Consider the following 114,313-nt stretch of genomic DNA (forward strand, 5'->3'; position numbering starts at 1 on the left):
GGCTGGCCGGGCGTGGCGGGCTGGCCCGGCTGCGCCGGCTGGCCCGGACGCGTGACGGCGGCGCGGGCGGGGCGCGGCTCGCGGATCGGCCGGCGGTCGTTGAGGCCGATCATCATCACGATGAAGTCGGGCCGCTCGGTCGCCAGCGTCTCCTGGATGGTCTTCGGCCAATCGGGATGCTCGCCGCGCGGATCGCTGCGGACGTCCTGCCGGATCAGGCCGGACAGCGTGCGGTGCTTGCGGATGACGCCCATCTCGGGCGACTCGGTGAACGACACCTCGAGCCCGTAGGCGAGCCAGTCGGCCAGCGAGTCGCCGAACACCAGCACGTTGGTGGTCGGCGGGGTCTCGGGCTTCTTGGCGGCCGGCGCCTTGGAGTAGTCGGCCGGCGGCGCCGCCTGCCGCTGCTCCTGCTGCGGCTGGAACGGGTTCCAGTACTGCTGCTGCTGTTGCTGCTGGTACGGCTGCTGCTGGCGGCGGTAGGGATTGCCGAACGGGTTCTGGAACGGGAAGCGATCGTCGAAGAGCTGCGCCGCGGCCGGCGTGGCGCCGGCGAGCGTCGCGACCAGGGTTGCGGTGCCGACCGCCAGCATGGCCGCCGCCTCCACCGCGACCAGCAGAGCGAGCGCGGCAAGGGCGCGCGTAAACCGCTGTGTCATCACGAAAGTCCGCTCCGAACGCCCCGGGCAAAAGACAAAACACGCCGGTTCGCCCGCGCGGACCGACGCAACGCCAGTCTGGCGGCCGACCATGGCGACACGAAGATCGCAGGACCGGGCGGCGTTTTCAAGCCGGCGGGGCGCCGGCGCGCCTCGAAAACCCTGTCTTTCGAGGATGCTACCGCGAGCGCAGGCGGTCCAGCAGGGACGCGGTGGCAAAGCCGTCCGGGACCAGCCCGACGGTCGACTGCCAGCGCTTGATGGCGCTGCGCGACTTGGCGTTGATGCGGCCGTTCGGCTCGCCGCCGATGTCGAAGCCGCGCCGCACCAGATGGGTCTGCAGCTCGTAGCGCTCGGCCGAGGTCAGCACCCGCTCGTGCCGCGGCCAGGCCTGCACGATCGGCCCCTCGCCGCGCATGCGGTCGGCGAGATGGCCGATCGCCATCGCATAGGCCTCGGCCGGGTTGTACTTCATGATGACCCGGAAATTCTTGAGCATCAGGAAGGCGGGGCCGCCGCTGCCGGCCGGCACCAGCAGATAGGCCTTGTCGGCGGGGCGCGGGAATCCCTTGCCGCCCGGCCGGGTGACGCCGAGCCGCGCCCACTCCTGCATGGTGTGCCAGCGCGACGAGTCGGCGAGCAGGAAGTCGAAGCCTTGCGGCAGCACCACCTCGTAGCCCCAGGTCTTGCCCGCCTCCCAGCCGTCCTTCTTCAGGTTGTTGGCCGTCGAGGCGATCATGTCGGGCCGCGAATCGACCACGTCGCGCCGGCCGTCGCCGTCGAAGTCGACGGCGTAGCGCTTGAACGAGGTCGGCATGAACTGGGTCGGGCCGAAGGCCCCGGCCCACGAGCCCTTGAGGTGGTCCGGGATCACGTCGCCACGCTGCAGGATTTCCAGCGTGGAGAGGAACTCGTCGCGGAAATAGGCCTGCCGGCGGCCGACACAGGCGAGCGTCGCGGTCGAGCGCACCACCGACCGATCGCCGATCTGGGTGCCGAAATTCGATTCGACGCCCCAGATCGCGGCGACGACGTAGCGGTCGACCCCGTAGGCCTTCTCGACCGCCGCGAAGGTCGCGGCGTTCTGGGCGACGACCTCGCGGCCGCGCTTGATGCGGGCGTCGCTGACCAGGAGGTCGAGGTAGTCCCAGAACGCCTTGGTGAACTCCGGCTGGGCGTCCATCAGGTCCATCAGCCGCAGCTCGGGCGTCAGCCCTGCCGTATGAGTGTCGAACGTCGCGCGCGAAATGCCGCGGCGCGCCGCGTCGGGCCACAGGCGCGCGATGCAGGCGGGAAACTGGGCGGCGGCCGCCGTGATGGCGTCGGCCGTCATCTCGGGATGGCCGGAGCTGCCGGATTCGCCGCTCCAGTCGCGGGTGCCGCCGGCGCCGCCGGCGGAGGGCCCGCCCGGCTGGGCGCTGGTCGGCGTCACGGTGCCGGTGCTGCGCGTGCCGAACAGCGAGTCGAGGAAGCTCTGGGCCACGGCCGGGCGGCCCGGTGACGCCAGCGCCAGCGCCAAGCCGGCGAGCGCCAGGGCGGCGAGGCGTGCCGTTTGTGTCGCCGACTGTCGGGCCATCGCGTCTCTCCGTCCGGGGCGGCCAGTCAAGGCCGCGCACGGTTTAAGCCATGTTAATCGCCGATGGCGGCCTCGCGGCGCAAATCGGGCGTCTCCAAGGCGCCGCGGCACCGCCGCGCGCGGAACCGTGGCGGGCCGCGTCGCGTTTATGCGACACGGCGCCCGTCCGCCTGTTTATCCATGGACTCGGCTCGGCGGGCGTGGTTCTTTGCCGCGCCTTCGGACCGTGTCGGTCCCGACCTCACGCGATCGCACAATGACCAAACCCATCCGCAAAGCCATTCTTCCCGTCGCCGGTCTCGGCACCCGGTTTCTTCCGGCCACCAAGGCGATGCCCAAGGAGATGCTGCCGGTCGTCGACCGGCCGCTGATCCAGCACGTCGTCGACGAGGCGCGCGAGGCCGGCATCGAGCACATCATCTTCGTGACGGGCCGCAACAAGGCCGTCATCGAGGATCATTTCGACCGCCAGTACGAGCTCGAGGTGACGCTGACGGAACGGCGCAAGTTCGCCGATCTCGAGCATCTCGAGCGCGACCTGCCGATCCCGGGCCAGACCAGCTTCACCCGCCAGCAGTCGCCGCTCGGTCTCGGCCACGCCGTGTGGTGCGCCCGCGACATCGTCGGCGAGGAGCCGTTCGCGCTGCTGCTGCCCGACGTGCTGGTGCAGGCCGAGCGCGGCTGCCTCGCCCAGATGATGGACGCGTACAAAGAGATCAACCAGCGCGCCAACATCATCGCGGTCGAGGAGATGCCGGAGGACAAGCTGCAGATGTACGGCGTGGTCGGCGCCGGCAAGTCGACCGGCAAGGCCTTCGAGGTCACCGAGATGATCGAGAAGCCGGCGCGCGGCAAGGCGCCGTCCAATCTGATCATCACGGGCCGCTACATCCTGCAGCCGGAGATCTTCGACATCCTGGAGAATCAGAGCTGGGGCGCCGGCGGCGAGATCCAGCTCACCGACGCGATGATCAAGCTGGCGATGAGCCAGCCCTTCTTCGGCGTGAAGTTCGAGGGCCGCGCCTTCGACTGCGGCTCCAAGATCGGCTTCCTGACCGCCAACGTCGCCTATGCGCTCGAGCGCGACGACATCGCCCCGGCCTTCCGCAAGGAGTTGAAGGCGCTGCTGGGCGAGTGAGACCGAGGGCGGCATGGGACAGCATGCATCGCCGGTGACGCGGCGAAGTCCAAGGGCAGTTCCCCACCTGCAAGGTTGGCGGATCTTACGGCTGTTCGGTTAGGCCGCTCGCCAGGGGCACGGCTTCACCTCTCCCCGGCGGGGAGAGGGCAAGAACCCCCGGCGTTTTCTCGCCCCTCACCGCTGCAGCCTGACCCCCATCGTAACCTGGGTGGCGTTCCAGTTGAGGCCGGTCTGGTTGGAGTTCAGCCAGTCCTGGCGCACCTCGCTCTTGAGCTGGATCTCGCGGCTGAGCTTGTAGAGCATCGCGAACGACATGAAATAGCGGTGGTCGAGGCGCGGCGAGCCGACATAGTCGTCGATGCCGGTGCCGAACCGCGCGGTGCCGATCAGCCAGCGCCGGAAGGCGTGGTCGATCTGCAGGCTGATGTCGCGGCTGAACACGCCGGAGACGCCCGGCACGACGATCTCGGAGGCGACCGTGGTGCCGACCAGCTTCACGGTGGTGAGGTCGGTGGCCAGATAGGTCAGCGCCCCGTCGATGGTCCAGCCCGACATGTCGGTGAGCGCCGGGTCGACGTAGAACCGCCACAGCCAGCCCGTCGAGGCCTCACCGATCAGCTTGCTGGTGAACTCGAAGGTGGTGCCGGCCTTGACGAAGGTGCCGTTCGAGTCGCGGTCGTAGCCGTTGCGGTCGACCTTGGTGGTGTGGATGCGGGTGTTGGCGCCGGTCTCGATGAACGGCTTGAGGCCCGGCTTGAGCTCGTAGCCGACCCGGAGGGTCCCGCCGTACTGGTTGTACTCGCGGTCGCCGTTGGTCGCGGTCAAGCCGTTGATGTAGTGCGAGTCGGTGTACATCTGGTGGTCGAAGAGGGTCTTCGCCGTCACCTCGAGCCGGTTGAACTGCTGGACATAGCCGAGCGTCGATCCGACGGTCGTCACCATCGGAAAATATTTCAGGCCGGTCTGCACATTGGGGCTGCCGGGCGCGTCGATCGAGACCACGGCCCGCGCCTCGCCCTCGAAGCGCGACAGGCTCGACACGTCGAAGCGGCCGTTCACCCGCGAATCCATGGTGGGCCGGTCGATGTTCTCGGGCGTCGTCGACGACGACACGGTGCCGGGGTTGTCGATCACCAGGCCGTAGTGCTGGCCATACCAGGTGTAGGTGCCGCGCAGATCCGCGTTGAGGGCGTGGCGCTGCCAGTCGGAGCGGACCAGCAGCTCGGGCGACACCATGGTCAGGCCGGAGCCGGGCAGGCCGGCGACGCGGGTCGGATTGGTGTCGAAGCCGCTCTTGATCTCGACGGCGGGCCGCAGCGTGAAGGCGCCGACCCGTACGCCGAGCGGCGCGAAGGGATCCTCCTCGACGCGCGGGAAGCGCCGCGGGATGACGGCCGTGACCGGCACGTTGAGGCGCGAGGTCTGGTCGATGTCGGGTCCGCCGCGCCGCCGCAACCGCCCGGGCACGACCAGCGGGGTCGCGGCCGGGTTGGTGCCGGGCACCAGGGTCGCCGGTTGCGGCGCTTTCTTCAGCCGGGCGGCCTCCTGCTGGCGCTGGGTGAGCGACTGGGGGACGCGCGGCTTGCGGGTGTTCTTGGAATCGAAGCTGGTCGCCGCGGTCGTCGCCGGTCTCGATCCGGGCGGCGCCGTCTCCTCCGTGCCGGTGCGGAACACGGTCCGCCCGTCCTCCGCCGGGGCCGTGGCGCTGCCGGGCCTGAAGGCGGGCGTCAGCAGGCTCCCGCCGGCCGGTGCGGGGGAGAACAGGCCGGGCTGCTCCGTGGCCGCTGGATCGGTCGTGGACGGCTGCGTCTGGGCGAGCGCGGGGGAGAAAGCCGACGCGTAAAGCCCCACGCCGACCATCACGCCCGAGCCGAGCATCGCGAGAGGTCGAGAGGTGGGGCGCGGCACTGATACGTCCTCCACGCCGGCCGGTCGGCACAGAACTGGTTAATTGGAATAGAACGGGCATGGTTAATGGCGGGTTGACGGGCAGCTCTGCGGCGCGTCAGAGACGGTTGCGCGCAGCGGAAAAACGAGTAGAGACGGCGCATGTCAGACGTCACCACGCCGACCGACCGCCCCCCGACATCCGACCAAGACCTGATCGAGACGGGCCTGCGCACCCTCGAGGCGGAGGCCGACGGGATCGCGGCGCTGGCCGCGGCCATGCGAAACGGCCTGCGGGCGCCCTTCGTGGCCGCTGCCGAGACCATTCGGGCCGCGCGCGGCCGCGTGGTGGTGAGCGGCATGGGCAAATCCGGCCATGTCGGGCGCAAGATCGCCGCGACGCTCGCCTCCACGGGCACGCCGTCCTTTTTCGTCCACCCGGCGGAGGCCGGGCACGGCGATCTCGGCATGATCACGCCGGACGACGTGCTGGTGGCGCTGTCCTGGTCGGGCGAGACCGCCGAGCTCAAGAACCTGATCGACTATTCGCGCCGGTTCCGTATTCCGCTGGTGGCCATCACGTCGGAAGCCGCGAGCACGCTCGGCCAGGCCGCCGACATCGTGCTGGCGTTGCCGCCGGCGCGCGAGGCATGCCCGCACAATCTCGCGCCGACCACCTCGTCGCTGATGCAGCTCGCCCTCGGCGACGCGTTGGCGATCGCGCTCCTGGAGAGCCGCGGCTTCACGCCGCTCGACTTCCGGAACCTGCACCCCGGCGGCCGGCTCGGGGCCGCGTTGAAATTCGCCCGCGATCTCATGCACGCCGGCGAGGCGATGCCGTTGTGCGAGGTCGGGTCGCGCATGGGGAACGCGATCGTCGAGATGTCGAGCAAGGGGTTCGGCTGCGTCGGCGTGGTCGGCCGTGACGGACGATTGGTCGGGATCGTCACCGACGGCGATCTGCGCCGCCACATGCGGCCGGACCTGATGGAGCTTCCGGTCGAGCAGGTGATGACCTGCGGGCCGATCTGCGCCAAGCCGGATCAGCTCGCCAGCGAGGCCCTGCAGGTGCTCAACGCCTCGAAGATCACGGCCGTGTTCGTCACCGAGCGCGGCACGCCGGTCGGCATCCTCCACCTGCACGATCTGCTGCGGGTCGGCGTGGCCTGACGCAGGATTTCGTGACGGGCGATCCCCGGGCGAGGTCCGGCGGCGCCGACCGTCCGGGGGCGCTCAGGTCGCCGTCTTGCGGATATCGTCCTGCGGTCGCGTCAGGGTCCAGTGGATCGCCTGGGCGCGGTTCGGCACCCCGAGCCGGGCCAGGATGCCGGAGACGTGGATCTTCACCGTGTTGGGCGAGATCGCGAGCATCCGGCCGATCTCGATGTTGCTGAGGCCCTTGGCCATCAGCTCGAGCACCTGCCGCTGCCGCCGGCTGAGTGCGACCGATGGGCCGGAGCCCTTCGGGTCGGCGTAGCCGGCGAGGTCGTCGAGCTCGGCCGGCTCGCTGGAGGCCGGCGCGACCGCGCGGATCGACCGCTCGATCGTCTCCATCATCCGCTCGAGCCGCGCATTGAACGGCTCGACGCCGAAATCGTCCTTGAGAACGACCGGCTTAGGCCTGTCGGCCGACGCATGCGGCATTAGTGCCGAGATGTCGACATGCAACAGTATGGCGCGGGCCGTGCCCTTGATGTGGGGGAAGCCCAGCATCAGGAACCAGCTCTGCGCCGTCGGCGACGGGCACGGATAGATGAACGACAGGCAATCGACCCGGCCGTGAAGCAACTGGGTGATTCCATCGATGATCCGCCCGGATTGCTCGTCCGCACAGGCGCAATACTGGAGGTAGTTCTGGCCGACCCCGGAGTTAGGCAGCGTGAGGCCGGCTTTTTGTGCGGACTCCTGCCAGGCGGCATTGACGGCCAGAATGGTGCCCGCGCGGTCGAGCAGAACGGCGCGGATAGTAGGCCCTGAAAACAGGGCTTCAATTGGCTCGAAGGACCAGTCGAGCTCTGAATGCGTGGTACACGTCGCGAGGTTATCGATCATAATTCTTGCTTCATGTTCACGGTTGAGCCGCATAGTTCCGAGTCACCCATCTAAATTATTCTAAATATAGACTCCATTACAAGCACTCCCCCGTTCAGACTTAACTGAACTGCAGTTCCTTTGAAGAATCTCCAGCCTTGCCGGTTAACCGTTCGGTATTAATTAACAATTTTTAGGTGTATTTGTTCTCTTTATGGTCCTGTGACATTTTGGGTCCATGCGCGCATAAGTTGTATGCACATATCGATTATTCGTCTTAAACGCGCGCCCGTTTGATCTAGTTGCGTCCGGGTTAATACGGACGGGCGAGCCTAACGGAAACTTCACGACGTTTCCGTCAGGATTCCGGCCGGCAAGCGGTTGGGAATCGGAATGAGTACCTTGAAAATTCGGATCGGGACGAAGATCGCGCTGTCGGCAGCTCTCAGCGTGCTGCTGATTCTCGGTATGATCGCCTATCAGCAAATCAGCAACGGCAATGTCGGGCAGACGGACGCGGCTGCCGACATCCAGCGGGGGATTTCGGAATCCACCGCAACTGCCGAGACCGGGCTGCGGCGGATGGAGGCGACGTTCCGCGACATGCGGGGCGCCCGCACCTCCAAGGATGTCGCAGCCGCCGAGGCGGCGCTGCGGACGGCTTTCGCCAGCGTGACCCGCCATCTCGACGGCGCGGCCGCCGCGACCGACGTCGCTTCGCATCGCGACCTGCTCGCCCGCAGCAAGGCGCTGGTCACTCAGTACGCCGAGTCCGCCTTCGAGCTGGCGCGGCGCGAGACCGAGTATTTCGACACGCTGCTGCCCAACCGCAGCAAGGCGGCCGTGCAGTGGAACACCATCTTCGAGTCCCTGCTCGCCACGCCCGAGATGTCCCGCCGCAGCGCCATGGACGTCAAGGCGGAGCTGTGGAAGGCCTATTCGGTGTTCAATGCGGCGCGCTCGGCGATGTGGCGCTACGCCGCCCTCGGCGAAGCCGAGCAGCAGACCCTCGCCGCCAAGGAGATCGCCGACGCCACCGCCCTGGTCCAGAACGCCCAGGACATGATGAGCGAGACCACCTCGGTCGCGCTCGCCGACGAGCTCCTGCGCTTCGCCGCGACCTACAAGGAGATCAGCGAAGCGGCCATGAAGGCCGAGGACGCCAATACGAAGCTGGTCGCCGAGCGGATGGAGCCGGTGGCGGCCGAGGCGGTCGCGCTGATGCAGGAGGCCGTCAAGGAGACCCGGGCGAGCGCCAGGGCGGCGACCGCCAGCGCGGCCGATCAGCTCTCCCAGTCCGGCCGCATGGGGCTCATTCTCGGGCTGGTGGTCGTCCTCGTCCAGCTCGGCGCCGCCGTGTTCGGCAACGTCTCGGTCGGCCGGCCGATCCGCCGCATCGGCGAGGTGCTGGCGGCGCTGGCCGGCGGCGACAAGACGGTCGCGATCCCCTATGTGACCCGCCGCGACGAGGTCGGCGACAATGCCCGCGCCGCGCAGATCTTCAAGGAAAACCTGATCCGCATCGAGCGCGTCGAGAGCGAGCGCCGGCAGGTCGAGGCCCGCTCGGCGACGGAGCGTGCCGCGACCATGCAGGCGCTGGCAGGCGAGTTCGAGCGCGCGGTCGGCCACATCGTCGAGACCGTGTCGTCGGCCGCGAGCGAGCTCGAGGCGGCCTCGGGCAGCCTGACGACGACGGCCGAGACGACCCAGCGGCTTTCGACCACGGTGGCGGCGGCCTCGCAGCAGGCCTCGGCCAATGTCCAGACGGTCGCCGCGGCGACCGCCGAGCTGACCGCCTCGGTCGACGAGATCAGTCGTCAGGTGGGGGAATCGACGCGGATCGCCGGCGAGGCCGTGAAGCAGGCCGAACGGACCGACGGCCGCATCGGCGAATTGTCGCTTGCCGCCGGCCGTATCGGCGACGTGGTGAAGCTGATCACGGCCATCGCCGAGCAGACCAATCTGCTGGCCCTCAACGCCACCATCGAGGCGGCCCGCGCCGGCGAGGCCGGCAAGGGCTTCGCCGTGGTGGCCCAGGAGGTGAAGGCGCTGGCGGCGCAGACCGGCAAGGCGACCGGCGACATCTCGGCGCAGATTTCCGGCATGCAGGCGGCGACGCAGGATTCGGTCGCCGCCATCAAGGAGATCGGCGGCACGATCGGCAGGATCGCCGAGATCGCGTCCGCCATCGCGGCGGCCGTCGAGCAGCAAGGGGCGACCACGGCCGAGGTATCACGCAACATCCAGCAGGCCTCGCACGGCACCACCGAGGTCGCCCGCACCATCGGCGAGGTCAGCCGCGGCGCCGGCGCCACCGAGACCGCGTCCGAGCAGGTTCGCGGCTCCGCCTCCCTGCTCGCCCGGGAGGGCAACCGGCTGAAGACCGAGGTCGCCAAGTTTCTGCAGACCGTGAGGGCTGCCTGACCGGCCCGCACCGGGCCTCTCCGGGCGCCGACGACGTCGGCGCCGAACAGGTTTCGAAGGACTCGATCCTGAAAGGTTTTCGCATGTCCAAGACCGAGATTTCCGGTTCCGGCGGTATGGCCCGGCTGACGACCGTGTTCACCAACCGTGCGATCGGCACCAAGATCGCGGTCGGCTTTCTCTGCCTGAACGCGATCATGGGCGCGATCTCGCTCGCCGCCTGGGTCAATTTCAACGAGGTGGCGGCCAACTTCCGCACCTTCACGCACGCCGCCGTCGCCGGCAATGTCGCCCGCGACTTCGACCGCGAGTTCCTCGCCTATCGCCGGGTCGCCCGCGAATACTGGCTGTTCGGTCGCGACGTCGATCTGAAGGCGACCCAGGACGGCATCAAGCGCGTCGCCGGGATCCTCGACAAGGGACTCCGGGAGATCGACGATCCGACCCGCCTCGCCGCCTTCAAGACGCTCGCCGCGACCTTCGAGGCGTACCGGACCGGCTTCGACCGGTTGCTGCAGGTCAAGGGCGAGCAGATGCAGATCGCCGGAACGATCCTCGAACCGGCCTTCGCGACGCTCGGCGTCGATATCGAGCAGCTCCAGCGCTGGGCCGTGGAGAAGACCGGCGACATCGACGTGATCATGATGGCCGGCCGCGCCCAGCAGCAGCTCCAGGTGACGCGGCTGAACCTCGGCAAGCTGGCCGGACGTTTCGACCCGGCGGCGGCCGATGCCGCCGCGCAGGCCTTCGAGATCGTCCGCGTCGAGCTGACCGCGATCGGCGGCATGAATCTCAGCCCCGACATGCGCAAGCTGATCGAGGAGACCAAGGCGCTCGGCGACCGGTTCCTCGACGGCTTCAAACGTTACATCGCGCTTTCCACCGGCGTCGACACGCTCGCCTCGGTCGATCTGCCGAAGATCGGCGAGACGATCGGCGTCGACGCCATCGCGATCAAGACGTCGAGCATCGCCGACGCCGGCGCGATCGAGCAGCGGGCCGAGCAGGTGATCGCCGGTACCATCCAGTGGGTGGTCTGGCTCGGCGTCGGCGGCCTCGTCGTCGGCCTCGGCCTCGCCTGGCTGATCGGCCGCAGCATCTCGGTGCCGATCCGGCGCATCGGCGACGTGCTCATGCAGCTCGCCGGCGGCAACAAGGCGGTCGAGGTTCCCTACACGGAGCGCCGCGACGAGGTCGGCGACAATGCGCGCGCGGCCCGCACCTTCAAGGAGAACCTGCTCCGGCTGGAGTCCATGGAAGCCGAGCAGCATGCGACCGAGCAGCGCGCCGCGACCGAGCGCAAGACGGCGATGCAGCGTCTCGCCGGCGACTTCGAGGCGGCGGTGGGCGAGATCGTCGAGACCGTGTCGTCGACGGCCGGCGAGCTCGAATCCGCGGCCCGCACCCTGACGAAGACGGCCGAGACCACCCAGTCGCTGTCCTCGACGGTGGCGTCGGCCTCCGAGCTCGCCTCGACCAATGTCCAGAGCGTCGCCACGGCGACCGACGAGATGACCGCCTCGGTGCAGGAGATCAGCCGGCAGGTGCAGGAGTCGAGCCGGATCGCCAACGAGGCGGTGCGGCAGGCCGAGAAGACCGACGGCCGCATCACCGAGCTGTCGCGGGCGGCGAGCCGCATCGGCGACGTGGTGAAGCTGATCACGGCGATCGCCGAGCAGACCAACCTCTTGGCCTTGAATGCGACCATCGAGGCGGCGCGCGCCGGCGAGGCCGGCAAGGGATTCGCGGTCGTCGCCTCGGAGGTGAAGGCGCTTGCGGCGCAGACCGGCAAGGCGACGGGCGACATCTCGGCGCAGATTTCCGGCATGCAGGCGGCGACCCAGGACTCGGTCTCGGCCATCAAGGAGATCGGCGGCACGATCGGCAGGATCGCCGAGATCGCCTCGTCGATCGCCGCCGCCATCGAGGAGCAGGGCGCGGCCACCGCCGAGATCGCCCGCAACGTGCAGCAGGCCGCGCACGGGACCGAGCAGGTCGCGGCCAACATCGTCGAGGTCAATCGCGGCGCCGGCGAGACCGGCTCGGCGTCGTCGCAGGTGCTGTCCTCGGCGCAGTCGCTGGCGAGCGAGAGCGGCCGCCTCAAGCGCGAGGTCGCGAGCTTCCTGAGCACCGTGCGGGCGGCGTGATCACGTCGACTCTGCAGGTGCCCGGCCGGACGCGATTCGAACTGTCGGCCGGGCATCTGCGCTTCACGAGTCCGGACATGCGTGCCCGATGGAGTCGATGCTCGACATTGTCGAGCGGCTCGCGATCATAACGGAATCATCTCTCGCGACAGGTGCATTCGTCTCGTCTTCGAGTCGCATTTGAGCAAGCTGCACAGGCCGATTCCGCATGGGTGCGTTGCACACCCAAGGTGCGGCCGGAATTTCATGAGCCATTAATGTCCGGCCACATAACTGGCGTGGAGTTTCCCCCACGCTGGACGTTGTCATGCCCCTTCCTCAGCTTCGCTTGTCGGCCCGCATCTATTCCGGGTTTGCCGTTCCCCTGATCTTTGCCGTCGGGCTCGCCGTGTTCGGGAGCTACGGGCTCGTCACCATCAAGTCGTCGGTCGAGCGGATGAGCGCGCTGTCCGAGAACACCATCCGGGCCCTGCAGATCGGCAAGGAGCTCGAGGTGATGCGGCGGGCTGCGCTGCAGTACAAGAGCGACGGTGCCGAAGCCGTCCTGCGGCAGAGCGACGAGGCGGCCAAGCGGTCCGTCGAGCTCCTCGACGCGGCCAGCGCGGCGACGCTGTCGGTGGAACGGCGTGCCATCTACGCGGCGGCCCGCAAGGGCATCGGCGAATACGAGACGCGTCGCAACGAGCTGGTCGTGCTCGGTCGCGAGCTCGCCGCGGAGCGCGGCAAGCTCTTCTCCGGCGGCAACGACCTCGCCGCTGCGGCCGGCAAGATGGTCGACGTCGCGCGCGGCAACGACAGTCTGCCGCTCGCGCTCGCGCTCGCCGAGCTCGAAAAGTACGTCCAGGCTGTCCGGGTCGCCAACTGGCGTTTCCTCGCGACGCGCGATCCGAAAGGGGCCGAGACCTTCAAGGCGGCCGTCAAGAAGGCGGACACCGCAATCGACACGATGCAGGAGTCCGATCTTCCGCTCGACGTCCTGGCGGCGCTCGATCCGATCAAGCAGGCGCTCGCCGCCTATGCCGGGAGCTTCGGCAAGGTCGCCGCCGTGCTGACCAGGAGCGACGCGCTGTTCACGGCCGAGATGGCGCCGAAGATCGAATCGATCCAGGCGACGATGGCCGATGCGCAGGCGACCCTGCAGTCCGACTTCGCCGCGGCGCGCGATTCGTCGGAGGCGACCGTCGCGTCAACCATCACGGTCCAGCAGGTGATGGCGGTCGCCGCGCTGCTGCTCGGTGCGCTGCTCGCCGTCCTGATCGGCCGCGGCATCGCCGGTCCGATCCGGCGCATCACCGGCGTGCTGATGGAGCTCGCCGGCGGCAACCGCTCGGTCGCCATTCCGTATGTGGAGCGCCGCGACGAGGTCGGCGACAATGCCCGCGCCGCACAGGCCTTCAAGGACAATCTCGAGAGGATCGCCCAGGTCGAGGCCGATCGGCGCGACGCCGACGAGCGTGCCGGGACGGAGCGCAAGGCGACGATGCAGCGGCTCGCCGGCGAGTTCGAGCGCGCGGTCGGCCATATCGTCGAGACGGTCTCGTCCGCCTCGACGGAGCTCGAGGGAGCGGCCGGCACGCTGACCCGCACCGCCGAGACGACCCGTGAGCTTTCCACGGCGGTCGCGGCGGCCTCCGGTCAGGCATCGAGCAACGTGCAGAGCGTCGCCTCGGCGGCCGACCAGATGACCTCCTCGGTGCACGAGATCAGCCGGCAGGTGCAGGAGTCGAGCCGCATCGCGGGCGAGGCGGTCAGGCAGGCCGAGAAGACCGACACCCGCATCGCCGAGCTGTCGCAGGCGGCGCAGCGGATCGGCGACGTGGTGAAGCTGATCACGGCGATCGCCGAGCAGACCAATCTGCTCGCCCTCAATGCCACCATCGAGGCCGCTCGCGCCGGCGACGCCGGCAAGGGGTTCGCGGTGGTCGCCCAGGAGGTCAAGGCACTGGCCGCCCAGACGGCCAAGGCGACCGGCGACATCGCCAGCCAGATCACCGGCATGCAGGCGGCGACCCACGAGTCGGTGGTGGCCATCAAGGAGATCGGCGGCACTATCGGCCGCATCGCCGAGATCGCCTCGTCGATCGCCGCCGCCATGGAGGAGCAGGGCGCCGCGACGGCCGAGATCGCCCGCAACGTCCAGCAGGCGTCGCACGGCACCGCCGAGGTCGCGAAGAACATCGTCGACGTCGAGCATGGGGCGGGCGAGACCGGCTCGGCCTCGGCCCAGGTGCTGTCGGCGGCGCAGTCGCTGTCCGGCGAGAGCGGCCGCCTCAAGGTCGAGGTGGCGCGCTTCGTCGAGACGGTCCGCGCAGCCTGAGGCGGCGCGACCTGGTCCGCGCCGCCCGGGGCGGCGTGGACGGCAGCTCCGATCGCGCCAGCCAACCGAGCGGCCGCTTGCAGGCGGCCGCTCGTCGCGTTTCACGGCGGCGATCCGACGAGAGCCCGTGGACCGGGCGCATTACATCGTTCTTACTAGGGTTTGCCGCGGTTCGCGCATCTCGTTGCGCTGACCGATACGTACTTGCACTGATCGGAGGTAGAGTTAAGTCATTTTAACAAACTTTTAGTTGTCCACCCCTGTAATGAACACCGAAATCAACGTCCGTACCGGGATCGTGAGTGCCGGCCGCCCTGCGCGGCCCGGCAACGGCGCATGTGCGCCCGATTCCGCAGCACAGGGTCGGAACAGCACCATGGCTTCCTCTCCGCAGGTTTCCTCCCCGTCGGGACACGGCCTCTCGTCCCTCTACGCCGACCGCAAGATCGGCACCAAGATCATGATCGGCTTTGCCCTCGTGCTGATCATCATGGCGGCGATCGCCGCTGTCTCGTATCGCGGCTTCGGTTCCATCGAGAGGGCCTTCACCCGTTTTGCCGAGGGCGTCGACGAGGTCGCCCTGGTGCGCAACATCGACCGCGAGTTCGTCGGCCTGCAGCGGCTGGCGCGCGAATACATGCTGGCGACGGTGGCGCTCGATCCGCAGCCGGTGAGGGACAGGAAGGCCGCCGTCGAGGCGGCCATCGCACAGGGGGTCGCTCGCATCAGCGTCCCCGAGCGGACCGCCAAGCTGCGCGACCTCGCGGCGCAGTTCAAAGCCTATTCGGACGGCTTCGAGACCATCGTGCCGCTGAAGAACAGCCAGGCCGACCTGCGTCGCACCGTGCTCGGGCCGGTGGGTGGCAAGCTGACCGACCAGGTCGACCAACTGCAGCGGGCGGTGATGTCACGCCCGACCGAAACCGGCGACGGCGTGCTCGCCGGCGCGATCCTCAAGAGCTTCCTGCTCATCCGGGTCAATGTGAGCAAGGCGTTCGGGCGAATCGAGGACACGGCGGACGCGCAGGCCGTCGCCGCCTACAAGGACCTCGAAGCGGCCGTGACAAAGCTCGGCAGCGCGGTCGGCGATTCCGATGTCCGCAGGCTCGTCGACGCCGTCCGCACCGGTGCGGCGGCCTATTTCGACGGCTTCCGGCGCTACATGGCGATCGAGCAGCAGATCGTGGCGCTGGTCAACACCGAGATGCCGAAGCGGGCCGAGGCGATCGGCAAGGACACGGTTGCGATCCGCGACGATGCGATCGCCGAGCAGAACCTCGTCCAGACCGAGACCAAGCACCTGCTCGCCACCACCATGACGTTCGTCGGCGTCGCCGCTCTCGGCGGCCTTCTGCTCGGCGTCCTCTTGTCCTGGATCATCGGCCGCGGCATCTCGCACCCGATCGTGCGGATCGGCGAGGTGCTGGTCGCCATCGCGGGTGGCGACCGGTCGGTGGAGATTCCTTATGTCGGCCGCCGCGACGAGGTCGGGGCCAACGCTCGCGCCGCCCAGTCCTTCAAGGACAATCTGGTGCGGCTCGTCGCCATGGAGGCCGACCAGCGCGCCGCCGACGAGCGCGCCGCCAGGGAGCGCCAGGCCGCCGTCCACAAGATCGCCGACGAGTTCGAGGCGGCGGTCGGTGAGATCGTCGAGACCGTGTCGGCGGCCGCGACCGAGCTCGAGGCGGCCTCCGGCAGCCTGACCAAGACGGCGGAGACGACGCAGCGGCTCTCTACCACGGTCGCCAGCGCGTCCGAGGAGGCGTCGGCGAACGTCGAGAGCGTCGCTTCGGCGACCACCGAGATGACCTCGTCGGTCAACGAGATCAGCCGCCAGGTGCAGGAATCGACCCGCATCGCCGCGGCGGCGGTGAAGCAGGCGGAGAAGACCGACAGCCGGATCGGCGAGCTGTCGCAGGCGGCGAGCCGCATCGGCGACGTGGTCAAGATGATCACGGCGATCGCCGAGCAGACGAATCTTCTCGCGCTGAATGCGACGATCGAGGCGGCGCGCGCCGGCGAGTCCGGGCGGGGCTTCGCCGTGGTGGCCAACGAGGTGAAGGCGCTGGCGTCGCAGACCGCCAAGGCGACCGGCGAGATCGGCGCCCAGATCGCCGGCATGCAGGCGGCGACGCACGACTCGGTCACGGCCATCAAGGAGATCGGTGGCACCATCGGCCGCGTCGCCGAGATCGCCGCCGCCATCGCGGCCGCGGTCGAGGAGCAGGGCGCCGCGACCGCGGAGGTCGCACGCAACATCCAGCAGGCCTCGCACGGCACCGCCGAGGTGGCCCGCACGATCGGCGAGGTCAGCCGCGGTGCGGGGGCCACCGAGGCCGCCTCCGAGCAGGTGCGCAGCTCCGCCACCATGCTGGCCGTCGAGGGCAGCAAGCTCAAGGACGAGGTGCGGCGCTTCCTGATGAACGTCCGCACCGGGCCGCTCGATCGCCGCGAGACCGACGACCCGGGCTACACGGGGCCCGAGCGCCGGACCGACCGGGTTGTGACCCGGAGAGAGCGCGCGGCCTGAGGCAGCGGCCCGGCCGGCGGCTGCCGCCGGCTGCTCCGCCCGCGGTCGTCAAGCGGCTACGGCATGCACACATCGCTTGCCATGCATGAAAGCCGTCATGCGCGGGCTTGACCCGCGCATCTATCAAGAACGTAAAAATGCGTTTTTCGAAAGAAGATGGATCGCCGGGTCAAGCCCGGCGATGACGCCGAGCACGATGGGTTTCACCCTGCTTCACAACCAGATCTCTCGGTCAGTCGAGATCTGCAGATCCCGTAGGATCAAACGGAGGATCGGGGGCACTTGGTCCGCGGTCCCTCCGGTTTGCAGGTCTCCGCCCGGCCGGGCGAATCCGCAGTCGATACAACCGCCAGGACACCATTCTCCCGCATGACGTCATGGACTGCAAAGCACGCTTATCGGGTGTAACGAATTTTAATCAGTTCAAGCGCATCTTGGCTGAATAGTACCTCCGTATGATCAGCCGTGCGGGTGCGCCGACCGGTTTCTGCGGCCCGACGTTCAGTGCCAATCCGGTTTCGGAGACTCCTGAAATGTCGCGAATGAACATGACGATCGGCCGCAAGATATATGCCCTCATCGGCCTTTCCGTTCTCGGCCTGTTCGGCGTGGTGGCGCTCGCTGCGAGCGAGCTCGGCACCAGCCTGACCCAGCAGAAGCAGCTCGAGCTTCGCCATCTCGCCGAGCTGGCCATCGGCATCGTCAAGGAGGAGCACGCGGCCGCCCAGGCCGGCCGCGTCGGCATCGAGGAGGCCCAGAAGCGGGCCATGGGCCGGGTCGCCGCGCTCCGCTACGGCAACAACGACTACTTCTGGATCAACGACATGCAGGTGCGCATGGTGATGCACCCGACGCAGCCGAAGCTCGACGGCACGTCGCTCGTCGATTTCAAGGACCCGAACGGAAAGGCCCTTTTCGTCGAGGCGGTCGATCTCGTGCGCCGCGACGGCACCGGCGTCCTGCCCTATCAGTGGCCGAAACCCGGCTCCGACAGGCCGCAGCCGAAGCTCTCCTATGTGGCGGGTTTCGCGCCCTGGCAATGGGTGATCGGCACCGGCGTCTATGTCGACGATCTGCAGGCACAGACCTGGGCCTCGACGCAACGCGCCCTGATCGCGGCCGGCTTGGTTCTGCTGATCACGCTCGGCGTGTCGGTTTTCATCGCGCGGCGCATCACCGGGCCGCTGCACCAGATGACCGGCACCATGAAGGAGCTCGCCGCCGGCAAGCTCGATGTCGAGATCGCCGGGGTCGGCCGGCACGACGAGATCGGCGAGATGGCCGAGGCCGTCGCCGTGTTCAAGACCAATGCGGTCGAGCGGGTTCGCCTCGAGGCCGAGCAGAAGGCGGCCGAGCTTCGCGCCGTCGCGCAGCGCAAGGCCGACATGGTTCGGCTGGCCGACCAGTTCGAGGCGGCGGTCGGCGGCATCATCGGCACGGTGTCGTCGGCGGCGACCGAGCTGGAGGCGACCGCGACCACGCTGACCCGCACGGCCGACACGACCCAGCAGATGTCGGCGACCGTCAGCGCCGCATCGGAGGAGGCCTCGACCAACGTCCAGGCCGTCGCGGCGGCGACCAACGAGATGACGTCGTCGGTGCACGAGATCGGCCGCCAGGTGCAGGCGTCGAGCCGCATCGCCGACGCGGCGGTGAGCCAGGCGGCCAAGACCGATGCGCGCGTCGGCGCGCTGTCGGTGGCGGCCAACAAGATCGGCGACGTGGTCAAGCTGATCACGGCGATCGCCGAGCAGACCAACCTGCTGGCGCTCAACGCCACCATCGAGGCGGCGCGCGCCGGCGAGGCCGGCCGCGGCTTCGCCGTGGTGGCCAACGAGGTGAAGGCGCTGGCCGCTCAGACCGGCAAGGCGACCGGCGAGATCGGCGCCCAGATCTCCGGCATGCAGGCGGCGACCCAGGAGTCGGTCGCGGCCATCAAGGAGATCAGCGGCACCATCGGCCAGATCGCCGAGATCGCCTCGGCGATCGCGGCGGCCGTCGAGGAGCAGGGCGCGGCGACGTCCGAGATCTCGCGCAACATCCAGCAGGCCGCCGCCGGCACCACGCAGGTGGCCGAGAACATCACCGAGGTGAGCCGCGGCGCCGAGGAAACCGGCGCGGCCTCCGGCGAGGTCCTGAGCGCCGCCGGCCAGCTCGCCGGCGAGAGCAACCGCCTGCGGCTCGAGGTCCAGAAATTCCTCACCACCGTGCGGGCGGCGTGACACCAACCGCCGCGAACTCTGACTCGTCATGCCCGCGCTTGTCGCGGGCATCCACGTCTTGAAGCGGCCCTGCAGCAAGGAAGGCATGGATGGCCGGGACAAGCCCGGCCATGACGCAGCGGAGCGGTCAGTCTCTGCCGCCGCTGGTATGAGTCGCGCAGCGGATGCCCGACCGAAGCCACCGGCTCAACCGGCGGGCGGCTTCGTCGGGCCGACGCACCCGAAGGTGAAGCAATCCTCGGCATTGCAAATGCGGAAACGCTCAACCTGTTATATAAATAATACCACCTAGATGGATTAGTTAATTTCCAGATGGATTAGTAATTTGACCAAACTGCATTGATAAACAGATCGGCGAATCTTCGAATAATTTCTTATCAACGTTAAAGTAATACCTTCAGGCGAATCTCCTACTCCGCAGAAGCCGTTGCGTCACATCAGCCCCGACCTGTTCCGGTCAGTGCTCGTGACCTGCCCGGCGGCCTGCATCCCGGCCGCCGCCAGGCGGCGGTTGGACCTGCGATCCTGACGGAGTGCCCGATGTCGCTGCTGACCCGTATCCGAATTCTCCCGAAGATCCTGAGCGTGATCGCCCTGCTCGCAGCCGTCGCCGGGTTCGGCGCGTGGTCCGCCGGGCAGAAGATCACCGAGGTCGACAACGCCTACTCGCGCTATCTCGACGCCGACGTGGTGGCCTGGGTCTCGACCGCGCGGATGACGCGGGCGATCTACAATTACGAGATGCTGCTGTACCGGATGATCGCCGAGACCGACGACGCGCAGATGCGCAAGCTGATACCGGAGATGGACAAGGCGATCGAGCTGGTCGGCCGCAATGTCGCCACCGCCAAGGAAAAGGCGCCGCAGCACGCTGCCCGGCTGGCGCAGAACGAGCGACTGGTCCAGCAGGCCCGCGAGGCGGCCAAGTCGGTGATGGAGCTGACTCTCCAGAACATCAACGACAAGGCGACGGAGCAGATGCGGCAGAACGTCGATCCGCTGATCGGCAAGGCGATCGCCGATATGCTCGAGCTCGGGACCGTGCTCGACAAGGACATCAAGGCCGGCTCCGACGCGCTGACCGCGACCAGCAACGCGGCTGCCATGTCCAACTACGTCATCGTCGGCATCGGCGTCGCGGTCGCGCTGGTGCTCGGCTTCGCCATGGCCCAGTTCGGCATCGCCCGGCCGCTCTCGCAGCTCACCGCCGGCATGCACGAGCTCGCCGGCGGCAATTTCGACGTCGTGCTCGCCGGGGTCGGCCGCAAGGACGAGATCGGCCAGATCGCCGGCGCCGTCGAGGTCTTCAAGGTGAAGGCGGCCGAGAAGGCGCGGCTGGAGGCGGCCGAGAAGGCGCAGGCCGACCAGCGCGCGGCAGCCGATCGCAAGACCGCGATGCACAAGCTCGCCGACGACTTCGAGTCGGCCGTCGGCGAGATCATCGAGACGGTGTCGTCGGCCTCGACCGAGCTCGAAGCCGCGGCCGGCACGCTGACCCGCACGGCCGAGACGACGCAGCAGCTCTCCACCACGGTCGCCTCGGCGTCCGAGCAGGCCTCCGCCAATGTCCAGAGCGTCGCCTCGGCCACCAACGAGATGACCTCCTCGGTCAACGAGATCAGCCGGCAGGTGCAGGAATCGACCCGCATCGCCGGGGAGGCCGTCAAGCAGGCCGAAAAGACCGACGCGCGGATCGGCGAGCTGTCGCAGGCGGCCAACCGCATCGGCGACGTCATCAAGCTGATCACGGCGATCGCCGAGCAGACCAATCTGCTGGCGCTCAACGCCACCATCGAGGCGGCGCGCGCCGGCGAGGCCGGCAAGGGCTTCGCCGTGGTCGCCCAGGAGGTCAAGGCGCTCGCCGCCCAGACCGGCAAGGCGACGGGCGACATCTCGACCCAGATCGCCGGCATGCAGGCGGCGACCCACGACTCGGTCGCGGCCATCAAGGAGATCGGCGGCACCATCGGCCGCATCGCCGAGATCGCCTCCTCGATCGCCGCAGCCATCGAGGAGCAGGGCGCGGCCACGGCCGAGATCGCCCGCAACGTCCAGCAGGCGTCGCAAGGCACCACCGAGGTGGCCCGCAACATCACCGATGTGAGCCGCGGTGCCGGCGAGACCGGCTCGGCCTCCTCGCAGGTGCTGTCCTCGGCGCAGTCGCTGGCCGGCGAGAGCAACCGCCTCAAGCTCGAGGTCGGAAAATTCCTGCAGACCGTGCGGGCCGCCTGATCAGCGGCACCCCGTCTCGCGTCGAGCCGCCCGCCGCATCTGCGGCGTGCGGCTTTTTTTATCTACACGGGGGCGTTTGTGTAGTCGACAATGGCTGATGGGCTATACGGACGCGGCTAGACGAATTGTCCACTCCATCTCTTATAGCAAATGTAGATTATATACGTCAGGTGGCACTCGCGAATACGCGAACCTTCAGTGGTAGTCATGCGTCATTACATGACGTCGACATATTCGCATAAAGATAAAATTAAACGGATCAGCCCCATCATCGTACCGCTTTCGCGAGCGAGCAGTCGCTGCGGATTCCTGCAGGCCAGCCGCATTTCCGGTCGTGGCCTCTGCGTGGAACACACCTCGCATGATGCGCCGGCCGGCAACGGCCGCGGAGGCCAGAAATGCGCCGGATACCCTTGTTTCGATTGCTGCTCCTTCTCGTTTCGATCCCCGTGCTCGGCCTGGCCGTGTTCGGCACCCAGCTCGCCTGGGAGAGCTGGTCCCGCTACAGCGATCTGACGCGGGCGTCCTCCCTGCTGCGGCTCGCCGTCGCGACCAGCCGCCTGGCCACGGCGCTGCCCCCCGAGGCGACCGCCGAGCGGGAGCTGATCGCCGGCACCGGCGACCGCGCCCGCACCGAGGAGCTGCGGCGCGTGGTCGACACGCTGTATGCCGGCTTCCGCGAAACAGTGACGCCCGACGTCCTCAAGCATCCGGCGATCGAGCGTCACGTGCGCGGGCTCGAGGACAAGATGCAGAAGGTCCGCGAGATCCGGCAGCAGATCGACGCCAAGGCGGTGCAGAACGTCGCCGCGGCGACGCTCGCGGTCGCGCCGATGGTCGGCCAGGCGATCGATCTCGTCGGCAGCGCCTCCGCCATCGTCAGCGACGCAGTGCTGTCGCGCCGCATCGTCGCGCTCTACGCCACCTTGCAGTTCGCCGACAGCTCCCTGCTCCAGCGCGGGTCCGGCCTGGTGTCGCTGCAGGATGGCAAGCTGGCGCCCGACGCTTGGCTGCTTCTCAGCCGCGGCCTCGCCCTGAACGGTCCGTTCGGAAAGCTCTTCGTCGACTTTGCGCCGGCCGATGCCGTCGCGCTCTACACCAAGTTCGATGCGGCCAACGGCCGCGACCTGCAGGCCCTGCGCGACCTCGCCGTGAAGCCGACGGGCCAGCCGGCGTCGTCCTCTCAGATCAAGCGGTGGGAGGAGCTGAGCGCCGATCAGACGGCGTTGTTCGGCAAGATCGTCGGCGTGACGATCGACGGCATCAGCGCCGAGAACACGCAGATGCTGAGCGACGCCTGGCGCGGCCTGCTCGCCTATGTCGGCGTCGTCGCGGCGGTGTTCCTGGCCATGCTGGTGTTCGGCCGGACGGTGATGCGCATCGTGCGGGATCTGCTGGGGCAGCTCGTCGACGTCATCAACAGCATGCGGGACGGCAACTTCGCCATCGCGATCCCGCATCTCGATCGTGGCGACGAGATCGGCGCGATGGCGCGCGCCATCGAGGGCTTCCGCGAGAATTTCGTGCGGGCCCAGAAGGAGGAGGCGGAGCGCAAGGCCGCCGAGGCGGCGGCGCAGCGCAAGGCCGACATGAACCGGCTCGCCGGCGACTTCGAGGCGGCGGTCGGCGACATCATCGACACGGTGTCGTCGGCGGCGACCGAGCTGGAGGCGACTGCGACGACGCTCACCCGCACGGCCGACACGACGCAGCAGAGGTCGGCGACGGTCAGCACCGCCTCGGAAGAGGCCTCGACCAACGTCCAGGCCGTGGCGGCGGCGACCAACGAGATGACCTCCTCGATCGGCGAGATCGGCCGCCAGGTCCAGGCGTCGAGCCGGATTGCCGAGGCCGCCGTGAACCAGGCGGCCAAGACCGACGCCCGCGTCGGCGAGCTGTCGCAGGCGGCGAGCCGCATCGGCGACGTCGTCAAGATGATCACGGCGATCGCCGAACAGACCAACCTGCTGGCGCTCAACGCCACCATCGAGGCGGCGCGCGCCGGCGAGGCCGGCCGCGGCTTCGCCGTGGTGGCCAACGAGGTGAAGGCGCTGGCCGCTCAGACCGGCAAGGCGACCGGCGAGATCGGCGCCCAGATCTCCGGCATGCAGGCGGCGACCCAGGAGTCGGTCGCGGCCATCAAGGAGATCAGCGGCACCATCGGCCAGATCGCCGAGATCGCCTCGGCGATCGCGGCGGCCGTCGAGGAGCAGGGCGCGGCGACGTCCGAGATCTCGCGCAACATCCAGCAGGCCGCGGCCGGCACGACCCAGGTGGCCGAGACCATCACGGAGGTGAGCCGCGGCGCCGAGGAAACCGGCGCGGCTTCGGGCGAGGTGTTGAGCGCGGCCGGCCAGCTCGCCACCGAGAGCAATCATCTGCGCACCGAGGTGGAAAAGTTCCTCGCCGGCGTGCGGGCGGCCTGAGGCCCCATCGACGGACCCCTCGCGGGTCGTCGGCGCGTTGTCCCGCGGCGGTGTCTCGCGGGCGGGTAGAGGCGTTCGAACAGCGGTGGCCGGCGCGTGCCGGCCATTCCGATTCCGCAAGCCGAGGCCGAGACCGGATCCGCGCCTGCGCGGTGCGATCGGAAAGTCCGATCGCGACAGCACTTCCGAACGACAACGCGCAGCTTTCGACAAGATCGACGCAATTGCATCGGTCAGATTGTCGCCGGACTGCAAAGACCTGATTAAAAGCCGATAAGTTCGGTCCACATCCTTGAAACGTCATCGGAATACCGTCTGGCCGTCGACGACCTCGCCCCCGTCAACGGTCGGCGTGATCTCGTCGCAGGCTCGATGGGAATTCCAATGTCGCTTCTCGCCAATGTCCGACTCCTCCCGAAGATTCTGAGTGTCGTCTTTCTTCTCGCTGCGATTGCGGGCTTCGGGGCCTGGTATTCGAATCAGAAGATCCAGGCCGTGGACGCCGGTTATGCACTGTTCATCGACAATGAAGCGATGGCGCTCGTCGCAGCGGCGCGATCCAATCGCTCGCTGTACCAATACGACATGCTGCTGTATCGCCTGATCGCCGAGACCGACGACGCGCAGAAGCGGAGCCTGCCGGCGGAGATCGACAAGGCCGTGGCGGCGGCGCAGCAGAGCCTGGCCGAGGTCAAGCGCAGGCTGCCGCGCATCACCGACCACCTCGTGGGTTACGAACGCAGCATCGGCGAGATCGTCGCAGCGGCGAGGCCGGTCGTCGACCTCGGGTTGCGCGGACAGCGGGACGAAGCCGTCGCGCAGATGCGAGGCCGTATCGATCCGATGCTCGGAAAGCTGTTCTCCGACATGGCCACGATGGCGATTGCGCTCAACAAGGACATCAAGCAGGGCGCGGCCGATCTGGGGGCCACCACGGTCGCGGCCCGCCAGTCGAGCTACGTGATCATCGGCGGCGGGATACTGATCGCGCTGCTGATCGGCTTCGCCGTCGCCCGGTTCGGGATCGCGCGGCCGATCATGTTGCTCACCGCCGGCATGCATCAGCTCGCGAACGGGAACTTCGACGTCGTGCTGGCCGGCGTCGGCCGCAAGGACGAGGTCGGCGAGATCGCCGAGGCGGTCGAGGCGTTCAAGATCAAGGCGGCCGAGAAGGCGCGTCGCGACGCCGAGGCGCAGGCCGAGGCCGGGCGGCAGGCCGCCGCCGAGCGCAAGTCGTCCATGTGCACGCTCGCCGACGAGTTCGAGGCGGCGATCGGCGGCGTGGTGGATACGGTGTCGACGGCCGCGACCGAGCTCGAGGCCGCCGCCGGCACGCTGACGCACACGGCCGAGACCACCATGCAGCTCGCGGCCGCCGTCGCGACCGCGTCCGAGCAGGCCTCCGCCAACGTCCAGAGCGTCGCCTCGGCGACCGACGAGATGACCTCGTCGGTCGACGAGATCAGCCGTCAGGTGCAGGAGTCGACCCGCATCGCCGGCGAGGCCGTCAAGCAGGCCGAGACGACCGACGGCCGCATCACCGAGCTCTCGCATGCCGCGCAGCGCATCGGCGACGTGGTCAAGCTGATCAACGCGATCGCCGAGCAGACCAACCTGCTGGCGCTCAACGCGACCATCGAGGCGGCCCGCGCCGGCGAGGCCGGCAAGGGCTTCGCCGTCGTCGCCCAGGAGGTCAAGGCGCTCGCCGCCCAGACCGCCAAGGCGACCGGAGAGATCGCGACGCAGGTGTCCGGCATGCAGGCGTCGACGCAGGAGTCGGTCGCCGCCATCAAGGAGATCGGCGGCACCATCTCCCGCATCTCGGAGATCGCGTCCTCGATCGCCGCGGCGATCGAGGAGCAGGGGGCTGCGACCGGCGAGATCGCCCGCAACGTCCAGCAGGCCGCCCAGGGGACCGCGCAGGTCGCCTCCAACATCACCGAGGTGAATCGCGGCGCCGGCGAGACCGGCGCGGCCTCCTCGCAGGTGCTGACCTCGGCGCAGTCGCTCGCCGGCGAGAGCAACCGCCTCAAGCTCGAGGTGGGGAATTTCCTCGCCGGCGTGCGGGCCGCCTGACGGCGGCGTGCGGGCGGCGTGACGCGTCACGCCGCCGTCGGCGTCAGTCGTCCACCCGCTCCACGTGGACGGTCGCCCCGTCGACATGGGTGACCTTGATGCGGCTGCCGGCCGGAGCGTCGCTGCCGGTGACGCGCCAGATCGTGTCGTCGACCGCGATCGTGCCGGCGCCGCCGACGATCGGCCGCTCCAGCGTGAAGATGCGGCCGACCATCGCCTCGATGCGCCGGTTCAGGAACGGCTGGTCGCTGGTCTGGCCGGCGCGGGCGAGCCGGCGCCACAGCGGGATGGCGGCGAGCGAGATCAGCGCGAAGGCGAGCCACTGGAGCTGCCAGCCCCAGGCGATCACGAACGACACCAGGCCGACGATCAGGGCGGCGATACCGAGCCACAAGAGGAAGATGCCGGGCACCATGATCTCGGCGATCAGCAGCACGGCGGCCGCCGTCAGCCAGCCCCAGGGGCCGAGCGCGGAGAGGATCGACATGGCTCACCTCGCAGGCTGCGGCGGCGGCACGGACGGGCCGGTCGGCGCCCGGCCGGCAGGCCGCGCCGCGGTCGCCCGGTCCTCGAAGGTCGCCTTGGCGATCTCGGCGATGCCGGCGAGCGAGCCGAGCACGCCGGTCACCTCGATCGGCAGCATCAGCACCTTCTGGTTCGGCGAGCGGGCCAGCTCGGCGAAGGCCTTGAGGTACTTTTCGGCGATGAAGTAGTTCAGCGCGGCGACGTCGCCGCGGGCGACCGCCTCGCTGACCATCTCGGTCGCCTTGGCCTCGGCCTGGGCCGATCGCTCGCGCGCCTCGGCGTCGCGGAACGCCGCCTCGCGGCGGCCTTCGGCCTCGAGGATCTGCGACTGCTTGGCGCCCTCGGCGCGCAGGATGTCCGACTGCCGCTGGCCCTCCGCCGTGAGGATCTCGGCGCGCTTCTCGCGCTCCGCCTTCATCTGCCGGCCCATCGCGTTGACGAGGTCGGCGGGCGGGTAGATGTCCTTGATCTCGATGCGGTTGACCTTGATGCCCCAGGCCGAGACGGCGGCATCCACCACCCGCAGCAGCCGGACATTGATCTCGTCGCGATGCGACAGCATCTGGTCGAGATCCATCGAGCCCATCACGGACCGGATATTGGTCATGGTCAGCTTGATGATCGCGAGGTCGAGCTGCGCCACCTCGTAGCTCGCCTTGACGGCGTCGACGACCTGGAAGAAGGCGACGCCGTCGACCGTGACGCTGGCATTGTCCTTGGTGATGACCTCCTGCTGGGGGATGTCGATCACCTGCTCCATCACGTTGATCTTGCGACCGATCCGGTCGACGAACGGAACGATCAGGTTGAGCCCGGGGTCGAGCCGCCGCGTGTAGCGGCCGAACCGCTCGACCGTCCATTCGAACCCCTGGGGGACCGTCTTGACCCCCAGAAAGACCGTCAGGATGGCGAGCAGGACGAGGATGACGATGAAAACGTCGAGGCCGCCCAAAATCATCGAAGCGCTCCCGTTGTGAATCCGGCGCGAAGTGTGGCGACGCAGCGATCATACCGCAAGCGCGGCGCGCGTCCTCACGGATTCGAGACCCGATGTTTAGGCCGATGGGGCGGCTGCGCGGTTCACGGGCGGCACGGGCGCGGCGCGAAATTCGACCGTGAGCGTCAACGAGGCGTCATCGTGCCGTCAGGCGTCGATCCAGCCCTTCAGCTCGCGCAGCACGACGGTGCGGATCACCTCCATGCCGGGGCCGCCGTCGTTGAGGCAGGGGATCGCCGCGAAATTCACGCCGCCATGCTCCAGGAAGATCTCGGCGTTCTCGCCGGCGATCTCCTCCAGCGTCTCCAGGCAGTCGGCCGTGAAGCCGGGCGTCACCACGGCGAGGCTCTTCACCCCGCTCTCGGCCAGCCCCTTGACGGTCATGTCGGTGTAGGGCTGCAGCCATTCGGCGCGGCCGAAGCGCGACTGGAAGGTCAGCCGGAACCGGTCTGCGTCCATGCCGAGCCGCGCCGCCAGCAGCCGATGGGTCTTGGCGCAGTGGCAGTAATAGGGATCGCCCTTGTCGAAATACTCCTTCGGGATGCCGTGGAAGGAGGCGATCAGGATGTCGGGCGTGAAGGCGAGCTTGCCGAGCTCCAGCTCGATCGAGCGGGCGAGGGCGTCGATATAGACCGGGTCGTCGTACCAGGGCGCGGCGACCCGCAGGGTCGGCTGCCAGCGCATCCGCATCAGGGCCCGGAACGCCTCGTCGCACACGGTCGCCGTGGTGGCGGCGGCGTATTGGGGATAGAGCGGCACCAGCAGGATGCGGTCGCAGCCGCGCGCCTGCAGGGCCTGGAGTCGCGACTCCATCGAGGGGTTGCCGTAGCGCATCGCCCAGTCGACGACGAGCCGGTCGTCGACGCCCGCGAGGCTCGCGGCGAGCTGGTCGCTCTGCGACCTTGTGATGGTCTTGAGCGGCGACTCGTTCCTCTCCTGGTTCCAGATCTTGTCGTAGTCGCGCCCCTTCTGGGCCGGACGATTGCGCAGGATGATGACGTTGAGGACCAGCTTCCAGATCAGGCTGTTTTCCTCGATCACACGCCGGTCGGAGAGGAACTCCTTGAGGTATTTACGTACCGAAACCGCGTCGGTGGCGTCGGGGGTGCCGAGATTGACGATCAGCACGCCGATGCGGCCGCTCTCGACCGGCGGGTGGTCGGCCGGCCGGTGCGACGCCGCCGGCCGCGGACCGGAGCTGCCGGCCGTCCGCGCGACTGCCCCGGCGGATGCCCGATCCGTGGCGTCGGACCCCAGGGTGGGGCTCTCCTCGCGGGAATCGGGGGGCAGGATGCTCTCGTTCATCGTTGCTCGGATCGATGGCTCGACCTGAGCGAATAGCAGGCCCGGCGCGCCGCAGCCAGACCCCACAAGGCGATCCGATGCGGCGATTGGCGGCGGCGGGGGGGGTACGATCACGTCCCGTGGGGTGTCGTCGCCGGCGGCAGGTCACCGCGTGGGCGGTTGTGCCGGCGGTCGAGGAGCCTACTCCTCCAACTGGCGCAGCCGACGCCTCAGCCGCTCGTTCTCGGCCCGGAGGCGGCGGATGCGGTCGGCCTCGAACGCGTCGGGGGGCGCGGCCGGGCCGGTGTGCTGGGCCGTGATCTCGACGCCGAGCGCGTCGTTGCGGCGCCAGCGGGTGCGCACCCGATAGGCCGTCTTGGTCTTGGCGATGGTCAGGTCGAAGGCGTCGGGAACGCGTTCGGCGCCATCGACGAACAAGAGCGCGCCGCCCTCGGACTGGTCGCGCACCACGCAGTCGGCACTGAGATTCTGTTGCGAGAAGGTGAGACGGCCCCCGAGATAGGACGGGGAACGCTGCTCCTTGCGACGGTTCGTTTCCTTGCCCGGGTCCGACATGGGCGCCTCCTGCCAATGTCGAATTGTGCGGGGTTGCGCGCCCCGCGGCAAGCCGAGCCTCGATTGAACCTTAACGCGATCGTTCGGAATGTCGTCGATTTATACCAGCCGTCACATACTCCGACTCGTCATACGCGGGCTCGACCCGCGTATCCATCTCTAGAAAAGAATTTATTTTCAGTAGCTTGATGGATGGCCGGGGCAAGCCCGGCCATGACGCGAGGGGGCGAAACCAGTGAGGGCTGGTATTACGCCGATCAGGTCTCCTCGTGGAGGCGACGCTCGAGGGCTTCGTTCGCCGCCTCGAGCTCGCGGATGCGCCGGGCCAGGGAGATCGGGATCGGCGCGTCGGCGGCCGGCGGGTCGGCGATCTCCACGCCGATGGCGTCCACGGTGCGCCAGCGGGCCCGCACCCGGACCTCGGTCGACTTGCGCGGGATCGCCAGGTCGAACTCGTCCGGCACGAAGACGCCGTTGTGCACGGCGAGCCGCGCGCCGGTCGCCGACGTGTTCCGGATCAGGCAGTCGACCGCGGCAAACCGGTCGGCGAAGCTGATCCGGCCCCTGAGATAAGCGGGCCATCGCTGCTCGCGGCGGCGGTCCTGCATGGCTCTTCCCCTCGATCGACAACTCCCGCCGAGAGCGTACCCCCCCGCGTCGCGGTTGCAACGGAATGGTTAGGAAAGGGTTAATCGGTTTGGATGAGATGACTGTTTCATGACACCGACGCTACAGCATGCAACCGTCGGCGCGGGTTGCGCGTGCCACGTGCCGATGGCGACCAAATAATGCGTAGCGGCTAGTCAGCTATTGCCGAGTTTTGTCATGTTCTGAATAGAGGAACGCCTTCGGATGCCGAAATCGTCACACTATAACCGGCCGTGCCTAATCTTTTTGCGGCGCGGTGTAGCCATTCATTTACCACCTCTCCGCCAAATTAACCGCACTGATTCAGGAATGGGAAGAGGGCCGTGTCATTACGCGCGACGCCGACAGATCGTGAAATTCATTTCAGCCCGGATGACCTGATCGTCTCGAAGACCGACCTCAAGGGCCGCATCACATACGCCAACAAGGTGTTCTGTGACGTGTGCGGCTACGGCGAGGCCGAGCTGATGGGACAGCCGCACAGCATCATCCGGCATCCGGACATGCCGCGGGCCGTGTTCAAGCTGTTGTGGGACACCATCCAGGACCGCCGCGAGGTGTTCGCCTATGTGAAGAACATGGCGCGCAACGGCGACTTCTACTGGGTGTTCGCCCATGTCACGCCGTCGTTGAACGAGCGGCACGAGATCGTCGGCTTCCACTCGAACCGGCGCGTCCCTGAGCGAAGCGCCATCGCGGCGATCTCGCCCATCTATGCCGAGGTGCTGCGCGAGGAAGCGCGCCACGCCAACGGCAAGGATGCCCTCGCGGCCGGCTATCGCCGGCTGATCGATTTCGTCAATGCCCAAGGCGTGCCCTACGATGAACTCGTCTTCGCTCTCTGAGGCGGTCGCCGGCGTCGTTGCCGCCGGCGTCGCGCTCGTCGCTGCGTTTGCAGGTCTCGCCCTGTCCAGCATCCCCGTGCTCACGGGCGGCCTGGCCGTCGCCGCCGTGGCGCTCGCCTTCGTCGCCTGGCGGCTGATGCGCATCGCCCGAATCTGCCGGATGTTCGCCGACGTCGCCGAGCGGATCGCCCGCGGCGATTTCGAGGCCCGCGTCATCGGCCTTCGCGAGCGCGGCGCGCTCGGCCGGCTGCAGCATGCCTTCAACGACGCGATCGATCGCTGCGACGCCTTCGTGCGCGAATCCGCGGCCACGATGGGCGCAATCCGGGACAACCGATACCACCGCCGCATCCTGCCCAAGGGCCTGCACGGCGCCGTGCTGGGCGCGAGCGAGACCATCAACGACGCCATGGCGGTGATCCAGCGCCGCGTCGCCGCCTTCAACGCCAACACGGCGCAGTTCGAGGACGCGATCGGCCGGATCGTCGACGCGGTGTCGGGTGCCGCCGGCAACATGGAGGCGACCGCCGGCGTGCTCGGCGACGGCGCCGCGGCGACGCGCGACCGCGCCAAGGCGGTGGAATCCTCCTCCGAGACCGCCAGCTCCGCCATGGAGACGGTGGCGGCGGCGACCACCGAGCTCGCCGCCTCGGCCCGCGAGATCGGCCAGGACGTCAACCGCTCCGCGGCGATCGCCCGCGACGCGGTCGCCAAGGTGGAGCATGCGAGCCATGCGGTGGAGAGCCTCTCCACCGCGACCGGGCGCATCGACGAGATCGTCGAACTGATCAACGCGATCGCGTCGCAGACCAACCTGCTCGCCCTCAATGCCACCATCGAGGCGGCACGCGCCGGCGAGGCCGGCAAGGGCTTCGCGGTCGTCGCCCAGGAGGTGAAGACTCTCGCCGGCCAGACCGCGCGCGCCACCGAGGACATCTCGAGGAGCATCGTCGAGGTGCAGAGCACCACCCGGGCCGCCGTCGCGGCCATCACGGCCATCGGCGCCACCATCGGCGAGGTCGACCAGATCACCTCGCACGTGGCGCAGGCGATCGACGCGCAGTCGCAGGCGACCCAGGAGATCGCCCGCAATGTCGAGCAGGCCTTCGCCGGCGTGCGCGGCATCACCACGACGATCCGCGGCGTCAGCGACAATGCCGGCGAGTCCGAGCGCCACGCCGGCCTCACCATGTCGGCCTCGGGCAGCCTCGCCGAGCAGTCGCATCAGCTCGGCCTGTCCGTGAAGGAGTTCCTGCTGTCGCTCAAGCGCGGCCCGCAGGACGGCGACGGAGCGGCCGCGGCCTAGGGTCCGCATCTGGCGCGATCGAACGACGAAAAGCGCCGCGGCATCGCCCGCGGCGCTTTTCGTTCGTGATCATGTCTCGCGATCGGCAGCGGTCGTAAAGAGCCGAACAGGTCTCAGTGCAGACCGCCGAACAGCCAGATCAGCGCCAGAACCGGGATCGGAATGCCGATCATCCAGAGCAGAAAATAACGACCCATTCGAGCCTCCTCGGCGTGGTGTCAGCTCGGCAATGTGCGGCCCGGCGTCGGGTTCCACGCGCAGCTCGTCCCGCCGCGCCCAGGTCTCGATCTCGTTCTCGCGGGCGCCAGAACCTTTCCGCCGTCGCCGCGTTACCGATCCGGAGGGCAAGATGGCTTGCCGCTTTCGCGAGCGGATCGCTCGCGTCGAATTCCACACGACCTGATTGGAGCACTGCCATGGCGACCGTGAACGGACCCGCGACCAATGTCGACGATCTGCGCAACGATCTGCAGAGCCTGAAGGACGACGTGACGCGCCTCGCCGGCCAGCTCTCGACGGCGCTCGCCTCGTCGAGCGAGGACGCGCTCGGCGGCGTGCGGGACCGCTTTCGTCGCGTGCGCGACAATGTCGGCGACGCCGTTCACGGCGCGGGCGAGCGCAGCCGCGACGCGGTGAGCGAGTTCGCCGACACGGTCGGCTCGACGGTCGAGGACAATGTGCGGGCGCGGCCGTTCTCGACGGTGGCGCTGGCGCTCGGGCTCGGCTTCCTGTTCGGCGCACTGTGGCGGCGTTGAGCGGACGCACGGGCATGCTCGACGGGATCGTTCGCCGCTGGCAGTCACGCCTCGACGCGCTCGTGAGGAGCAGCGTCTGGGCGTCGATCGTGGGACTGGCGCTCGGCGGGGCGCTGGTGTTCTCGGGCGTCGCGGTGTTCATCCGCGCGCAGGAGGACTTCGGCACGATCGGGACGAGCCTCGGCTTCGCGATGTTCTTCCTGGTGGTCGCGGCGATCGCCGCGGTCGGCCTGTTCGTGGTGCGCCGAACGGCACGCCGCCGCGAAGCGATCGTGGCCCGGTCGGCCGCGCAGGCGGTGCCGCCGTGGTGGATGGACCCGCGGCTCATCAGCACCGGGCTCAGCCTCGGCCGGACGCTCGGCGGCCGCCGGGCGCTCTCGCTCGGCCTCGTCGGGGCCTTCGTGATCGGCATGATGCTGAGCCGCGGCGTCGACCGCAGATAGACGCGGTGGCGGAGCGGGAACTATCCCGATGGTGCCGTATTGTCACCAGTCTTTGTTGTTCTCGATCTTCATCGTCATTGCCGGGCTTGACCCGGCAATCCATCGAGCTTCGAAAGAAGCTCTTCTTTCAAGCGATGGATGCGCGGGTCGAGCCCGCGCATGACGGGTCTGAGCCTGCGAAGACTGATATGACGTCTCGATCTCACCGATGCGTGGAGGCCGCCCGTGTTGTCGACCATTCTGATCGTCGTTCTGATTCTCGTGCTGATCGGTGCGCTGCCGAGGTGGGGCTACAGCGGCAACTGGGGCTACGGCCCGGGCGGCATCGTCGGTGTCGTGCTGGTCATCGTCCTGGTGCTGGCCCTGACGGGTCGCCTCTGAGCGGGTCGGCCTGATTGGCCTGCGGCGTCTGCTCCAGGAGAGCTGTCGTCCGCGTGCCGAAGGATTGGAGCACTCCGTTCGAGACGTCCTCGATGGCCGGCTGCGCCGGCCGTCTTCTCGGCCCGCACGACGAGTGATTCCGGTCACCCGTCGCTCCGCGAATGCGAGGCTCGGCAAAACCCGTCATTCCGGGACGTGCGCGTGAGCGCGGGCCCGGAATCCATACGCCCGATGCTGCTCGATATCGAGAGAGAAGGGTTATGGGGGCCGGGCTCGGCGGTTCGCGCCGCCCCGGTACGACCAGCGCGATTGTCACGACCTCGCGTCCACTCACCGCTTGCGGATCCGGAACGTGATCACGTCGCCGTCGCGCCGCGAGTCCTCCAGCGCATCGCCGGTCTCGTTGACGACATGGGGAATGTCGATCTCGGCCAGCGGATCCGTGCAGGCGACCGTCAGCACGGCGCCGGGCGCCAGCCGGGTCAGCGCCTTGCGGGTCTTCAGCGCCGGGAGCGGGCATTTCATCCCGCGCAGGTCGAGCATGTCCATGCCGGGTTGTCGCCGCCGTTCCGTCTCCCGTCAAGCCGACCATCGGCCGACAGTCGTCCGCCTCGGCGCGCTCGCCGTGCCGACCCGCCGTGCGCATCGCCACGTCCGGTTGGATCGGCTCCTCGTTTCGGATTAAGAGGAAACGGGTGTGGCGCGCGGGCGCCGCCGACGGGGGGAGCACGCCGTGCGGGTTATCGGGTTCACCGGGTGGAGCGGTGCCGGCAAGACCACGCTACTCAAGCGCGTCATTCCGCGGCTGATCGGCCGCGGCCTGACGGTGTCGACCGTCAAGCACGCCCATCACGGCTTCGACGTCGATCATCCGGGCAAGGACTCCTATGCCCACCGGGTCGCCGGCGCGACCGAGGTGCTGGTCTCCTCGCCGCTGCGCTTCGCCCTGATGCACGAGCTGCGCGGCGCTCCCGAGCCGGAGCTGCACGAGCTGCTGGCGCATCTGGCGCCGGTCGATCTGGTCGTCGTCGAGGGCTTCAAGCGCGAGCCGCATCCCAAGCTCGAGGTGCACCGCGCCGTGGTCGGCAAGCCCTACATCTTTCCCGACGATCACGACATCGTCGCCATCGCCTCCGACGGCCCGGTGCCGGACGCCGCCATCCCGGTGCTGGCGCTCGACGACGTCCAGGCGATCGTCGACCTCCTGGTCGAGCGCGCGATCCCGATCGAGGAGGCGATCGCCCGCGCCGGGAGCGCCGCATGCCGCAACTGAGCGACGACTCCTTCGCGGTCGCCGCGCCGGTGCTGCGCATCGAGGAGATGGAGCGGCTGCTGGCCGAGCGCATCGTCCCGGTGGCCGAGATCGAGGCGGTGGGCTTGCGCGCCGCGCTCGGCCGGGTGACGGCGCACGATATTCCGGCGCGGCTCGACCTGCCGCCCTTCGACAACTCCGCCGTCGACGGCTATGCGCTGCGCCACGCCGATCTCGCATCGGGCGCCGAGACGCGCCTCTCTGTCGTCGACCGCATCGCGGCCGGCCATGCGGCCGCGCGGCCGCTCGCCGTGGGCGAAGCGGTGCGCATCTTCACCGGCGCGCCGATCCCGCAGGGCGCCGACACGGTGCTGATGCAGGAGGATGCCCGGCTCGACGGCGACGTGCTGATCGTGCCGCCCGGTCTGAAGGCCGGCGACAACCGGCGGCTCGCCGGCGAGGACCTCTCCAAGGACGGCGTGATGCTGCCGGCCGGCCGGCGGCTCGCCGCCGCCGACGTCGCGCTCGCCGCGGCGCAGGGCCTGACCGGGCTGCCGGTGCGCCGTCGCGTCGCCGTCGCGCTGTTCTCGACCGGCGACGAGATCGTCGAGCCGGGCGCCCCGCTGCCGGCGAGCGCCATCTACGACGCCAACCGCTATCTGCTGCTGGCGCTCGCCGAGAAGCTCGGCGCCGTCACCACCGATCTCGGCATCCTGCCCGACGATCCCGACGCGCTCGCCGCCGCGCTGCGCTCCGCCGCCGTCGGCCACGATCTGGTGATCACCTCGGGCGGCGTCTCGGCCGGCGAGGCCGATCATGTGCGAAGCGCCGTCGAGCGGGCCGGCACGCTGGTGTTCTGGCGGATCGCCATCAAGCCGGGGCGGCCGGTGGCGATGGGCGTGCTGACCGGCCCCGGACGCGAGACGGGCGCGGCGGGCGCCCGCGCCGCCTTCGTCGGACTGCCCGGCAATCCGGCGGCGGCCTTCGTCACCTTCGCGCGGGTGGTGCGGCCGCTGCTGCTGCGGCTCGCCGGCGCGACGCCGCGCCCGCTCCAGGTGCTGCCCGTGCGGGCTGCCTTCGCGCATCGCAAGAAGCCGGGCCGACGTGAGTATCTGCGCGGCTCGCTGCGGACCGGGGCGGACGGGCGCCCCGAGGTGGTGACCTATCGGCTGGAAGGCGCCGGCGCCATCACGTCGCTCACCGAGACGGACGGGCTGATCGAGATCGGCGACGACGTCACGGCGGTCGCACCCGGCGACACGGTCGGTTTCGTCTCCTACACCGAGATCGCCGGCTGAACGCCGGCGTTGCGCCCGGCACGCCGCCGCGTCAGGCGCCGGGGTGCTCCGCCGCCAGCGTTTCGGCCGCCGCGAGGTCGTCCGGCGTGTTGACGTTGAGGAACGGGTCGACCGGCGCGTCCGGCCACTCCGCCAGGGCGACGCCGTGGCGGTCCATCCAGGCCCCGACCTTGTGAAGCTCCTCCTCGACGACGGCGCGCCGCAGATCGTGGCGCAAGGCCACCGGCCAAAGGGCGGCGACCGGGTGGCGGCGTCCGCCCGAGCGGGCGCAGGCGAGCGGAAGGCTCGCGCTCCGCGCGGCGCCGTGCAGTCGGGCGACCAGATCGGTGGGCAGGAACGGACAGTCGGCCGGCGCGCTGACCACATGGGCGAGGTCCGGACGGTGCGCCGCCGCCCAGTCGAGCCCCGCCAGGATGCCGGCGAGCGGCCCGGCAAAGCCCGGCACGTCGTCGGCGACGACGGGCAGCGCCAGCGCCAGTGCCTCGAAACGGGCCGGGTCGCCGTTGGCGTTGAGGATCACGGCGGCGCAGGGGGCGAGCCGCGCCAGCACCCGGGCCAGGATCGGCCGTCCGCCGATCGTGAGAAGGCCCTTGTCGCCGCCGCCGAGCCGCCGCGCCCGGCCCCCCGCCAGCACCAGCCCGAGCGTCGGCGGGATGGCGGTCGGGTGCTGCGCGGCATCGGGCCCGATGTCGGGCTGGGCACCGGGCCGGTCGCGGCTCGGTATCCCGGATGGGGCGCGGGGCGGGGACGGGTCGGTCGGCATCGGCAGGGCCCGGCGCCGGCAGGCGCGGTTCATCAGGACACTCACGGCGTGGCGGAATTTTTCGGGCCTGTCCACCGCCGGGGGCTTGTCCACCGCCAGGGGCCCGAGGGCGCCGGCCGCCGCCGCCGGCCGCCGCCGCGGCGTGCAAGCCGGGCCGTCGGCCAACCCGCGGGAAAGCTTGCATTATGCCCTCCGGCTTCGTATCAGGGGCGGTCCGGAGGGGTGGCCGAGTGGCTGAAGGCGCACGCTTGGAAAGCGTGTTTACGGGAAACCGTAACGTGGGTTCGAATCCCACTCCCTCCGCCAGCGGACCGAGCCGACCTGGAATCGAAATTTCTCCGTTCGACGGTCGTCGACCGGCGCTAAACTCTGCCGTTGTGCGGTGGGGTCTGGTGAAGCGGCTGCCATTGCGAGCCTCGCAGACCGTCCTCTACGGGCGACTTGATTATTTCTTCGGCGTGAATCGCGTAATGATTTCTCGCAGCATGGCTTCGACGTGTGGCACGTCGCGCCTGATGCGTTGAACCTGGGCGATGGCTTCGGGTGGATGATATACCTTTCCCTCCTCATAGTCGAATATTACACCATTGGTGGCTCTGGCGTAGGCCGCGGCTGCCATCCAGGCCGCTTGAAGTTCATTCAAATCGCCTTTCCAGCGCAGCCCTAGTGCGAATCTCCAGGCCCGGCCCAAGTTGGAAAGTCCGAGGGACTGGACAACCTCGTTTGCATTGTCTTGGTAACATTCGAATCCCGTCGGTGTCTCGCCGAGGCGTGCCGGAATAAATCCACCGATGTCTTCGACCCCAATGTTCGAGTCGAGCTGAAGGGGAAAGCCGATGGCGTCGATCGAACGTTGCCATTCGTCGAACGATTTCAGATGAAAGTCTGAAAGGATTTCGATCTCCATGCTCATTGGGCGCTCCCCCAATAAATTCGAAAGCTTCCAAAGACGCCGGAGACCAAAGCGTATTTCAGCGTCACGCCTCTGATCGCATGCAATTCGATGATTGGGATGTTCGGTCCCACCCCAGTCCTCTGGCGCAATTCCCTAACGCGACCAGGCGTTAGGCCTTTTTCTCCCGTCTTCAGGTCGTAAATTGCGATTATGTCTCCAACTTCATTTCGCAAAAGGATGTCGGTTCTGATGCTACCCTTCGAGCCGTAAGGCGCGTCAGGTTCAGCACCAAACGTTGTTTCCACGTCAAAAAACCCGAGCCCGGGATGGTTGCCGAGACGAACAGCGGTTCCAAATGCCACATGGACCGCTGTGCCGTATGTCTGTGCGGTCATGTCGGGCACCCATTCGACGACGTCCATGACGCGCGCCAAAGTGCCGACGAGTGACTTCGACGTGTCATCAATCTGCGAAATGCCCGTTAATCCGCTTGGATGGATGACAATCTCTGTGGGGGCTTGTGCGTATTGCGCTCCGGGCTCGATCGGATCAGGGCTCGCATCGCTCAATACCAATCCCGGCGTGGAGATCGGAGCCGACGGCTTACTCCCGGCAGGACTGCTGAGACCATTGTTCGGTCCTTCGCTCATCCATTGTCCGCCGTCGGGATTGCCGGCCGGAACACGTGGCTGATCCGGGTTGAACCCGGCTTTCTGTTCACTCGCCACGTACTCGACCAGGGCGAGCTGGAACTGCCGGAAGGCCAAATTCGATCCGATTCGGAACCATTCGGCACGCGGGTGCGGCCCCGGGGGAAGCACTTCCGCCAAGCCCAACAGAAACCTGTCCGCCGCGACCAGTGATTTGTACCGGAGGATTTCGCACGTCAGGTCCGGAGAGGTCGTCATAATCGGCGCCTCGATAGAAAATACGATAATATTCCTACTTCGACGATCGCTATTTGTCAACGAATAAATTCCTACAGCGCTTCTGGTCGCGATTGAGCGCCCCCCCCCCCGGCTCGTCCGTAGATCAAATGCAATCGGATGAACTCGATACGATCGAGTGCGCTGAACGACGCGGAGAATGTTCGCCCCCGGCTCCACTCCCTCCGCCACGGATGCCGTCAAGTCATTGAAAATAAAATATTTTATATCCTGGCGCGGCCATAACCCATGCGCTCGCCCACACCTCGAACGGCTTGCCTGAGCGTCTGGTGCTGCGCTCGAGAACTCGACGGCTTCGGACGCCTTCGACGCGGCTGGGAAGATCGCACGCTTGTCCTCCCTCGGAACGGCCAGCCAACTTGCCAGGTATCTTGCGAGGTATCGAGCGTGATCGGCGCGTGGCGTGCCGGTGATCCGTGCGTCGGCGCATAATTTGCTTGCAGAGAGTTGCTTGCAGAGGGTGGTGTCCGGACAAGGTCGCGGTGCAGTCGAGTCGCGCGCCGCCCTTCGTCCTGCGCCGGCCGTCGTATGTCGATACCGTCGATACGCGCCGATAGTCCCTCGAGACGAATTGGCGGCGTCGATGGTGGCGGATAATTATTCAAAAGCGCGATCCGACACGTGATTCGACGCGAGCGCGGGCAGGCATTATTCGACGCGAGCGTGGACAGAAATTCAAGCGGACATGGCATGGCAAATCGACTGACGACGGCGCAATCCCCCGTGGCGATGCGGCGCTGGGGGGCTCCCGCCCTTGCGACGCTCGCCGCCATGGCCGCATTGACGGCGCTGACCGCCGACGCCGTCGCGCGGGAGGCGCGCCCCGCGCCGCCACCCAAGGAAGCGACGGCGCCGCGCCCGGCGGGCGAGCCGATCATGGCGATCGTCTCGATCAAGTCGCAGCAGGTCGTGTTCTACGACGCCGACGGCTGGATCGTGCGCGCGCCGGTGTCGACCGGCGTCAAGGGACGCGAGACGCCGGCCGGTATCTTCGCCGTCGTCGAGAAGGACAAGGACCACCGCTCGACCATGTATGACGACGCGTGGATGCCGAACATGCAGCGCATCACCTGGAACGGCATCGCGCTGCACGGCGGGCCGCTGCCGGGGTATGCGGCCTCGCACGGCTGCGTGCGCATGCCTTACGGCTTTGCCGAGAAGCTGTTCGACAGGACCCGGATCGGGATGCGGGTGATCATCTCGCCGAACGACGCGGCCCCGGTCGAGTTTTCCCATCCGGCGCTGTTGGTGCCGAAGGCGGAGGCCGTCGCGGCTGCCCCGGCGCGGGTCGAATCGCTGGCCCGCCAAGCCGTGGAGGCCGCCAGGGCCGCCGACGAGGCGAAGAAAGCCGCCGCGACGCTGGCGCGGGAGACAGCACCGCTCACGGCGTCGCTGCGCAAGCTGGAATCGCTCGAGACCCGTGCCGCCGCCGAGCTTGCAGCCGCCGACAAGGCCCTCGCCGCCGCAAAGACGGACGACGCCAGGGCGCGGGCCGAGGATCGCAAGCAGAAGGCCGCCGCCAAGGCCGCGGACCTGGCGACGCAGCTCGGCACCGCCCGGGCCGCCGCGACGTCGAAGCTCGACGCCGCCGCCGCCGCAAAGGACGCCGCCAAGGCAGCCGAGATCAGGAAGGCCGCCACCGCCACGGCGGCGAGCGACGCGAAGCTCGCGCTCGAACCGGTCTCGATCTACATCAGCCGCGCGACCCAGAAGCTCTACGTGCGGCGCAACACGCACAAGCCGGCGCCGGACGGGGGCGGCGAGGTGTTCGACGCGACCATCGAGGTTCCGGTCACGATCCGCAATCCGGACAAGCCGATCGGCACGCATGTGTTCACCGCGATGGCACGCAGCGACGCGGGCCTGCGCTGGAGCGCGGTCACGATCGACAACGCGGACGAGGCCAAGACCGCGCTCGACCGCATCACCATCCCGCAGGACGTGCTCGATCGCATCGCGCCGACCGCATTGCCGCGATCCTCGATCGTCGTCTCGGACGAGCCGCTGAGCGCCGAGACCAACTATCGCACCGAGTTCGTCGTGGTGCTGAACAACCATCCGCAGGGCGGCTTCATCACGCGCAAGCCGACCCCCGCAGCCGCGGTCGCGAGCCGTGACGGCCAGGGCGAGGGGGGCTTCTTCGGCTCATTTTTCCAGCCCGGCCGGGGCCCCGAAACTGGCAATCCGTACCAGCGCGGCAGGAGCCAGCAACTCGGCAATCCGGGTTGGCGCGGCGACCCGTACGACCCCCGTCGGGAGCAACAGGGCTGGTGACGAGACCCTGCACGCGGCGTCAGGCCGCGTGGTCGCTCGAGGTCGCAAGTCGACGAACGAGCCGAATTTATAGGCTGCGGACCGACAATCATGTGTCAGTGGGATACGGCAAGGCGCAGTCGATAAACGAGGCCCACCCGTATGCCGCCGAAAATCGGCGCGTCCAGATTGTCAATTTGTCGGCTCGAAACAGCGACCGTCAGCCGTTTGGTCCCTGGACGAGGTGGCGCGGATCGATTTTGAATCGGGACGGGTCTTTCATCCAGGCTTCGCCCCCTCGCGTCATGGCCGGGCTTGACCCGGCCATCCATCAAGCTGCTGAAAATATGTTCCTTTCCAGAGATGGAGACACGGGTCGAGCCGGCGTATGACGAGTCCCCGCGGATGACGCGTCGGAGCGTGTGACGGCTGGTATCTGTCCTGGCCGCCGACCCGGCGCCGAGCCGCAGCGCCTGCCCTCATGCTCCGCCACCGGCATTGTTGACTAAAATCCTAGGATTAAATACATTGGTCAGGTCTCGCTCGTCGAGGGACGTCGACCGGTGACGTCGGGCGGCGGAGCGGGCCGGTTGCTTTTTCGCGCGACGGTCTCGCGTGCAAAGAAACCGGCCGCCGGAACTCCCGGGAAATCCGGCCGGCGGATGCGGCGCCTGCGGGTCCGGCCTCGTCCGCCGGGCTCCCGGGGGTTTTTGGGGCTCCGCCCTCCGGGCAAGACGACCCGGGCGCGAGGAGCATCGCTGGAGAGGTCCGTCACCCCGGTCGGGCCGGACTGCAAGCGCGGCCCGAAAGCCCAAAATCGCCGCGGTGGAGCGCCGGGAGGCGTGCGTGCGACGCTTTTCGCACGCGCTGCGCTTCCACGAGCGCAGAATTTCAGGTTTGGCGCCTGCCGGCGCTCCGCCTCCCTCGGTCTTTCTTCGGAAGGGCCAGGGCACGGGTCATGGGCACACCCCGGGCGCCCCGCGCGTCGCGGGAGCGGTGGAGATTTGTGGTGAGCACTTGTGCGGCACAGCGCCGACTCTTCCTCTCCCCGCGTGCGGGCTACGGGATGCACAGATCTCGTTTTGTCGAGACCATCTGGTGGTACGGCAAAAAGAGCGCCTTCCCCACCGTCGTCATCGCCGGGCTTGACCCGGCGATCCATCATCCTGCGAACAAAGCATTTTTGCGAAAATCGATGGATGCGCGGGTCGAGCCCGCGCATGACGCTCTCATGCATGGCAAGCGATGTGTGCATCCCGTAGCGCGTGCGGGGAGAGGTGAAGGAGCCGTCGGTTTCAGTCGCCGTCGGCCGCCTTCACCAGGGCCAGGAGGTCGGCGCCGTAATGCTCGAGCTTCTTGTCGCCGATGCCGGGTATTTCGCGCAACGCCGCCAGCGTCGTCGGGCACGCGGCGGCGATGCCGTCGATGGTGGCGTCGTGCAGCACCACATAGGCCGGCACGCCGCGGCTGCGCGCCACCTCGGAGCGCCAGGCCCTGAGCCGGCCGATCAGATCGGGGCTCCCGGCGGGTCCGGGCGCGCCGGAGGGGAGCGTGGCCGCGCCGCGTCGCGCCCTGTCGCGGCGGGTGCGACGGGCGCGGGCGGCCTGTTCGCGCAGCATCACGGCGGTCCGGCCGGTCAGCACGTCGCGCGAGGAGTCCGTCAGGGTCAGCGCGCCGAACGCCTCGCTGTCCGGACGCAGGTGACCGAGCGCGACGAGCTGGCGCACCACGGCGCGCCACTGCTTCTCGTTCAGCTCCTTGCCGATGCCGAACACCGACAGGGTGTCGTGACGGAATTGCGCGACGCGCTCGGTCGCGTGGCCGAGCAGCACGTCGATCAGGTGCGCCGCGCCGAAGCGCTGCCCGGTGCGGTACGCGCAGGACAGGAGCTTCTGGGCGACGACGCTGCCGTCCCACAGTGTCGGCGGCGACAGGCAGTTGTCGCAGTTGCCGCAGGCGGCGGCGTGCGGCGTCTCGCCGAAATAGCCGAGCAGGCGGGCGCGCCGGCAGCCCGCCGTCTCGGCGAGGCCGACCAGCGCGTCGAGCTTCGCCAGCGACACCCGCTTGAACGCGTCGGAGCCGGTCGATTCGTCGATCATGCGGCGCTGCTGCACGATGTCCGACAGGCCATAGGCCATCCAGGCGTCGGCCGGCTTGCCGTCGCGGCCGGCCCGCCCGGTCTCCTGATAATAGGCCTCGATGCTCTTCGGCAGGTCGAGATGGGCGACGAAGCGCACGTCGGGCTTGTCGATGCCCATCCCGAACGCGATCGTGGCGACGATGACGACGCCGTCCTCGTTGATGAAGCGATCCTGGTTTTTTGCGCGCAACTCCGCCGGCAGGCCGGCGTGGTAGGGCAGCGCCGGAATGCCGGCGCGGCTCAGCGCGCTCGCCGTCTCCTCCACCTTGGCGCGCGACAGGCAGTAGACGATCCCGGCGTCGCCGGCGTGGCGCTCGGCGACGAAGGCCTCGAGCTGGCGCGGCGCGTTCTGCTTCTCGACGATCTCGTAGCGGATGTTGGGGCGGTCGAAGCTGGCGACGAAGCGCGGCGCGTCGGCGAGGCCGAGGCGCTCGGCGATCTCGCGCCGGGTGAGGTCGTCGGCCGTCGCCGTGAGGGCGATGCGCGGCACCTCGGGAAAGCGTTCGGCGATCACCGAGAGGCCGATATATTCCGGGCGAAAATCGTGCCCCCATTGCGACACGCAATGCGCCTCGTCGATGGCGAACAAGGCGAGCTTCGCGCGGGCCAGGAGCGCCAGGCAGCGCGGCGTCAGCAGCCGTTCCGGCGCGACATAGAGCAGGTCGAGCTCGCCCGCCAGGAGCTGCTGCTCGACCGCGGAGGCTTCCGCGACGGACAGCGTGGAGTTCAGCACGGCCGCCCGGACCCCGGCCTCGGTGAGCCCGGCGACCTGGTCGCGCATCAGCGCGATCAGCGGCGAGACGACGATGCCGCAGCCCTCGCGCAGCAGCGCCGGCAACTGGTAGCACAGCGACTTGCCGCCGCCGGTCGGCATCAGCACCAGGCAGTGCCCGCCGCCCGTGACGTGCCGCACGATCTCCTCCTGCGCACCGCGAAAGCCGCGCAGGCCGAACACCGATTCGAGCACCGAGAGGGCGGAGGGGAGGATGTCGGACTCTCGTCGGAGAGGAGGAACGAGGCTGTGAGCCATGAGCTTTCGATGCGCCGAACGCGAGTCGTGGCGGAGGATAGCGGCCGCGGCCGCGGCGCGCCAGACCGGGCGCAGCGGAAGCGGCTGGCGGCGCGACGAACTGTCGAATTCTTGATGCAGCGCAATCCTGCCCCGCCCGACCGGCCGATGATGCGTCACGACCGGATAGGAGGTTGCGATGGCGAGCGCCTACATCATCCGTGCGACGACCGAGGCCCGCGTGGCCGGGGTCGTGGCGAGAGACCGCTTCAGTTGCGGAATCAACGACCAGTCGGAGCGTTACGACACCGCCGACGCCGCCCTGATGGCGGCGCGGGCCGCCTACAAGGGCCCGGACCCCGCCGGCGTCGCCTGCCGCGTATGGGCCGAGCGCCTCGCGGCGGCTCGGCCGGCCGGGCAAGACCGGGACGTCGGCGGAGAGTCCGGGTTCGGGCTCAGCCCCTTGTAACCGGGCGCTCCGCGGCCGGGACGCTCTCGAGCGAAGCGCCCGGCCCGCGTGACGAAAATGCTTCGCCTCCGAACCGGCAAGGCGCGGGGGCGGGTGCTTTCGTGGCGCGCGCCAGGCGCGTCCCGCCGGACGGGAGAGTCACATCGTCGTCTCGGCTGCGCCTCGGCTTCGTCGCGGATCGTTGTCGGGTCCGCGACGTGCCGGTGGCGGAGCGTCTGCGCGAGGAGCAGACGGGGCTTCGCGAGGCGGGCTCAGAACGTCTTCTTGCGGCGCCAGCGCTTGGGATGGTCGGGCGGATAGGTCAGGCTGCTGGCCGTCACGCCGAGATCGACGAACAGCTTGGCGAGCAGGATGGCGGCCGAATAGCCTTCGAGCACCGGGATGTCCCAGCCGAGCGCCGCCAGCCGCGTCTTCAGGAACGGCTGCAGCCAGAAGGTCGCCGAGCAGCCCATGGTGAGGACCTCGGCGCCGTCCTCCTCGATCGCCGCCACCGCCTCGGCGACCGCCGCCTCGACCATCTCGGAGTGCTCGCCGCGCAGCGCCTTGGTGCGCTGGCCGCGCGTGGTGTGCTCGGCCTGCTCCTCGCCGGGCCGCGGCAGCGGGAAATTGATGTTGCGGATGGAGGCGCAGCGCTGGTCGAGGCGATGCTGCACGACGAGGTCGTAGTAGAACATGTTGTGCACCTCGTCGATGTCGATCACGCTGAACCGGTTGCCCAGCATGGTGGCGAGATACATCTGCGCGAAGCCGCAGGCCGTGACCGGGATGCCGTAGTTGCGCGCCACCTCGGTCGATTCGCGAAACCCCGGCTCGCCGCCGCCCAGCAGCACGATCGCGTTGTACTTGCCGGTCTCGCAGGCCGCCCGCACCAGCGGCACACGGGCCGACGACGCCAGGCCGAACTCCTCACGGGTCAGCACCGGCCAGTTGCCGTAGGGGGCGAGCGCGCCCGGGCTGAAGTCCCAGTCGACGTCGGCGAGCACGTCCTTGACGCTCTCGAAGTTCATGATCCGCGATTCTTTGGGGCCTTCCACCGGAACGTGGTGCTCGTCGATATAGGGCGAGTCCTTCGGCAGGACGAAGGCGTTGATCAGGGCAAAGCGATACTTCTTGGGCGCGGGCTGCATCACGGCGTCCTTCCGTTGCGATGTGATTGGGGCTGCCGGCACCGTCTCGGCGGCGCAACGGCGTGACCCGGACCGATCGGAGGTGCCGCGATCAAGGACCCGGGCCGGCACGCAGACCAGCGCCGGCGCTGCATCGCTGGTCTGCAAAGGCGGCGGACTCGATCGGCGCGCCGGTCAGGTCTCGGCTCGCCTGCCGGGGGCTCGGATCCGGCGTAAATCGCACCCTGGGGGAATCCGGTCCCGGCAGCCGAGGGGCTACCGAAAATTCTGCTTCCGTTTGACTTCAAACAAGAATGCCATTCGGCTTGTGCTCGATCGTCCGCTGCTGCATCGTCGAGGGGTCGGCAAGAGGCACGATACGTGCAAGGCCGGCCGCGGGATTTGATGGAGCAGCTTGCGCCGCGTCACCAAGCGCTAAAGCGCCACGAACGGTCTTCGTGGGCTCCGATACGACAGGAACCGACGATGAGCCTCACCGACGCTGCCTCCCCGCATCCGCGACTATCGCCCGCCCACAATGCCTATGCGGTCGAGGTCGACGATACCACGGTCGGAATCGTGATCCGCGAGAGCGGCGACGATTTCACCTTCTTCGCCGCGACGCGGGCGTTCTATCCGATGGACCAGCGGCGCTTTCCAAACCCGGCGGCGGCCCAGCGCGCCGCCCTGGCGCTCGCCGGCGATCGCCGCCGCACGCTGCGCACCTTCGCCGCGCGCTGAGGCTCACCCCGCGCGACGCTGGCGTCGTTCCTAAAGAGCGACACCGGCGCCCGCGAGAATCCCGCGCACCCGCGCCCGCTGCTCGTCCGAGATGGTCAACCGCTCGGCAAAATCCTTGCCGAGCGGTCGCGTCGCATCGATGCCCATCTTGGTCAGCGTGAAGGTCTGCGGGTCGGAGGTCGGGTCGAGGATCGCGCCCTTGCAGCCCGGGATGAGCACGATGTCCTGCTCGGCGCGCACCCTTGTCGCCACCGCCCACATCACGTCGTTCATGTCGAAGATGTCGACGTCCTCGTCCACGACGATGACGTACTTGGTGTAGAATTCGGTGCCGAGCGCCGCCATGATGGCCTGCTGCGGCTCGCCCTGGGCGGTCTTCCTCATCTTCACGAAAGCCATGAAGGCGCCGCAGGTGGTGTGCGGCACGTGCACGGCAATGACGTTCGGCAGGTTCCGCCGCAGCGTGTTGAGGATCTCGCCCTCGCGGGTGATGCACGACACCAGTATGTGGTCCTTCGCCATGCCCGAGGCGACCGAGTGGAACATGGCGTCGCGTCGCATGCGCACGCGCTTGGCGACCAGCACGTTCTGGGTGCTCCGATACGAGGCGTAGCCCGTGAACTCGCTGAACGGGCCTTCCGGCTCGTGCACGCCGGGCAGGATCTCGCCCTCGATGACGATCTCGGCGCCGGCCGGCACGGCGAGGCCGTCGATGCCGGTCGGGGCGAGCCAGTAGGGCTGCCCGAACAGGCCGCCGATGATCTCGAACTTTCGCACGCCGGGCGGATAGGCGTAGACCATCGAGCCCATGTAGTGCAGCGGATGGATGCCGAGCGTGACGGCGACCGGCAGCGCCTCGCCGCGCTCCTCGGCGCGGCGATGGAACTCCCACATGCGCCGGCGCGAGTGCAGCGACACGCCGAGCCGGTTCCTGCCCTTCAGCATCAGCCGGTGGAAGCCGGTGGTGTCGACGCCCGTCACCGGATCGCGGGCGACGATCTGGCCCGCCGTGATGTAGGGCGCCGCATCGACCGAGAAATGCACCGGGATCGGCAGCGCTCCGAGGTCGACGTCGTCGCCTTCCAGCGTCACCTCGTGCCAGGGGGCTTCGTCGACCAGCTCGCACGGAATGTAGGTCTGGCAACGCTCGCGAAAGGCGGTCGGCAGATCCGCCGGCTCGACGCCGAGGCAGGCGGCGAGCAGCCGCCGGTTGCCCGTCGTGTTGGTGACGACCGGCATGGCGTGGCCCTCGACGTTGTCGAACACCACGACGGGGCTGCGGCCGGTCTTTTCCAGCTCGAGCACCAACGACGTGATGTCGAGCTTGGTGCGCACCGGCGCGCGGATGCGCAGCAGCTCGTCCGGGAACCTCTGCTCGACCATGCGCAGAAATCCGCGGAGACCCTGGCTGTCCAGCGGCGACATCTTTGGCGGCATTGCGGGAGAGGACCTGTTTCGGGGGGCAGTATCAGTGCAGTCGAGCAGATGGCCGGACGACACGCAAGCCGTGCCCGCAGTCCGTCAGCCTTGGATGAGGTTCCTGGCGGCCGCCGCCGCGTGCCGCACCCGATGGCTCCACGTGGCACCGTCCGACGCCCACGCGACGGTGTCCAGAAGATAGACCGGAAGAGGCACGATCGCCCGGTCGTCGGCGGCGGCGTCCGCGTCCGACGCGCCAGCAGGCGTCCAGCCGGAGGAGGTGCGTGTCAGCCGCAGTGCCGGCTCGGTCGGCGGCGGCAGCCCGGCGGCCGCAATCACCGGCCCCGAGACCGCGAACGCCTTGCCGGCCGCGATCACGGCCCGGCGGATCGCCTCGGCGGCGTCGAGCGCCTCGCCGGCCGCCACGATCGTTCCGGTGTGCCCGACCCTGCCGAGTGCCGCGCGGCCCGCATGCAGGCTGACCACGATGTTGGCCTGGCAGCCCCATTCGGCGCCGAGCCGGGAATTGAGGTCGGCGAGCGACTGCTCGATGCCGGCGGTGGTGGCGAGCGCCGCGCGGCTCGCGCGCTCCACACCGGTGTCCAGCCCGAACACGGCGCAGATGCTGTCGTGTTCCACATAGCTCACCGTGCCACCTGCGGCGACGACGGCGTCGCAGGCCGTCTCGGCATGGCGCGTGAAGGCGAACAGCACGTCGTGGGCGAGATGATCGCGCGCCAGCGTGGTGCGGTTTGCGAAGTCGCAGAACAGCAGCACCACGGTCCGGTCGTTGTCGATCGCCACCGGCGTGCTGCGGTAGACCGGCCGGTCGGTGCGGACCAGCGGGACCACGGAGACGTCGCGATCGGGCCGAAGCTGGCAGGCCAGCCGTACCTCCGGTGGGGCGGCGATGCGCGCCAGGGTCGCGCGTTCGATCGCGGCGGGCGGCGGGCAATCGCCGGACACGACGCGGACCCGGCAGGTCGAGCAGCGGGCGCGCCCCCCGCAGCTCGACGCATGGGCGACGTGGAAGGCACGGCTGGCGTCGAGCACCGACCAGCCGCGCGGCACCGTCACGGTGCGGTTGGGATACGCGATGGTCACCAGCTTGCGGCCGCGCCGCTCGATCATGTTGCGGACGGAACGCGCCGCGACCGCGAACCCGATGAGTCCCAGATAGCCGCCGAGCAGGTCCTCGCGCCAGCGGTTCAGGGTGGCGCGCGCCTCCTGCGTCGATGCGGCGACCGGCGCGGGCGGCCCGGCCCGGGCGAGGTCGCGGCCCATGGCGAGGAACCCGAGCGCCGACAGGACCGGAAGCAGCAAGGCGACGGCGAACAACGGCAACTGGAGCCGGCGCCACACCGGCCGATGACCGAACGCCAGCCGCAGCCCGAGACAGCCGTGCAGCCAGCCGGGCGCCAGCAGGCCGATTTGCCGCCATTCGGAATTCGAGGCCCACAGGCCGGTGACGACGCGGTGATAGGTGGTCGGGGAGCCGACCAGCTCGAACTCCAGGCGCGCCGTGACCGCGTGTCCGATCAGCAGCACCGGGAGCCACAGCCCGAGGCCGATGCGCAGCAGCTCGATCGGCGGGAGCCGGAAGGTGCGGCGGACATAGATCGCCTCGATCGCCAGCGTGACGTGGACGGCCGCCGCGGCATAGAGGACGACGGTCCCGACCGGGCCGCCCCAGAACTCCACCGAGAAGACCAGGGCCGCCTCGGCCGTGTCGAGCGAGACGAGGCCGAGCGCGTGGTTGGCGAGATGCGTTCCCACATAGCCGAACAGGATCAGGCCCGAGGCCAGCCGGAGGTCGCGGCGGCTGATGTGTGGGAGCATCGACGGCCTGTCGCTGGTGACGTTCGATCGGGTCCTTCTTATCGGCTTTTACCGGCGACGCGCGGACGCGCCGGTGCGGCGCTTTCAAATTCCCGTGACGGCGCTCGAGATCCGGACGGTCTCGCGCCGCGAGGCGATGCTCCGAAGCGCTTCGAGCGATCCTACAGGTTCGGCAGGAAAGTCGCGATCTGCGGGAATGCCGCGATGGCGATCACCACGGCCAGCAGCACGATCCAGTACGGGATCGAGCCGCGGAAGATCTCGGCGAGCTCGACCGACCTGTCCGGCACCGCCGCCTTGACGGTGAACACCAGGATGCCGAAGGGCGGCGTCAGCAGGCCGGTCTCGATGGCCAGGATGCCGATGATGGCGAAGGCGAGCGGGTCGAAGCCGAGATGGACGGCGATCGGCGCGAAGATCGGCACGGTCAGCAGGATGATCGAGATCGAATCGATCAGGCAGCCGAGCACGAACCAGATCGCCACCATCACGGTGAGGATGCCCCACGGCCCGAGTCCGGTCGACAGCAGGAATGCCTTCGCCACCTCGGTGAAGCCGGTCATCGACAGCACGCGCGAGTAGAGCTGGGCGCAGAACAGCAGCAGCAGCAGCGGCCCGGAGGTGCGGCCGACGTCGAGCACCACCTCGCGGATCTCGCGCGGCTTGATGCCCTTGATCAGCGCCAGCGCCAGCGCCCCGACGGCGCCGACGCCGGCGCCCTCGGTCGGCGTGCAGAAGCCGAGCCAGATGGCGGCCAGCACGCCGATCACCAGCACGACGACGAGGCCGGTGCTGCGCAACAGCGGGCCGATCGGCTCCTCGTTCGGTAGTCCGGTGCCTGCCTCCGCGACCGCCACGCCGGCCGCACGGGAGGTCACGCGCGGCGAGCCGCCGGCGATCTCCGGGTTCAGCTTGGCGGCGATCACCACATAGACGATCATGCCGCCGGCCGCGATGAACCCGGGGATCACCCCGGCCAGGAACAGCTTGCCGATCGACACCTCGGTCAGCACGGCCCACACGATCATCAGCACCGACGGCGGGATCAGCATGCCGAGACAGGCGCTGCCGGCGACGCAGCCGAGCGCGAAGCTGCGCTTGTAGCCGTAGCGCATCATCTCCGGATACGCGATGCGCGAGAAGGCGGCCGCGGCCGCGATGCTCACGCCGGTGACGAAGCCGAACAGCGCGTTCGAGATGATGGTGGCGACGGCGAGCTGGGCCGGCAGCCATTTGCTGAAGCGGTGGCCGAGCGCGTAGAGGTCGCGCGCGGCGCCGCATTTCGCCAGCAGGTCGCCCATCAGCATGAACAGCGGGATGACGGCGAAGACGTAGTCGCGCAGCGCCTCGTAGGCCGTGTTGGAGACGAAATTCCGCACCACGTCGACGTCGCCGAGCATCAGCCAGATGCCGAACGCCGCCGTGATGCCGAGTGCGATGGCGATGTGCACGCCGGCGAACACCAGCACCAGCACCAAGGCGATGACGATCAACATGTCGCTGTTGCCGAGCAAGGCGATCGACCTTCTGTTCCGGATCGGAGGAGGCGCAGGCCGTCAGGACTGCTGCGAGCGGGAGGTCAGGAGGTCGCGCCCGGCGCGCACCGCCTTGCCGAGATAGATGACGACGACCAGGAACGCGCCGAACACGACGACGAAGCGGGCCGGCCAGGCCGGCACCCGCAGCGCGCCCTCGCCCTCGTACTCGCCGCCGATCCAGGAGTTGAGGGCCGGCCCGGCGCCGCCCCACAGGATGAAGCCGAAGAAGGCGGCGCCGAGAAGCCCCGACACGAGCTCGGAAAAGTCCTGGCCCGCCTTGCCGAAGGTGCCGACCAGCACGTCCGCCTTCAGCATGCCGCCGCTCTGCACCGCATGCGGGGCGAGCAGGAAGGCGATCAGCACGATCGACATCGACACCAGCTCGGGCGTGCCCTTGACCGGACTGTTGAACACCGCACGGCCGATCACGTCGGAGACCACCAGGAACGACATCAGGAAGATGAGCACCGCGGCGGCGGCGAGCAGCAGATGAACCAGGGGCGTGATCAGGCGATCGAGCAAGGCGGAACCTCCGGGGCAGGGGCGTCGCGGCCGGGCGTCACCCGGCCGCCGCATCGTCGACGTCTCATTTGATCACGTAGCGCACCGGCCACTTGTGTCCGTTTTTCTCGGCGACGGCGAGCGTCAGCTCCAGCACCTGGGTCGCCGGCATGCCCTGGGCGTCGAGTTCCTTGGCCTTCTGCTTCGGCCAGTCGGCGAGGAAGCGGGCCCAGTCCTCGCGCACCGACTCGGGCATCTTGCGTACCGTGACGCCGTGTGCCTTCAGATCCTCGATCTGCTTGCCGTAGTTCTCCTCGTTGACGGTGCCGGTCAGCGTCTCGTACTCGCGGCCGACCTCCATGACGATGTCCTGCACCTCTTTCGGCAGCTTGGCCCAGGTCGCCGTGTTGATGGTGAGCCCGTGCCAGGTCATCGCGCCGAAGCCGATCTCGGCATAGTGCTTGCCGATCTCGTAGAGCTTGAACTGCACCCAGCCGGACGGAAACATCACCCAGCCGTTGTAGACGCCGGTCTGCATCGAGGTGTAGGCCTCGGGCAGCGACGACTGCACCGGCGTCGCGCCGGCGTATTCGAGCCATTTCAGATTGAGTCCGGCACCGGCGATCTTCTGGCCCTTGAGGTCGGAGACCTTGTTCCATTCGAAGGTGGTGCCGAGATTGTAGCCGTTGTCGGCGATCAGCGAGACCAGCTTCTGCTTGTACTTGTCCTCCAGCACCTTGGTCAGATACGGCACCCGGTCGTAGACCTCGCGGGCGATCTTGACGCTGGCGACGGGGCTCATGGTGCCGAACGGCAGCATCACCTGGAAGGCGTGCAGCGGCAGGTTCGACGGCTCGAAGCCGAAATTGTAGGCGCCGAGATCGATGATGCCGGACTGCACGCCCTCGAGCGTGTCGGCGACCTTCACCATGGCGCCGCCATAGCCCTCGATGAACTGCACCTTGTGCTTGGTGCGCTCGGCGACCCGCTTGGTCACCTCCGGCACGAAGAAGGTGGTGAGCAGATTGACGTAGGTCTGCACCGGCGGGTGGCCGGAGGCGATGCGCAGCCGGAATGTCTCCTGCGCGACGCCGGGCGTCGCAGCCACGGCGAGAAGAGCAGCCGCGAGCGCGGCCGACACGGCACGTTTCATGAATTTCCTCCCGGGTCGCCCGCGAGGCCGCAGGCGTTATTCTGCTTTGTATGGATAGCTTGAAATTATACCGTCTCGGCTGTCAACAGCTCGATCCGCGACCGCGCACGCGTACTGTGTGTTGCTGCGGTGCGGTATCGACGGTGGTGCACCGGATGACGCCGGCCGATCGATGGCGTCCGGTTCGGGTCGCGGCGGACGGGCTGGGGTTCATGCCACGATCCGCGGCGGGAGGCGTGCTGTCGGCCGCGGTCTTCGCCGGCCGCGGCACCCGCCGCGGCCGTATGTCTCACAGCCAGTCGCGATCGACGCCGGCGCCGGCGAGCATGCCGGCGAGCTTCTTGCGCGCATAGAACAGCCGGGTCTTGACGGTGTTCTCCGGGATATTGAACACGCGGGCGACCTCGGCCACCGACTTCTCGTGATAATAGACGAGGTCGACGATCTCGCGATGGGTCGAGGGCAGCGCCTCCAGGCAGCGACGCAGGATGGCGGCGCGGTTCCGCTTCTCCAGCGTCACGTCCGGCGTGTCGCAGCCATCCTCGATCTGGGCGGCCTTCTCGTCGTCGATCGACTCGGTCGGCCGGCGGCGCAACACCGCATAGGCCTTGTGGCGGGCGATCGCCAAGAGCCAGGTCGACACCGCCGAGCGGCCCTCGAACTGGCCGGCCTGGCGCCAGGCGTCGATGAAGACGTCGCTGATCACGTCCTCGGCCTGGGTGCGGTCGCCCAGGATGCGCAGGACGAAGCGGAACACCCGCACGTGGTGGCGCGTGTAGAACGCCTGCAGGGCGGCACGGTCGCCCTCCGCCATCCGGGCCATCAGGCCGGCATCGGTCGGAGCCTTGGCGCTCGTGGTGGCCGGGCGGCGATCGGCCCCGTTCACTCTCGGCAGCGTAAAAACGGTGGACATCGGCACCTCCACGAACTGTGTGGAGGATCCATAGGCCTTGCGGCCGCCGCGAAATGTGAGGCGGATCACACAAGCCAGGGCGTGCCGTCGTCGGCTTGAACCTCGGCCGGGCGGGTGGCGGGGGCGGCGGGCAGCCGCAACGTCAGGCCCTCCGCCGCGACCAGGGTGCCGGGGCGCATCGCCTCGGCCTCGCGGGCGACCCGGTCGAGGGTCGGGTCGTCGTGCGAGGGGTCGTGGTGGAAGATCGCCAGCCGCCTCGCCCCGGCGGCCTCGGCGAGCCGTGCGCCATGCTGCCAGGTGGAGTGGCCGCGGCCCGCATGGGCCGGATACTCGGCGTCCGTATAGGTGCAGTCGTAGATCAGCAGGTCGGCGTTCGCGGCGAGCCCCAGCACGACCGGATTGAGACCGTCCGGCCGGTGCTCGGTGTCGGTGACATAGGCGAGCGTGGCGCCGCCGTGCTCCAGCCGATAGCCGGTGCCGCCGCCCGGATGCTGCAGCGGCCCGGTGCGCAGCGTCAGCCCGGGATGCGGCGTCAGCGTCTCGCCGCCGCGGAAGTCGTGGAAGGCGATGTCGGCGCGGAAGAAGTCGCCGCCGCCGGGAAACAGCGGATGGCCGACCAGCCGGGCGATCGCCTCGGCCAGCGTGTGGTCGGGCAGCAGGTGTCCGGCCCACAGCCGCAGCCGCGTCCCCGGCTCGTAGGCCGGCTGGAAGAACGGCAGCCCCCAGACGTGATCGAGATGGCAGTGGCTGAGGAAAATGTCGGCGTCGAGAGGGCCGGCCGCTTTCGGCTCGATCGACCTGCGCTCCCCCGCTCCGGCGACACCGGTCTTCGCCCCGGCCTGCGACAGGGTGAGGCCGAACGGGCGCAGGCCGGAGCCGGCGTCGAAAATCACCAGCCGGTCGCCGCAGCGCACCTCGACGCAGGCCGTGTTGCCGCCGTAGCGCACCGTCGCGGGGCCCGGGCAGGTGACGCTGCCCCGCACGCCCCAGAAACGAACCAGCATCCCGGTCATGTCGTTCGTCCGGTCTCCGTGGGGCGACGGCGTTTCCGCGTCGCGGCGCAGTCTGGGAGAAGTAAGCCATGACCGGCGGCCGCCGCCAAGTCGGGTCGCATCCAAGTCGGGTCGCATCGCCGTCGGCCTTGGCCTCTCGGCGTATGGACGTTTTCGCCGGCGCACGGTATTGCGCCAGCCGGACACTGCGCCGGCAGGCCGGCCGCCGCAGGACACAATGGGCCATCACGGGGAGGCGTGGACACGTGCAGCAGGCCGCAACCGGCGCGGACGCGGCGGCGTCTCCCTGCGCCGTGCATCTCGCCGACCTCACCATCGCGTTCCGGCTCGCCGACCGTTCGACCTTCACGGCGGTGCGCGACGCCTCGCTCAGCGTCGCCGACGGCGAGTTCGTCGCCATTGTCGGCCCGACCGGCTGCGGCAAGTCGACCCTGCTCAACGCCGCCGCCGGACTTCTGGTGCCGGCCACCGGAACGGTCGAGATTTTCGGGGCGCCGCTTGTCGGCCTCAACCGAACGGCCGGCTACCTGTTCCAGGCCGACGCGCTGTTTCCGTGGAAGACCTCGCTCGAGAACGTCGCCATCGGGCTCGAGGTCGCCGGCACGCCGAGGCAGGAGGCGCGCGACGAGGCCGCGGCCTGGCTGCGCCGGGTCGGTCTCGGCAGCTTCGGCGACCGCTATCCGCACATGCTCTCGGGCGGCCAGCGCAAGCGCGTCGGCCTCGCCCAGGTGCTGATCCGCCACCCGAAGATTCTTCTGATGGACGAGCCGTTCGGGCCGCTCGACGCGCAGACGAGGCAGATCATGGGCAACCTGCTGCTCGAGCTGTGGAGCGCCGACCGCAAGGGCGTGATGTTCGTCACCCACGATCTCGAGGAGGCGATCGCGCTCGCCGACCGCGTCGTGATCATGTCGGCCGGGCCGGCGGCGCGCATCATCGGCGACTGGACGATTCCGCTCGCCCGACCCCGCGAGGTCGCCGAGATCAAGCTCGACAAGGCGTTCCACGATCTGCACCGCGAGATCTGGGCCATGCTGCGCGACGAGGTGATGAAGGGCTACGTGCAGACCGGGGGCTTGGGATGACGCCGGCTGCCGTGCATTCAGAGCCGTCATGCGCGGGCTCGACCCGCGCATCCATCGACTGCGCAAGAAATGCTTCTTTCACAAGACGATGGATCGCCGGGTCAGGCCCGGCGATGACTTCGGAGAAGGTGGCGAGCGCGTTGCCTCCGATCAGATTACGCTGGCCGCGCGCAGGAGCCCAAAAATGTCCCGCCTGACTCTCCTGACGCTGCAGATCCTGGTCGCGGTCGTGGTGATCGGCCTGTGGCAGGTGCTCACCAGCGTGCCGATCTTCGGCACCGTGCTGCTGCCGCCGTTCTTCTTCTCGCGGCCGCTCGACGTCGCGCTGCGCATCGTCAAGTGGTTCGCCGACGGCACCATCTGGGTGCATCTGTGGATCACGCTGACCGAGTCGGTGCTCGCCTTCGTGATCGGCTCGCTCGGCGGTGGGCTGGTCGGCTTCTGGTTCGCGCGAAAGCCGCTGATCGCCGCGGTGTTCGATCCCTATGTCAAGATGATCAATGCGCTGCCGCGCGTCGTGCTGGCGCCGATCTTCGCGCTGTGGCTCGGCCTCGGCATCTGGTCGAAGGTGGCGCTCGGCGTCACGCTGGTGTTCTTCGTGGTGTTCTTCAACGTCTATCAGGGCGTCAAGGAGGTGAGCCCGACCGTGCTGGCCAACGGCCGCATGCTGGGGATGAGCGAGCGCCAGCTCATGCGCCACGTCTACTGGCCCTCGGCGCTGTCCTGGATGTTCTCCTCGCTGCACACCTCGGTCGGCTTCGCCGTGGTCGGCGCCGTGGTCGGCGAGTATCTCGGCTCCGCCGCTGGGCTCGGCTATCTGATCCAGCAGGCCGAGGGCGTGTTCGACGTCGCCGGCGTGTTCGCCGGCATGGTGGTGCTGGCCGCCTTCGTGATCGTCATCGACATGCTGGTCAGTATGGTCGAGCGCCGCCTCCTGGTGTGGCGCCCGATGGCGCACGACGCGCACGGGTGAGTGGGGCCGCGTGGCGATCCGGACCGCAGTGCTGGTGCTGCTGCTGACCGCCACGGCGGTCGGCTCAGCCGTGGCGGCGCCGCAGGCCCGGCGCGAACCGGCGCGCGTGCCCGAGGGCGCGGCCGGGGACGCCGTGCCCCTGCCGGTCGTCGTGCCGCTGCCGCGTCCGCGCCCGATCACGGCGCCCGCCAAGCCGCCGGAGCCCGACCCGAAAATCCTGGCCGAGCGGGACGCCTGCCTGGAGCGGCTCGCCGTGGTGGCCGAGGCGGAGCCGGAGCCGCCCGCGGCGGGCCAGCCCGCCTGCCAGGCCCAGGATCTAGTGCGGCTCTCGGCGATCCGGCTCGCCGGCGGCGAGCGCGTCGCCGTCGCCGCCACGGCGCGCATCCGCTGCACGCTGGCCGAAGCTCTCGTGGCCTGGATGCGCGACGACGTCGCGGCGCTGATGACGCCGTCCGGCGGGCGGCCCGCCACGATGGTGGTCGATACCTCCTACGAGTGCCGGCCACGCAACCGCATCGCCGGCGCAAAAATCAGCGAGCATGGGCGCGGCAATGCGGTCGATCTGCGCGGCTTCGTGCTGGCCGACGGGCGCAGCGTCGGACTGACCGACCCGATCGCCGACAAGACGCTGCGCAGTGCGCTGGCGAAGTCCGTGTGCGCGCGTTTCACCACGGTGCTCGGGCCGGGCTCGGACGGCTATCACGAGGACCACGTGCACCTCGATCTGGCCGAGCGCCGCAAGGACTTTCGGATTTGCCAGTGGGACGTGCGAGACCCGGTGCCGCTGCCGCGACCGCGGCCGAAGCTGGACGCGGAGCCGGATTCGGAGCCGGAACAGGAGCCATGACGGCCTTGCCGCCCGCCGACCCTGTGCGCCCTCAGGGCCCGTGCGGCGGCCCGGAACAGGCGCGGATCAGCACGCCCCAGTCGTGGCGGACGCGTGCCACATCGGTGGTGCCGAGCAGCAGCGTGTAGTCGGTCTCCGCCGTGCGGCGATCCTCGAACAACCCGGGGCTGCGCTGCTTCAACTCGGCCTTGAGCATCAGGGCGAAGTCGTCGTCCATCGGGTTGCTGTCCTCGATCGCCCGCTCGATGCGCTCGTAGACGGGCGCCTCGCCGTGCAGGCCGACGGCGACGCGCTGCACCTGGCCCCAGTCGCTCGGCACGTCACGCAACTCGATCGAGAGGCGGTCGGTGTCGACGGCGCCGACGCGGAACTGCGCGCCGTCGACCTCGAACACGCAGGCCGTCCAGTCCACCGGGCGGACGATGCCACGGTCCGAGCCGGTCAAGGCGAACGTCACGGCGCGGGAGAACGGGTCCGGTGGCGATGGTGACAGGGCGGCGAGAAGGAACGCGCCGTAGAAGGCGAGCGCGGCGTTGAAGGCGAGCGAGATCATGGTCGGATCGGGTCCTGGTCCTCTCAGGGGGGTGGCTGCACTATCGGCCGGCGACCGCATATCCTCGAACGGCCGCCGTGATCGCTTGGATCATCTAGTCATGTTGCAGCGCAGTAACTAGTGCCTCGCGCGGCACGCCGACCGTTGCTTCGGGGACATAATCGGCCCGTGCGGGCCGGACCGGCGATCGCCGGCCGGCGCTACCAGGCTACCGAGCGCAGGCGCCGGTCGCTCCCGGCCGCCTCGTCCTGCAACGCGATCACCTGGAGATAGTTGCGCAGCCGATTGTCCTCGAGGCGGCGCAGCAGGGCGTTGCGGTGGAACGGCATCAGCAGATCGGCGAGCCGCGCACTCCACGGCGCATCGAGGGCGAAGACGATGCCGAGGCCGAACACGGCCGGGATCTCGGCGAAGGCGTAGTCGCGGCCGTCGGCGAGCGCCTCGGCCAGAAAGTCCTCGATCGCCGTGAGCACGCCGTTCTTCGGGCCGCCTTCGTGGACCGCGAAGGCGAAGGCGCCCATGCCGCGGAAGCCGCGGCCCGGCACGAGCGCAGCGGTGTCGAGCACGGCGCCGGCCTCGTGGGAGAAGGGCTGGCGGTGCTCGGCCGGGATGCGCTCGGGCGCGTAATACTGGTCACGGCGCCCGGCCGGCCAGCCGATGTCGTGCAGGAAGGCGAGCAGCGGCCGGCCGTCGCGGCGGCAGGCGCGCTCGATCGCGGTCAGCTCGTGAAACACCGTGTACCAGTTGTGATCGCCGTCGATCAGCCAGGCGTCGATGCCGGCGAGCGTGTCGATGACGGCGAGGCTCGGCTCCTCGATATGCCGGACATGCGGCTCGCGCGCCGCCCAGGCGCGGAACTCCGGTTTCGGTGCGGGATCGATGCTGGTCAGCGTGCCGCCGCGGGCGCCTGTGTGGTCGGCGAGAAGAGACGACATGCCGCCGTGCTCGGCGCCGATCTCGACGACATGGTCGGCGCCGGCGAGCTGCAGGCCGCCGAGGATCAGATCGGAGAGCTCCGACATCGAATGGATGAGCAGATCAGGCACCCGCGCCGCCTTCGGTTCGGGCCGTGCGGCCCTGCGCCCGATTCTACGGCACAGCGAAGGATTCCGGGCGGTGTTTCGCCGCCCATCCCGTGCCGTCGATCTGATGCCGGTCTTCACAAGCTCCGACTCGTCATGCGCAGACTCGACCCGCGCATCCATCGCTCAAAGAAGAGCGTCTTTTGAAGATCGACGGATTGCCGGATCAAGCCCGGCAATGACGACGACGGTCGAGGACGACGAAGACTGGTATGGTCTCTTGCCCGTCGGTTCACGCCACATCTGCCCGCGCCGACGCGCGACATGCCGGAGCAACTGTGTCGCCGGAATGCCGCACTGCGGCTGTACCGAGCCCGGATGATCCACATCAAGGCGAACCGTCGCCGCCGGCTGCTAGACGATAACGCGGTAACGCGCCCAATTGGCCTGCACGACCTCATGATGCCCCGGTGCATGAACCGTCGGGCGCCGAAGGCCGACAAAGTGCTGCTCCGGCCTGCCGGCAGGTCACGGTCGTGCCGTCGGCAGCAATGGCCGGAGTCTGCCATCGAATCGCTGAATGTCCGCGTCGGACCGACGCCGAAGTGCGCCGGCCGCCCCACGGACCGCATAGGGGCGCCGCCGATTGTCCGATCTGAGCGGGGATCGGCTGCGCTGCGAAAACAAGGGTGAGCAGATGCCGCGCAAGGACGACCCCGCACCCGCCCGCGGCGGGCGGAGCGCCAAGCCGAAGCCGGCGACCAGAGCGGACAGCCCGGCCGACGCGTCAGCGGACGCACCCGCGACGCGCCAGAAGCCGCCGGCGACCCGGATCGTCGCCATCGGGGCCTCGGCCGGCGGCCTCGAGGCGCTCGAGCTGTTTTTCGACGCGATGCGCGCCGACAGCGGCGTCGCCTTCGTGATCGTCCAGCACCTGTCGCCGGATTTCCGCTCCGTGATGGACGAGCTCCTGGCCCGCCGCACCCGCATGTCCATCCGTGCGGTGACCACAGGGACGGCGGTCGAGCCGAACGTGATCTATCTGCGGCCGGCGCAGCAGACCCTGATCATCCAGCAGGGCGTCTTCGTCCTGAAGCAGGAGGACAAGAAGACCCACCTGAACTTTCCGATCGACGCGTTCCTGAAGTCGCTCGCCCGCGACCAGAAGGACCGGGCGATCGCCGTGATCCTGTCCGGCACCGGCACCGACGGAACGCTCGGCGCGGCTGCGATCCGGGACGCGGGCGGAATCGTGCTGGCCCAGGATCCGACGACGGCGCGCTTCGACAGCATGCCGCGCTCGCTGATCGAGCGCAATCTGGCCAGCGCCTCCGCCCCGCCGAATGCGCTGCCACGTCTTCTGCTCCGGGTCCTGAGCGGCGAAGCGCCGCCGTTCGCCGAGGAGGCTAGCGAGCATTCGTGGTCGGTCGATCCGGAGCGCCAGATCATCCAGCTCCTGCAACGGCGCTGCGGCGCCGATTTCGGCTACTACAAGAAGTCGACGGTCGGGCGGCGGATTCGCCGGCGCGCCGAGATGGCCCATCTCGACGACCTCGCCGCCTATGTGGAGAAGCTCAAGCAGGAGCCGGAGGAGATCGACCTCCTGAGCAAGGACCTGCTGATCGGCGTCACCTCGTTCTTCCGCGACGCCGATGCGTTCAGCGCGCTGTCCGAGAAGGCCCTTCCGAAGATAATGGCCGCCATGTCGCCGCGGCGACCCGTCCGGGTGTGGGTGCCGGGCTGTGCCACCGGCGAGGAGGCCTATTCGATCGCCATCCTGCTGAAGGAGTATGCCCGCAAGGAGCGCATGGAGCTCAACGCCAAGGTGTTCGCGACCGACATTTTCGGGCCGGCGCTCGAGCGCGCCGGCCGCGGCGTCTACGACGACTCGATCGTCAAGGCGCTCGGTCCCGACCTGGTGGAGCGTTATTTCGACGCCAATGGCAGCCAGTATCAGGTGAAGCCGGGGCTGCGGCGCTTCGTCGTGTTCAGTCCGCACAATCTGCTCAAGGATCCGCCGTTCACCCGGATGGATCTCGTGAGCTGCCGCAACCTGCTCATCTATTTCGACGACATTGCCCAGCGCATGGTGCTGATGCTGTTCCACTTCGCGCTGGATCGCAACGGCATCCTGTTCCTCGGGCCGAGCGAGGCGATCAGCGAGCTGGCCGACGAGTTCGGCGTGATCGACCAGCAATGGCGGATCTTCCGCAAGCTGCGCGACGTCCGGCTGCGCGAATCCTTTCGCCTGCTGCCGTCGCCCTCGCTGCGCGACGATCCGGCCCTCCACCACGAGCCGCGCTCGCCGGTGATCGCCGTCGCCGCCGCCAAGGCGAGGAGCGCACCGGCGCAACGCGGGCTGACCAAGGCCTATGACGCGATCCTCGACCGGTTCGCGCCGGCCGGCGTCCTGGTCAGCCGCGACGGCACGATCTTCCACGTGTTCGGCGACGCCCATCGCTATCTGTCGGTGCGCGAGGGACGCTTCTCGAACCTGATCACCGGCGTCGCCATCGAGGATCTGCGCCACACCATCGGGGCCGGGCTCGAACGCATGCGTGGGTACAATACGGTGCCGTTCGTCCGCCAGGTGAGGTGCCGGCTCGCCGGCGAGGACGAGAAGGCGTTCAAGGTCACGGTGGAGCGGCTGAACGGCTCGGACTGGCAGGACGAGGACTACTGCATGGTCACGTTCGCCGAGGTCGCCCCTCCGAAGAAGGTGGGGCGTCGCGCCCGGGCCGTTGAGGCGGAAATCGAGTCGGTGGAGGCCGTCGAGCTCTATCGGGAGCGCATCCGCGATCTCGAGAACGAGCTGCGCGCCACCGAGGAGAACCTGCAGGCGACCATCGAGGAGATGGAGACCACCAACGAGGAGCTGCAGGCGACCAACGAAGAGCTGATGTCGACCAACGAGGAGCTGCAGTCCACCAACGAGGAGCTCAACTCGGTCAACGAGGAGCTTCTCACGGTGAGCGCCGAGCACCAGCGCAAGATCGACGAGCTGGTCGAGGTCACGCTCGACATGAATCACCTGCTCAAGAGCACCGACATCGGCGTCATCTATCTCGATCACGATCTGCGGGTGCGGCGCCTCACGCCGGCGATCGCCGACACGTTCAATCTGCTCGAGCAGGACATCGGGCGGCCGATCGAGCACATCACGGCGCGCTTCCACCAGCCGGAGCTGTTCTCGTGGATCAAGGATGTGCTGGCGGGCGGGCCGGCCTGCGAGCACGAGATCAGCACATCGGACCGGGCCTTTCTGCTTCGCATCCTGCCGTATCAGCTCGGCGGCGAGACGGCGGGGGTCGTCATCGCGCTGATCGACATCACCCGGCGCAAAAACGCCGAGATTCAGCTCCGCGCCAGCGAGACGCGCCTGAGCACGATCGTGGAGACGGCCGTCGACGCAATCGTGGTCGTCGACGAGAGGGGGATCGTGCAGTCGTTCAACACCTCGGCCGAGCGCATCTTCGGATACGCCGCCGCCGAGGCGATCGGCAGCAATGTGAGCATTCTCATGCCCAAGGCGCTCGGACGTGCGCACGACGACTACATCTCGGCCTATCTCAGGACCGGCGTCGGGAAGGTCATCGGCACCGGACGGGAGGTCGAAGGCCGCCGCAAGGACGGCGCGCTGGTGCATCTCGATCTCGCGCTCACCGAATGGTCGGTCGAGGGCCGACGCTACTTCACCGGCATCATGCGCGACATCACCGGACGCAAGGAGCGCGAGCAGCACATCCGGCTGATCATGCGGGAGCTGTCGCATCGCACCAAGAACGTGCTGTCCGTGGTGCAGGCGATGGCGTGGCAGACCTCGCGCACGACCTCCGACTCCGAGGGGTTCCAGGAGCGGCTGTCGCGGCGCATCGACGGGCTGGGGCGGTCCATCGACCTGCTGGTCAGGCGGGAATGGGAGGGCGTCGATCTGGAGGAGCTGGTGCGCGACCAGCTCTCGCCGTTCTTCGACGACGCCGGCTCCCATCTGGTGCTGACCGGGCCGCCGCTGACGCTGAAGCCGAACGGGGCGCAGGATCTTGGTCTCGTCCTGCACGAGCTCGCGACCAACGCCTCCAAGTACGGCTCCCTGTCGGTGCCGACCGGCCGCGTGGTCGTGGGCTGGACGGTCACCGCCGCGCCGGTCGCGCTCTTTCAGATGAGCTGGCGCGAGGAGGGCGGCCCCCGCATCGCCGTGCCGACACATGCGGGCTTCGGCGGCACGGTGATCAAGGACATGCTGGCGAAGGCCCACAAGGCCGTCGTCGGCATGGACTTCCCGCCGGAGGGCCTGGTGTGGCGGCTGGAGCTGGAGGCGCACCGGATCGTCCGCGACGTCCCCGAGCCGGAGCAGAGGACGGCCCGACCATGAACGACGACGCATTGCAGGGATTCCGCATCCTCATCGTCGAGGACAATGCGTTGCTCGCCCTGACGGTCGACAGCATCCTGCGCAGCGCCGGCGCCGACGTGGTCGGACCGGTCGGCCTGCTCGACGAGGCCGAGCAGCTCGCCGCGTCCGAGCCGATCACGGCCGCGCTCCTCGACATAAAGCTCAACGACGACGAGGTCTGGCCGGTCGCCAGGATTCTCGCCGTGCGCCGCATCCCGTTCGTCTTCTGCTCGGGCCATTTCGACCGCGGCAGCCTGCCGGCCGAGTGGGACGGCTGTCCGATCCTCGCCAAGCCGGCCCGCGCCCGCCAGATGATCGACGCGCTCGCCGCGGCGATCCGGGGTACGGGCTGACCGGGCCCGGCATCATATCGACCTCCGGAAACTCCGACTCGTCGTGGCCGCGCTCGTCGCGGCCATCCACGTCTTGAACGTTGCGCCAACGAAAGATCGTGGATGGCCGGGACACGCCCGGCTAGGACCAGAGATGTGAGTCGGCGCGAATGAATGCCGGTCTTATGCCGCGCTTCGTTGGCTTCGACCTGCATCGTCATTGCCGGGCTCGACCCGGCAATCCATCGAGCTTCGAAAGATGCCTTTTCTAAGCGATCGATACGCGGGTCGAGGCCGCGCATGACGAGTCGAAGCTTCTGAATGCCGGCCTCACTCCTCCTTGAAGCCGTAGGCCGGGACGTTGCCGGAGGCGCCGTAGTACTTGTAGGGCAGGAACTTGCCCGACATGGTGATCTTGACGCGGTCGCCCTTGGGATCGGGCAGGCGCTCCATCTGCATGTCGAAGTCGATCGCCGACATGATGCCGTCGCCGAACTCCTCCTCGATCAGCGCCTTCCAGGCCGGGCCGTTGACCATCACCAGCTCGTAGAAGCGGTAGATCAGCGGGTCGGTCGGCGGCATCACGACGTCGGCGCCGCGCATCGGCACCTCGTTGAGCATCGCGGTCTCGGCGTTGGACAGGCCGAACAGCTCGCCGGCCTTGGCGGCCTGCGGCTTGGTCAGCTTCATCTGGCCCAGGATGGCGCCGACGATCAGCACCGGCGAGTAGCCGCCGATGGCGTCGCAGATGTGCTTCCAGGTCCAGCCCTTCTCGCGCTTGATGTCGAGCAGCTTCTCGGTGAGGTCGGCACGGATCATGATGGGTCTCCTTCGGTCTATGTCGATGCAGATGTTCTTCGAGCGAATGCGCAGATGAACTCGTTCGGTCATTCCGGGGCGCGGGCGTCAGCCCGCGAGGCCGGAATCCATGACCCCAGTCCGCGGATATGGATTCCGGGCTCGCCGCTGCGCGGCGCCCCGGAATGACAGAGCGGAGAAGCCCGGCCTCATCACGCTTCCTTCACGCGCGAGCCCGGCCATGACGGCGTGAGGGTGTCGCCGCCCAGCACCACGGGCTCGGGCGCGCCGGGGCGCACGACCGGAACGGCGCGGCGGTTCAGCGCGGCCTTGTCGGCATCGGAAAAGCTCCGGCTGCGCGTCACCAGAAAATCCACCACGTGATTGCGCACCGCGTAATAGAGCGGGTGCTTGTGCACGTCGTTGCGGGCGCGGTCGACCGGCAGCGGGTTCTCGACGATCTCGGCCATCACGGCCTGCGGCCCGTTGGTCATCAGCACGATGCGGTCGGCCAGATAGATCGCCTCGTCGACGTCGTGGGTGATCATCAGCACGGTCTGGCCGGTCTCGCGGCAGATGCGGCGCACCTCGTCCTGCAGCGTCCCGCGGGTGAGCGCGTCGAGCGCCGAGAACGGCTCGTCCATCAGCAGAATCTTCGGCTCGATCGACAGCGCCCGGGCGATGCCGACGCGCTGCTTCATGCCGCCGGAGAGCTCGGCCGGCCGTTTTCGCTCGGCGCCCGACAGCCCGACCAGGGCGATGAATTTCCGGGCGTGCTCCTCGACCTCGACGCGCGACCAGCGCCGCCATCTCGACGACACCGCGTAGGCGACATTGCCCATCACGGTGAGCCAGGGCAGCAGCGCGTGGCTCTGGAAGATCACGGCGCGGTCGAGGCTCGGGCCCTCGATCGCCTGGTTGTCGACGATGACGACGCCCTCGCTCGGCCGGTCGAGCCCGGCCAGCACGTTGAGCACCGTGGTCTTGCCGCAGCCGGAATGACCGATGATGCAGGTGAAGGCGCCGCGCTCCATCGGCAGCCACAGATCCTCGAACACCGTGGTGGCGCCGCCGCCCGCCGCCGGGAAGCGCTTCGAAATGCCTTCGATCGAGATGAAGCTTTGGGTCATGGCCCGGCCACGTTCTCTGCCGTCATGCCCGCGCTCGTCGCGGGCATCCACGTCTTGCTGCGGGTGCCGAAAGGAAGGCGTGGATGGCCGGGACAAGCCCGGCCATGACGAGCAACAGACGAATGGCTGAGTAGCCTCATCCCCATCACTCCGGGAACGTGACGGCGCGGGTCGCGCGGGCGAGGAGCTGGTCCAAAATCATGCCGACCACGCCGATGACCAGGATGGCGGTGATGACGTTGGTGATGGAGAGGTTGTTCCACTCGTTCCAGACGAAGTAGCCGATGCCGGTGCCGCCGACCAGCATCTCGGCGGCGACGATGACCAGCCAGGCGATGCCGATCGAGATGCGCATGCCGGTCAGAATCGTCGGCGCGGCGGCCGGCAGCAGCACGGTGAAGATGCGGCGCAGCGTGCCGACCTCGAGCGTGCGGGCGACGTTGATCCATTCGCGCCGCACCGAGGCGATGCCGAACGCCGTGTTCACCAGCATGGGCCACAGCGAGCAGATGAAGATGACGAAGATGGCGGAGATGCCCGAATCCTTGATGGTGTAGAGCGCGAGCGGCATCCAGGCGAGCGGCGAGATCGGTTTCAGAATCTGGATGAACGGGTCGAGCGCCTTGCTCATCAAGGGCGACATGCCGATCATCACGCCGAGCGGGATCGCCACCAGCACGGCGAGCAGATAGCCGAGGCCGACGCGGGCGATCGACCAGCCGAGCTGGATGCCGAGCCCCTTGTCGTTGGTGCCGCGGTCGTAGAACGGATCTTTCAGATGGCCCCACAGCGTCTGCGCGACGTCGAGCGGCCCCGGCATCGCCGACTTGCCCTGCGTCGCCGTGGCGCCCATCAGCTTGGCGTATTCCGGATCCATCGCGACGGTCGCGCCCGCGCCGCGCGTCGCCAGATGCCACGCCAGCACGAAGGCGGCGAAGAAAAGCAGCGACACGACGGCGGCGCGAAGCGTGAGGGAGCGGGTCATGGGGCGTCGTTTCTTGCGATTCGATGCGACAGCGGCTCGGGTGGATCACCCTCCCCTGGAGGGGGAGGGTCGAGCGCGTGCGAAGCGCGCGATCGGGGTGGGGTGAAGCCCAGAAGACCGGCTTCGCTGATCGCCCCCTCCCGCCGAGCTTTGCTCGGCGACCTCCCCCCTCCAGGGGGAGGTGAAGACAGGCGGCTCAGCTCCGCTTGATGGCGAAGCTGGCGACGTACTCGTCCGGCTTGGCCGGATCGAAGGTCTTGCCCATCACCGAGAAGCTTTTCGTCGTCGCGGTCGGCGGCGTCAGGCCGACCTCCTTCATCAGCCGGGCCGTGTCGGTGGCGAGAAAAACCTGGTCGGCGATCGCCTTGTAGTCGACCTCGCCCTTGATCTGGCCCCAGCGCTTCATCTGGGTGAGGATCCACACCGCGAAGGACGACCACGGGAATGGATCGAAGGCGATGCGGTCCGGCACCTTCTGCACGTTGCCGAGCCCGTCCGCGAACGTGCCGGTCAGGACCTGCTCGACCACCGTGACAGGCTGGTTGAGATAGTTGGCGGGCGCGATCGCCTCGGCGATCGCCTTGCGGTTCTCCGCCTTGGTGGCGTAGGCGGTGGCGTCGATGATCGCCTTGAGGAGCGCCGCATAGGTGTTGGGCGCCGTGGTAACGAACTCCTTCGAGGCGGCGAACACGCAGCACGGATGGCCGTCCCACAGCTCCTTGGACAGCATGTGGATGAAGCCGACGCCGTCATAGACGGCGCGCTGATTGACCGGGTCGGGGGCCAGGAAGCCGTCGATATTGTCGGCGCGCAGGTTCGCCACCATCTCGGGCGGCGGCACGGCGCGGATCTGGATGTCGGTGTCGGGATCGAGCCCATGCTCCGCCACGTAGTAGCGCAGCAGGTAATTGTGCATCGAGTAGTCGAACGGCACCGCGAACTTGAAGCCCTTCCACGACTTCGGGTCGCGCTTGTCCTTGTGCTTCATGGCCAGCGTGATGGCCTGGCCGTTGATGTTCTCCACGGCCGGCGCCGTGTAGGGGATCGGGCTGGCGCCGGCGCCCATGGTGATGGCCAGCGGCATCGGGGAGAGCATGTGGGCGGCGTCGTATTCCTTGTTGAGGGTCTTGTCGCGGATCACGGCCCAGCCGGCGGTCTTCACCACCTCGACGTTCAGGCCGTGCTTGGCATAGAAACCCATCGGATGCGCCATGATGATGGGCGTCGCGCAGGTGATCGGGATGAAGCCGACCTTGAGGTCCTTCTTCTCCAGCGCGGCGCCTTGCGCGAAAATCTCGGTCGCGGTGCCGAGCGGGAAGATCTGCGACAGCGCGGCCAGCGCCGTCGAGGCGCCGACCGATTTCAGGAAGGCGCGGCGCGCGGCGTCCTGCGGGAACATCGCCCGCATCACGGCGGAGGCGACGACGCCCTGGTAGCGCTCCTCCTCGCTGGCGGTCGCCGTCGTGGCGGCCTGTTGCTGGAGCTGCAGGGTTTGCGCGTGGGCGGCGTGGTCGTGCTCGATCTGGCTCGCATGGCGGCCGCAGACACAGCCCGCGGTCAGCCGGCGGTCGCTCCGGAAGGGATCGTCGAACAGGGACATGGGGCACTCCGTCTCGTCGCCGTGAGCCGGCGATGCGGAGCAGGAATTAGCAAGGCACGTGCCAGCGATCGTCCGGCTTGTTCGCATTCCGGACGCCGGCAGCATGTATGCAATGCATAGAATTGGTGCAGCGTTGCTGCCTCGAGCGGCAGTTGGTTCGCTTCGGCTGGCGCGCTGTCGCTGCGTCCCGCGGGTGCGGACGTGCTGGCGTGGACGAGCGCCGTCGATACCCGCGCTGGTCGCAGCAACGAACCGAGAACGGAGTTCCTGCCGCTCGTTCCGTGCTTTGTTCACTTCGCAAAACCCCTTGCGCGGCCGCCTTGTGCGGGGGCAGGCCGCGGGTGGCGGCCGAGGCCGCCCAGGATACCGTCGGCCGGCCGGGCGCCCGCGGCCGCTCCGATATCCAGGCCGTCTGACCGTCCGGGGGGCCTAATCCCTCCGCAACAATGCGTACGTCGAATGGCGAAGTTTACCGATGCTACTCTGTAGAAATTCTAAGTTACTGAGTTGTTTTGCGTTTTTTCTTGACTCCGGCCCCCCCTTCCACGGCAAGATGAAACTCGTTCGCAAATGCGAAGATTTCGACCGAGGCGACTTCATGTCCGATCTGTTCTCCGAATTGTCGGCGTCGGTGTCCTCCCTGCCGCTCGGGCAGGCGCGGCGCGGCTTCTGCGGCCGCATCGATGCCATCGAGGTGAACGGATATGGGGCGGGGCTGCCGGCCGGTGAGCTGGAGAGCCGGCTGGTCGAGCTCGGCTTCGTCGAGGGCGCCCGGGTCGAGATTCTCCACGAGGGCGCCTTCGGGCGCGACCCCATCGCCGTGCGGGTCAACGACGCGACCATCGCGCTGCGCCGCCGCGAGGCGATGGCGATCCTGGTGAGCTGACCGGGGCGAAAGCAGGCTCTGACATGACCGCCGTCGAACCGGCCGGGCCCTGGCATCTGGCGCTGGTCGGCAATCCCAATTGCGGCAAGACGGCGCTGTTCAACGCGCTCACGGGCAGCCGCCAGAAGGTCGCCAATTACCCCGGCGTCACGGTCGAGCGGAAGTCCGGCCTGTTCCAGACCCCGAGCGGCCGCTCCGTCCATCTGCTCGACCTTCCCGGCACCTATTCGCTGCGCGCCCGCAGCCCCGACGAGCAGGTCACTCGCGACGCCGTGCTGGGGCGCCTCGCCGGCGAATCCCCTCCCGACATGCTGCTGTGCGTCGCCGACGCCACCAATCTGCGCATCGCGCTTCGCCTGGTGCTGGAGCTCAAAAGGGTCGGCCGGCCCCTGATGCTCGCCCTCAACATGATCGACATCGCCAGAAAGCGCGGCTTCGAGTTCGACCTCGACCGGCTGTCGGCAGAGCTCGGCGTGCCGGTCGTCACCTCGACGGCGGTGCGTCGCGGCGGCGTCGAGGATCTGATCGCCCGCATGGACGGGCTGATCGCCATGCCGCCGGCCGCGCATGTCGCCGCCGCCAACACCTGGACGCCGCCGACCTCGGCCGAGCTGCGCGCCACCCAGCGCGAGGCCGACCGCATCCTGCACGCCGCCGTCAAGGTGCCAGGACGGCCCGACACCCTCACGGGCCGGCTCGACGGCGTTCTGCTGCACCCGGTGTTCGGCATCCTCATCCTGCTCGCCGTGCTGTTCGTGATGTTCCAGGCGGTGTTCTCCTGGGCGCAGCCGGCCATGGATCTGATCAAGGCCGGCTTCGACGCGCTCGGCGGGCTCGTCCAGGCGAACATGCCGGAGGGCCTGCTGCAGAGCTTCGTCCAGAACGGCGTGATCGCCGGGGTGGGCAGCGTCATCGTCTTCCTGCCGCAGATCCTGATCCTGTTCCTGTTCATCCTGATCCTGGAGGATCTCGGCTATCTGGCCCGCGCCGCGTTTTTGATGGACCGCATCATGGGCGGTGCCGGCCTGCACGGCCGCGCCTTCATCCCGCTCCTGTCGAGCTTCGCCTGCGCCATCCCGGGCATCATGGCGGCGCGCGTGATCGACAACCGCCGCGACCGCCTGACCACCATCCTGGTGGCGCCGCTGATGACCTGCTCGGCCCGCATCCCGGTCTATGTGCTGATCATCTCGGCCTTCGTGCCGGACCGCGAGGTGTTCGGCTTCGTCGGCCTGCAGGGCCTGGTGATGTTCGGCCTCTACGCGGCCGGCATTTCCAGCGCTCTCGCCGTCTCGTTCGTCGCCAAGCGGCTGTTGTGGCGCGACCATCCCGAGCCGTTCATGCTCGAGCTGCCCGACTACAAGATGCCGCGCTTGAAGAGCGTGCTGATCGGCGTCTACACCCGCGCCCTGATGTTCCTGCAGAGGGCTGGCACCACCATCTTCTCGATGATGGTGCTGATCTGGTTTCTGGCCTCGTTCCCGCGGCCGCCGGAGGGGGCAGCCGAGCCGGCGATCGAGTACAGCCTCGCCGCCATCCTGGGCCGCGCCATCGAGCCGCTGACGGCGCCGATCGGCTTCGACTGGCACATCAACGTGGCGCTGATCCCCGGCATGGCGGCCCGCGAGGTGGCGGTGGCGGCGCTCGGCACCGTCTACGCCATCGAGGGCGGCAAGGAGGCGAGCGACCAGATCGGCTTGGTGCTGGCCCAGAGTTGGAGCCTTGCCACCGCGCTGGCGCTGCTCGCCTGGTACATCTTCGCCCCGCAATGCGCCTCGACGCTCGCCGTGATCCGCCGCGAGACCGGCGGCTGGCACTGGATGGCGGTGTCGTTCGCCTACATGATCGTCCTCGCCTATGCGGGCGCCTTCCTGACGTATAACATCGCGGTCGCGCTCGGAGCCGGCTGACGGATTCGGGCGACAGAGACCGAGTTCGGGGACGCGCTTCACCGTCATTCCGGGGCGCCGCGCAGCGGCGAGCCCGGAATCCATACTCACAGACAGGGGTCATGGATTCCGGACAGCCGCGCTTCGCGCGTCTTCCGGAATGACGAGGACGCGATCGACCGGACGCAAACGATGCTCCGGCAGGGTCGCCATGAACGTTTTCCGTCTCTATGCGCGTGCGCTGGCGCTGCTCGCTCGGGTCAAGGTTCTCGCCTGGACGCTGGCGGTGGCCAATCTGGCGCTGGCCGCCGCCCAGTTCGCCGAGCCGGTGCTGTTCGGCAAGGTCATCGACACGCTCTCCAGTGCGCCGGCGACGGCCGATGCCTTTCCCTGGTCGACCCTGACGTCGCTGCTCGCCGCCTGGGCCGCCTTCGGCCTGTTCAACATCGTGTGCGGCACGCTCACCGCGCTCTATGCCGACCGGCTCGCCCATCAGCAGCGGCAGGCCGTGCTGAGCGACTATTTCGAGCACGTGCTGGAGCTGCCGCTCGGCTATCACGGCGCCACGCATTCGGGGCGGCTGATGAAGGTGATGCTGCAGGGCACCGATGCGCTGTGGGGGTTGTGGCTCGCCTTCTTCCGCGACAATCTCGCCGCCTTCGTGTCGTTCTTCGTGCTGCTGCCGTTGGCGCTGGTGCTCAACTGGCGCCTCGCGCTGCTGCTGCTCGTGCTGTGCGTCGTGTTCGCGGTGCTGACCGCCTTCGTGATGCGCAAGACCGAGACGCTGCAGCGCCTGGTCGAGGACAACTATTCCGAGCTGGCCGAGCGCGCCTCCGACACGCTCGGCAATGTCGCGCTGGTGCACAGCTTCGCCCGCATCGAGGCCGAGGTGACGGGCCTGAAGACCGTCATCGACCGGCTGCTCGCCGCGCAAATCCCGGTGCTGTCGTGGTGGGCCCTGGTGGCGGTGCTCACCCGCGCCTCGACCACGCTGACCATGTTGGCCATCGTCCTGCTCGGCACGCTCCTGCACGTGCGCGGCCTCGCCTCGGTCGGCGAGATCGTCACCTTCATGGGCTTCGCGACCATGCTGATCACGCGGCTGCAGGACGCCGTGTGGTTCGTCAACCGGGTGTTCGCCGAGGCGCCGCGGCTGGCCGAGTTCTTCGAGGTGTTCGACGCCGTGCCGGCGATCCGCGACCGGCCCGGCGCGGTCGATCCCGGCCGCCTCGAGGGGACCGTCGCGTTCGACGCGGTGTCGTTCTCCTACGACGGCAAGCGGCCGGCGGTGGAAAACCTCACCGTCACGGCGCGGCCGGGCGAGACCATCGCGTTCGTCGGCACCACGGGTGCCGGCAAGACCACGGCGCTGGCGCTCTTGCACCGCGCCTTCGATCCGCAGAGCGGCACCATCCGCATCGACGGCGTCGACATCCGCTCCATGACGCTCTCGGGGCTGCGCCGGAATATCGGCGTCGTCTTCCAGGAAGGCCTGATGTTCAACCGCTCGATCGCCGAGAATCTGCGCATCGGCAAGCCCGACGCCACGGAGGACGAGCTCAGGCTCGCGGCCGAGCGGGCCCAGGCGCTGGAGTTCATCGAGCGCACGCCGGGCGGCTTCGACGCGCGGGTGGGCGAGCGTGGCCGCAGTCTCTCGGGCGGCGAGCGCCAGCGCCTGTCGATCGCCCGCGCGCTCCTCAAGGAGCCCCCGATCCTGATCCTCGACGAGCCGACCAGCGCGCTCGACGCCGCCACCGAGACCAAGCTGATGGTGGCGCTCGACGAGGTGATGAAGGGCCGCACCACCTTCGTGATCGCCCACCGCCTGGCGACGGTGCGGCGCGCCGACCGTATCCTGCTGTTCGAGCACGGCCGGGTGGTCGAGGAGGGGACGTTCGAGGCGCTGATGGCCAAGGGTGGCCGCTTCGCCGCGCTCGCCCGCGACCAGTTCATCGCCGCGGCGCCCGGCACCCCCGCCGAGGCCGACGCCACCGCCGCGGCCGCCGGCCATCCGGGGTGAGCCGAGGCGGCGTTCCCGTCGCCGGCGCGACGGCCGAGCGCGGAGGCGCTCGCGCCGCGTCACCTCCGCCGCGTCGGGGTCTTCTGTCGCCGTGACGATCCCGCCGGCCGGTCGGGACGCGCCGCGTAGGAGCGCGGCCGCAGAAGATCCGAGACGATCGGGTTCGGGAAGCGCCGCTCGACCGTGACCCCGTAGAATGTCTCGGTCAGGGCCGGCAGCTTCGCCGCGACCGCCAGGACGCCGGCGGCGAGCTCGTCCTGAACCGCGATCGACGGCAGCACCGCCAGCCCGACGCCTTCGCGGGCGAGCAGCCGCATCATCGCCATGTCGTCGATCTCCGCGGCGATCTGCGGGCGGACGTCGAACCGCGCCGCCAGCGTGTCGAATCCCATCCGCAGCCCGGTTCCGGCGGTCGGTAGGATCAGCGGCACCCCGGCCAGCCGATCGGCCAGCGACGCGCGGGGCCGGCACAGGCCCGGCACGCCGATCAAGCTGATCGGCTGCTCGGCGAGCCGATGGACGACGAAGGGCGCAAGCGTGTCGGACGGCGGCGGCTGGCTGGTCAGCACGACATCGAGATGATGATCGGCCAGGGCGCCGTAGAGTTCGGCGGCACTTCCAGACCGCAGAATGATTTCGATGTCGGGCCGTTCGAGCACCGGGCGCAGGAAGGTGAGCTGGAAGTTGCGCGACAGCGTCGCGATGGCGCCGACGCGCAGCGGCCGGCGCTTCGCTCCCTCGCGCTTCAGCGTCGCCACCAGATCGTCGCCGATGCCGAACAGCGCGTCGGCGTGGTCGAGCGCGATGCGGCCGGCCTCGGTCAGGCGCAGCGCGCGCTTCTCCCGGTGGAACAGAGGATGGCCGAGCCGCTGCTCGAGCAGGGCGATCTGGGTCGATACCGCCGACTGCGACAGGTTCAGCCGCCTCGCCGCGCGGGTGACGTGCCCTTCGTGGGCGACCGCCTGGAAATAGCGGAGATGCTTGTAGTTCAGGTCCCGTGCCATGCCAAGTCACCAAAAAATAGATCGAACTCGATCATACAATGAATTTTTCTTCCGTGCGCGGCCGTCGGACACTGCGGCGACATTCAACCGCAGGGGAGATCGACGCCGTGTCCTCGTATTCGCTTCCGCCCGTCGCGCCGGCGATGCTGCGGATCGCCGCGCTGGTGGCCGGCAAGGCGCAGAAGCGCCGCCCGCCGGGGGGCCGTCGACTCGCCGAGGCGGCGGGCATGGCCGCGTTCGCCGTCGCCGTCCTGTTGCTGGCCGTGCTGGTCGACCGCGGTCCCGGCGCCAGCCTCGCGGCGCGATATGCCGGCGCTGGCCTCGGCGTGCGCCTCGACGCGATCAGCGCCACCGTGATGGTGCCGGTCGCCTTCGTCGGCTGGGTGGTGGTGCGCTGCTCGGTCCGAGCGCCGGACGGCGAGGCCCGCCAGGGACCCGTCCTGGGCCGGACGGTCGCGACCCCTGAATGACATCGATCAGCCAGCTTCGCATCGAACAGGAGGGTACTTTGTCGATGTATTTTCTGCCGTTTCTGGCGCCAATCGGGCTGTTCTTTGCAGCCGCAATCGCGTTCTACCGGCCTGGCCGACGGCCGAAGACGGTTCCGGCCCTTGCCGAAGGCGCTGCGCTTCTGGCGCTGGCGGTCTCGCTGGCGTCTGCTGTTATTCTGGTCGTGCATGGGGCGGGCACCAGCCCGCTGATCGGGGCGGCTGAAATCGGCCTCTCCGCGCGCCTCGACGTCGTCAGCATCGTGATGATGCTGCTTGTCTCGTTTGTCGGCTGGATCGTGGTCCGTTACGCCGCCACCTATACTGACGGCGAGGAGAGGCAGGGCGCGTTCACGGGCTGGCTCGCCGCCACTCTCGGCGCCGTGCTGCTGTTGGTGCAGGCGGGCAACCTCGTGCAGTTCGCCGCCGCCTGGATCGCCACCAGCCTCGCCCTGCATCAATTGCTGCTGTTCTACCCGGAGCGTGTGCAGGCGCAGCGGGCGGCACGGAAAAAGTTTGTCTGCGCTCGGCTCAGCGATGCGGCGCTGCTCGGCGCTGTCGCGCTTCTCGTCTGGACCTACCACAGCGCCGATATAGCAACGATCCTCAAGGCGGCGAGCAACAACAGTGCGGGCGCAGCGGCGGCCTGGGCGGCCGGACTGATCGCATTCGCCGCGCTGCTCAAGTCGGCGCAGTTCCCGACGCACGGCTGGCTGACCGAGGTGATGGAGACTCCGACCCCGGTTTCGGCGCTGTTGCACGCCGGCGTCGTCAACGCCGGAGGCTTTCTGCTGATCCGCTTCGCCGACGTCATGCTGAACGCGCCGGGCGTGCTCGCCGTGCTGGTCATGGTCGGCGGCTTCACGGCCGTGTTCGGCGGCGCCGTCATGCTGGCGCAGCCGGCGGTCAAGACCTCGCTCGCGTGGTCGACGGTGGCGCAGATGGGCTTCATGACGCTGCAATGCGGGCTCGCTCTGTTCCCGCTGGCGCTCCTGCACATCGTCGCCCACTCCCTGTACAAGGCGCACGCCTTCCTTGCCTCCGGCGGAGCGGTCGACAGCGTCGCCGCCGCCCGCCGCCCGGGCCCGGTCGCGATCCCCGGCATGGCGGCGGTGGGTCGCGCCTTCGCCCTCGCCATCGTCATCTATCTCGTCATCGGAACGATCTTCGGCTTCTCGACGAAGTCGCCCCAGGCGATCGCGCTCGGCGCGATCCTCATCTTCGGCGTGGCCTACCTGCTGGCGCAGGGCCTCGCCGACGCGGCGCCGCAGATGCTGACGCGGCGCACCGCGATCTACTCGGTGGCCGCCGCGGTCGCCTATTTCGCGCTGCAGACCGGCGCCGAGTGGCTGACTGCCGGCACGCTGCCGCGGACTCCGGCGCCGGGACCGCTCGAGTGGGCGCTGATGGTGCTCGCCGTGCTGAGCTTCGGCCTCGTCGCCATGGCGCAGGCGATGTTCCCGCTGTGGGCCCATCACCCGGCCGCCGCCGGCCTGCGCGTGCACCTGGCGAACGGCCTCTACGCCAACGCGGCTTTCGATCGCGTCCTCGGCGGCTGGTCCGTCCGACGCTCGTCCTGAACAATCCGCTACGGAGACTGATCAATGCTCACGTCCATCACCGTTCCCGCCCCGACGAGCGCCGCCGTCGATGCCGCTATTGAAGCTGCGACGCGGGCCATCCCGCCGGCGTGGCCGCTCTCCTCGACCGTTGCGGTCAATCCTTATCTCGGACAGGGCGGCGAGAGTCTGGCTGCCGCCGGGGCGCGCCTCGCGCGCGTCGCCGGCATCCCGATCACCATGCCGCGACGCTGGTATCTCGACCGCATCGCGTCCGGCCAGATCAGCGACGACGACATCGCTGCGGCGTTGGCCTCTGCGCCGGCCGCCGTGCGCCCGGCGGACGTCGCGGCGCTGAAAGCGGCGGCGGCTCAGCCGGCGCGACCGCCCAAGGCGTTGCCGACCGTCGCCGACCTGGCGGCGGATGTTTCCGCCACGGATTGGCCAGGGCTGATCGGCGAGCGCATCGGTTCGTGGGCCGCCGCACATTTCGACGACGGCCAGGCACTGTGGAGCGCGCCCCGCGGCTCCGGCGCCTACGCCGCCTGGCGGGCCATGGCCATCCATGACTTGACGCCCGAGATCATCGGTCTTGACGGTTTTGCGCGGCACGTCGCCGGCACGCCGGAAACAGCCCGCGAGGCGATCGCCCGCGCCGTCACCCGGCTCGAGCTCAGCGAGGCGGCGTTGCCCACTTACTTCCATCGATTGCTGATGACTCTCGTCGGCTGGTCGCAGGTGGCGCGCTATCACCTGTGGCGGGCGGAGCTGGCCGGCGGCACCGACGACACGACGATGCAGATGCTCGCGATCCGACTCGTCTGGGAAGAGGCGCTCTACGAACGCTACGCCGACAAGATCGCCGGTTCCTGGGCGTTCGTGCGCGACGATCACGCCGCCCCGGTGGCGCCCACGTTCGATCTCGTCGTCGAGGAGATTTTGCAGGAAGCCACCGAACGCGCGGCCCAGCGCGGGCTCGCCGCCGCCTTCGCCATGCCGAGCCCGACGCGCTCGGGCAGCCGGCCGGCGCTTCAGGCGGCGTTCTGCATCGACGTGCGCTCGGAAATCTTCCGGCGCGCGCTCGAAGCCGTGGACCCGAACATCCAGACGCTGGGCTTCGCCGGCTTCTTCGGCATCTTCGCGGCCCATCGGCGGTTCGCGTCGGACGTTGTTGAACTGCGGCTGCCGGTGTTGCTCAACCCGAGCGTGACGACTTGCTCAGGCGGCCACGACGACGCGGCCGCCGACCTACAGGCGCGTTTCTCCGCCCGCGCCTCGCGGGCGTGGCGCCGCTTCAAGCTTGCCGCCGTCTCGTCGTTCGCCTTTGTCGAAGCGATGGGGCCAGTCTACATCGCCAAACTGGTGCGTGACGCCATCGGCATCGATGCGCCGCCGACGCCGAACGACCCGGCCCCGCGTCCCGATCCGGCCCTGCCGCTGGAGAAAAAGCTTGCCGGGGCGGAGATGGTGCTGCGCGCCATGTTCCTGACCGAAAACTTCTCCCGGCTCGTCGTGCTCGCTGGCCATGGCGCCAGCGTCGTCAACAATCCGTTCGCCAGTGCCCTGCATTGTGGCGCCTGCGGCGGCTACTCGGGCGAGGTCAACGCCCGGCTGCTGGCGAGCGTGTTGAACGATCGCGACGTTCGCAAGGGGCTCGTCGCCCGCGGCATCGAGATCCCCGACGACACGTTGTTCGTCGGCGCCCTTCACGACACGACCACCGACGAGGTGACGCTCTACGACTCCGATGTGCCGACGCGGGCTCACGCCGAGGACCTGAAGCAGGCGCGCGCTTGGCTGAGTGCCGCCGGCAAGGTCACCCGCGGCGAACGGGCCCTTCGCCTGCCGCGCGCCGCCGGCGAGGGCGCGTTGCTGTCGCGCAGCCGCGACTGGGCGGAAGTGCGGCCGGAATGGGCGCTCGCCGGCTGCAAGGCGTTCATCGCCGCGCCCCGAAAGCGCACGGCCGGCCGAAGTCTTGAAGGCCGCGCGTTCCTGCATGACTTCGACTGGCGAAAGGACAAGGAACGCGGCTTCGGCGTGCTCGAGCTGATCATGACTGCGCCGGTCGTGGTGGCGAGCTGGATCAGCCTGCAGTATTACGGCTCCACCGTGGCGCCGAACGTGTTCGGCTCCGGCAACAAGCTGCTGCACAACGTCGTCGGCGGCATTGGCGTCGTCGAGGGTAACGGCGGCGTGTTGCGCACCGGTCTGCCGTGGCAGTCGGTGCACGACGGCGAGACGTATGCGCACGAGCCGCTGCGCCTGAGCGTGTGCATCGAAGCGCCGGCGGAGGCCATGACCGAGATCCTGGCGCGCCACGACGCGGTCCGGGCCTTGTTCGACAACCGCTGGCTCCATCTGCTCGAGATCGATCAGGAGGGCCGGATCGCCCGCCGTTACGTCGGAGATCTGCGATGGGAAGCGGTCGAGCCGCCGCCGGCGGCGCTGCCGACCGCGAGCGCCGCATAGGGGCTCTCGCGTGACGAAGGGTCCGGCTGGCCTTCGCGCAGGCCCCGTCGTCCGCCCGCCGGAGCGCGACCGCTTCGATCTGCGCGGCGAGCGGGCCGTGCTGGCGACCATGCACGGCAAGGAGCGGGTGATCGCGCCGCTTCTCGGCCGCTTCCTCGGGCTTCGGGTCGAGACCGTCGTCGGTTTCGACACCGACCGCTTCGGCACCTTCACCCGCGAGGTGCCGCGGCCGGGCTCCCAGCTCGACGCCGCGCGGGCCAAGATCGCGGCCGCGTTCGCCCACGCGCCCGGCGCCCGCGTGGCCGTCGCGAGCGAGGGAAGCTTCGGTCCGGATCCGATCGTTCCGTTCGCGCCGCTCGGGGTCGAGATCGTGCTGCTGGCCGATCGCGCCACCGGCATCGAGATCGTCGGCCGGTTCGCCGATCTCGAGGCCGCCTGGACGCACAGCGTGGTGACGGACATCGCCGCAGCCGTCGCGTTCGCCGACCGCGTCGGCTTCCCGGCGCAAGGAGTGGTCGTCGCCGGCTGCGAGGGGCGGCTTCCGCGCCCCGATCTCGGCCTGTTCAAGGAGATCGGCGGGCGCGCCGACCTCGAACGCGCGGTCGGCGCGGTGATCGCCCGCTGCGGCGCCGCCGTGGTCGAGACCGACATGCGGGCGCATCGCAATCCGCGTCGGATGAGGGCCATTGCGCGCGCCACCGTGACGCTGATCCGCAACGTCGGCAACCGATGCCCGCGCTGCGACCGCCCGGGCCTCGTCGTCACCGAGCGCCTGCCGGGCGCGCCGTGCGCGGCGTGCGGAACGCCGACCCGGGTGATCCGGGCCGAGGCCGCGACCTGCGCCGGATGCGGCCACCGGATCGAGGTGAGGGCCGGTCCGCCGACTGCTGATCCCGGCTTGTGCGACGCCTGCAATCCTTGACGGGATCGTGCTGAAGGACGGCGAAGGTGGGTCAGAGCGAGTCGTTGGCTGACCGCCAGCGGGAATCGCGACGCCGCATCGCATGGGTTCTCGATCATCCGGGCGCGAGTTCGTGGTTGAAGGACGCGCTTGGCACGGCGCTGCCGTGCGATCCGGTCCAGGTCGTCGATCGACGCCGAGATGCTGCGCGAGCTTCTCCGGTTTCGGTGCGACGTGGCGGTTCACATGACTCTTCGGCGCCCAGGCGACGCCCCTCACGGCGGCCAGCCGGATCCGCGAGGACGCTCCGAGTCCGCTTGCCGATCCTCGGATCCCGGCGACTGACGGTGCGCCACAGAGATGCGGATGCCCCTGCGGCGTCGCCGCCGGCGTGCGGTCCGATCAGGCCGAATCGGAAAGTCCCGGCAAGGCTCTCGTGGGGTCGCATGGTCCAGGGGGGGCCCCGCGAGCCTCCGGCGCGAACCGGGGCCGAGGTCGCCGGGCACTGCGCTAGCCGCGCATCATGCGCATCAGCACGTCGTCGCGCCGAACGAAATGGTGATAGAGCGCCGCGACGATGTGCGCCGTCGCCAGCAGCGCGATCAGGATTCCGAAGGCCTTGTGCAGCCCGAACAGCGCTTCCGAGAAAACGCGGTCCTGCGGCCAGATCGGCGGCAGCTCGAACAGCCAGAACACCGTGATGGGGGCCCGGTAGGCCGAGGTGGCGATCCAGCCGACCAGCGGCTGGATGATCAAGAGCGCGTAGAGGATGCCGTGCACCGCATGGGCGATGGCGCGCTGGCGCAGCGGGATGTCGCGCGGCAGCGGCGGCGGCGGGTAGCGCAGTCGCCAGACGAAGCGGATCAGCACCAGCGGCAGCAGCACGACGCCGAACGAGCGGTGCAGGTTGAAGGCGAGATCCTGGGCCGGCCCCGGCTCGGCATTCGCCATGTAGATTCCCCCCGGGATCAGCGCGATGACGATCGCGGCCGTGATCCAGTGGAAGGCGCGGGCGGTCGCGCTGTAGCCCGTCGCGGTGCGGTCGGGCGAGGTCGCCGCGGCAGTCATGTCCGGCCTCCTTGGGTCGCGGCACCGGTGCGTCGCGTCGCCGCGTCGGTCGCAGCGCGAGGCGGCACGACGGTCATTGAGCCGATGCCGTATGACAGGATAAAGTCGCGGCCGACGCAAGCCTCGCGTATCGCGTGCCGCGGGGCCGACCCCCCGTTTCCCATCCTGTGCGGATCGAGTTCGGATCGAGCTTTTGGACCCGTCTAGCTGCCCCCTGTGCGAGACGCCGGTCGACGGTTGGTCGGTGGTTCCGCAGGCGTTGCGGGACGGCACGACGCTGCCGCCGCGCTGGGAGGCGCTGTTCGGTCCGCTGCGCCAGGGCAGCGTCGACGACCTGATGGTGATCGGCCAGACCGGCCAGTCGCTCGACGGCCGCATCGCCACGGTCGGCGGCCGCCTCGAATACATCAACGGCGCCGCCGGCCTCGCCCATCTGCACCGGCTGCGCGCCGTGGTCGACGCCGTGGTGATCGGCATCGGTACGGCGCTGTGCGACGACCCGCAGCTCACGGTGCGGCATGTCGAAGGACCCAATCCGGCCCGCGTGGTCATCGATCCGCGCGGCCGCCTGCCCGACGATGCCCGGCTGCTCGCCGGCGACGGCGCCCGCCGCGTGGTGGTGACGGCGGCGGCGAGCGACGTGCGGCTGCCGGCCGGAGTCGAGCGCGTCGCCGTGCCGGGGACCGACCGCCGGCTGGCGCCGTCCGCCATCCTGGCCGGGCTCGCCGCCGCCGGGTTCCGCCGCATCCTGATCGAGGGCGGCGCCGATACGCTGTCGGGCTTTCTGGCCGCCGGCTGCCTCGATCGCCTGCATGTGGTGATCGCGCCGATCATTCTCGGCTCGGGACGGCCGAGCTGCACGCTGCCGCCGATCGCCGACGCCGAGGAAGCCCTGCGCCCGCGTGTGAAAACCGTGCTGCTCGGCGAGGAGGTGCTGTTCGACTGCGACCTGTCGGCTCAGCGCCGCTCCGTGGGACGGGCGAAGAAGTCGATGTGACCGATCTGCAGGGTCGAGCGTCCGGCCGCCGCCAAGATGCGCCGGCGCGTCGCCCAGCCCTCGATGGTCGCCTGCGGCACGCCGACCAGCTCGCGCGCTGCGGCGGCCATCGACGAGACGATCTCCATTTGGAGAGGGTCGCTCGCCTCGATCCGCCAGTCGGCCTTGCCCTGCACGACCTGGTAGCCGAGCCGCTCGAACATCGTGACGGCGTGCGCGGCCGAGGCCGGCCCGAGCGCCGGGCCGAACCCCTTGTCGCTCGTCTGGTGGCGGTTGAAGGCCGACACGATGGTGGCATCGGCGTCGTCGACAGGCGTCATCACGACGCGCCCGTCATAGGACAGCGCCGCGTAGAAGGGCAGACGCCGCGCCGCGATCTCGGTCACCAGCCGCTCCAGCCAGTCCTCCGAGACGAGATCGAGAAACGCCGAGGTGGTGACGAGATCCACCGGCCCGTCGAGCGCCGCCTCGAGGTCGCGGGCCAGATCGATCGCCATGATGTTCGCCCGCGCGCCTTGCGGAGCCGCCGCCTTGGCGCGGGCGAGCAGGCCGAGATCGTTGTCGATCAGGCGCCAGTGCTGGTGCCTCGGCAGGGCCTCGCCGAGCGCCCGCACGGTCGCGCCGGTGCCGCAGGCGAGGTCGACGGCCGACACCGACGCGTCGTTCGCGAAGGCCTTGGTGACGGCGGCCAGCACGGCCGGATTGCGGGCCCGCCGGTCGTGCGGCTCGCGGCGATCGAGCCAGTCTGCGCTGAAGAGACTCAACGGGTGGCCTCGATGGTTTCGATCGTCGTGGCGACGAGGCGGGCGGCCTCGCGCCAGGTCGGCAGCCGGTCGGACGCCGCTTGCGCCGCCCGCACCAAGCGCTCGCGCGTGCCGGGCTCGCCGATCACGCGCCGCAGCGCCAGGGCCAGCGCCTCCACGTCGTCCGGCGCGACGAGAAGGCCGGCCCCCGCCGGAACCGTGTCGGGGATCGCCCCGCCGGTGGTTCCGACCACGGGCAGACCGTAGCCCAAGGCTTCCGAAAACGCCATTCCGTAGCCTTCGAACCGCGACGCCAGCACGAACGCGTCGGCGCCGGCATAGAAGGCGGCGAGGGTGTCGGCCGCGACCGCGCCGGCGAGAGTCACGCGATCGGCGAGGGCGAGATCCATGATCTGCGCCGCGACCGCGGTGGCCGTGGCGGGGTCGCGGTCCAGCGGGCCGACGATGGTCAGACGCCAGTCGAGGTCGACGAGGCGCGCCAGCGCGTCGAGGAGCACGTCGTAGCCCTTTCGCGGCACCAGCGCGCCGACGGCGAGCAGCGCCACCGGGCCGGCGTGGCCGGTTCGATCCGCGGCGGCGACCCGGTCGGTGCCGGGCGGCGCCACGGTGATTTTTCCCGGCGGCACGCCGTAGTCCGCCGCCAGCAGCCGCGCCGTCGCGTCGCTGGTGACCAGCACGGCGCGCGCCGCGGCGAGCGCCGTGCGCTCGCTCGCCCGCAGCCGTGCGGCGTCGTCGGCCGCAAGCCCGCTCTCAAGTGCCAGCGGATGATGCACCAGCGCGATCACGGGTGCGCGGCGGCAGACGGTTTCGGCGAGCTCCGGCAGCACCCCGTAGGCGAGGCCGTCGACGACTGTCGGCGTACCGTCCGGGATTCTGTTCAGCATCGCGACGGCGGTGGCGCGGGTGGCGGCGTCCGGCCGCGGAAAGTTTTGGCCGAGGTCCACCACGTCGACGGTCCAGCCGTTTTCGCGCAACCCCGCGATCACTCGCTTGTCGTAGGCGTAGCCGCCGGTCGGTGTGTCGAGATCGCCCGGCACGGCGAACACGACGCGTCTCACCACAGGGGCGCCTCGTACCAGGCGCGGGCGACGTGCGATTCGGAGATGGTGATGCGGATGGCAAACAGCTCGCGGCCGTCGCGGCCGAGCGCATCGCTGCGCGCCGCCTCGGCGAGGCGGTCGAAGACATGGCGGGTCAGGAACTCGGTGGTGGTGTTCTGGCCCGCAAACTCGGGCACGTCGTCGAGATTCTTGTAGTTCAGCGGCGCCAGAACGCTCTTCAAGACCTCGTCGGCGCGGCCGATGTCGACCACGATGCCGTTCGGGTCGAGCGTCTCGGCCAGGATGGCGGCGTCGATCACGAAGGTCGCCCCGTGCAGCGCCTGCGCCGGGCCGAACACGGCCCCGCGAAACGAGTGGGCGATCATGACGTGGTGGCGGACCTCGACGGCATACACGGCGGCGCTCTCCTGCTTTTGGCCGGACAGGATAGCCGAAGTTTGCGACGGAAGGAGCTGTTCCGAAGCTGCTCACCCCTTCCCCTCCGCCTTCCGGTTCACTATTCTGTATCGATGACCAAGCTCTTGGAACAGGCCGTCGCGATAGCCCGCGCGCTCCCGCCGGAGACGCAAGACGAAATCGCCCGCCTCGTGCTCCACATGGCGGTCGACGAAGGCCAGCCCGAGGAGATCGACCCCGCGCATCTCCCCGACGTGCTCAAAAGTCTCGCTCGAGCCAAACGTCGCGAGTTCGCCACGGATGCCGAGGTCGAGGCTGCCTTCCGCCGCTTCGAAGAATGAAGCTTCGCTACACGCCCGAGGCGGTCGCCGACCTGATCAGCATCGCCGACGACATCCGGGCGTACAATCCAGCCGCCGCGCTCCGGGTCCGCGCCGCCATCCTCGACAGCATCCAGAACCTAGTCCTGTTCCCGCGGGTCGGACGGCGGCAGAGCGCCAAGGGCGTGCGAAAAATCATCGCCCGAAAATACCCCTACCTCGTCTACTACACGGTCGACGAGGCCGCTGACGAGGCCGTGATCCTCAACATCAAGCACCCGGCGCAACGCCGCGAGCATCAGGACGCCTGAAGCTCTGCGCCTAATTCCCGGTCTTCTTGCGGCGCTGGCCGAGGGTGCGCAGGCGCAGCGCGTTGAGCTTGATGAAGCCCTGGGCGTCGTGCTGGTCGTAGGCGACGGCGCCTTCCTCGAAGGTGACCAGCTCTTGGTCGTAGAGCGAGTAGGGGCTCTCGCGGCCGATCACCGAGACGTTGCCCTTGTAGAGCTTGAGCCGCACCCGGCCCGTCACCAGCTCCTGGCTCTTGTCGATCGCCGCCTGCAGCATCTCGCGCTCGGGCGCGAACCAGAAGCCGTTGTAGACGATCTCCGCATAGCGCGGCATCAGCTCGTCCTTGAGATGCGCCGCGCCGCGGTCGAGCGTGATCGACTCGATGCCGCGATGGGCGGCCAGCAGGATGGTGCCGCCGGGCGTCTCGTACATGCCGCGCGACTTCATGCCGACATAGCGGTTCTCGACCAGGTCCAGCCGGCCGATGCCGTTGATGCGGCCGAGCTCGTTGAGCTTGGCCAAGAGCGCAGCCGGGGAGAGCTTGACGCCGTCCACGGCGGTGGCGTCGCCGCGCTCGAAGTCGATCGTGATGACGGTCGCCTTGTCGGGGGCGCTCTCGGGGCTGACGGTGCGGCTGAACACGTAGTCCGGCACGTCCTGCGAGGGATCCTCCAAGACCTTGCCCTCGGAGGAGGTGTGCAGCAGGTTGGCGTCGGTCGAGAACGGCGCGTCGCCGCGCTTGTCCTTGGCGATCGGGATCTGATGCTTTTCCGCGAACTCGATGAGCTTGGTCCGGGACGTCAGATCCCATTCCCGCCAGGGGGCGATCACCTTCACGTCGGGCTTCCACGCATAGTAGGCGAGCTCGAAGCGGACCTGGTCGTTGCCCTTGCCGGTGGCGCCGTGGCAGACCGCGTCGGCCCCGACCGTCTCGGCGATCTCGATCTGCCGCTTGCCGATCAGCGGCCGGGCGATCGAGGTGCCGAGCAGGTACTGGCCCTCGTAGACCGCGTTGGCGCGGAACATCGGGAAGACGTAGTCGCGCACGAACTCTTCGCGCAAGTCTTCGATGAAGATGTTCTCCGGCTTGATGCCGAGCAGCAGGGCCTTCTGGCGGGCCGGCTCCAGCTCCTCGCCCTGGCCGAGATCGGCCGTGAAGGTGACGACCTCGCAGCCATAGGTCGTCTGCAGCCACTTCAGGATGATCGAGGTGTCGAGACCACCCGAATAGGCCAGCACCACCTTCTTGACGTCGCTCTTCGCCATGCTGTCTCGGCCGGCCGGCCGCTCCTCGTCCCGACGGTCCCGGCGGTCCCGGATCCTTGTCGCAGGTTGAAAATCGCGGCGGACTATAGGCGGGTGGCGCCCGGGTGCAAGCCGAGCGCCCGGGCGGCAGCAATACCGTTCAGGGATCGGGCCGGGACCGGCCGGCAGACCGCTCTCCGCGAGCCGGGGCGGTCCTGCACGCAGAAGTGGCCGGCGGACGGGTGGCGTCACGGCGCTTTGTCGCAGGGTCTGATCGGGCCGCCGGCCGCCGGCGTATCTGGTTCCATCGCCGAAAAAATCGGGCATCGGCGCGGCAGCCTGCCGCACGGTGCGACATTTCGGGCGGCGGGACGGGTCTGGCGCGGCAGGGCCACCGCCCTACCTCACGCGCCAGGGATCATCGAGCAGGAGCGCACCGTGCGACGCTGAGCTGCGAACGACGCAACCACCGACGCATGGACTCCGACGCGAGGCGTCTCCGGCGCGAGTCCGGGCGGCCGACTTGGAAAATTCCCGAGCCGAACCGAACGAGACCCACGATGACAGCCCCACCTGCCCCGACCGGACGGTCCCTGCTGGCCGCCCTGATGATCGTGCTCGCCACCGCCGCCGTCGAGGCTGCGGCGGCCGATGCGCTGCCTGCCGGCCGCGACCGCGACGGGGTGAGCATCCTGATCGACGAGCGCGAGATCCGCACGGCCGGTATCGGCACGACGCCGATCACGCCCGAGACCGGCGAGCTCGAGCTGTCGCTGCCCGGCACCGTGGTGATCCCGCCGCAGCAGATGCGCGTCGTCGCCGCGCCGGCGAACGGCCTGGTCGAGGCCGTGTTGGTCGCGGTCGACGAGACCGTGACGGCCGGCCAGCCGATCGCCCGCCTGCGCTCGCCCGATCTGGTCGAGGCGCAGCGCCAGTACCTCGCCGCGCTCGCCGACGACGCGCTCGCCGCCGACCGGCTGCGCCGCACCCGCCTCTTGTGGGAAGGCCGGGTGACGCCGGAGCGCGAGCTGCGGGTCGCCGAGACGGAGGCGTCGCACGCCAAGTCGCGGCTCGACGAGCGCTCCCAGATCCTTTCGCTCATGGAGATGTCGGAAGCCGACGTCGAGGCGCTGCGCACGACGCGGCGGATCGTCAGCGCCGTGACGGTCCATGCGCCGATCTCCGGCACCGTGGTGGCGCGCAACGCCAATCCGGGCCAGCGCGTCGAGGCAGCGGCCCCGGTGTTCACGCTGGCGGTGCTGGAGCCCCTGTGGGTCAACATCCAGGTGCCGGCCGCCCGCCTGCCGGCCATCACGGCCGGCGAGGTGGTCGTGCTGCCGGCCTATGGCGTGCAGGGCCGCATCGTGCGGATCGGCCGCACCGTCGATACCGCCACTCAATCGGCCGTCGCGGTCGCCGAGATCGGCTCCGGCAACGGGCGGGTGCGCCCCGGGCTCGCCGTCGCGGTGACGATCCGCATCGGCCAGAACGGCGCGCCGCAGTGGTCGGTGCCGGCGAGCGCCGTGGTGCGCCACCGCGACCGCGCCTGGGTGTTCGTGCGCGACGCGACCGGCTTCCGGGCGAAGCCCGTGCAGGTGGTCGCCGAAACCTCGGCCACCGCCTCGGTGCGCGGCGCGCTCGCGGCGGGCGACCAGATCGCGGAACGCGGCATCGTGGCGCTGCTCGCCGAGCTCGCCGCCGTCGACCAGGACTGACCCGATGCTCTCGAACCTCGTCGACATCGCCCTCAAGCAGCGCCTTCTCGTCTTCATCGGCGCGCTCGCGCTCGCCGTCTGGGGCGCGACCGCCTATCAGAAGCTCGCCATCGACGCCTTCCCGGACGTCGCGCCCGTGCAGGTGCTCGTCTCCATGCGGGCGCCCGGCCTGACGCCGGAGGAGCTCGAGAGCCGCGTCACCACGCCGATCGAGCTCGCCGCGCGCGGCATCCCCAATCTGGTGCGCATGCGCTCGACGACGCGCTACGCGGTGGCGCTGATGACCTTCGAGTTCGCCGACGGCACCGACATCTTCTGGGCGCGCGCCCAGGTCAACGAGCGCCTGCAGGAGGTGCGCAGCCAGCTTCCCGCCGACGCCGACGGCGGCCTCGCCCCGATCATCACGCCGCTCGCCGAGATGGTGATGTTCACCATCGAGTCCGACAGCCTGACGGCGCAGGAGAAGCGCTCGCTGCTCGACTGGACGATCCGCCCGGCGCTGCGCGGCCTGCCCGGCGTCGCCGACGTCAACGTGCTGGGTGGCTTCGTGCGGACCTTCGAGGTGATCCCGTCCGCGTCCGCCATGGCGGCGCGCGGCATCACCACGCAGATGCTGGAGAAGGCCATCGAGGGCAACAACCGCAACGACGGCGCCGGCCGCATCCGCAACGGCGAGGAGGCCCTGCTGGTGCGCTCGGAGGGCCGCATCCGCACCCTCGACGACGTCCGCAACACCATCGTGGCGGTGAAGAACGGCTCGGTGGTGCGGGTCGGCGACGTCGCCGACGTGCGCTTCGGCGCGCTCGCCCGCAACGGCGTGGTGACGGCGGACGCCGCCGGCGAGACCGTGTGGGGCATGGTGCTCGGTCTGCGCGGCGCCAACGCCCGCACCGTGGTCGACGGCGTCAAGGCGCGCCTCGCCACGCTGAAGCCGCAACTTCCCGAGAACACCGGGATCGTGATCTTCTACGACCGCAGCGAGCTGATCGGCGAGGCGGTGTGGACCGTGCAGAAGGTGCTGCTCGAGGCGGTCGCGCTGGTCGTCGTGATGCTGCTGCTGTTCCTCGGCAATCTCCGCTCCGCGCTGGTCGTGTCGCTGATCCTGCCGCTCGCCGTGCTGGCCACCTTCGGGGTGATGCGCCAGCTCGGCTGGTCGGCCAACATCATGTCGCTCGGCGGCCTCGCCATCGCGATCGGCATCCTGGTCGATTGCGCCGTGGTGGTGGTCGAGAACGTCGAGCACCGTCTTTCGACTGTGGAGAAGCCCGACCTCGCCACCCGGCTGCGGCTCACCCTGGAGGCGACCCGCGAGGTCGCGGTGCCGCTGGTCTCGGGCGTCGCCATCATCGTCGTGGTGTTCACGCCGCTGCTCGCCCTGCAGGGCCTGGAAGGGCGGCTGTTCAGCCCGGTGGCGCTGACCATCGTGGTCGCGCTGATCGCGGCGCTGGTGCTGTCGCTCACCGTCGTGCCGGCCCTGTCGGCGCATGTGCTGCGGGCCGGCGCCCATGCCGAGCCGTGGCTGGTGCGCAAGCTGCACGCCGGCTACGACCCGCTGCTCGCCTTTGTGATGCGCAAGCCCGTCGCCGTGGTGGTCGCGGTCGTGCTCGGCATCGCGGCGGTCGCCGTGGTGTTTCCGCGCATCGGCAGCACCTTCATGCCGGTGATGGACGAGGGCACGCCGGTCGTCACCATCCGGAAATTTCCGACCATCTCGGTCGACGAGGCGGCGCAGACCGATCTGCGCATCCAGCAGGCGCTGATGTCCGAAATCCCGGAGATCAAGCGGATCATGGCACGGGCCGGCGCCGACGAGCTCGGCATCGATCCGGTCGGCCTCAACGAGACCGACATGTTCATGACGCTGGCGCCCAAGGAGCAGTGGCGCGGTCCCGACATGCGCTGGTTTCTCGGCGAGCTGCGCCGCGTGCTCGACGGCGTTCCGGGCATCGACTTCGCGCTGACCCAGCCGATCGACATGCGCGTCCAGGAGATGATCATCGGGGCGCGCGGCGACGTGGTCGTGAAGGTGTTCGGCGACGACATTTCGACTCTCAATCGGGTCGCCCGCGACGTCGCTCGCGCGATCCGCACCGTGCCGGGAGCGATCGACGTGTTCGCGCTGCGCAACGCCGGGATGCGCTACTTCACCGTGGCGGTCGATCGCGACAAGGCCGGCCGGTTCGGCCTCAACGCCGAGGAGGTGCAGGAGGCGCTGCGCGTGTGGGTCGACGGACGCCGGCTCGGGCTGGTGCTGGAAGGGCAGGTCCGCACGCCGCTGGTGATTCGCGGCGAGGAGCGGCTGCGCGCCTCGGCGGCTGATCTCGCCCGCGTGCCGATCGTGCTGCCCGGCGGCGGCACCGTCGAGCTGTCGCAGGTGGCCGCCATCAATGTGGAGGACGGGCCGATCCAGGTGATCCGCGAGGACGGCCAGCGTTTCGCCACCGTTCTGTCGAACGTGCGCGGACGCGACCTCGTCGGCTTCGTCGACGACGCCAAGGCGGCGGTCGCCGCCAAGGTGGAGATGCCGAAGGGCTATTCGCTGGTCTGGGGCGGCCAGTTCGAGAACCAGCAGCGCGCCGCCGCGCGGCTCGCCATCGTCGTGCCGATCGCGCTCGGCGCCATCTTCCTGCTGCTCTACCTCACCTTTGGCTCGCTGCGGCAGGCGACCCTGGTGTTCTGCAACGTGCCCTTCGCCACCATCGGCGGCGTCGTCGCGCTGTGGGCGTCGGGCGAGTTCCTGTCGGTGCCGGCCTCGGTCGGCTTCATTGCCCTGATGGGCATCGCGGTGCTCAACGGCGTGGTGCTGGTCTCCTACATCAACGAGGTCTGTGCCCGCGGCGACCTGCCGTTCCGCGAGGCCGTGATGGAAGGGGCGCGCCGGCGGCTGCGGCCCGTGATGTTGACCGCGTCGATCGCCGCGCTCGGTCTCGTCCCGTTCCTGTTCGCCGACGGCCCCGGCGCCGAGATCCAGCGTCCGCTCGCCATCGTGGTGATCGGCGGCCTGGTCACGGCGACGGCGTTGACGCTCCTTCTGCTGCCGATCCTCTACGACCGCTTCGCCCTGCCGCGCGCCGAGCGGCGGAGGCTGGCGGCGCAGGACGCGGCACGGGAGGAGGGCGGGCCGGCCGATGAGGAGCCTGCGGTTGCGGCGGCGCCGGTTGCGACAGCGGTCGTGTCGACGCACGGGTCCGGCCCGTCGTCCGCTCACGCAACCGGCAAGGCCCCCACGGTCGGTGTCTTGGCGCCGTGATGGAGCGGCGCGCCGAGGCGTCCGCGATCGCCCCGTCGGAGGCTGCGGCACGTCTGTGGATCACCCCGATCTGCTATGGTCGTCGCAGCACCAGACCAGGGGTGAGCGCCAAAAGATGCCGGATCGCGACCTGCTCATCGGCCGTCTGCCGAAATGCGAACTGCACATCCACATCGAGGGCTCGCTGGAGCCCGAGATGGTCCTTTCGCTGGCGCGCCGCAACGGCATCCGGCTGCCATGGGACTCGGTCGAGGCGCTGCGCCGCGCCTACCGGTTCGGCTCGCTGCAGGATTTTTTGGACGTCTACTATGTCGGGATGTCCGTGCTGGTCACCGAGCAGGATTTTTACGACCTCGCCACCGCGTATCTCCAGCGGGCGCACGCCGATAATGTCGTGCATGTCGAGATGTTCTTCGATCCGCAGGGCCACACCAGCCGCGGCATCCCCTTCGACACGGTGGTGAACGGCCTTTTCCGCGCCTGCGTCGATGCGCGTGAAACGCTCGGCATCCAGGCGAGCCTGATCATGTGCTTCCTGCGCCATCTCGACGAGGCTGGTGCGCACCGTACCCTCGACGCGGCGCTGGTGCACCGCGACCGCATCGTCGGGGTGGGGCTCGACTCGTCGGAAAAGGGGAATCCGCCCGAAAAATTCAGGAACGTCTTTCGCCGCGCCCGCGACGCCGGCTTCGCGCTGTTCGCCCACGCCGGCGAGGAGGGGCCGCCCAACTATGTGTGGCAGGCGCTCGACGTGCTCGGCGTCGCCCGCGTCGACCACGGCAATCGGGCGCTGGAGGACGCGGCGCTCGTCGCGCGGCTCGCCCGCGACCGCGTGCCGCTCACCGTCTGCCCGCTGTCCAATCTGCGTCTGCGCGTCGTCGACGACCTGAAGCATCATCCGCTGCGGCACATGATGGAGAAGGACCTCGCCGTCACGGTGAACTCGGACGATCCGGCCTATTTCGGCGGCTATGTGAACGACAATTTTTCAGCCGTCGTCCGTGCGCTCGACCTCTCCGCGCCCGAGATCGTCGCGCTGGCCCGCAACAGCTTTTCCGCCGCCATGATGCCGGAGGCCGAGCGCGCCCGCGCGCTGGCCCGCTTCGATGCGGCCGTGAAAGGGATAGGGAGTGAGTAGGGCGGCGCCTCTGGATGCTGCGGCGGCCGCCGCCCCTACTTCCCGCCGAAAGCGTCACGGAAGGAGTCGAACCGGGAGGTGGTCTTTTCCTTGATCTCCCGCTTGCGGGCGGGGTCGCAGGTGACGATGCCCTTGTCGACCATCTGCTGGGTGCGGTTGTCCACCGTGTACTCCCGGCAGTTGCCCATATTGTCGACCTTCAGCCACATGCGGCCATAGCGCCGGACCTCGGCCTCGGGCGGCGGCGCCGGGCCGAACAGCGCCGACAGTTGCTCGCTCGGCGGCGAATAGCCGAGTTGGCGGGCGCCGACCTCGTAGCCGACGAGTGCGATCGCCGCCACGCCGGCCACATAGGCCGCGAGGGCGACGATCCCACGATTGGCATGGTGGATCTTGATCATGGGTCTGATCCACAGGCTAAGGCAGGCCGGTTAATCTGAGTTTACGCCGGGCACGGGTCTTCGACGTTTCAGTATTTTGCTGTGGAAACAAAGGCGTGGCTCCGACACTCGGCATCGGCCCGCGACGAGAAGACAGGCGCGCGGGCGAAAAACTGGTATAACCAGACCTCGCGACGCACCCCGTCCGAATCACCGGGCGGGGAACGTCGGTCGCATGCCTTTGGACGCCAGCCCTGGAAGGACGCCGTGACCGCCCTGGCCCGCTTGTTGTGGACGGCCGCCGCCGTCGCTCTCCCGCTCGGTCTCGCCGCCTGTGGCGAGCAGAACCACTACGTCGCCCCGCCGCCTCCGAAGGTCACGGTGGCGAAGCCGGTGCAGCAACAGGCGATCCGCTATCTCGAGGCGACCGGCTCGACCGCGCCCGTCAACCAGGCGGATCTGGTCGCCCGGGTCGCCGGCTTCGTGCAGGGCATCAGCTACAACGACGGCGAGGAGGTGAAGCAAGGCCGGCTCCTGTTCACCATCGAGCCCGAGCCCTACCGGGTGAAGGTGGAGCAGTCCAAGGCGGCCGAACTCGGTGCCGAGGCCAATCTCAAGCAGCAGCAGATCGTCTACGACCGCCAGGTCGACCTGGTCGCCAAGCAGGCGAGCCCGCAGTCGCTGCTCGACCAGGCGACCGCCAGCCGCGATTCGGCACAGTCCAACCTGGACCAGTCGAAGGCCAACACCCAGCTCGCCGTGATCAACGACGGCTACACCCGCGTCACCGCTCCGTTCGACGGCGTGGTGACGGCCCGCCAGGTATCGCTCGGCCAGTATGTCGGCGCCAACGGCCAGCCGACCACGCTCGCCACAATCGTGCAGATTTCGCCGATCTACGTGAACTTCAACATCAGCGAGACCGACGTCCAGCGCGTCCGGGACGAGATGACGCGCCTCGGCCTGACCCGCGACGACATCCGCAAGGTGCCGGTCGAGATCGCCACCCAGACCGAGACCGGCTACCCGCATGTCGGCACGCTCGACTACGTCGCGCCTTCGGTCAGCGCCTCGACCGGCACGCTGCTGGCGCGCGCCGTCCTGGCGAACGAGAAGCGCGGCCTGCTGCCCGGCTATTTCGTGCGGGTGCGACTGCCGATCGAGCGCATCCCCAACGCGCTCCTGGTGCCGGACACGGCGATCGGCAGCGACCAGGGCGGCCGTTACCTGCTGGTGATCGGCAAGGACGATGTCGTCGAGCAGCGCAAGGTCGAGGTCGGCCCGCAGGTCGGCGACCTGCGGGTGATCGAGAAGGGCATCGGGCCGGACGACCGCATCGTGGTCGCGGGTGCGCTGCGCGCCGTGCCGGGCCAGAAGGTCGATCCGCAGCTCACCACGATCGCGGCGCCGCCGCCCGTCCAACTGCCGACCGCGCCGGTCGCGCCGCCGCCGCTGCCCAACACGCTGCCAGTCGTGCCCAAGGTGGCCGACCCCGTGCTCCCGCCGCATCCCTCGCCGGCGCCGCCCGGCGTGCCCGGCGGGCTGCCGCGACCCCGCACCATGCAGTGAGCCCGGCATGATCTCGAAATTCTTCATCGAGCGGCCGGTTCTCGCCAACGTCCTGGCCATCCTGATGATCGTGATCGGGGCCGTGGCGCTGCTGCGGCTGCCGGTCTCGCAGTATCCCGATGTGGTGCCGCCCACCGTCCAGGTGACGACCAGCTATCCGGGTGCCAGCGCCCGCACCGTCGTCGACACGGTGTCGCTGCCGATCGAGCAGCAGGTCAACGGCGTCCAGGGCATGATCTACATGCAGTCCTACGCCGGGTCGGACGGCAGCTACACGCTGACCGTCACGTTCGAGATCGGCACCGATCTCGACATGGCGCAGGTGCTGGTCCAGAACCGCGTCGCCACCGCGCTGTCGCAACTGCCGCAGTCCGTCCAGGTGCAGGGCGTGACGGTGCAGAAGAAGATGACGTCGATCCTGCAGATCGTCACCCTGACGTCGCCTGACAACCGCTACGACAGCCTCTATCTCGCCAACTACGCGACCATCAGGCTGCGCGACGAGATCTCGCGCCTGCCCGGCGTCGGCAATGTCACGGTGTTCGGCGCCGGCCAGTACTCGATGCGGATCTGGCTCGATCCCAACCGGATGCAGGCGCGCGCGCTGACCACCCAGGACGTGGTGCAGGCGCTGCAGGGCCAGAACGAGCAGGTGACGGCCGGCCAGGTCGGCATGCCGCCGTCGCCCAAGACGCAGAACTTCCAGTATACGCTCGAGGTGCTCGGGCGCCTCGACGATCCCGAGCAGTTCGCCGCCGTCATCGTCAAGACCGGGCAGAACGGCGAGGTGACGCGGGTGCGCGACATCGGCCGGGTCGAGCTCGGCGCCCAGACCTACAGCCAGATCTTCACCCAGGACGGTCAGCCGTCCGCCGGCATCGCCATCTACCAGTCGCCCGGCGCCAACGCGCTCGACGTCGCCGATCGGGTCAAGGCCAAGATGACGGTGCTGGCCAAGGATTTTCCGCAAGGGCTCGTCTACGGGGTGCCGTTCGACACGACGATCTTCGTCACCCAGTCGATCAACGAGGTCTACAAGACGCTCTACGAGGCGGCGATCCTGGTGCTGATCGTCATCCTCATGTTCCTGCAGGACTGGCGCGCCATGCTGGTGCCGGCGACGACCGTGCCGGTGACCATCATCGGCGCCTTCGCCGGCATGGCGGCGCTCGGCTTCAGCGTCAACCTCTCCACCCTGTTCGCCATCGTGCTGGCGATCGGCATCGTGGTCGACGACGCCATCGTGGTGGTCGAGGGCGCCGCCCACAACATCGAGAAGGGGATGAGCGGCCACGACGCGGCGATCGGCGCCATGAAGATCCTGCTCGGCCCGATCATCGGCATCACCCTGGTGCTGATGGCCGTGTTCCTGCCGGCGGCGTTCCTGCCCGGCCTCACCGGCCGCATGTATGCGCAGTTCGCCCTGGTGATCGCCGCGACCGCGCTGCTCAGCGCCGTCAACGCCCTTACCCTGAAGCCGACCCAGGCGGCCACCTGGCTGCGCCCGCCGGTGCCGCCGGAAGAGCGCAACGCCTTCTTCCGCGGCTTCAACGCCGTCTACGGCAAGGCCGAGCACCTCTACGAGGCGCTGATGAAGCGCATGGTGGCGAAGAGCGCCGCCATGGCCGTGCTTGCGCTGATGATCATCGCCGGCGCGTTCTACGGCTTCACGAGGGTGCCGACCGGCTTCCTGCCGATCGAGGACCAGGGCTACGTGCTGGCGAGCGTGCAATTGCCGGACGGCGCCTCGCTCGGCCGCACCCAGGCGGTGCTCGACCGGGTGACGGAGATCGCCGGCAAGACGCCGGGCGTGAGGCAGGTGATCGCCATCGCCGGCGTCTCGCCGCTCGACAACTCGGCCTCGCTCGCCAATGCCGGCGTCGCCTACATCATGCTCGACGACTGGGACAAGCGCGGCAAGGGCGAGGATCTGCGCTCGCTGCTCGTCGGCCTCAACGGGTCGCTCGGCGCGATCGCCGAGGCCAAGATCCTCGTCGTGCCGCCGCCGCCCATCCAGGGCGTCGGCAATGCCGGCGGCGTCACCATGCAGATCGAGCTGCGCGACGGCAGCTTCGACCTCGTCAAGCTGCAGGGCATCGTCGACAGCTTCGTCGGCAACGCCGCGACCCAGTCGCAGATCCAGCGCGTCATCTCGACCTTCCGGTCGGCCGCGCCGCAATACCGGGTCGAGGTCGACCGGGTGAAGACCGAGACCCTGCAGGTGTCGCTCGACCAGGTGTTCCAGACGCTCGCCGGCTATCTCGGCTCGACCTATGTCGACCAGTTCAACAAGTTCGGCCGCGTCTTCCAGGTCTATGTGCAGGCCGACGCCGGGTTCCGCCAGCGGCTGGAGGACGTCCGCAACCTGACGGTCCGCAACGTCAAGGGCGACATGATTCCGCTCGGCACGCTGATGACCATCACGCCGACCGTCGGGGCGCCGCTGATCAGCCTGTACAACCTCTACCCGTCGGCCACCATCGTGGCGCTGCCGGCCGCCGGCGTCTCGACCGGCCAGACCATGCGGCTGATGGAGGAGATCGCCGACAAGACCCTGCCGCCGGGCGCCGGGATCGAATGGACGGCGATGTCGTATCAGGAGAAGATCGTCGGCAACCAGATGTTCATGGTGTTCGCCCTGTCGATCTTCCTGGTCTATCTGGTGCTGGCCGGCCAGTACGAGAGCTGGTGGGCGCCGATCGCCGTGGTGCTGGCCGTGCCGCTGTCGCTGCTCGGTCCGGTGGTGGTGCTCAACGCCCTCAAGCTCGACAACAACCTCTACGTCCAGATCGGCCTGGTGCTGCTGATCGCGCTCTCCGCCAAGAACGCCATCCTGATCGTCGAGTTCGCCCGCGAGACGCGGGCCGCCGGCAAGACCATCGTCGAGTCGGCCGTGGAGGGGGCGCGTGAAAGATTCCGGCCGATCCTGATGACGTCGTTCGCCTTCATCCTCGGCGTCGCGCCGCTGGTGGTGGCGAGCGGCGCGGGCGCCTCGGCCCGCGCCTCGATCGGCATCACGGTGTTCTCCGGCATGATCGCCTCGACCTGCCTGGCGGTGCTGTTCGTGCCGTCCTTCTTCGTGCTGATGCAGCGCTTCGAGGAGTTTTTGGCGGAGCGCAAGGCCAGGAAGGCGGGCAAGACGGCCGAGGCGAAGGCCGAGACCGCGGCGGGGTGAGTTGCCACGGCTGCAACGCACCCTGGTGGATGACATGCGAGGCTCGCGGGTGGGGCACCCCCCTCCCTGTCCCTCCCCCACAAGGGGGGAGGGAACGCAAGAGCCGCCCCGTCCTGCTCGGGCTCATCGCGGTTTTGATCGTGTCGTGCTTTCGGCCGCGATGGCGTTGCCTCTCGCCGCAGCCTGCTCCCTCCCCCCTTGTGGGGGAGGGTCGGGGAGGGGGTGAGCCCCGAATGCGGAGCCCACCTTCGGTCCCGCGCCCCTGAACGACGGACGACCTACGCCTCGGTCTCCCGTCCGTCCCGGTCGTCCTCCTCCGGCACCGGCTCCATGTCCTCCGGCGCCGGCGGGTAGGTGTGGGTGCGGCCCTGCAAATCCTCCACCTCGTAATGCATGGTGCCGCCGGGCTCGCAGGCGGCAGCAGTCGGTCCGAGATAGGTCGGCCCGACCGGCACCTTGCCGGCGCCGCCCGGCAGATCCAGCACATAGGTCGGCTGGGCGAGGCCGGAGACGCGGCCGCGCAGGCGGCGCATCAGCGCCTGCCCTGCGGCCAGCGTCGTACGCAGATGCGCCGTGCCGGGCGCGAGGTCGCCGTGGTGCAGATAGTAGGGTTTTATGCGCGCGGCGACGAAGGCCCTCATCAGCTCGGCCAAGGTCTTGTCGTCGTCGTTGACGCCCTTGAGCAGCACCGACTGCGACAGCATCGGGATGCCGGCGTCGATCAGCAGGGCGCAGGCTTTTCGCGCTGCATCGGTCAGCTCGCGCGGATGGTTGGCGTGCAGCACCACATAGGTCGCCTTGCCCGAGCTCTTCAGCGCCGCGATCAGCGCCGGCGTGATCGCCTCCGGCACCGCCACCGGCACCCGGGTGTGAAAGCGGACGACCCGCACATGCTCGATCTCGGCGATCGCGCGCAGCACGGCGCCGAGCTTGCCGGGCGGCAGGATCAGCGGGTCGCCGCCGGTGAAGATCACCTCGAAGATCTCGCGATGGCCACGGATATACTCGAGCGCCGCGACGATCTTGCGCGGCGACAGCGTCGGCCGGCCGGACGGCCCCACCATGGCGCGGCGGAAGCAGAAGCGGCAATAGACCGGGCAGACATGCACGAGCTTGAGCAGCACCCGGTCCGGATAGCGGTGCACCACGCCTTCGACCGGAGTCATGGCGTCGTCGCCGATCGGGTCGTCGCGCTCCTCGGGGGCGGTGTCGAGCTCGGCCGGATCGGGGATGAACTGGCGGGCGATCGGGTCGTTCGGATCGGCAGGATCGATCAGCGCGGCGAGCGCCGGCGGCACCGCCACGGCATAGCACGCCGCCACCGCGTCGAGCGCGGCCACGTCCTCGGCCCGCACCAAGCCTTCGGCGAAAAGCTCGGCGGCGCTGCGCAGGGTTTTGGGGGGTGAGGTCATCGGGGGTGCTATCCTGGCCTCAGCGATACGCCAGTGCTACGGCACTCACAAGGCACGGCGCCGGCTCTCCTTCTCCCCGCGCGCGGGGAGAAGGTGGCTCGCCGCAAAGCGGCGAGACGGATGAGGGGGCGTCGCGTGGATACGGAAGCGCCCCCTCACCCGGATCGCCTGCCTGCGGCATGCGATCCGACCTCTCCCCGCACGCGGGGAGAGGTGACGGTGGCGCATTTTCGCGAAAGGGCCTCACGGTTCCGCCACCGGGGTCCAGATCACGGCGTCGATGCGGGGCGCGCCTGTGGCGAGCATCACCAGCCGGTCGAAGCCGAGCGCGCAGCCCGAGGCGTCCGGCATCACGGCGAGGGCGGCCAGAAAATCCTCGTCGATCGGATAGCGCTCGCCGTAGACGCGGGCTTTTTCCGCCATCTCGGCCTCGAACCGACGTCTCTGCTCGGCCGGATCGGTCAGCTCGCCAAAGCCGTTGGCGAGCTCGACCCGGCAGACATAGAGCTCGAAGCGCTCGGCGACCCGTGGGTCGTGCGCGGTCGGCCGCGCCAGCGCGGCCTCGGCGGTCGGGTATTCGGTGAGCAAAGTCGGGCGGCCGATGCCGAGGTTCGGCTCGATGCGCTCGACCAGCACGCGGCTGAACACGTCCGACCAGGTGTCGTCGGCGGCGGTTCGAATCCCCGCTTCCGTAGCGGCGGCCGCCAGGGCCTCCCGGTCGGTCTCGGCCCCCGCGACGGTGGCCAGAAGGTCGATGCCGGAATGGCGAAAAAACGCCTCGGCGACCGTGACGCGCTCGGGTTCGGCGAACGGGTCGGCCTCGGCGCCCCGGAAGGCGACGCGGGTGATCCCGGTCGTCTCGGCGGCGAGCGCCAGAACGTCCGCACAGTCGGCCATCACGGCCGCGACCGGCGCACCCGCCCGGTACCACTCCAGCATGGTGAACTCCGGGTGATGGAGGGCGCCGCGCTCGCGGTTGCGGAAGACGTGGCCGAGGGCGAACAGGCGGGGCTCGCCGGCGGCCAACAGCTTCTTGCAGGCGAGCTCGGGGGACGTGTGCAGGTAGAGGGGCCGGCGCGCCGTGTCGGGGCCGACCTGCTCGGTTGCGAAGGCGTGCAGATGCGCCTCGTTGCCGGGCGAGACCTGCAGGGCGGCGGGGTCGACCTCGACGAAATCCTGTGCCGCCAGATGGGCCCGCAGGCGCGCCGCGATGCGGTTGCGGGCGAGGAGCAGCGGCCGCCGGTCGGCATGGACGTGCGGCGTCCACCAGGGCGAGGCCGCCGTCATGGCGCTGCCGGCCCGTCAATGGGCGACCCAAGTCCCTGAAAAATATCGCTCATTCCGCCAACTCCGCGGTCCGGCCGCGGCTCGCCGGCAGCCCTCGGCCACACCGAAAAGAACTGGCGGACCGGCCCAGGATCAGTATGTTGCACGCCACGACACCACGGTTTCCGGGTCTGGTCGCCGCTCATGCAGGCGCGCCCCTGCTCCCCCGCAACAAGGATTTACGCACGTGAAGGTTATCGCCAGCTCGCTCCGGAAGGGCAACATCGTCGATCTCGAGGGGAGGCTCTACGTCATTCTGAGCGCCGAGAACATCCATCCCGGCAAGGGCACCCCGGTCACCCAGCTCGACATGCGCCGGCTCTCCGACGGAGTGAAGTCGTCGCAGCGCTACAAGACCACCGACCAGGTCGAGCGCGCCCATGTCGAGGAGCGCGAGTACCAGTATCTCTACCAGGACCCCGACGGCTTCCATTTCATGCACATGGAGAGCTACGACCAGGTCGCCGCGTCCGAGGACGTGGTCGGCGACATGGCCGTGTACCTGGCGCCCGAGATGAAGTGCAAGCTCTCGGTGCACGAGGGCGTCGTCGTCGGCCTCGAGCTGCCGCAGCGCGTCATCCTCGAGGTGGTCGAGACCGAGCCGGCCATGAAGGGCCAGACCGCATCGTCGTCCTACAAGCCGGCCATGCTGTCGAACGGCCTGCGCACGGGCGTGCCGCCGCATATCGGTGCCGGCACCCGCATCGTCGTGTCGACCGCCGACGGGTCCTATGTGGAGCGGGCGAAGGATTGAGGGGTACCCCGCCTCTCCTTCGTCGTTCCGGGGCGCCGCGCAGCGGCGAGCCCGGAACCCATAATCCCGGTCTGTGAGTATGGATTCCGGGCTCGCGGGCTTTCAGCCCGCGCCCCGGAATGACCGAAACTCCCTACGTCCCCACCCGCAGCGGCGACCGCATCTTGGCGAGCGCGGCCAGCACCGACAGGGCCGTGATGCGGCCGGTGCGGGGGTTTTCCGAGGGGACGTTCTCGATCGACATCGAGAGCTTGGCCGAGTCCGAGTCGACCTCGATGGTGTGGCAGTTGCGCTGCACCGAAGGGTCGGCCCAGATCTCGATGGTGGTGCGGTCGGGCCCGATGCCGGCCAGCGCCAGCGCGGCGACGACGTTGACATTGGCCGGGAAGCCGATCGCCGCCTCGCGGGCCGTGCCGGCGAACACCCGCAGCGGCTCGGCCAGATGGTCGACCGAGATGCCGTGCTCGACCAGATAGGGAGCGCCGGCGAGCCCCCGCGGCGGCTTGCGGGTCACCATCCGGACCGAGTGGATGGTTCCCTGCGCGGCCGCCGTGACGGCGTCGAGCCCGATCAGCGCGCCGGTCGGCACGATGATCTGGCCGCCCTTGCTCTTGGCCAGATCGATCAGCTCCGGGCGCGACAGCAGGGCGCCGGCGCTGAGCACCATCACGCGCTTGCGGGCCGACAGCATCGGCCGGCAGATGTCCTCCAGCACGCTGGCCGGCGCGCATTCGACCACCAGGTCGGCATGCGACGGCATCGCCTCCAGCTTGACGATCGGGCAGGGGATGCTCTGCTGCTCCAGCCAGGCGCGCGCCTTGCCCTGGTCGCGGGCGGCGACGCAGGCGAGCTCCAGGCCCGGCATGCCGTCGGCGAGCGCCCGGACGACGGTCCGCCCGATGATGCCGAGACCCGCGATTCCGATCCGCATCGGCACCATTTTAGCCTTCCCGTCCGTCGGTTTTGCTGCAACCCTGCCGCCGCCGGGTTATCATGGCTGCAGTTTTTTCATATCCGAACGCTCCGATCAAACAAGGAGGAACCGATGTTCCGTGCCACGCTCAAGGTGGTTTTATCGGCCGTGATCGCGCTCGCCGCGACGGCGATCGCGGGCGCCCAGGATTTCCCCAACAGGCCCCTCACCATGGTGATCCCGTTCGCGGCGGGCGGTCCGACCGACGTGCTCGGGCGAATTGTCGCACAGCGGCTCGGCGAGGTGCTGGGACAGCAGGTCGTGGTCGAGAATGTCGGCGGCGCCGGCGGCGGTAACGGCAGCCAGCGGGTCGCCAATGCCCCGGCGGACGGCTACACGATGGTGCTCGGCACGGTCGGCACCCACGCCCAGAACCAGACCCTCTACAAGCGCCCCCTCTACAACGCCGAGGGCGATTTCACCCCGGTCGCGCTGCTCGCCGACGTGCCGATCGTGCTGGTGATCCGCAAGGATCTGCCGGTGAAGAACTTCAAGGATTTTCTCGCCTACGCCAAGGCCAACGCGGCCAAGATGACGTTCGCCTCGGCCGGCGCCGGCTCGGCCTCCCACCTCGCCTGCACGGTGTTCAACACCGCGGCCGGGTTGCCGATCACCCACGTGCCCTATCGCGGCACCGGGCCGGCCATGCAGGATCTCCAGGGCGGGCGCGTCGACTATCTGTGCGACATGATCTCGACCGCCAAGCCGCAGATCGACGGCGGCGCCGTCAAGCCGATCGCCATCCTGACCAAGGACCGCTCGCCGGCGCTGCCCGATCTGTCGTCCGCCATCGAGGAAGGGACCCAGGTCGAGGCCTATACGTGGAACGCGATCTTCCTGCCCAAGAACGCGCCGAAGCCGATCGTCGCCAAGCTGAACGCCGCGCTGGTCGAGACCCTGAAGACCCCATGGGTGCGTGAGCGCCTGGAGGGTCTCGGCGCCGTCGTGGTGGCGCCCGACCGCCAGACGCCGGAATATCTCACCAGCTTCGTGAAGAGCGAGATCGAAAAGTGGGCGGCGCCCATCAAGGCGAGCGGCGTCCAGGTGGAGTGATACGAGCATCCGGGTGAACAGTTCGCCGTCATTCCGGGGCGCCGCGAAGCCGCGAACCCGGAATCCAGCGGTGTGCTCCGAACTTCCGGCTGGATTCCGGGTTCGCGGACCTTCGGTCCGCACCCCGGAATGACGGCTCTGGGAATGCGCCCTGCTACGCCGCCCGCAGGGTGGCGAGGAACTGATCGACCTCCTGGCGCAACGTCTCGGCCTGCCCGGCGAGGCCGTCGGCGGCCTGGGTGACGTCGGCGGCGGCCACGCCCGCCTCCTCGATGGCGCCGCTGATGCCGGTAATGTTCTGCGAGACGTCGCGGGTGCCGCTCGCCGCCTGCTGCACGTTGCGGGTGATCTCCTTGGTCGCCGCGTTCTGCTCCTCGACCGCGGCGGCGATGGAGGAGGAGATCTCGTTGACCGCCATGATGGTGCCGGCGACGCGCCGGATGGCGTCGACGGCACCTTGGGTCTCGCCCTGGATGGCGGCGATCTGGGCCCGGATGTCCTCGGTCGCCTTGGCGGTCTGGGTCGCCAGCGACTTCACCTCGCTCGCCACCACGGCGAAGCCCTTGCCGGCCTCGCCGGCGCGCGCCGCCTCGATGGTGGCGTTGAGGGCCAACAGGTTGGTCTGGCTGGCGATGTCGTTGATGAGGTTGACCACCTCACCGATCTTCTGCGCCGTCTCGGCCAGCCCGGAGACGCTGGCATTGGTGCGCTGGCTCTCGTCGGCGGCCTGCTTGGCCGTCGTCGCCGAACGGGCGACCTGCTGGCCGATCTCGCCGATCGACGCGGCGAGCTCCTCGGCGGCGGCCGCCACGGTCTCGACATTGGCGGTCGCCTGGGTGGCGCCGGAGGCGACCGTGCAGGCCTGCTGACGCGTGCTCTCGGCCGAGCTCGCCAGCGAGCGCGCCGTCGTTTGCATGGCGAGGGCGGCCGCGAGCACCGCCTCGACGATGCCGCGCACCTTGGCCTCGAAGGTCGTGGCGAGCCCGGCGAGCGCGCGCTTGCGCTCCGCCTCGGTCTCCTGCTTGTGCGTGTCCTGCTCGGCGCGCAGGTGCTGCACCGCGATCGCGTTGTCCTTGAACACCTGGACGGTGCGCGCCATCTCGCCGATCTCGTCGTGCCGGTGGGTGTCGGCGACGGCGCCGTCGAGCTCGCCGGCGCTGAGCGCGGCCATGCGGGTGCGCAGGCGCGACAGCGGGTTGACGATGCTGCGGGCGACCAGCCAGGCGATCGCGATCGAGACCAGCATGAACACGCCGATCACCATCGCGGCGGTTCGCGCCGTGTCCCAGAAGGCGGTGTCGATGGCGTCGGTGTACACGGCGGCCGCGATCATCATGTTCCAGGGCGTGAAACCGCGAACATAGGCGACCTTGTCGAGCGGGATCGTGCTGCCGCCGCGTGGAAAAGCGTAGCGGTGCGTGCCCTGGCCGCCGCGGGCGATCTCCAGCATCCGGGTGGCGAAGGCCTGCCCGTTGGCGTCCCGGAGCTTGTTCACGTCCTTGCCGACCAGGCCCGGATTGCCGCCATTCACCACGCAGAGGCCGGTCTCGTAGTCGTAGATGAAGGCGTAGTTGGTGTTGTCCTCGAACCGCATTTCTCGCGCGGCGTCGAACAGGCGCTTCTTCGCCTCGGCGTCCGTCATGGCGCCCGACTTCGCCTGGCCATGGTAGTAGCTCGCCAGCGACCAGATCGAGTCGACGAAGGTGTGGGCCCGCTCGGTGCGCTCGGCCATCAGCTCGGTCCGTGCGATCAGCAGCACCGTGATGGCGACGAGACCCATGAAGACGGCGCCGACGATGGTCATCACGGCGAGCTTGGCGGGGATCGATCGGCGGGCAAGGACGCTCAGGAGCTTCTTCATGGACGGGCCTCGTCGTGCCGGACCAAACGTCACGGCATCTGCGAACTCGCCCTAAGTCTCTCGACCTAGTTCCTTAAGAAGAGCTTTCGAGCCGGCCTGTTCTGCACGCAGCGCATGACGATGCCGCGTCTGTCGCGCCGCCGCCAGGGCGGGTCATCCCAGGGCGGCTCATCCCATATTGGTGCGGCTGCGGATCGCCGTGGTCAGCGTGCCCTCGTCGAGATAGTCGAGCTCGCCGCCGACCGGCACGCCGTGGGCGAGGCCCGTCACTTTCACGCCGGCGTCGCTCAACAGGTCGGTGATGTAGTGCGCCGTGGTCTGGCCGTCGACCGTGGCGTTGAGGGCGAGGATCACCTCGCTCACCTCGCCGGCATGGGCCCGTGTCACCAGCGACGCGATGGCGAGGTCCTCCGGCCCGACGCCGTCGAGCGGCGACAGCGTGCCGCCGAGCACGTGATAGCGAGCATTGACCGCATTGGCGCGTTCCAGCGCCCACAGATCCGCGACGTCGGCGACCACCACGATGATACCGGGGTCGCGCCGCGGGTCGCTGCATACCGTGCAGGGATTCTTGCTGTCGAGATTGCCGCAGACGCGGCACACCGTGACGGTGTCCATCACGGTCTGCAGGGCGGTGGCGAGCGGCGCCATCAGGAGGTCGCGCTTCTTGACCAGATGCAGCGCGGCGCGGCGCGCCGAGCGCGGCCCCAGTCCCGGCAGCTTCGCCAGGATCTGGATCAGGCGCTCGATCTCGGGGCCGGCGGCACTCATCGCCGATCGTGTCTCGGAGGTCGCGTCTCAGAAGCGCGGAGCTCGGGGCTTACCCCCCTCCCCACCCCTCCCCCGCAAGGGGGGAGGGAGCAGGCAGCGGAGATCCAAGAGGTCATCGAAAACAACAATACGACCGCTCCAAATCGAGACCGCGTCGCGGTTCTAGCGTTCCCTCCCCCCTTGTGGGGGAGGGACAGGGAGGGGGGTAGCCCAGACCGCCGGGCTCTCGTCTCATCCCGCTCGCGCCATCGTTCTCAGAACAGCTTCATGCCGGGCGGGATCGGCAAGCCGCCGGTGAGGCCTTGCATCTTCTCGGCGAGCAGAACGTCGGCCTTGCGCTTGGCGTCGGCATGCGCGGCGACGATCAGATCCTCCAGCACCTCGGTCTCGTCCGGCTTCATCAGCGACGGGTCGACCGTGATCTTCTTCAGCTCGCCCTTCGGCGTCACCGTCACGGCGACCAGGCCGCCGCCGGACGAGCCCTGAACCTCGATTTGATCGAGCTCGGCTTGGAGCGTCTCCATCTTGCCTTTGAGCTCGGCGGCCTGCTTCATCAGGCCGAGAAAGTTCGCCATGGTCGCCTCGTGCAATTGGCGGGCGCGGACGCCTCGCGGTGGAGCATGTCGTCGGGCCCGGCCCGGCGGTGGTCCGGAATGCGGGACTCAAAGTCTTAACGTCGGCGGAGCCTACGCGAACAGGCCCCCGATCAAAAATCGTCGTCGACATCGTCAGGGAGCCCGTGGGCCCCGTAGGCGCTCTCGTCCCACACGGCCGGCTCGCCGGAGTCGTCGTCGGGCTCGGGCGCCGGCGGCAGGGAGGCCGCCGTCTCGGTCGCCTCGGTCTCGCGCCGGCGCACCTGCACGACCTCCGAGCCGGGGAAGCGAGCCAGCACGCTCTGCACCAGCGGGTCAGCCAGCACCCCGCGCTTCGCCTCGGTGTCGCGCGCCTGCTGCTGCGACCGGATGGTCGGCTGGCCCGGCGCGGACGACACGACCACGATCCAGCGGCGGCCGGTGAGGTCGCCGAGCCGGCGCGACAGGTCGCCGATCACGGTTTTGGAGGTATCGGGCTCGAGCGCGATCTCGAGATGCCCGTCCTCGAACCGCACCAGGCGGACGTCGCGCTCCAGCAGGGTCTTGAGCTGAATGTCGCGGCGCTCGGTGGCGAGCGCGACCAGGTCCTCGAAGCGGGCGAGCGTCGGGGTCGAGGCGGCGACGGCCTCGGGGGCGGCCATGGCGCGCGGCGCGGCGACGCGCGGCTCCGCGGCAGCGCCTCCGCGTGGCCCGCTGCGTTCGAACGCGCTGCGGTCGAGCGGCGGCCGGGCCGGGCGGTCCGCACCGGCGAGGGCGCCCTGGGGGGCGCCGCGGCCGGCCGGGACGCCGCTGCCGGCACCCGCAGCAGACGCGGTCGCGCCGGAGGTGCCGAGCGAGCGGATCACCTCGTCGGGGGTCGGCAGGTCGGCCGCATAGGCGATGCGCACCAGAACCATCTCGGCGGCGGCGATCGGCTTCGCCGCAGCCTCGACCTCGGCCAGGCCCTTGAGCAGCATCTGCCAGGTGCGCGACAGCACCCGCATCGAGAGGGTGGTGGCGAGCGCGCGGCCGCGCGAGCGCTCCTCCTCCGACAACGCGCGATCGTCGGCGACCGCTGGAACCACTTTCACGCGCGTGACGAAATGGGTGAGCTCGGCCAGATCCTCCAGCACGGTCGCCGGGTCGGCGCCGCTGTCGTACTGGTCGCGAAGCTCGGTCAGCGCCCCGGCGATGTCGCCGCGCATCAGCGTTTCGAACAGGTCGATGACCCGGCTGCGGTCGGCCAGCCCCAGCATGATGCGCACGCCGGCGGCGTCGACGGTGCCGCCCGCCGCGCCTGCGGCGTGCGCGATCGCCTGGTCGAGCAGCGAGAGCGCGTCGCGCACCGAGCCCTCGGCGGCGCGGGCGATCAGGGCCAGCGCCTCCGGCTCGACCGTCACGTTCTCCTTGGCGGCGATGTTGCCGAGGTGGGTCCCCAAGAGGTCGGCGTCGAGCCGGCGCAGGTCGAAGCGCTGGCAGCGCGACAGCACCGTGATCGGCACCTTCCGGATCTCGGTCGTCGCGAACACGAATTTGGCGTGGGGCGGCGGCTCCTCGATGGTCTTTAGAAAAGCGTTGAATGCCTTCTCCGACAGCATGTGGACTTCATCGATGATGTATACCTTGTAGCGCGCGGAGGTCGGGGCGTATCGGACGCCGTCCGTGATCTGGCGCACATCCTCGACACCGGTGTGGGACGCCGCGTCCATCTCGAGCACATCGAAATGCCGGCTCTCCATGATGGCTTCACAGTGAACGCCAAGCTTCGGCATGTGGATGGTCGGACCGGCGACCGAGCCGTCCGACAGCTCGTAATTTAGGGCGCGGGCAAGAATCCTGGCCGTCGTTGTCTTGCCGACCCCGCGCACCCCGGTGAGCATCCAGGCCTGGGGGATGCGGCCGGTTTCGAACCCATTAGCGATGGTGCGCACCATCGCGTCCTGGCCGATCAGGTCCTCGAAGGTCTGGGGGCGGTATTTTCGCGCCAGCACCCGGTAGGTGCCGGCGGGTTCGGCCGCGACGGGTGTCGGAGATGCGGACGTGGCAGTCGCCGGTTCGGCCTTCGCGCCGGGCGCCCCGGATGGGGTCGGCTCGAAAAGGGCCGGCGCCGCATGCCCGGTTGTCTCGGCGTCGTCCATCGCTTCGGCCGGGCCTCGCAGTGGATTTCACAATGGAATTCGAGAAGTGGGAGGCTGACACGCGACCCGAACCGGGGCTCGTTAGGGCTGCTTCCTTCCGGATCTGACCCGGTTGGCGAGTGGCTCGTCCACCGCCAACCTCCCGCCCCCTATATCGACGGGACGGGGCTGGATTGCAAGCGCCTCGGATGTCGTCGTGGTAGGGTCCGACCGATCGATTCCCGGTTCCCCAAGGCCCGCAATGCCCCCCGACCCGTCCGCCGCCTGGTCCCTGCACCCGCAGCTCGCCAAGGACACGATCAATATCGGCGATTTGCCGCTGTGCCGGGTGCTGGTGATCAACGACGCCAACTATCCGTGGCTGCTGCTGGTTCCCCGCCGCCCCGAGGTGGCCGAGATCATCGATCTCGACGAGGTCGAGCAGGCCCAGCTCATGACCGAGATCACCCGGGTCGGCCGCGCCCTCAAGGCGGTCACCCAGTGCGCCAAGCTCAACATCGCGGCCCTCGGCAATGTGGTGTCGCAGCTCCACATCCATGTGATCGCCCGCCGCACCTCGGATGCCGCCTGGCCGCGGCCCGTCTGGGGCCAGGTGGCGCCGCTCGCCCACGACAAGCAGGAGGTCGAGGCCTTCATCCAGGCGTTGCGTCGCAGAATTTGGCTTGCGTCCGACTAGGGGGCTGCTTTTAGTGCCGCCATGCTGAACCGTCCCGATTCCGACGACCGGCCCCGGCTCGGCTACACCGGAAACCTGCTCGACCGCGATCCGGCGGTCCGGCACGACCCGGCCCGGGTGGCGGCGCTCGCCGCCGATCCGGCCGCCCGCACCTATGTGACGGCCGGCGACATGGTGGTGATGCGGCGCGGTGCCGCGCTCGCCGACCCGCTGTTCGGGCTCGCCGAGGCCGACGGCCTCGGTCCGGGGCGCGAACGGGTCCTGCTCGGCCTGTCGGGCGCCGCCCCGCGGTTCGGGCTGGGGCTCGACCCCGGCGCCGCCGAGGCGCTGTCGGCGCGCTCCGACCTGCTGGTGACGGACCTCCGCTCGATCGCCGTGCAGGGCCTGGTCGCGGCCGAGCACCTGGCTCCGCTCGCTGAGGCCAAGGCGCTGCTGCTGTGGCACGTCCGCCACCGCTTCTGCTCGGTCTGCGGGCAGCTCTCGCAGGTCGCCGACGCCGGCTGGCGGCGCGCCTGCCCGGCCTGCGGGGCCGAGCATTTCCCGCGCACCGATCCGGTCGTCATCATGCTGGCCGTCGACGGCCAGCGCTGCCTGCTCGGCCGCCAGGCCCGCTTCGCCCCCGGCATGTGGTCCTGCCTCGCCGGCTTCGTCGAGCCGGGCGAGAACATCGAGGAGGCGGTGCGGCGCGAGACCCGGGAGGAGGCTGGCATCCGCATCGGCCGGGTGCACTACGCCGCCTCGCAGCCCTGGCCGTTCCCGATGTCGCTGATGATCGGCTGCTACGCCGAGGCGCTCGACACCGACCTCGTGATGGACATCGACGAGCTCGAGGATCTGCGCTGGTTTTCCCGCGACGAGGTCGCCGCCATGCTGGAGCGCCGCCATCCCGGCGCGCTGACGACGCCGCCCCCCATCGCCATCGCCCATTTCCTCATCCGCGGCTGGGTCGAGGAGACTTGGCGGCCGGCGTGAGCCGGCGCCTCGCTTCGGCCCGATGCCGCGCACGGACCCGCCATGGATGCCATCGACCGAAAGATCCTCGCGCTGCTCCAGGACGACGCCTCGCTCTCCGTGCAGGAGATCGGCAACCGCGTCGGCCTGTCCTCGACGCCGTGCTGGAAGCGCATCCAGAAGCTGGAGGCGGCCGGCATCATCGCCCGCCGGGTGGCGCTGGTCGATCCCGACAAGGTCGGGCTCGGCGTCACGGTGTTCGTCTCGGTGGAGACGGCCGACCATTCGCAGGAATGGCTCGATCGCTTCGCCCAGACGGTCGGGGCGATGCCGCAGGTGATGGAGTTCTACCGGATGGCCGGCGACGTCGACTACATGCTGCGCGTCGTCGTGCCCGACATGCACGCCTACGACCGCTTCTACAAGCAGCTCATCGCCACGGTGCCGCTCAAGAACGTCACCTCGCGCTTCGCCATGGAGCGCATCAAGTCGACCACGGTGCTGCCGATCGGGTGAGGCCGGCGGGCACCGACGCCGAGCTTCGGTGTCGGTGCCGGGCTCGTCCCCATCGGGGCCGAGGTCGAAGCATTTGCGATTTTCTCAGGAGGATCGATATCCTCCGCTCATTCCCGCGCAAGCGGGAATCCAGTCTTGCTTTGCGTGGCCCTGGGTCCCCGCCTTCGCGGGGACGAGCGGAACGGGATGGCTGATCGCGTCGTCTCGGCGCCGAAGCCCGCGTCAGCTCTTGGTGACCTGGTTGGTCATCCGCGGCTTCATGAAGATCTGGTCGGACAGCGGCAGGGTGCCGGTGATGACGTAGCCGATCGTCGGCTTGTAGCTGTACGCGGCCTCGCCCCAGATCAGCGTGCAGGCGGTGGTCGCGGTGGCGCAGGGGGCGAGCAGCGCGGACGGGATCAGGCTGGAGACGTCGGTGCCCTTGGTGCGCGCCGTGCCGCCCTGCGTCGAGCTCCAGTCGATGGTCGCCTTCTTGGACTTGTCGACGACGACGCTCGACACCGTGACCTTCAGGTTGGCCGACGAGTAGGGCGCCAGCACGGCCGTGGCGGCGCTGAGGATGTTGGTGAGATCGGTCGTGCTCACCGTGGTGGCCTGCGCCACCAGGTCGGCGACCGTGTGCGACACCAGCGTCACCTTGCGGTCGATGCTGACCGCCTGGGTCACCTCGACGCCGCCCAGATAGAGCGTCAGCATCACCGGCAGCAGCAACGCGAATTCGACGGCGGAGACGCCGCCGTCGTCGCCGCCGAACCGTCGAGCCGGTTCGGCGAGGAAGCGGAGCAGTCGGGCGTGCGGCATGGCAGCCTCAGAAGGGTTCGTTGCGGAATGCGGCGGTCGCGACCAGCATGCGCGTGGTGGACGAGCTGTCGGCCAGATAGGTCTGGGTCAGCGGCGAGACGATAGGCCACTTGTAGATCAGGCGGACCACGACGATGTCGCCGTTGGCGCCGGGCTGATAGGTGGTGACCGGCTTGCCGCTCGAGTCGACCGTCACGGTGCTGGTGATCGAGGCGAACGACGTGTATTTCTGCACGTCGACATACATTCCGTTCGCGCAGTCGAACAGAGCGACGATCTTGCCGCACACCGCGGTCTTGAACTTGTCGGCGTCGAAGCTCGCACTCTGCGCCTGCCCGGTCATGATCAGACGGGCCGAATCGGCGACCGCGGTCTCCAGCGTCTGCTGGGCGAAGAACACCAGCGCCGTCTCCATCGTCATCAGCAGGATCGACATGAACGGCAGCAGCACGATGCCGAACTCGATGGCGGTCGTGCCTTCCTTCCGGCGCACGAAGCTCCGCAGCCAAGCCGGCGTCGTCGACCGCACAGCCGAACGCGCCGGCGCCACGACGCGCGCCGACAACCCCGCCTGGACGGCTTCGAGCATCCTCGTGCATCGTCGGAGCATGGGCGCACCTCTCGCGAACGAGCTATTTTAGGCAAAGGCCTGTTGTGAAACCCTTGCGCTGGACCGGTAGCGGCCCGCCCCTCCGATTGAGAAAACTTTAACCAAGAGGGGCGCGCGGAGCCTGGTCTCGTCACCCCGCGGTGCGCGACCGAGCCTCAGCGCGCCGGACCCGGACCGCCGGCGCCGGCCTGGGCGCGCAGGTTGCGCGTGCTGGTCTGCGAGATGGTCGCGTCGAAGAAGTCCGGCGTGTCGCCGAGCGTGATGCGGCGGTCGCAGTCCGGCGTGCAACTATACGACTCGCGCCTGGCGCCGCGATAGACGACGACGGCGTCGGGCGGTCCCTGCACCTGCACGGCCTCGTTCATCAGCATCTTTCCGGCGCGGTCGAGCGCCACCAGATTGGTGACGCCGTATCCCTTGCCGGTGATCACCATCATGCCGCCGGCCTGCACGGAAACATCGGCAATCAGCGGGTTTCCGATCACGATGGTGGCGACGTTCTCGGGCATCTTGACGATGCGGGCCTGATCGAGAACAACGACGAGGGGATCGGCCGGCGCCGCCGGTTCCGCAGCCGCCACACCGCAGAGGAGGCAGAGCGCCAAGCCGATCGGACCAGGCCAGCACCGCCACGACGAGCACGTCATCGGAACTCTCCAAATCACACCGGAACCGACGACCGCGAGACGGCCGTATCCGCGCTCTCGACCTTGCGACGGAATTGGTGAATCAAATGCCAATGAGCCGGATGCGGCCGAGTTGCAGAAAGGCCCGATTTTCGGGGACTTCCTCGCCAATTTGCACGACATTTGAAACAGGGTGTTAACCACGCGCCAAACGATCGCGATGAGGCCCGGATTCTGCGAGCGAATTAACCGGCACGCAAGGGGCCTGCGCTAACGTGGCGCCAAGGTCCGGATTGACCGGGACACAACTGGTTGGCGGACCGAGCTCAGACAGTATGCGTGGACTCCAGGAGCAGGACATGAACAACCTTGTGAAGCGCTTTGCGAAGGACGAGTCTGGTGCGACCGCCATCGAGTATGGCCTGATCGCCGCCGGCATCTCGGTCGCCATCATCGCGGTGGTGAATTCTCTCGGCACCAGCCTGAAGAACACCTTCTCGAACGTCTCCAGCCAGCTCGGCAAGTAAGCCGACCGCAGGCTCGAAAACAGAAGGCCCCGGACCTCGCGTCCGGGGCCTTCTGCTGTTTCAGGGCAGCTCTTCGCGGCCCGCGCCACGAATTCGTTAAACGATCGGTTCTGATTTGACGCGAACATTCCGCCGATTTTCGCTGCTTCGGCTTATCGGCTCGGCGACGGGTGGATGCGAGACTCCACCGTCGGCCGAACAGTCCGGCCTCGGATTTGACAACACCAAGGAAACCGAAATGACCCTCATCAAGCGCTTCCTCGCCGACAAGTCCGGTGCGACCGCCATCGAGTACGGCCTGATCGCCGCCGGCATCTCGGTCGCCATCATCGCGGTGGTGAACTCGCTCGGCACCAGCCTGAAGAACACCTTCTCGAACGTCTCCAGCCAGCTCGGCAAGTAAGCTCCGGCCGGCACGATACGAAAGGCCCCGGGCGCCGCGCCCGGGGCCTTCCGCATTCTCGGACGGAAGACATGATATGGTTTATGCGACGTGAACGGGATCGCATTAATATTGCACAAGTCACGGCGGGAAATTCTGCAACTTCTCTTATTACCTCTTTCGCGTGTCGATGCGACCATGCTCACGTCGCCACACGGGCGATCATCCATTTCAGGAGAACGTGACATGACTCTCATCAAGCGCTTCGCTGCCGACCAGTCCGGCGCCACCGCCATCGAGTACGGCCTGATCGCCGCCGGCATCTCGGTCGCCATCATCGCGGTGGTGAACTCGCTCGGCACCAGCCTGATGAACACCTTCTCGAACGTCTCCAGCCAGATCGGCAAGTAACGACCGGCTCGGCTCGGACGGCGACGGTCCCGCATCGGACGGGGCGGTTGCCAGCCCGGGGGGACTCCTGGTGCGAGAGTCGCGGGCGCACGCCACGCGACCCGCCGAAACGCCCGACCGGAGTTACCGGCGCTTAATCCCTTCCACGTATCATTCACCTACGCCGCGAGGGCGATGTTCGAGGGAAGCATGATCCGTGCGTTGAAGCGTTTCGTCCGGGACGACCGTGCGGCCACCTCGATCGAGTACGCGCTCATCGCAGCCGGCGTCTCGATCACCATCATCGCCGCCGTCCAGGCGATGGGCACGAGCATGAAGGACCGCTACACCGAAGTGTCCAACAGCCTCGCGTCGGGGAACTGACGCCATGCTCCTCGATGCCGCGCGCCTGCTCGTCTTCCCGGCTCTGATGGCGTTCGCCGCCTCGAGCGACCTCTTCACCATGACGATCTCCAACCGGGTGGCGATTCTGCTCGCGCTCGGCTTCGGCGCGCTCGCGGCCGCGAGCGGCATGCCGATCGCGGAGATCGGCGAGCATCTCGGCGCCGCGGCCGTGGTGCTGGTCGTCAGCTTCGTCTTTTTCGCCCGCGGCTGGATCGGCGGCGGCGACGCCAAGCTCGCGGCCGCGACCGCCCTGTGGCTCGGCTTCGGCTTCCTCTACGAGTATGTGCTCTACGCCTCGCTGCTCGGCGGCGTGCTCACGCTCGGCCTGCTCGAGTTCCGCAAATACGCCCTGCCGGGCCGGCTCGGCGACGAGGCCTGGATCGAGCGCCTGCACCGCCGCGACGGCGGCATCCCGTACGGGATCGCGCTCGCCGCCGCCGCGCTGCTGATCTATCCGTCGACCCCCTGGATGGCCGCGATCGGCTGAGCCGTCGCGCCGCCGCCACGGCTTTCCCCGGTTCGTCTCGCACGGTCGCGCCGTGCCCCGCGCGGCCGGCGCCGGGAAGAAACATCCGTTCAAATACGCCCTGTC

The 114,313-nt window shown here is 68.9% G+C and carries 94 protein-coding genes, 1 tRNA gene, 1 other RNA gene and 2 pseudogenes; 51 read left to right on the forward strand and 47 right to left on the reverse strand.

Annotated elements, in window-relative coordinates:
• Positions 1 to 659: pseudogene (locus HXX10_RS08755) on the reverse strand (hypothetical protein); the annotation flags it as partial.
• Between the two features lie 178 nt (positions 660 to 837).
• The gene (locus HXX10_RS08760) at positions 838 to 2,235 is read right to left on the reverse strand and encodes a lytic murein transglycosylase (RefSeq protein ID WP_296521756.1); all 1,398 of its coding nucleotides are present in this window, start codon (positions 2,233 to 2,235) and stop codon (positions 838 to 840) included.
• A 256-nt stretch (positions 2,236 to 2,491) separates the two neighbouring features.
• Here HXX10_RS08760 and galU point away from each other — a divergent pair, with 256 nt between their 5' ends.
• Positions 2,492 to 3,373: a UTP--glucose-1-phosphate uridylyltransferase GalU gene (galU, locus tag HXX10_RS08765; RefSeq protein ID WP_296521759.1), complete on the forward strand. Its 882-nt coding sequence runs from the start codon at positions 2,492 to 2,494 to the stop codon at positions 3,371 to 3,373.
• A 177-nt stretch (positions 3,374 to 3,550) separates the two neighbouring features.
• Here the strand turns inward: galU and HXX10_RS08770 are convergent, their stop codons facing one another.
• A complete protein-coding gene (locus tag HXX10_RS08770) occupies positions 3,551 to 5,254 on the reverse strand; it encodes an outer membrane beta-barrel protein (RefSeq protein WP_296521761.1) in 1,704 nt (567 codons plus the stop codon).
• A gap of 171 nt (positions 5,255 to 5,425) precedes the next feature.
• Between HXX10_RS08770 and HXX10_RS08775 the strand changes: the two genes are divergently transcribed.
• A complete protein-coding gene (locus tag HXX10_RS08775) occupies positions 5,426 to 6,433 on the forward strand; it encodes a KpsF/GutQ family sugar-phosphate isomerase (protein ID WP_296521763.1) in 1,008 nt (335 codons plus the stop codon).
• 63 nt (positions 6,434 to 6,496) lie between these two features.
• Here HXX10_RS08775 and HXX10_RS08780 read toward each other — a convergent pair whose 3' ends face one another.
• The gene (locus HXX10_RS08780; RefSeq protein ID WP_296521764.1) at positions 6,497 to 7,348 is read right to left on the reverse strand and encodes a response regulator transcription factor; all 852 of its coding nucleotides are present in this window, start codon (positions 7,346 to 7,348) and stop codon (positions 6,497 to 6,499) included.
• Positions 7,349 to 7,687: 339 nt separating this feature from the next.
• Between HXX10_RS08780 and HXX10_RS08785 the strand changes: the two genes are divergently transcribed.
• The 8 genes from HXX10_RS08785 to HXX10_RS08820 all read left to right on the forward strand — a co-directional run bounded on the left by HXX10_RS08785 (position 7,688) and on the right by HXX10_RS08820 (position 25,668).
• A complete protein-coding gene (locus HXX10_RS08785) occupies positions 7,688 to 9,718 on the forward strand; it encodes a methyl-accepting chemotaxis protein (RefSeq protein WP_296521766.1) in 2,031 nt (676 codons plus the stop codon).
• An 83-nt stretch (positions 9,719 to 9,801) separates the two neighbouring features.
• Positions 9,802 to 11,865 (forward strand): methyl-accepting chemotaxis protein, encoded by a 2,064-nt coding sequence (locus tag HXX10_RS08790; RefSeq protein ID WP_296521768.1) that lies wholly within the window; start codon positions 9,802 to 9,804, stop codon positions 11,863 to 11,865.
• A 307-nt stretch (positions 11,866 to 12,172) separates the two neighbouring features.
• Positions 12,173 to 14,182, forward strand: a complete 2,010-nt coding sequence (locus HXX10_RS08795; protein WP_296521770.1) for a methyl-accepting chemotaxis protein — start codon at positions 12,173 to 12,175, stop codon at positions 14,180 to 14,182.
• 376 nt (positions 14,183 to 14,558) lie between these two features.
• Positions 14,559 to 16,712: a methyl-accepting chemotaxis protein gene (locus HXX10_RS08800; protein ID WP_296521772.1), complete on the forward strand. Its 2,154-nt coding sequence runs from the start codon at positions 14,559 to 14,561 to the stop codon at positions 16,710 to 16,712.
• Between the two features lie 533 nt (positions 16,713 to 17,245).
• Complete coding sequence (locus tag HXX10_RS08805; RefSeq protein ID WP_296521774.1) at positions 17,246 to 18,934, forward strand: methyl-accepting chemotaxis protein; 1,689 nt, start codon at positions 17,246 to 17,248, stop codon at positions 18,932 to 18,934.
• Between the two features lie 540 nt (positions 18,935 to 19,474).
• Positions 19,475 to 21,166, forward strand: coding sequence for a methyl-accepting chemotaxis protein (locus HXX10_RS08810; protein WP_296521775.1), 1,692 nt, complete (start codon positions 19,475 to 19,477; stop codon positions 21,164 to 21,166).
• 398 nt (positions 21,167 to 21,564) lie between these two features.
• On the forward strand, positions 21,565 to 23,592 hold the full coding sequence (locus tag HXX10_RS08815; RefSeq protein ID WP_296521777.1) for a methyl-accepting chemotaxis protein: 2,028 nt from the start codon (positions 21,565 to 21,567) through the stop codon (positions 23,590 to 23,592).
• A gap of 384 nt (positions 23,593 to 23,976) precedes the next feature.
• A complete protein-coding gene (locus HXX10_RS08820; RefSeq protein WP_296521779.1) occupies positions 23,977 to 25,668 on the forward strand; it encodes a methyl-accepting chemotaxis protein in 1,692 nt (563 codons plus the stop codon).
• Between the two features lie 43 nt (positions 25,669 to 25,711).
• Here HXX10_RS08820 and HXX10_RS08825 read toward each other — a convergent pair whose 3' ends face one another.
• The 5 genes from HXX10_RS08825 to HXX10_RS08845 form a co-directional block, all read right to left on the reverse strand.
• The gene (locus HXX10_RS08825; protein ID WP_296521781.1) at positions 25,712 to 26,155 is read right to left on the reverse strand and encodes an NfeD family protein; all 444 of its coding nucleotides are present in this window, start codon (positions 26,153 to 26,155) and stop codon (positions 25,712 to 25,714) included.
• Between the two features lie 3 nt (positions 26,156 to 26,158).
• Positions 26,159 to 27,145, reverse strand: a complete 987-nt coding sequence (locus HXX10_RS08830; protein WP_296521920.1) for an SPFH domain-containing protein — start codon at positions 27,143 to 27,145, stop codon at positions 26,159 to 26,161.
• 192 nt (positions 27,146 to 27,337) lie between these two features.
• On the reverse strand, positions 27,338 to 28,495 hold the full coding sequence (gene hemH / locus HXX10_RS08835) for a ferrochelatase (protein ID WP_296521783.1): 1,158 nt from the start codon (positions 28,493 to 28,495) through the stop codon (positions 27,338 to 27,340).
• A gap of 180 nt (positions 28,496 to 28,675) precedes the next feature.
• Entirely contained in the window at positions 28,676 to 29,050 is a 375-nt protein-coding gene (locus tag HXX10_RS08840; protein ID WP_296521785.1) for a PilZ domain-containing protein, read from the reverse strand.
• Positions 29,051 to 29,307: 257 nt separating this feature from the next.
• Entirely contained in the window at positions 29,308 to 29,658 is a 351-nt protein-coding gene (locus HXX10_RS08845) for a PilZ domain-containing protein (RefSeq protein ID WP_296521787.1), read from the reverse strand.
• 363 nt (positions 29,659 to 30,021) lie between these two features.
• On the opposite strand from HXX10_RS08845, the gene HXX10_RS08850 reads away from it, so the two are divergent.
• The 5 genes from HXX10_RS08850 to HXX10_RS08870 all read left to right on the forward strand — a co-directional run bounded on the left by HXX10_RS08850 (position 30,022) and on the right by HXX10_RS08870 (position 33,428).
• A complete protein-coding gene (locus tag HXX10_RS08850; protein ID WP_296521789.1) occupies positions 30,022 to 30,543 on the forward strand; it encodes a PAS domain-containing protein in 522 nt (173 codons plus the stop codon).
• Complete coding sequence (locus HXX10_RS08855) at positions 30,521 to 31,849, forward strand: methyl-accepting chemotaxis protein (RefSeq protein WP_296521790.1); 1,329 nt, start codon at positions 30,521 to 30,523, stop codon at positions 31,847 to 31,849. Before HXX10_RS08850 ends, HXX10_RS08855 begins: the two co-directional genes overlap by 23 nt.
• A gap of 416 nt (positions 31,850 to 32,265) precedes the next feature.
• On the forward strand, positions 32,266 to 32,604 hold the full coding sequence (locus HXX10_RS08860) for a hypothetical protein (protein ID WP_296521792.1): 339 nt from the start codon (positions 32,266 to 32,268) through the stop codon (positions 32,602 to 32,604).
• Between the two features lie 14 nt (positions 32,605 to 32,618).
• Entirely contained in the window at positions 32,619 to 33,047 is a 429-nt protein-coding gene (locus tag HXX10_RS08865) for a hypothetical protein (protein WP_296521793.1), read from the forward strand.
• 225 nt (positions 33,048 to 33,272) lie between these two features.
• The gene (locus tag HXX10_RS08870) at positions 33,273 to 33,428 is read left to right on the forward strand and encodes a DUF3309 family protein (RefSeq protein ID WP_296521795.1); all 156 of its coding nucleotides are present in this window, start codon (positions 33,273 to 33,275) and stop codon (positions 33,426 to 33,428) included.
• A gap of 330 nt (positions 33,429 to 33,758) precedes the next feature.
• Here HXX10_RS08870 and HXX10_RS08875 read toward each other — a convergent pair whose 3' ends face one another.
• Positions 33,759 to 33,977 (reverse strand): sulfurtransferase TusA family protein, encoded by a 219-nt coding sequence (locus HXX10_RS08875; RefSeq protein ID WP_296521797.1) that lies wholly within the window; start codon positions 33,975 to 33,977, stop codon positions 33,759 to 33,761.
• A 184-nt stretch (positions 33,978 to 34,161) separates the two neighbouring features.
• Between HXX10_RS08875 and mobB the strand changes: the two genes are divergently transcribed.
• A complete protein-coding gene (gene mobB / locus HXX10_RS08880) occupies positions 34,162 to 34,701 on the forward strand; it encodes a molybdopterin-guanine dinucleotide biosynthesis protein B (RefSeq protein ID WP_296521800.1) in 540 nt (179 codons plus the stop codon).
• Positions 34,689 to 35,978 carry a gephyrin-like molybdotransferase Glp gene (glp, locus tag HXX10_RS08885; RefSeq protein WP_296521802.1) on the forward strand — a complete coding sequence of 430 codons (1,290 nt, stop codon included), beginning with the start codon at positions 34,689 to 34,691 and terminating at the stop codon, positions 35,976 to 35,978. Before mobB ends, glp begins: the two co-directional genes overlap by 13 nt.
• A gap of 31 nt (positions 35,979 to 36,009) precedes the next feature.
• Here glp and mobA read toward each other — a convergent pair whose 3' ends face one another.
• The gene (gene mobA / locus HXX10_RS08890; RefSeq protein ID WP_367141947.1) at positions 36,010 to 36,834 is read right to left on the reverse strand and encodes a molybdenum cofactor guanylyltransferase MobA; all 825 of its coding nucleotides are present in this window, start codon (positions 36,832 to 36,834) and stop codon (positions 36,010 to 36,012) included.
• 123 nt (positions 36,835 to 36,957) lie between these two features.
• Between mobA and HXX10_RS08895 the strand changes: the two genes are divergently transcribed.
• Positions 36,958 to 37,047: transfer RNA gene (locus HXX10_RS08895), tRNA-Ser, on the forward strand.
• Positions 37,048 to 37,186: 139 nt separating this feature from the next.
• Here HXX10_RS08895 and HXX10_RS08900 read toward each other — a convergent pair.
• The 3 genes and pseudogenes from HXX10_RS08900 to HXX10_RS08910 all read right to left on the reverse strand — a co-directional run.
• Positions 37,187 to 37,654 (reverse strand): hypothetical protein, encoded by a 468-nt coding sequence (locus HXX10_RS08900; protein WP_296521804.1) that lies wholly within the window; start codon positions 37,652 to 37,654, stop codon positions 37,187 to 37,189.
• Positions 37,651 to 38,544 (reverse strand): hypothetical protein, encoded by an 894-nt coding sequence (locus HXX10_RS08905; protein WP_296521806.1) that lies wholly within the window; start codon positions 38,542 to 38,544, stop codon positions 37,651 to 37,653. Before HXX10_RS08905 ends, HXX10_RS08900 begins: the two co-directional genes overlap by 4 nt.
• A gap of 354 nt (positions 38,545 to 38,898) precedes the next feature.
• Positions 38,899 to 39,168: pseudogene (locus HXX10_RS08910) on the reverse strand (zincin-like metallopeptidase domain-containing protein); the annotation flags it as partial.
• Positions 39,169 to 39,273: 105 nt separating this feature from the next.
• Between HXX10_RS08910 and HXX10_RS08915 the strand changes: the two are divergent.
• The gene (locus HXX10_RS08915) at positions 39,274 to 40,857 is read left to right on the forward strand and encodes a L,D-transpeptidase (protein ID WP_296521808.1); all 1,584 of its coding nucleotides are present in this window, start codon (positions 39,274 to 39,276) and stop codon (positions 40,855 to 40,857) included.
• Positions 40,858 to 42,131: 1,274 nt separating this feature from the next.
• Here HXX10_RS08915 and recQ read toward each other — a convergent pair.
• Positions 42,132 to 44,006 carry a DNA helicase RecQ gene (recQ, locus tag HXX10_RS08920; protein WP_296521810.1) on the reverse strand — a complete coding sequence of 625 codons (1,875 nt, stop codon included), beginning with the start codon at positions 44,004 to 44,006 and terminating at the stop codon, positions 42,132 to 42,134.
• A 178-nt stretch (positions 44,007 to 44,184) separates the two neighbouring features.
• On the opposite strand from recQ, the gene HXX10_RS08925 reads away from it, so the two are divergent.
• A complete protein-coding gene (locus tag HXX10_RS08925; protein ID WP_296521813.1) occupies positions 44,185 to 44,454 on the forward strand; it encodes a hypothetical protein in 270 nt (89 codons plus the stop codon).
• 251 nt (positions 44,455 to 44,705) lie between these two features.
• Here HXX10_RS08925 and HXX10_RS08930 read toward each other — a convergent pair whose 3' ends face one another.
• The gene (locus HXX10_RS08930) at positions 44,706 to 45,581 is read right to left on the reverse strand and encodes an aspartate/glutamate racemase family protein (RefSeq protein WP_296521814.1); all 876 of its coding nucleotides are present in this window, start codon (positions 45,579 to 45,581) and stop codon (positions 44,706 to 44,708) included.
• A gap of 465 nt (positions 45,582 to 46,046) precedes the next feature.
• Between HXX10_RS08930 and HXX10_RS08935 the strand changes: the two genes are divergently transcribed.
• On the forward strand, positions 46,047 to 46,301 hold the full coding sequence (locus HXX10_RS08935; RefSeq protein WP_296521815.1) for a hypothetical protein: 255 nt from the start codon (positions 46,047 to 46,049) through the stop codon (positions 46,299 to 46,301).
• Between the two features lie 30 nt (positions 46,302 to 46,331).
• On the opposite strand, the gene HXX10_RS08940 is transcribed toward HXX10_RS08935, so the two are convergent.
• The 7 genes from HXX10_RS08940 to HXX10_RS08970 all read right to left on the reverse strand — a co-directional run bounded on the left by HXX10_RS08940 (position 46,332) and on the right by HXX10_RS08970 (position 54,677).
• Positions 46,332 to 47,738 (reverse strand): UbiD family decarboxylase, encoded by a 1,407-nt coding sequence (locus tag HXX10_RS08940; protein ID WP_367141948.1) that lies wholly within the window; start codon positions 47,736 to 47,738, stop codon positions 46,332 to 46,334.
• An 84-nt stretch (positions 47,739 to 47,822) separates the two neighbouring features.
• Entirely contained in the window at positions 47,823 to 49,559 is a 1,737-nt protein-coding gene (locus HXX10_RS08945; RefSeq protein ID WP_296521816.1) for a 2Fe-2S iron-sulfur cluster-binding protein, read from the reverse strand.
• A gap of 161 nt (positions 49,560 to 49,720) precedes the next feature.
• Positions 49,721 to 51,073, reverse strand: a complete 1,353-nt coding sequence (locus HXX10_RS08950) for a TRAP transporter large permease (protein WP_296521818.1) — start codon at positions 51,071 to 51,073, stop codon at positions 49,721 to 49,723.
• A 42-nt stretch (positions 51,074 to 51,115) separates the two neighbouring features.
• Positions 51,116 to 51,619, reverse strand: a complete 504-nt coding sequence (locus tag HXX10_RS08955) for a TRAP transporter small permease subunit (RefSeq protein ID WP_296521819.1) — start codon at positions 51,617 to 51,619, stop codon at positions 51,116 to 51,118.
• A 64-nt stretch (positions 51,620 to 51,683) separates the two neighbouring features.
• Positions 51,684 to 52,751 carry a C4-dicarboxylate TRAP transporter substrate-binding protein gene (locus tag HXX10_RS08960; RefSeq protein WP_296521821.1) on the reverse strand — a complete coding sequence of 356 codons (1,068 nt, stop codon included), beginning with the start codon at positions 52,749 to 52,751 and terminating at the stop codon, positions 51,684 to 51,686.
• Between the two features lie 289 nt (positions 52,752 to 53,040).
• Positions 53,041 to 53,664 carry a sigma-70 family RNA polymerase sigma factor gene (locus tag HXX10_RS08965; RefSeq protein ID WP_296521822.1) on the reverse strand — a complete coding sequence of 208 codons (624 nt, stop codon included), beginning with the start codon at positions 53,662 to 53,664 and terminating at the stop codon, positions 53,041 to 53,043.
• A 65-nt stretch (positions 53,665 to 53,729) separates the two neighbouring features.
• Positions 53,730 to 54,677: an MBL fold metallo-hydrolase gene (locus tag HXX10_RS08970; RefSeq protein ID WP_296521823.1), complete on the reverse strand. Its 948-nt coding sequence runs from the start codon at positions 54,675 to 54,677 to the stop codon at positions 53,730 to 53,732.
• Positions 54,678 to 54,922: 245 nt separating this feature from the next.
• Between HXX10_RS08970 and HXX10_RS08975 the strand changes: the two genes are divergently transcribed.
• The 3 genes from HXX10_RS08975 (at position 54,923) to HXX10_RS08985 (ending at position 57,582) form a co-directional block, all read left to right on the forward strand.
• A complete protein-coding gene (locus tag HXX10_RS08975; protein ID WP_296521824.1) occupies positions 54,923 to 55,762 on the forward strand; it encodes an ABC transporter ATP-binding protein in 840 nt (279 codons plus the stop codon).
• Between the two features lie 184 nt (positions 55,763 to 55,946).
• Positions 55,947 to 56,735 (forward strand): ABC transporter permease, encoded by a 789-nt coding sequence (locus HXX10_RS08980; protein ID WP_296521826.1) that lies wholly within the window; start codon positions 55,947 to 55,949, stop codon positions 56,733 to 56,735.
• A gap of 10 nt (positions 56,736 to 56,745) precedes the next feature.
• The gene (locus HXX10_RS08985) at positions 56,746 to 57,582 is read left to right on the forward strand and encodes an extensin family protein (RefSeq protein ID WP_296521827.1); all 837 of its coding nucleotides are present in this window, start codon (positions 56,746 to 56,748) and stop codon (positions 57,580 to 57,582) included.
• Positions 57,583 to 57,613: 31 nt separating this feature from the next.
• Here the strand turns inward: HXX10_RS08985 and HXX10_RS08990 are convergent, their stop codons facing one another.
• Positions 57,614 to 58,135 carry a hypothetical protein gene (locus HXX10_RS08990; protein ID WP_296521828.1) on the reverse strand — a complete coding sequence of 174 codons (522 nt, stop codon included), beginning with the start codon at positions 58,133 to 58,135 and terminating at the stop codon, positions 57,614 to 57,616.
• 200 nt (positions 58,136 to 58,335) lie between these two features.
• Complete coding sequence (locus HXX10_RS08995) at positions 58,336 to 59,181, reverse strand: class I SAM-dependent methyltransferase (RefSeq protein WP_296521829.1); 846 nt, start codon at positions 59,179 to 59,181, stop codon at positions 58,336 to 58,338.
• Between the two features lie 673 nt (positions 59,182 to 59,854).
• Between HXX10_RS08995 and HXX10_RS09000 the strand changes: the two genes are divergently transcribed.
• Positions 59,855 to 63,529, forward strand: a complete 3,675-nt coding sequence (locus HXX10_RS09000) for a chemotaxis protein CheB (protein ID WP_296521830.1) — start codon at positions 59,855 to 59,857, stop codon at positions 63,527 to 63,529.
• Positions 63,526 to 63,903 carry a response regulator gene (locus tag HXX10_RS09005; RefSeq protein WP_296521831.1) on the forward strand — a complete coding sequence of 126 codons (378 nt, stop codon included), beginning with the start codon at positions 63,526 to 63,528 and terminating at the stop codon, positions 63,901 to 63,903. Before HXX10_RS09000 ends, HXX10_RS09005 begins: the two co-directional genes overlap by 4 nt.
• A gap of 309 nt (positions 63,904 to 64,212) precedes the next feature.
• On the opposite strand, the gene cynS is transcribed toward HXX10_RS09005, so the two are convergent.
• The 4 genes from cynS to HXX10_RS09025 all read right to left on the reverse strand — a co-directional run bounded on the left by cynS (position 64,213) and on the right by HXX10_RS09025 (position 68,395).
• Complete coding sequence (gene cynS / locus HXX10_RS09010) at positions 64,213 to 64,701, reverse strand: cyanase (protein ID WP_296521833.1); 489 nt, start codon at positions 64,699 to 64,701, stop codon at positions 64,213 to 64,215.
• 191 nt (positions 64,702 to 64,892) lie between these two features.
• Positions 64,893 to 65,810 carry an ABC transporter ATP-binding protein gene (locus HXX10_RS09015; RefSeq protein ID WP_296521834.1) on the reverse strand — a complete coding sequence of 306 codons (918 nt, stop codon included), beginning with the start codon at positions 65,808 to 65,810 and terminating at the stop codon, positions 64,893 to 64,895.
• A 145-nt stretch (positions 65,811 to 65,955) separates the two neighbouring features.
• Positions 65,956 to 66,795 (reverse strand): nitrate ABC transporter permease, encoded by an 840-nt coding sequence (gene ntrB / locus HXX10_RS09020; protein WP_296521836.1) that lies wholly within the window; start codon positions 66,793 to 66,795, stop codon positions 65,956 to 65,958.
• A gap of 196 nt (positions 66,796 to 66,991) precedes the next feature.
• The gene (locus HXX10_RS09025; protein ID WP_296521838.1) at positions 66,992 to 68,395 is read right to left on the reverse strand and encodes a CmpA/NrtA family ABC transporter substrate-binding protein; all 1,404 of its coding nucleotides are present in this window, start codon (positions 68,393 to 68,395) and stop codon (positions 66,992 to 66,994) included.
• A 598-nt stretch (positions 68,396 to 68,993) separates the two neighbouring features.
• On the opposite strand from HXX10_RS09025, the gene HXX10_RS09030 reads away from it, so the two are divergent.
• From HXX10_RS09030 to HXX10_RS09040, 3 genes are all read left to right on the forward strand, one after another.
• Positions 68,994 to 69,281, forward strand: a complete 288-nt coding sequence (locus tag HXX10_RS09030; protein ID WP_296521839.1) for a FeoA family protein — start codon at positions 68,994 to 68,996, stop codon at positions 69,279 to 69,281.
• A gap of 23 nt (positions 69,282 to 69,304) precedes the next feature.
• Complete coding sequence (locus HXX10_RS09035; RefSeq protein ID WP_296521841.1) at positions 69,305 to 71,191, forward strand: ferrous iron transporter B; 1,887 nt, start codon at positions 69,305 to 69,307, stop codon at positions 71,189 to 71,191.
• A 190-nt stretch (positions 71,192 to 71,381) separates the two neighbouring features.
• Entirely contained in the window at positions 71,382 to 73,190 is a 1,809-nt protein-coding gene (locus HXX10_RS09040; protein WP_296521842.1) for a glucan ABC transporter ATP-binding protein/ permease, read from the forward strand.
• Between the two features lie 59 nt (positions 73,191 to 73,249).
• Here HXX10_RS09040 and HXX10_RS09045 read toward each other — a convergent pair whose 3' ends face one another.
• Positions 73,250 to 74,194, reverse strand: coding sequence for a LysR family transcriptional regulator (locus HXX10_RS09045; RefSeq protein WP_296521843.1), 945 nt, complete (start codon positions 74,192 to 74,194; stop codon positions 73,250 to 73,252).
• A gap of 107 nt (positions 74,195 to 74,301) precedes the next feature.
• Here HXX10_RS09045 and HXX10_RS09050 point away from each other — a divergent pair, with 107 nt between their 5' ends.
• From HXX10_RS09050 to HXX10_RS09065, 4 genes are read left to right on the forward strand one after another with little or no spacing between them, the layout of a single operon-like run.
• A complete protein-coding gene (locus HXX10_RS09050; protein ID WP_296521844.1) occupies positions 74,302 to 74,664 on the forward strand; it encodes a hypothetical protein in 363 nt (120 codons plus the stop codon).
• Positions 74,661 to 76,262 carry a proton-conducting transporter membrane subunit gene (locus HXX10_RS09055; protein WP_296521846.1) on the forward strand — a complete coding sequence of 534 codons (1,602 nt, stop codon included), beginning with the start codon at positions 74,661 to 74,663 and terminating at the stop codon, positions 76,260 to 76,262. The genes HXX10_RS09050 and HXX10_RS09055 overlap by 4 nt, the downstream gene beginning before the upstream one ends.
• Positions 76,263 to 76,286: 24 nt before the next feature.
• Positions 76,287 to 78,710 (forward strand): YbcC family protein, encoded by a 2,424-nt coding sequence (locus HXX10_RS09060; protein WP_296521847.1) that lies wholly within the window; start codon positions 76,287 to 76,289, stop codon positions 78,708 to 78,710.
• A 10-nt stretch (positions 78,711 to 78,720) separates the two neighbouring features.
• Positions 78,721 to 79,632 carry a DUF6671 family protein gene (locus tag HXX10_RS09065; protein WP_296521848.1) on the forward strand — a complete coding sequence of 304 codons (912 nt, stop codon included), beginning with the start codon at positions 78,721 to 78,723 and terminating at the stop codon, positions 79,630 to 79,632.
• A gap of 489 nt (positions 79,633 to 80,121) precedes the next feature.
• Here HXX10_RS09065 and HXX10_RS09070 read toward each other — a convergent pair whose 3' ends face one another.
• Positions 80,122 to 80,679: a cytochrome b gene (locus tag HXX10_RS09070; RefSeq protein WP_296521849.1), complete on the reverse strand. Its 558-nt coding sequence runs from the start codon at positions 80,677 to 80,679 to the stop codon at positions 80,122 to 80,124.
• Positions 80,680 to 80,872: 193 nt separating this feature from the next.
• Here HXX10_RS09070 and HXX10_RS09075 point away from each other — a divergent pair, with 193 nt between their 5' ends.
• Entirely contained in the window at positions 80,873 to 81,676 is an 804-nt protein-coding gene (locus tag HXX10_RS09075; RefSeq protein ID WP_296521850.1) for a RibD family protein, read from the forward strand.
• On the opposite strand, the gene HXX10_RS09080 is transcribed toward HXX10_RS09075, so the two are convergent.
• The 3 genes from HXX10_RS09080 to HXX10_RS09090 are packed head-to-tail and all read right to left on the reverse strand — an operon-like array spanning position 81,637 to position 83,896.
• A complete protein-coding gene (locus HXX10_RS09080; protein ID WP_296521851.1) occupies positions 81,637 to 82,440 on the reverse strand; it encodes a class I SAM-dependent methyltransferase in 804 nt (267 codons plus the stop codon). The genes HXX10_RS09075 and HXX10_RS09080 overlap by 40 nt on opposite strands.
• Positions 82,437 to 83,501, reverse strand: coding sequence for a glycosyltransferase family 4 protein (locus HXX10_RS09085; protein ID WP_296521852.1), 1,065 nt, complete (start codon positions 83,499 to 83,501; stop codon positions 82,437 to 82,439). The genes HXX10_RS09080 and HXX10_RS09085 overlap by 4 nt, the downstream gene beginning before the upstream one ends.
• The gene (locus HXX10_RS09090) at positions 83,495 to 83,896 is read right to left on the reverse strand and encodes a 6-carboxytetrahydropterin synthase (RefSeq protein ID WP_296521853.1); all 402 of its coding nucleotides are present in this window, start codon (positions 83,894 to 83,896) and stop codon (positions 83,495 to 83,497) included. The genes HXX10_RS09085 and HXX10_RS09090 overlap by 7 nt, the downstream gene beginning before the upstream one ends.
• A gap of 114 nt (positions 83,897 to 84,010) precedes the next feature.
• Between HXX10_RS09090 and HXX10_RS09095 the strand changes: the two genes are divergently transcribed.
• Together HXX10_RS09095 and HXX10_RS09100 are read left to right on the forward strand one after the other, a co-directional pair.
• Positions 84,011 to 84,238 (forward strand): hypothetical protein, encoded by a 228-nt coding sequence (locus tag HXX10_RS09095; protein WP_296521854.1) that lies wholly within the window; start codon positions 84,011 to 84,013, stop codon positions 84,236 to 84,238.
• Complete coding sequence (locus HXX10_RS09100) at positions 84,235 to 84,528, forward strand: type II toxin-antitoxin system RelE/ParE family toxin (RefSeq protein ID WP_296521856.1); 294 nt, start codon at positions 84,235 to 84,237, stop codon at positions 84,526 to 84,528. The genes HXX10_RS09095 and HXX10_RS09100 overlap by 4 nt, the downstream gene beginning before the upstream one ends.
• A gap of 10 nt (positions 84,529 to 84,538) precedes the next feature.
• Here the strand turns inward: HXX10_RS09100 and HXX10_RS09105 are convergent, their stop codons facing one another.
• Complete coding sequence (locus HXX10_RS09105; protein ID WP_296521857.1) at positions 84,539 to 85,771, reverse strand: argininosuccinate synthase; 1,233 nt, start codon at positions 85,769 to 85,771, stop codon at positions 84,539 to 84,541.
• A 539-nt stretch (positions 85,772 to 86,310) separates the two neighbouring features.
• Here HXX10_RS09105 and HXX10_RS09110 point away from each other — a divergent pair.
• The 3 genes from HXX10_RS09110 to HXX10_RS09120 all read left to right on the forward strand — a co-directional run bounded on the left by HXX10_RS09110 (position 86,311) and on the right by HXX10_RS09120 (position 91,853).
• Positions 86,311 to 87,465, forward strand: coding sequence for an efflux RND transporter periplasmic adaptor subunit (locus HXX10_RS09110; RefSeq protein WP_296521858.1), 1,155 nt, complete (start codon positions 86,311 to 86,313; stop codon positions 87,463 to 87,465).
• 4 nt (positions 87,466 to 87,469) lie between these two features.
• Complete coding sequence (locus HXX10_RS09115) at positions 87,470 to 90,715, forward strand: CusA/CzcA family heavy metal efflux RND transporter (protein WP_296521859.1); 3,246 nt, start codon at positions 87,470 to 87,472, stop codon at positions 90,713 to 90,715.
• A 115-nt stretch (positions 90,716 to 90,830) separates the two neighbouring features.
• Positions 90,831 to 91,853: an adenosine deaminase gene (locus HXX10_RS09120; protein ID WP_296521860.1), complete on the forward strand. Its 1,023-nt coding sequence runs from the start codon at positions 90,831 to 90,833 to the stop codon at positions 91,851 to 91,853.
• Between the two features lie 35 nt (positions 91,854 to 91,888).
• Here the strand turns inward: HXX10_RS09120 and HXX10_RS09125 are convergent, their stop codons facing one another.
• Positions 91,889 to 92,254 carry a hypothetical protein gene (locus HXX10_RS09125; RefSeq protein WP_296521861.1) on the reverse strand — a complete coding sequence of 122 codons (366 nt, stop codon included), beginning with the start codon at positions 92,252 to 92,254 and terminating at the stop codon, positions 91,889 to 91,891.
• Between the two features lie 246 nt (positions 92,255 to 92,500).
• Here HXX10_RS09125 and HXX10_RS09130 point away from each other — a divergent pair, with 246 nt between their 5' ends.
• Together HXX10_RS09130 and HXX10_RS09135 are read left to right on the forward strand one after the other, a co-directional pair.
• Positions 92,501 to 93,802 (forward strand): efflux RND transporter periplasmic adaptor subunit, encoded by a 1,302-nt coding sequence (locus HXX10_RS09130; RefSeq protein ID WP_296521862.1) that lies wholly within the window; start codon positions 92,501 to 92,503, stop codon positions 93,800 to 93,802.
• Positions 93,803 to 93,809: 7 nt separating this feature from the next.
• On the forward strand, positions 93,810 to 96,977 hold the full coding sequence (locus HXX10_RS09135; protein WP_296521863.1) for an efflux RND transporter permease subunit: 3,168 nt from the start codon (positions 93,810 to 93,812) through the stop codon (positions 96,975 to 96,977).
• 278 nt (positions 96,978 to 97,255) lie between these two features.
• Here HXX10_RS09135 and HXX10_RS09140 read toward each other — a convergent pair whose 3' ends face one another.
• The gene (locus tag HXX10_RS09140) at positions 97,256 to 98,389 is read right to left on the reverse strand and encodes a lysine-2,3-aminomutase-like protein (protein WP_296521864.1); all 1,134 of its coding nucleotides are present in this window, start codon (positions 98,387 to 98,389) and stop codon (positions 97,256 to 97,258) included.
• A 243-nt stretch (positions 98,390 to 98,632) separates the two neighbouring features.
• Complete coding sequence (gene epmA / locus HXX10_RS09145) at positions 98,633 to 99,676, reverse strand: EF-P lysine aminoacylase EpmA (RefSeq protein ID WP_296521865.1); 1,044 nt, start codon at positions 99,674 to 99,676, stop codon at positions 98,633 to 98,635.
• A gap of 226 nt (positions 99,677 to 99,902) precedes the next feature.
• Between epmA and efp the strand changes: the two genes are divergently transcribed.
• Positions 99,903 to 100,469: an elongation factor P gene (efp, locus tag HXX10_RS09150; protein ID WP_296521866.1), complete on the forward strand. Its 567-nt coding sequence runs from the start codon at positions 99,903 to 99,905 to the stop codon at positions 100,467 to 100,469.
• Positions 100,470 to 100,602: 133 nt separating this feature from the next.
• Here efp and HXX10_RS09155 read toward each other — a convergent pair whose 3' ends face one another.
• A complete protein-coding gene (locus HXX10_RS09155; protein WP_296521867.1) occupies positions 100,603 to 101,400 on the reverse strand; it encodes an aspartate dehydrogenase in 798 nt (265 codons plus the stop codon).
• A 114-nt stretch (positions 101,401 to 101,514) separates the two neighbouring features.
• Here HXX10_RS09155 and HXX10_RS09160 point away from each other — a divergent pair, with 114 nt between their 5' ends.
• Positions 101,515 to 102,495, forward strand: a complete 981-nt coding sequence (locus HXX10_RS09160) for a tripartite tricarboxylate transporter substrate-binding protein (RefSeq protein ID WP_296521868.1) — start codon at positions 101,515 to 101,517, stop codon at positions 102,493 to 102,495.
• Positions 102,496 to 102,649: 154 nt separating this feature from the next.
• On the opposite strand, the gene HXX10_RS09165 is transcribed toward HXX10_RS09160, so the two are convergent.
• From HXX10_RS09165 to ffs, 5 genes are all read right to left on the reverse strand, one after another.
• Entirely contained in the window at positions 102,650 to 104,356 is a 1,707-nt protein-coding gene (locus tag HXX10_RS09165) for a methyl-accepting chemotaxis protein (protein ID WP_296521869.1), read from the reverse strand.
• Positions 104,357 to 104,524: 168 nt separating this feature from the next.
• Positions 104,525 to 105,127: a recombination mediator RecR gene (recR, locus tag HXX10_RS09170; RefSeq protein WP_296521870.1), complete on the reverse strand. Its 603-nt coding sequence runs from the start codon at positions 105,125 to 105,127 to the stop codon at positions 104,525 to 104,527.
• 254 nt (positions 105,128 to 105,381) lie between these two features.
• The gene (locus HXX10_RS09175; RefSeq protein WP_296521871.1) at positions 105,382 to 105,702 is read right to left on the reverse strand and encodes a YbaB/EbfC family nucleoid-associated protein; all 321 of its coding nucleotides are present in this window, start codon (positions 105,700 to 105,702) and stop codon (positions 105,382 to 105,384) included.
• A gap of 131 nt (positions 105,703 to 105,833) precedes the next feature.
• Positions 105,834 to 107,837 carry a DNA polymerase III subunit gamma/tau gene (locus HXX10_RS09180; protein WP_296521872.1) on the reverse strand — a complete coding sequence of 668 codons (2,004 nt, stop codon included), beginning with the start codon at positions 107,835 to 107,837 and terminating at the stop codon, positions 105,834 to 105,836.
• A gap of 45 nt (positions 107,838 to 107,882) precedes the next feature.
• Positions 107,883 to 107,981: signal recognition particle sRNA small type (ffs, locus tag HXX10_RS09185), an RNA gene on the reverse strand.
• 97 nt (positions 107,982 to 108,078) lie between these two features.
• Between ffs and HXX10_RS09190 the strand changes: the two genes are divergently transcribed.
• The 3 genes from HXX10_RS09190 to HXX10_RS09200 are packed head-to-tail and all read left to right on the forward strand — an operon-like array spanning position 108,079 to position 109,980.
• On the forward strand, positions 108,079 to 108,513 hold the full coding sequence (locus HXX10_RS09190) for an HIT domain-containing protein (protein WP_296521873.1): 435 nt from the start codon (positions 108,079 to 108,081) through the stop codon (positions 108,511 to 108,513).
• 21 nt (positions 108,514 to 108,534) lie between these two features.
• Positions 108,535 to 109,485: an NAD(+) diphosphatase gene (gene nudC, locus HXX10_RS09195; protein WP_296521874.1), complete on the forward strand. Its 951-nt coding sequence runs from the start codon at positions 108,535 to 108,537 to the stop codon at positions 109,483 to 109,485.
• Positions 109,486 to 109,527: 42 nt separating this feature from the next.
• Positions 109,528 to 109,980: an Lrp/AsnC family transcriptional regulator gene (locus tag HXX10_RS09200; protein WP_296521875.1), complete on the forward strand. Its 453-nt coding sequence runs from the start codon at positions 109,528 to 109,530 to the stop codon at positions 109,978 to 109,980.
• A gap of 222 nt (positions 109,981 to 110,202) precedes the next feature.
• Here HXX10_RS09200 and HXX10_RS09205 read toward each other — a convergent pair whose 3' ends face one another.
• The 3 genes from HXX10_RS09205 to HXX10_RS09215 form a co-directional block, all read right to left on the reverse strand.
• Complete coding sequence (locus HXX10_RS09205; RefSeq protein WP_296521876.1) at positions 110,203 to 110,781, reverse strand: TadE/TadG family type IV pilus assembly protein; 579 nt, start codon at positions 110,779 to 110,781, stop codon at positions 110,203 to 110,205.
• Between the two features lie 7 nt (positions 110,782 to 110,788).
• Positions 110,789 to 111,370: a TadE/TadG family type IV pilus assembly protein gene (locus HXX10_RS09210; protein ID WP_296521877.1), complete on the reverse strand. Its 582-nt coding sequence runs from the start codon at positions 111,368 to 111,370 to the stop codon at positions 110,789 to 110,791.
• A 176-nt stretch (positions 111,371 to 111,546) separates the two neighbouring features.
• On the reverse strand, positions 111,547 to 112,038 hold the full coding sequence (locus tag HXX10_RS09215; protein WP_296521878.1) for a pilus assembly protein N-terminal domain-containing protein: 492 nt from the start codon (positions 112,036 to 112,038) through the stop codon (positions 111,547 to 111,549).
• 338 nt (positions 112,039 to 112,376) lie between these two features.
• Between HXX10_RS09215 and HXX10_RS09220 the strand changes: the two genes are divergently transcribed.
• From HXX10_RS09220 to HXX10_RS09240, 5 genes are all read left to right on the forward strand, one after another.
• The gene (locus HXX10_RS09220; protein WP_296521879.1) at positions 112,377 to 112,544 is read left to right on the forward strand and encodes a Flp family type IVb pilin; all 168 of its coding nucleotides are present in this window, start codon (positions 112,377 to 112,379) and stop codon (positions 112,542 to 112,544) included.
• 238 nt (positions 112,545 to 112,782) lie between these two features.
• Complete coding sequence (locus HXX10_RS09225) at positions 112,783 to 112,947, forward strand: Flp family type IVb pilin (protein ID WP_296521880.1); 165 nt, start codon at positions 112,783 to 112,785, stop codon at positions 112,945 to 112,947.
• A gap of 225 nt (positions 112,948 to 113,172) precedes the next feature.
• Positions 113,173 to 113,337: a Flp family type IVb pilin gene (locus tag HXX10_RS09230; protein ID WP_296521881.1), complete on the forward strand. Its 165-nt coding sequence runs from the start codon at positions 113,173 to 113,175 to the stop codon at positions 113,335 to 113,337.
• A gap of 189 nt (positions 113,338 to 113,526) precedes the next feature.
• Complete coding sequence (locus HXX10_RS09235; protein WP_296521882.1) at positions 113,527 to 113,700, forward strand: Flp family type IVb pilin; 174 nt, start codon at positions 113,527 to 113,529, stop codon at positions 113,698 to 113,700.
• Between the two features lie 4 nt (positions 113,701 to 113,704).
• Positions 113,705 to 114,208, forward strand: coding sequence for a prepilin peptidase (locus HXX10_RS09240; RefSeq protein WP_296521883.1), 504 nt, complete (start codon positions 113,705 to 113,707; stop codon positions 114,206 to 114,208).
• Positions 114,209 to 114,313: the final 105 nt, after the last annotated feature.

It is taken from the genome of Rhodoplanes sp., assembly GCF_013377085.1.
Taxonomy (GTDB): domain Bacteria; phylum Pseudomonadota; class Alphaproteobacteria; order Rhizobiales; family Xanthobacteraceae; genus Rhodoplanes.

Coding starts and splice junctions, on each gene's coding strand:
- HXX10_RS08760 (WP_296521756.1), bottom strand. CDS start 2,235: ATGGCCCGACAGTCGGCGACACAAACGGCACGCCTCGCCGCCCTGGCG.
- galU (WP_296521759.1), top strand. CDS start 2,492: ATGACCAAACCCATCCGCAAAGCCATTCTTCCCGTCGCCGGTCTCGGC.
- HXX10_RS08770 (WP_296521761.1), bottom strand. CDS start 5,254: ATGCTCGGCTCGGGCGTGATGGTCGGCGTGGGGCTTTACGCGTCGGCT.
- HXX10_RS08775 (WP_296521763.1), top strand. CDS start 5,426: ATGTCAGACGTCACCACGCCGACCGACCGCCCCCCGACATCCGACCAA.
- HXX10_RS08780 (WP_296521764.1), bottom strand. CDS start 7,348: ATGCGGCTCAACCGTGAACATGAAGCAAGAATTATGATCGATAACCTC.
- HXX10_RS08785 (WP_296521766.1), top strand. CDS start 7,688: ATGAGTACCTTGAAAATTCGGATCGGGACGAAGATCGCGCTGTCGGCA.
- HXX10_RS08790 (WP_296521768.1), top strand. CDS start 9,802: ATGTCCAAGACCGAGATTTCCGGTTCCGGCGGTATGGCCCGGCTGACG.
- HXX10_RS08795 (WP_296521770.1), top strand. CDS start 12,173: ATGCCCCTTCCTCAGCTTCGCTTGTCGGCCCGCATCTATTCCGGGTTT.
- HXX10_RS08800 (WP_296521772.1), top strand. CDS start 14,559: ATGGCTTCCTCTCCGCAGGTTTCCTCCCCGTCGGGACACGGCCTCTCG.
- HXX10_RS08805 (WP_296521774.1), top strand. CDS start 17,246: ATGTCGCGAATGAACATGACGATCGGCCGCAAGATATATGCCCTCATC.
- HXX10_RS08810 (WP_296521775.1), top strand. CDS start 19,475: ATGTCGCTGCTGACCCGTATCCGAATTCTCCCGAAGATCCTGAGCGTG.
- HXX10_RS08815 (WP_296521777.1), top strand. CDS start 21,565: ATGCGCCGGATACCCTTGTTTCGATTGCTGCTCCTTCTCGTTTCGATC.
- HXX10_RS08820 (WP_296521779.1), top strand. CDS start 23,977: ATGTCGCTTCTCGCCAATGTCCGACTCCTCCCGAAGATTCTGAGTGTC.
- HXX10_RS08825 (WP_296521781.1), bottom strand. CDS start 26,155: ATGTCGATCCTCTCCGCGCTCGGCCCCTGGGGCTGGCTGACGGCGGCC.
- hemH (WP_296521783.1), bottom strand. CDS start 28,495: ATGAACGAGAGCATCCTGCCCCCCGATTCCCGCGAGGAGAGCCCCACC.
- HXX10_RS08840 (WP_296521785.1), bottom strand. CDS start 29,050: ATGTCGGACCCGGGCAAGGAAACGAACCGTCGCAAGGAGCAGCGTTCC.
- HXX10_RS08845 (WP_296521787.1), bottom strand. CDS start 29,658: ATGCAGGACCGCCGCCGCGAGCAGCGATGGCCCGCTTATCTCAGGGGC.
- HXX10_RS08855 (WP_296521790.1), top strand. CDS start 30,521: ATGAACTCGTCTTCGCTCTCTGAGGCGGTCGCCGGCGTCGTTGCCGCC.
- HXX10_RS08860 (WP_296521792.1), top strand. CDS start 32,266: ATGGCGACCGTGAACGGACCCGCGACCAATGTCGACGATCTGCGCAAC.
- HXX10_RS08865 (WP_296521793.1), top strand. CDS start 32,619: ATGCTCGACGGGATCGTTCGCCGCTGGCAGTCACGCCTCGACGCGCTC.
- HXX10_RS08875 (WP_296521797.1), bottom strand. CDS start 33,977: ATGGACATGCTCGACCTGCGCGGGATGAAATGCCCGCTCCCGGCGCTG.
- glp (WP_296521802.1), top strand. CDS start 34,689: ATGCCGCAACTGAGCGACGACTCCTTCGCGGTCGCCGCGCCGGTGCTG.
- HXX10_RS08900 (WP_296521804.1), bottom strand. CDS start 37,654: ATGAGCATGGAGATCGAAATCCTTTCAGACTTTCATCTGAAATCGTTC.
- HXX10_RS08905 (WP_296521806.1), bottom strand. CDS start 38,544: ATGACGACCTCTCCGGACCTGACGTGCGAAATCCTCCGGTACAAATCA.
- HXX10_RS08915 (WP_296521808.1), top strand. CDS start 39,274: ATGGCAAATCGACTGACGACGGCGCAATCCCCCGTGGCGATGCGGCGC.
- recQ (WP_296521810.1), bottom strand. CDS start 44,006: ATGGCTCACAGCCTCGTTCCTCCTCTCCGACGAGAGTCCGACATCCTC.
- HXX10_RS08925 (WP_296521813.1), top strand. CDS start 44,185: ATGGCGAGCGCCTACATCATCCGTGCGACGACCGAGGCCCGCGTGGCC.
- HXX10_RS08930 (WP_296521814.1), bottom strand. CDS start 45,581: ATGCAGCCCGCGCCCAAGAAGTATCGCTTTGCCCTGATCAACGCCTTC.
- HXX10_RS08935 (WP_296521815.1), top strand. CDS start 46,047: ATGAGCCTCACCGACGCTGCCTCCCCGCATCCGCGACTATCGCCCGCC.
- HXX10_RS08940 (WP_367141948.1), bottom strand. CDS start 47,738: ATGCCGCCAAAGATGTCGCCGCTGGACAGCCAGGGTCTCCGCGGATTT.
- HXX10_RS08945 (WP_296521816.1), bottom strand. CDS start 49,559: ATGCTCCCACACATCAGCCGCCGCGACCTCCGGCTGGCCTCGGGCCTG.
- HXX10_RS08960 (WP_296521821.1), bottom strand. CDS start 52,751: ATGAAACGTGCCGTGTCGGCCGCGCTCGCGGCTGCTCTTCTCGCCGTG.
- HXX10_RS08965 (WP_296521822.1), bottom strand. CDS start 53,664: ATGTCCACCGTTTTTACGCTGCCGAGAGTGAACGGGGCCGATCGCCGC.
- HXX10_RS08970 (WP_296521823.1), bottom strand. CDS start 54,677: ATGACCGGGATGCTGGTTCGTTTCTGGGGCGTGCGGGGCAGCGTCACC.
- HXX10_RS08980 (WP_296521826.1), top strand. CDS start 55,947: ATGTCCCGCCTGACTCTCCTGACGCTGCAGATCCTGGTCGCGGTCGTG.
- HXX10_RS08990 (WP_296521828.1), bottom strand. CDS start 58,135: ATGATCTCGCTCGCCTTCAACGCCGCGCTCGCCTTCTACGGCGCGTTC.
- HXX10_RS09000 (WP_296521830.1), top strand. CDS start 59,855: ATGCCGCGCAAGGACGACCCCGCACCCGCCCGCGGCGGGCGGAGCGCC.
- HXX10_RS09005 (WP_296521831.1), top strand. CDS start 63,526: ATGAACGACGACGCATTGCAGGGATTCCGCATCCTCATCGTCGAGGAC.
- cynS (WP_296521833.1), bottom strand. CDS start 64,701: ATGATCCGTGCCGACCTCACCGAGAAGCTGCTCGACATCAAGCGCGAG.
- HXX10_RS09015 (WP_296521834.1), bottom strand. CDS start 65,810: ATGACCCAAAGCTTCATCTCGATCGAAGGCATTTCGAAGCGCTTCCCG.
- ntrB (WP_296521836.1), bottom strand. CDS start 66,795: ATGACCCGCTCCCTCACGCTTCGCGCCGCCGTCGTGTCGCTGCTTTTC.
- HXX10_RS09025 (WP_296521838.1), bottom strand. CDS start 68,395: ATGTCCCTGTTCGACGATCCCTTCCGGAGCGACCGCCGGCTGACCGCG.
- HXX10_RS09030 (WP_296521839.1), top strand. CDS start 68,994: ATGTCCGATCTGTTCTCCGAATTGTCGGCGTCGGTGTCCTCCCTGCCG.
- HXX10_RS09035 (WP_296521841.1), top strand. CDS start 69,305: ATGACCGCCGTCGAACCGGCCGGGCCCTGGCATCTGGCGCTGGTCGGC.
- HXX10_RS09040 (WP_296521842.1), top strand. CDS start 71,382: ATGAACGTTTTCCGTCTCTATGCGCGTGCGCTGGCGCTGCTCGCTCGG.
- HXX10_RS09045 (WP_296521843.1), bottom strand. CDS start 74,194: ATGGCACGGGACCTGAACTACAAGCATCTCCGCTATTTCCAGGCGGTC.
- HXX10_RS09055 (WP_296521846.1), top strand. CDS start 74,661: ATGACATCGATCAGCCAGCTTCGCATCGAACAGGAGGGTACTTTGTCG.
- HXX10_RS09060 (WP_296521847.1), top strand. CDS start 76,287: ATGCTCACGTCCATCACCGTTCCCGCCCCGACGAGCGCCGCCGTCGAT.
- HXX10_RS09070 (WP_296521849.1), bottom strand. CDS start 80,679: ATGACTGCCGCGGCGACCTCGCCCGACCGCACCGCGACGGGCTACAGC.
- HXX10_RS09095 (WP_296521854.1), top strand. CDS start 84,011: ATGACCAAGCTCTTGGAACAGGCCGTCGCGATAGCCCGCGCGCTCCCG.
- HXX10_RS09100 (WP_296521856.1), top strand. CDS start 84,235: ATGAAGCTTCGCTACACGCCCGAGGCGGTCGCCGACCTGATCAGCATC.
- HXX10_RS09105 (WP_296521857.1), bottom strand. CDS start 85,771: ATGGCGAAGAGCGACGTCAAGAAGGTGGTGCTGGCCTATTCGGGTGGT.
- HXX10_RS09110 (WP_296521858.1), top strand. CDS start 86,311: ATGACAGCCCCACCTGCCCCGACCGGACGGTCCCTGCTGGCCGCCCTG.
- HXX10_RS09115 (WP_296521859.1), top strand. CDS start 87,470: ATGCTCTCGAACCTCGTCGACATCGCCCTCAAGCAGCGCCTTCTCGTC.
- HXX10_RS09120 (WP_296521860.1), top strand. CDS start 90,831: ATGCCGGATCGCGACCTGCTCATCGGCCGTCTGCCGAAATGCGAACTG.
- HXX10_RS09125 (WP_296521861.1), bottom strand. CDS start 92,254: ATGATCAAGATCCACCATGCCAATCGTGGGATCGTCGCCCTCGCGGCC.
- HXX10_RS09135 (WP_296521863.1), top strand. CDS start 93,810: ATGATCTCGAAATTCTTCATCGAGCGGCCGGTTCTCGCCAACGTCCTG.
- HXX10_RS09140 (WP_296521864.1), bottom strand. CDS start 98,389: ATGACCTCACCCCCCAAAACCCTGCGCAGCGCCGCCGAGCTTTTCGCC.
- epmA (WP_296521865.1), bottom strand. CDS start 99,676: ATGACGGCGGCCTCGCCCTGGTGGACGCCGCACGTCCATGCCGACCGG.
- HXX10_RS09155 (WP_296521867.1), bottom strand. CDS start 101,400: ATGCGGATCGGAATCGCGGGTCTCGGCATCATCGGGCGGACCGTCGTC.
- HXX10_RS09160 (WP_296521868.1), top strand. CDS start 101,515: ATGTTCCGTGCCACGCTCAAGGTGGTTTTATCGGCCGTGATCGCGCTC.
- HXX10_RS09165 (WP_296521869.1), bottom strand. CDS start 104,356: ATGAAGAAGCTCCTGAGCGTCCTTGCCCGCCGATCGATCCCCGCCAAG.
- recR (WP_296521870.1), bottom strand. CDS start 105,127: ATGAGTGCCGCCGGCCCCGAGATCGAGCGCCTGATCCAGATCCTGGCG.
- HXX10_RS09175 (WP_296521871.1), bottom strand. CDS start 105,702: ATGGCGAACTTTCTCGGCCTGATGAAGCAGGCCGCCGAGCTCAAAGGC.
- HXX10_RS09180 (WP_296521872.1), bottom strand. CDS start 107,837: ATGGACGACGCCGAGACAACCGGGCATGCGGCGCCGGCCCTTTTCGAG.
- HXX10_RS09190 (WP_296521873.1), top strand. CDS start 108,079: ATGCCCCCCGACCCGTCCGCCGCCTGGTCCCTGCACCCGCAGCTCGCC.
- nudC (WP_296521874.1), top strand. CDS start 108,535: ATGCTGAACCGTCCCGATTCCGACGACCGGCCCCGGCTCGGCTACACC.
- HXX10_RS09200 (WP_296521875.1), top strand. CDS start 109,528: ATGGATGCCATCGACCGAAAGATCCTCGCGCTGCTCCAGGACGACGCC.
- HXX10_RS09205 (WP_296521876.1), bottom strand. CDS start 110,781: ATGCCGCACGCCCGACTGCTCCGCTTCCTCGCCGAACCGGCTCGACGG.
- HXX10_RS09210 (WP_296521877.1), bottom strand. CDS start 111,370: ATGCTCGAAGCCGTCCAGGCGGGGTTGTCGGCGCGCGTCGTGGCGCCG.
- HXX10_RS09215 (WP_296521878.1), bottom strand. CDS start 112,038: ATGACGTGCTCGTCGTGGCGGTGCTGGCCTGGTCCGATCGGCTTGGCG.
- HXX10_RS09220 (WP_296521879.1), top strand. CDS start 112,377: ATGAACAACCTTGTGAAGCGCTTTGCGAAGGACGAGTCTGGTGCGACC.
- HXX10_RS09225 (WP_296521880.1), top strand. CDS start 112,783: ATGACCCTCATCAAGCGCTTCCTCGCCGACAAGTCCGGTGCGACCGCC.
- HXX10_RS09230 (WP_296521881.1), top strand. CDS start 113,173: ATGACTCTCATCAAGCGCTTCGCTGCCGACCAGTCCGGCGCCACCGCC.
- HXX10_RS09235 (WP_296521882.1), top strand. CDS start 113,527: ATGATCCGTGCGTTGAAGCGTTTCGTCCGGGACGACCGTGCGGCCACC.
- HXX10_RS09240 (WP_296521883.1), top strand. CDS start 113,705: ATGCTCCTCGATGCCGCGCGCCTGCTCGTCTTCCCGGCTCTGATGGCG.